Source organism: Acinetobacter haemolyticus, from assembly GCF_003323815.1.
Classification (GTDB): domain Bacteria; phylum Pseudomonadota; class Gammaproteobacteria; order Pseudomonadales; family Moraxellaceae; genus Acinetobacter; species Acinetobacter haemolyticus.
Genome location: NZ_CP030880.1, coordinates 2,998,909 through 3,114,251, shown reverse-complemented (window position 1 = coordinate 3,114,251; position 115,343 = coordinate 2,998,909). Strand labels below are relative to the sequence as shown.

Sequence of the window (115,343 nt, the reverse complement as noted above, 5' to 3'; positions counted from 1 at the left end):
GACCATTTTGGTAAAGGCAGGTAAGTCTGCACCAAATGAGCTAAATAAATCTTGGAACACAGGAACCACCTTAACCATCAAAATAATGGTGACAATCACTGCAACCACGATAACTGTCGCAGGATATTTCATGGCTTTTTTGATTTTTTGTTTGAGTAACTCACTTTTCTCTTTATAAATCGCGACGCGATCTAGCATGGTTTCTAGTGCACCAGATTGTTCACCAGATTCAACTAAAGAGCAAAAGAGGTTGTCAAAGTATTGTGGGTATTTTCTTAATGCGCCCGCAAAGGTATTCCCGCCTTCAACTTCGCCTTTGAGTCCAAGCACCACTTCCCGCATCGATGGATTCTCTAAACCTTCAGCCACGATTTCAAAGCCTTGCACGAGTGGGACGCCAGCTTTCATCATGGTTGCCAGTTGGCGTGTAAATACCGTGATATCAAGGGTGGTGACTTTCTTCTTCATCAAACCTTCAAGAATGTTTTTGCGTTTTTCTCGAATGTTCTTAATCGTTACCCCTTGTTTGCGTAATGTGACTTTGGCTAAAGCCATATTACGTGCTGGTAATTCCCCTTTAATTTTTGCCCCTTTGCGATCTACCCCTTCGTAAGCAAAAGTAGGCATCATTTGCGCTTTTTTAGCTGCCATGACTGATAATCCTTTTTATTAATTTTATTCACTTGTGACGCGGTTAATTTCTTGCAATGAGGTAATGCCTTGCATGACTTTCTTTAAACCTGAGCGTCTTAAATTATTAAATCCTGCTTTTTCTGATGCTGCTGCGATTTGTAAAGCATTGCCATCCTCCATAATAATTTTAGAGATCTCAGGCGTCACCTTCATGACCTCATAGATACCGACACGGCCTTTATAGCCTTCACGACATTCTGAGCAGCCGACTGGTTGAAAGATTTGCAATTCAGGGTCAGCTAAATCCTGTTCAGTAAAGCCGAGTTCTAATAAGCTTTGTTTGGGGATCTCTATGGGTGCTTTACAGTGTGAGCATAAACGACGGGCTAAGCGTTGTGCAATCACAAGATTGACCGAAGTTGCGATATTGAAAGAGGGAACGCCCATATTGCGTAAACGCGTCAGTGTTTCAGGTGCACTATTGGTATGTAGCGTGGACATCACCATATGACCCGTTTGAGCAGCCTTGATTGCAATTTCTGCTGTTTCTAGGTCACGAATCTCACCGACCATGATAATGTCTGGATCTTGACGTAAGAATGCTTTCAGCGCGGCAGAGAAGGTAAGGCCTGTCTTAGTATTGACGTTAACCTGATTGATTCCTTCTAAGTTAATCTCCACTGGGTCTTCAGCAGTAGAAATATTGGTGTCTTCAGTATTTAGAATGTTGAGACCTGTATATAACGACACAGTTTTACCAGAACCTGTTGGGCCAGTAATTAACAGCATGCCTTGAGGTTTTTCAAGCGCCTCCATAAATAGAGCTTTTTGTTCATCCTCGTAACCGAGTGCCTCAATTCCGAGCATCGCGCTGGAAGGATCCAGAATACGGAGTACTAGCTTTTCACCAAATAGGGTAGGCAGTGAGTTGACACGAAAGTCAATCGCTTTGGTTTTCGAAAGTTTGAGCTTAATACGACCATCTTGCGGCATTCGTTTTTCAGAAATGTCCATTTGAGACATGACTTTTAAACGGGAAGCTAAGCGATTTGCCATTTGCAACGGTGGCGTCGCAATTTGTCTTAAGACACCATCTACGCGATAACGAACACGATAGGTTTTTTCATAGGGTTCAAAATGTAGATCAGACGCACCCATGCGAATGGCATCAATCAGTAACTTGTTGATGTATTTTACAATTGGTGATTCATCCCCTTGAGGCGTTTCATCACTTTCATCTTTTTGCGAATCTTGGCTGACATCAATATCTAAGTCAAAGTCTTCACTGTCACCAAAATCAAAACTTCCAGAGTCACCAAACTGCTGTTCAATCAGTTTTTCAAGTTTACTATGTTCGACGATAATCGGTTCAATATTGAGTTTGGTGTTAAATCGCATCGCATCAAGCGCATCAATATTGGTTGGATTGCTTGTCGCGACATAAAGAATTTGTCCGCGTTGAATGAGAGGGGCAACCCGATGCTTTTGAATTAATTTGCTGTCAGCAAGCTCACGAGGTAATAAAGCAGTATCAAAAACAGCTAAATCAAAAATAGGTTCGCCAAACTCTGCCGAGATTGACTCTGCAATGGTCAGTTGAGAGATACGATGATGTTCAATTAAATATCCAACAATATCTTGTTGTGTTTTTTTTGCTGTATCGATTGCAGTTTGCATTGTCGATGCAGACATATGACCATCTTCGACTAACCGTCGAATAAACCCCGAAAATTTTGGAGACGTATGTAATCCTGACATCTGTCCGCCTTATATCAAAATGTTTATAATATGTATCCTAAAAATTATACTTTTGTTATGCAAAAATACTACTAGAGAAAGTGTCGTTTTTGACTTGATTCATTGCTAAAACTTTGAACTAATCGAGTTTTTTGTCAATTAATTTTGTTTGTTGTATTCGATATTCACAACAAGATAAAAAAGCCAAACCTAAAATTTGTGTTTTATTTCAGAGATTCGCCATTAGAAATACTCAAAATGTGTTGTCTCCTTTTAATGGATCAAGAGGAGGTTTTGCTCTGATTTAAATTTAAACAATAGAAAAAAACTGAATTTTATAAAAATCCGTGTAAAATATGCAGCATTTTTGAGAAATTAACATTAAGGTAGGCGAAGTATGTCGAATTCGACTATTACCCCATGGGTTGTCGGTAATTGGAAAATGAATCCAATGCATGCGAATGCTGTCCAATTAGTACAAGAATTTAAGCAGTTATTACAACAGCAAGCCATTGATCCTACAAAATGTCATATCGGCGTTGCACCGATTTCAATCGCATTAACTCAAATTCAAACTCAGTTAAAAGATGCTGCTCGACCGATTTATACGGTAGCACAAGATGTTTCTCGTGTTGCTGGAACAGGTGCTTATACGGGTGAAGTCAGTGCCGAGCTTTTAAAAGATAGCGCAATTGAATTTGTGTTGGTTGGGCATTCTGAACGCCGTGAATTATTTGGTGATGATGTTGCAATTTTAAAAGCAAAGTTACAAAACGCTTTGAATGCGGGTTTAACCGTGATTTATTGTGTGGGTGAAAGTTTAGAGCAACGTGAGCAGGGACTTGCTGAGCAAGTGGTATTGCAACAAATCTGTGATATCGCGCCTGTTGTGCAAGCAGAACAGTGGAAAAATGTTGTGATTGCTTATGAGCCGATTTGGGCGATTGGTACGGGTAAAACTGCTTCACCAGCAGATGCGCAGGCCATGCATGCTAAAATTCGTGAAGGTTTGAAGCAAATCACATCGTCGGGTGCAAATATTGCAATCCTATATGGTGGTAGTGTAAAAGCAGAAAATGCGGTTGAGCTTGCGGCTTGCCCAGATATTGACGGTGCTTTGGTGGGTGGTGCATCTTTAAATGCACAGTCTTTTTACCAAATCGCAAAAGCATTTGCGCAAAGCAAATAACGAGGAATAGAGATGTATAGTTTTATACTCGTTGTACACATTATTTTAGCAATTCTGATTATTGCTTTGGTCTTAGTACAACAAGGTAAAGGTGCTGAAGCAGGAGCATCATTTGGTGGTGGCGGTGCGGCGACTGTATTTGGCGCTTCTGGCGCTGGAAACTTCTTGACACGTTTGACTGCAATTTTTACGGCTATATTCTTTGTGACCAGTCTTTCATTGGCTGTCATGGCGAAAAAAAGTACGACGGATGCCTATAGCTTAAAAACTGTTCAAAGTTCTAGCTCAGTTCCAGCCGCATCGACTGAAACTTCATCAAATGCACCGAAAACGACAGAATAAGTCGAATTAGCACTTTCCTTTTTTGAATTAAAGGAATAGAATGCGTCCCACAAAGAAAGCTGCGGTGGTGGTGGAATTGGTAGACACGCTACCTTGAGGTGGTAGTGCTTTCGGGCGTGGGGGTTCAAGTCCCCCCTTCCGCACCAAGCTTAATAACCAGTAAGTTTGGTGTATGCAGTGATTTGTTGATGCGGGATGGAGCAGTCTGGTAGCTCGTCGGGCTCATAACCCGAAGGTCGTTGGTTCAAATCCAGCTCCCGCTACCATTTGATTAAGGTGCAACTTAATCAAGCAATGGTGAAGAAAACTCAAATTGACTTTTTTTCATAATTGTATATAATTTTGCACGTTGATGCGGGATGGAGCAGTCTGGTAGCTCGTCGGGCTCATAACCCGAAGGTCGTTGGTTCAAATCCAGCTCCCGCTACCAAGTTTCTAAAAAGAGGCTCACAATAAGGTGGGCCTTTTTGCACAGTGGACTTCAGTTTTCTGTGTAACATAGGGGCGGTTACGCCCTTTTTTATTGGTTGTTTAGCTATCGTGTAGTGTCGATATGAGCCGGATACGGCGCAAGATCAAATTATCGTGTTCACTATACGGTTATTGATTGGCTCGCATGAGAGCAACGAGAGTAAATGAAACTATCAAATAAATCTCAAGCACTATTTGATCTAATCGCACCAGCGGTTGCTGCCTGTGATGTAGATTTGTGGGGAATTGAATTTCTACCACAAGGTAAACGCTCATTACTACGCATTTATATCGATAAAGCGATCGATGAAAATGCAGAACCAGTTCTGAATGAAGATGGCGAAGTTGAAGAAGGGCGAGGTATTGGTGTTCAGGATTGTGTACTAGTGACACAACAAGTGGGTGCTATGCTGGATGTCCATGATCCGATTTCAGGTGAATATGCTTTGGAAGTCTCTTCACCAGGTTGGGATCGTCCATTCTTTCAGTTGTCACAAATGTCTGGGTATATTGGACAACAAGTTGCTTTACGATTAATTGCTGCTGTCGAAAACCGTCGTAAATTCCAAGCGAAGTTACTTTCTGTTGATCTGGAAAATGAAATGATTCAGGTGGAAGTAGAGGGTGGTCAAGTGCTTGAAATTGATAGTCATAATATTGATAAAGCAAATTTAATCTATCAAGACTAATATTAACTTAATTTTATAAGAAATCGGTAGGTGACTTATGGGCCGTGAAATTCTTACCGTTGCAGAGACGGTTAGTAATGAAAAAGGTGTTAGTCGTGAGGCGATCTTCCAAGCATTAGAGCAAGCCCTAGTTGCAGCGACGAAGAAAAAGTTTTACGAAAATACACATGCAGAAGAAGCTCAACTCCGTGTTGAGATTGACCGTAAAACAGGTGATTACCGTACATTCCGTCAATGGACTGTCGTTGCAGATGAAGATCATGAAATGCCTGCATGCCAAGATGCGATTTCTGATGTAGACCCTGCACAGTGGTCGATTGGTGATGTGCGTGAGCTTGAAGTCGAATCGATTGAATTCGGTCGTATTGCTGCACAAATTGCAAAACAAGTGATTGTACAAAAAATTCGTGAAGCTGAACGTGCGTTGGTTGCGGATGCGTATGAGTCAAAAGTTGGCGAATTGATTTATGGTGAAGTGAAAAAGCAAACTAAAGATGGCTTTATCATTGATCTAGGTGACAACGCTGAAGCGTATTTGGCACGTGAAGAAACCATTCACAAAGAAATCTTGCGTCCTAAGCAACGTATCAATGCGATCTTATATAATGTAAATCGTGAAGGTCGTGGTGCACAGTTATTACTGTCACGTGCTCGTCCTGAAATGTTGATCGCGTTGATGAAAAAAGAAATTCCTGAAATTTCTGAAGAGATCATTGAAATCAAAGCGGCTGCACGTCAACCAGGTGTACGTGCTAAAATTGCTGTCAAAACCAATGATCACCGTATTGATCCAGTGGGTGCATGTATTGGTATGCGTGGTACACGTATCCAAGCGGTACAGCAAGAACTCAATGGCGAACGTATTGACGTGGTGGTATGGTCTGACGATCCAGCGCAGTATATTGCAAGTGCTTTAGAGCCGGCAGATGTATCAGGTATCGTGCTTGATGAAGATGCACGCAGTGCAGATATCATTTTCGCGACCAATGATCAGTTAGCGCGTGCGATTGGTTCGCAAGGACAAAATGTTCGCTTAGCATCTGAGTTAACGGGTTATAAACTCGACATGATGTTAGAAGAAGAGTATCGTGCTCGTCAGCAAAATGAAGCACAACAATATCTCGATATGTTTGTATCACGTTTAGATATTGAAGAAGACTTGGCAATGGCGTTGGTTGAAATGGGCTTCACTTCATTAGAAGAGATCGCTTATGTACCAGCAGAAACATTTGATGAGATTGAGCTTGATGCCGATTTAGTTGAATTGTTGCAGAGTCGTGCGAAAGAAGCTGCTTTAACGGATGCGTTGAAACAGCAAGAAAATATTCAAGAGCCAAGCGCAGAACTTCTCGGTATGGATGGTATGACCACTGAGATTGCATATGCATTGGCGGCACGTGGTGTGATTACAGTTGATGACTTGGCTGACCAAGCAACTGACGATATTTCTGATATCGAAGGTTTAGGGCATGACAAAGCGGGTCAATTGATTATGAAAGCACGTGAATCATGGTTTAACTAGGAGATAATAGATGACGGACAAGTCGATTCAAGAGTTAGCGCTCAGCGTAGAACGTCCTGTAGAGAAACTCCTAGAGCAGGTTCGCGAAGCAGGTCTACCACAGCGTAAAGCAGATGACATTATTACCACTGAACAGCAAGATACTTTGGTCAATTATTTGAAAAAAGTTCATGGTCAAGAAAGTGGTAACACAGGAAAGATCGCGTTGAAACGTAAAACAACGAGTACTGCTAAAGTAACCAGTACATCGGGTAAAGCAAAAAGCATTAATGTTGAAGTTCGTAAGAAGCAAGTTTTTGCAAAGCCAAATCCAGAATTAATTGCTGCAGAAGCAAAAGCGCGCGCAGAAGCGGAAGCAAAAGCACGCGTAGAACAGAGTTCACGTGCAGAAGCTGAACAAAAAGCACGTAATCAAGCTGAACAGAAAGCCAATGCAACGCTAGAAGCAATGCGTGCGGCACACACTTCTGATAGCGCTACACAAGCACCTGCTAAAACTGCAGTGGTTGTGAAAAAGCGTAACAGCGATAAAGTAATTAAAGCACCTGTTGTGAAACCAACAGAAACTGCAGAGCAAAAGAAAGCACGTGAAGCACAAGCTGCTCAGTTGAAAGCGACTGAAGAAGCAGTACGTCGCAAAGCGGCTGAAGAAGCTCAACAGCGTACACTTGAACAGATGCGTAAAATGGCATCGAAATATTCAAGTGATGATGCAACGACTACGATTCGTGTGATTGATGATTCACCATTGGCTGCTGGTCTTGTTGGTCAGGCTTATGAAGATTCCTTTAATCAAGAAGACCGTGAAATCAAACGTGGTGGCGCAAGCAACACACGTGGTCAGAAGAAAGGTGGTCGTAATAACCAAGAAGAGCAAAGCTTTAACCGTACACATCACAAACGTGGCTTAAAAACCAGTCAGTCAAACAAACATGGTTTTGAAAAACCGGTTAAGAAACAAGTTTATGATGTGGAAATTGGTTCAACGATTGTTGTGGCTGATTTAGCACAGAAAATGGCGGTTAAAGTCCGCGAAGTCATCAAGATGCTCATGAAAATGGGTGAGCTTGTCACTCAGAACCAATCGATTGACCAAGATACAGCAGTATTGGTGGTTGAAGAGTTAGGCCATAACCCAATTCTAGTTTCTGATACACAAGCAGAAGATAACTTGCTTGAAGCTGCTGAAGAAGCGCGTGGCGAGCAAACCACTCGTCCTCCAGTCGTCACCATCATGGGTCACGTCGACCATGGTAAAACGTCATTATTGGATCGTATCCGTCGTTCGAAAGTGGCAGCGGGTGAAGCAGGTGGTATTACGCAGCATATCGGTGCTTATCATGTTGAAACTGAGAAAGGAATTATTACTTTCTTAGATACTCCAGGACACGCGGCGTTTACTTCAATGCGTTCACGTGGTGCCAAAGCGACTGATATCGTTGTTCTTGTTGTCGCTGCTGATGATGGTGTGATGCCACAAACTGCGGAAGCCATTGATCATGCGCGTGCTGCGGGTACGCCGATCATTGTTGCAATCAACAAGATGGATAAAGAGTCTGCTGATCCAGATCGCGTATTAAATGAATTGACCACCAAAGGTATCGTACCTGAAGAGTGGGGCGGTGATGTTCCAATCGCTAAAGTATCAGCGCACTCAGGTCAAGGTATTGATGAATTACTTGATTTGATCTTGATTCAATCTGAGTTGATGGAGCTTAAAGCTTCTGCTGAAGGTGCTGCACAAGGTGTTGTCATCGAAGCGCGTGTTGACAAAGGTCGTGGCGCAGTAACTTCGATTCTTGTACAAAACGGTACATTGAACATTGGTGATCTTGTATTGGCAGGTTCATCTTATGGTCGTGTACGTGCGATGTCTGATGAAAATGGTCAACGTATCACGACAGCGGGGCCATCTATTCCTGTTGAAATCTTAGGTTTACCAGAAGCGCCAATGGCGGGTGATGAAGTTCTTGTCGTGAATGATGAGAAGAAAGCTCGTGAAGTGGCTGATGCGCGTGCTGACCGTGAGCGTCAAAAACGTCTTGAGCGTGCAAGCGCAATGCGTTTAGAAAACATCATGGCATCGATGGGCAAGAAAGATGTTCCAACTGTGAATGTTGTGCTTAAAACTGATGTACGTGGTACTTTAGAGGCATTGCATGTTGCGCTTGATGAACTTTCTACTGATGAAGTGAAAGTACGCGTAATCGGTTCAGGTGTTGGTGCGATTACTGAGTCTGATGTGACGCTTGCTGAATCTTCAGAAGCAGTATTGTTAGGCTTCAACGTACGTGCAGATAACACAGCACGTCAGAAGTCTGATCAAGATGGTATTGATATTCGTTACTACAGCATCATCTATCAATTGATTGATGACGTAAAAGCGGCAATGAGCGGTAAGCTTGCTCCTGAACATCGTGAAACGATCTTGGGTGTTGCGCAAGTACGTGAAGTGTTCCGTTCTAGCAAGTTTGGTGCAGCAGCAGGCTGTATGGTGATGGAAGGTGTGATTCACCGTAACAAGCCAATCCGTGTCTTACGTGATGACGTGGTTGTGTTCCAAGGTGAACTTGAGTCTCTACGTCGTTATAAGGACGTGGTTGAAGAAGTTCGTGCTGGTATGGAATGTGGTCTTGCTGTGAAAGGTTATAACGACATCAAAGAACTCGATAAGATCGAGGTTTATGATGTCCAATTGGTTAAACGGAGTCTTTAATGGCGGGTAGCCAACGCTTGAAGCGCATGGCGGATTCGGTACAACGTGAGTTGTCTGAGCTGATCCGTCAAGAGCTTAAAGATCCACGCCTGGGTGGTCTAGTGACCATCTCAGCCGTGAAAGTTAGTGCTGATATGGGATATGCTGAAGTTTATGTAACCGTAATGGGACGTGAGCTTGGTGATGATCAAAGTGAAGCAGCGAATAAAGAAACTTTAGATGTATTGAATAAAGCATCAGGTTTCTTGCGTCATGAATTGAGTCGTCGTATTAAAACCCGTATCACACCTCGCTTGCGTTTTCACTATGACAAAACCAATGCTTATGGCAATTATATGTTTGGTTTGATTGCTGAAGCTGTCAAGGATTTGCCGGAAAAAGAGCAAGATAAAGAATAAGTTTAAAAAGCCACCTTCGGGTGGCTTTTTAATACATGAGTTTTTTGGGATGACTGGTAGATTGTATTTTTAAGAAAATTAAGAATAATTAAAGAGAATGAGTACTCATTTAAAAGAAATTTTGCTATCTAAATCAAAAACATATACAGACTGTTTTGTATGAAAAAGAAGTAAGTCAGCGTAAAATATTGCAGAAGAAAAGCTGAAACAAATGTCAATGAAAATGAATGGCGTACATCTCAAGTCCCAATCTTACAACTGAAACTTCCGTATTGCTTTATTGCAGATGAAGTGGTGTATCTCACTCAATTGGATGCTTTTGGGCATTACCGTAAGAACCCGCTACCAGGCACGATCTTTGGTGGACGTTTTCCGATTCACATTTGGCCTCGACCATTGATGTGGGCATTTGAATGGCATGACACTTCAAAAGATTTAATTCTAAAACGAGGTGAACCTTTATTTTACTGTCAGTTTGATGGTTATGATCCATCACGTACTATAAAACTACTTCATGCTGAGAAAACACCTGAACTTATGCATTATATGGATCAGATTTCAGGTGTGGTGAATTATGTGAATCAAACGTTTAGTTTATTTAGTGTAGTAGAGAAAGTGAGGCCTAAAAAATTATTTTAGAAAAATAATCTAGATTTTATTTTTGGAGAATAATGGTGTTATCAAAAAATTATTATGAATATCTTAAAGTAAATCCTATTTATTATAGTGTGATAGTTTATGGGGTGATTTTTTTGATGATTTTTGGTTTTTATATGAGTGTTTGGGGGTTTGAAAAAATTGCTGTATATAAAGCAAAAGATCAAAGAAATATATTGGAGGCTTGTGCTTATTATGATGGTGTGTATAAGTCAAAATATAGTAATGGTTACTATATTGTTATAGATAAGTATTCATTTTCTGATAGGGGGGTATATGCTAAAGGTTTCCCGTTTAGTTACAAGCAGAGGGAGTTTTATGGGAGCTTAAGCGATAATGTTTATGGGTGTCATAAGGTTAAATACATAAAAATAGATCTTTATGTAGTGAGAAAAATATTTATTTATGATTATTTAGGTGTATTCTAATATTAATGGGGATTAATATGTCAACGATTGGTAATGTTTTAAATTCTGCAAAAACCAAATTTGAAATAAATAGTCAGGCTGCTGGAGGTGATTTATTTACAACAGTAAGTGCTGTTAATAATTTATGGTCAGAATTTAATAATAGTGGGAGTAGCCCAAAAGAAGCGATTAGATCATTTATTCTTTTAGTGCAAGATACTTATGGTTTATTTGTTAAGAGTACGAATCATAATATTGCTAATAGTTTAACTAAAGTTGCGAATCTTGCTAACAGATTGTGGGTTAATATTGATGATTTTAATAAAATAACAGACCCTTTGAATCCAAGGTACGATAGTGGATATGTAAAAAAAGTCTCTTGTTTTGATATATCTGAAATAAAAAGACCAACTAAAGTTGGTCTTTTTTGACTTAGATTCGTTTGTAAAAGATTAATCTTTTTTACGACGATAATGCTGCCAAGGAAGCGGGCGATTCAAGGCTTCAGGGACGTCTCCACTATTTGAACGTAAGCGTAAATGGATTGCTGCTTGTGCCATTAAATTTGCAGATACAGGTGCTGTGATAAATGCAAAGAAGGTAATCAGCAATTCAGCAGCGCCAAAACGACCATGAGCAGCGCCGAATACTATTGCTGCAATCAAAAAGCTACCTAAGCCCAATGTACTTGCTTTAGTTGGCGCATGAAGACGCATAAATAAGTCGGGTAAACGGATCATACCAATTGATCCGACTAACATAAAAAATGCGCCAAATACCACAAAAAAAGAAATGATGATTTCTACGGTAAGTTGCATGATTTATCTCCTTAATCAATCACATGCCCAGTTGTGAAATAACGAGCAAGTGCAGCGGTAGAAACAAAACCAAGCATTGCAACCAAAAGAGCGCCTTCAAAGAAATTGGTACTGGCCCAGTAAATTCCTAATAGTACAATAAGACATGTCGCATTGAGGAATAATGTGTCCAGTGCAAGCAAACGATCAATCACAGACGGGCCTGCAATTAGACGGATCAAACACATGAACATGGAAATGGTGATTGTAATCAAACCAATACCCAGTGCATACGGTAAAATAGTCATTTGCTCGCTCCCTCTGGTATCTTCGCGCTGAAGATTTCAATTAAAGGCATTTCATAACGCTTTTTAATTTCTTGAACATCAACCTCTGTATCCTCACAGTTAAGTGCATGAACAAGAATATCACCACGTTCTTGATCGATTCCTGCAGAAACCGTACCTGGTGTCGTGGTGATAATCATCGCGAGTAAAGTGTTGACTTGTTCATGTTCAGTGTCTAAAGGAACACGATACCATTTGGGTTGCAATTTTTTCATTGGACCCAACACCATTCTTGCGACACGGAAATTTGAAATCACAATATCCCATAGCACCACAAAGAACAGTTTGATTGCTGCCCCAAACTGAATACGCGGGGTGTAGGCGATAAAAGGTCGCACCAACACTGGAATGATTACGGCTAATATGAAGGCAAATGTAAGACTCGATATATGTACGCTATTTGCCAACATTAACCAACTGACAAAAACCAAGCACGAGACAAATGGATGTGGAAAACAACGATGAAGCAAATTAAGTTTTTGCATTAGTGTTCCTCCATTGGCTTGAGCTGGGCTTCATTTGGAATCGTAGGGGCTTCTAAAATCTGTTCAGCAATTTGACGTTGCTTATACTCAGAAATATGTTCGCCTTGTAAGCTGGCTTTTGAAATCACATCAGGGATGAGTATCGCATTGTGATCTTCAACTTCACCGCCATATTTTGTTTCAGGAATATAGCTTGGATCAAAAGGTTGTACGCTGATCGCGCGTCCTTGAGAATCCTTTTTCAAGATGGCTTCATTATAAAGTGCGTGGTCTTGAATTTGCTGTGCTGTCGCAACGGCATATTGCTGAATTGGTGAGGCAAATACCACATATGCCATCAAACCAGCGAGTAATAGATAAATGGCTTTATCATTGCGGTTTGGTGCAACCTCTGGTAGTGCCAAATATTCAGCATGTGCAGGCTCTTTCGCGTTCTGTTCAGGTGCGCTCGCACGCCAGAAAAGAATGAAACCGACACGGGTAAAGGCAATAATACTCAGTAAGCTCACGATCAATACGATGGCAATAATCCACGCTTGATAAGGACTTTCTGCTGTTGCTTGCAATATAAAAACTTTGCCTAAGAAACCACTAAATGGTGGTAGACCTGCCATCATGAGCGCAATCGTAAAGTAGGTAAATGCAGCCGCTTTTTCCTGTTTCATCTTTGGCGAGACTTTTAAGTGATCTTTGAATGCTCCTCGTTGAGAAGTGATCCAACCACAAAACAGGTAGAATGCAGCAGCAATTAACGTACTGTGAACAACATAGTACAATGCGGCTGACCATGCTTGCGTATTAAACATCGCAATTGCAATCAAGAGTGTACCAATTGACGACAGGACCATAAAGCCAACAAAGCGGCGTAAACGATCCGCACCGAGCGCACCAATTACCCCATAAATCGAAGTAATTAGACCAATTACCATTAAACAGTTCTTAAAAATGCTTTGTGCCATGGCATCATCAAAGACCGTGCCATTTACACGTAAAATGGCATAAATTCCGACTTTGGTCATGATGGTAAAGATCGCTGCAACAGGCGTGCTGGCAACAGCATAAGTTTTTGGTAGCCAAAATCCAACAGGAAGCATTGCGGCTTTAATTCCAAACACCACAAACAAGATTAAGCCACCAGCAATTGCCAGTTTATGTTGATCGCTATCTAAAGTTGACATCAGGCGACCAACATCCGCCATATTCAAACTTCCTACGCTGCCATAAATCATTCCTAAACCAACAAGAAAAAGGGCAGAGGCGAGTAAGTTGATTGTGACGTAATGAACACCGAGCTGAAAACGTTGACGACCTTGACCATGCAACAGGAGTACATACGACGCCATCAATAAAATTTCGAAGAAGACAAATAGGTTAAACAAGTCACCTGTTAAGAAGGCGCCTGAAATCCCCATAAGCAAGAAATGGAACATGGCATGGAAATAACGACCACGTGTATCCCAGTTTGCGCTGGCATACCACAGCACAGGTACAGCAAGTGCATAGGTCAACGCCAACATAAATGCGGATAAGCGATCAAGGACCAATACGATACCAAATGGTGCCGACCATTCACCCATCTGGTAAACGGTGATTTGTCCAGTATTGGCAATCACTAAATAACTTAGTGCTGTGATCAATCCTAAAATAACAGAAACCAGACTGATGCCACGTCGCCAAGGTTGTCGCCAATCTTGTTTTAAAGACCCTGAACCAGGATTGCCCAATATTAATAACAAAAAGCTCGTAAAAGCAGGAATTAAGATACTAAGAATTGGAGTATGAGTCTGCCAGAAGTGGTAGAAATCAAACATTATGGCTCATCCTCACGTGGTTCATAAGTCAAGGTTGCTTCTTCTTTGGAGTCAACATGGTCTGACCCCGACTCATAGCGACTGCGTAAAGCAAGTTGCACGATAAATGCTGTTGTCGCAAAGCCGATCACAATAGCAGTGAGTACGAGTGCTTGTGGTAAAGGGTCAGAAACTCTTGCCGTTTCAGTCAGCACTGCAGGTGCATTGACTTGGGTTCGTCCCATTGCAAATAAAAATAAGTTAACGGCATAGCCAATCATGACCAGCCCGAGAACCACAGGGAATGTTCTAGCACGCAGAATCAGATAAATTCCGGTCGCAATCAGTAAACCAATTCCAGAAGCGAGTAAAAATTCAATACTAAGCATATTATTTGTCTCCACTTGGGATTGGTCCAGACATACCAGAGTGACGCGAGTCACCTAGGACCGAAATCAACAGCATGGTGGCACCGACTACGGTGATATAAACCCCTAAGTCAAATGGCAATGCAGAAGCTAAATGCATTTTTCCAATCAATGGTGGCTCTACGTAGATATGTGCGCTGGTGAGGAATGGGCGTGCCCAGAACCATGCACCAACACCTGTCAAGCCAGCAATCATTAAGCCTGAGCCAATCCAAATTTCGTACAACCGTCCAGATTTGGCTTTAAGCATGCGTTCTGTTTGATCCTGCCCCAACGCAATATACTGAATAATGATTGCCATTGAGGTGACTAGACCTGCAATGAATCCGCCTCCTGGGTAGTTATGCCCACGCAGAAAGATGTAGACACTGATCACCAAGGCAAGTGGTAGGATCCACGACGCTGCAATACGTAACATGAGCGGAGATGGGTTGAAACGATAGGTAAGACCTTGAGTCACGGTCGTACCATGCGCACGCATACCATCCATGAGACATAAAGCACCAATCGCAGCAATACCAAGAACAGCAATCTCACCGAAGGTATCGAAACCACGGAAATCGACGAGAATCACGTTGACGACGTTAGAACCGCCTCCTAGTGGGATGGATTGCTGTAAGAAGAACCATGAGATTGAATTATGTTCGCGGGTAAGCAATAGCCACGTAATCCAACCAATGCCTAAACCACCTGCAATTGCAAGACTCGCATCTCTCCAACGACGTGGTCGGGTAGATTCATACGGTGTTAACTGCGGCAATAAAGACAAGCTCATTAACAATAGAATCGTAGTAACGACATCTACCGTGATTTGGGTTAAAGCTAGATCTGGCGCAGATAAACCGATAAACGCCATTGTCACGACTAAACCAACTGCACCACTGATGAGAATGGCTTTGATCCGTTCGTGATGGAACCACAACATCATCCAACAGCCAGAGAACAGTATCAACCAAAGCACGATCGCTGCCCAAGGTGCGTGATTAAGCTCACGCGTACCTGTGGTTAAACCTTGATTGAACAAAGGTATTGCGACCATCACAATGCTGAACAGTACGATTAAAAGTAGATAGAGCTGTAATGAACCAGTCTCAGTTTTTTGTTTGATTTTACGGCTTGTGAGTAATAAATGTTTTAGGAACAGTTCAAATAATACTTTTCCTTGCCATTTACCCAAATGAGGATCCAAATCAATTTTGCGAATACGGCCATCTTTCGCGAGTGCAAAATAAAAGATCGTACCACCGACGAGAGCGATTAAACTCATAATTAACGGCGCATTCACACCATGCCAAATCGCCAGATGTGTGCCAGCAAACTCAGGTTGAGCTAAGCTTGCGCGTGTAACGCTATTGACAAAGGTTTCTGCCAGCAGTGCAGGGAAGATACCAACCAAAATACAAAGCACAGCAAGAATAATGGCAGGTAAACGCATACCAATATGAGGCTCGTGAGCATCTTTATGCGGAACTTGTTTACCAATCTCGCCATCGAAAAACACACCATGGACTAAGCGGATTGAATAACTCACCGCAAAAATACCGGCAAGAGTTGCAATCACAGCTGAAACCAACATGACTGGGCCTGACAAGTTTGCCAACAACTCCGTAAAGAACATTTCTTTGGAAAGGAAACCATTGGTCAGCGGAACGCCTGCCATTGATGCTGCTGTGATCATGGTCAGTGTTGCGGTAAATGGGAGTAGTTGCCAAATCCCACTGAGTTTACGCAGGTCACGTGTTCCTGTTTCGTGGTCAATGATACCTGCAATCATGAACAATGCTGCCTTAAAGGTTGCATGGTTGATGATATGGAAAATGGCAGCCGCAACTGCAAGGGGCGAACCGATACCGAGTAGACACACGATCAGACCTAAGTGACTGATGGTGGAGTATGCCAAGAGACCTTTTAAATCTTCTTTGAAAATGGCAAAACCAGCAGCCATACAGAGGGTAAACAGACCGACAAAAGTTACGATATTGTGATACAACGCTGCACCAATAAAAATAGGTGCTAAACGAGCGAGTAAGAAAATACCTGCTTTAACCATCGTCGCTGAGTGAAGATAGGCCGAAACAGGTGTTGGTGCAGCCATCGCATTGGGTAACCAAAAGTGAAATGGGAACTGTGCGCTTTTGGTAAATGCACCAAGTAAAATCAGTAATAAAGTTGGTACGAAGAGTTCATGCTGTTGAATCACATCTTTCATCAATACCAATTGATCGATTTGGTAGGTTCCTGTGATTTGTCCCAATAGAACAAAACCACCTAGCATTGCTAGACCACCCATACCTGTAATAGTGAGTGCCATACGTGCGCCACGTTGAGCTGCATCGTATTGACTCCAGTAACCCACCAGCAAGAAGGACGAAATACTGGTAAGTTCCCAAAAAACCAACAATAAAATGAGATTGTTAGAAAAAGAAATCCCCAACATCGCTGCCATAAACAACATCAATAATTGATAAAGTTTACTCAGGGAGTTTTTAGGACTGAGATAATAATAGGCATATATAAAAATAAGGGTGCCGATACCGCTAATCAGCAGACCAAACAATAAACCTAAGGCATCTAGGCGGAAACTTAAATTAATACCTAACTGTGGTAGCCATTCCCAGCTTTGTAGTAAGGCATTGCCTTGAAGAACTGTTGATGCCTGAGTTAACAGTAAAATAAAACAACTCAGACTGATGCCAATCGCCCCAATCGCAGCCATGCCACGTGAAATACGGTGCAAGTATGGGATTAGGGTGGTGCCGAGTATGAGCGGTAATAAGATAATAATCGGTAGCACACTGGTATCCATGTCGATGATATAGGTCAGAAACCTAAGGGTGAAATTTATTCAAGACTTACAGGCGTTCAAAGAGAATGCCAAAGCTTTAAATCTTGAAGCCCAATCAAGTTAATAGAGCAGTAAGTTGTATTGCGCAACTTAATAATAAAAAGCGATTTATCTTACTATAAAATGAACAAAAAAGATTGGCTTATTACACGAAAAACACAGATCAATAGGTAAAAAAATATGCCGAGCGGTTGGATTTTTTGGTAATTAAGAAGAGCTTCGTTGCGGTGTGTCGTCGATTCTTAATAAATTGAGTAACTCACTTTTTTCTTGTGGGTCAAGCTCTTGAATTTGATTAAATAATGTATCCACTTTATTGGACGGTGTCGCTGCCTCTAGTAAGTTCGGATTGGGCGGTTCAGTTGGCTCTATGGGTTGGTATAATTCATTATAAAGTTCAGAAAATTGCTGTTGGGACTGTTCTAAGTCGATCGGGAAAATTTCCTTCATATCGAGTTGTAAGCATTGATAATGCAAGGCGTGTTCAAGTAACTCATCACGATTGCCTGTGGCAATGATTTGCAGATGCGGGAATGCTTGATGTAAGCGCTCCAATATTTCAGCACATAGATTTTGATCGAGTTGTGTATCAATTTGATCAATCAACAAAATGCCTTCACCCTCTAAGCATGGTTCAAAACAATTTTGGTTCAGTAAACAGAGACGGCGACTAATATCCCCGACGAGTGCGATCCATGTCTTTTGTGATGCTGATAGCTGCTGGAATGGTAGTACCTGATCGTGATAACGAACCATCAGTTGTAACTTTGGCACATATTGAACGTAGATATCTTTCAGTTCTGGAAATACAGTGGTTAAGCTTTTTTTAAGGGCGTATAAGTTGGGTGCAGACAGTTGTTTGGGGTGATTCACCAGTTCCTGCTGTAATTGTTCCAACATCTCAGATTGATTTTGTTGGTTAAAATCATTGCCCATTAAACGTCTGACGATATGAGCCGAGTGAGCATTTTCAACATCACTAATTTCCCTAAACCATTCGAAGAAACGTGAAAAGGTGGTGTAGGGGATGGCGGTCAAGTCATAGGCTGACATTTTTTGTAAGATGCCCGGTACATTTTTACTTTGTAAATTTATCTCTTGTACAAAACGTTCAGCAGGATAATAGGCAATCAAAGGTAAACCAAAAAGTGGGTCTTGTTGATTGGTTTTTTGATATAAGCTTACCATTTGATCGAGTTGTTGAGTTTCTACTTGGCTAATGCCAACACCTTGATTGTTATAAGTTTTAAAAAGCTTCCAGATACAGCTCTGAGTGTTAATGGCTTGTGCTGAGCTACTCTCGGTTAAGTTGCTGTTTAGCTCACTGCTGAGTTGGACTTGGATTTGGACTTTAGCTTGTAATCGAGTCAGCATGATGTCTTGGTCTGCAATCACCACACCTGCCGTCCGAATATCTTTATAGCGTGCTGAGAACCAAGATAGGGCGTGATAGATATTTTTTAAAACTGTTGTTTTACCTGTGGCTTGATCACCCAAGATTAAAGTGATCGGATGTTGTGCAGGAAAAAATTCAAGTTTTAAATCACGAAACATACCGACATGTTTAAATTGAACCGATTCGATTTGCATATGCTCACCTTGGGGTCTATGGTTTTCTTCAACCAGCGTTGCCTGATCAGCTAAAACGACATAAACAAGGCATGAAGCGTAGGTAATCGAAACAGACCCGAGTCAAGTGCGCTTTTAACCTGCGGACTGACGAAGAGTTGAGGGAGCGCGTTGTTTTAGCTTTAATTGTTGTATTAAGTCATAAAGATGATGGATATTTAAACTTACTTTAGCACGAGTACAGGCCACGTAAAGTAATCTTAATTCTTCATCTGTAATTTTATGTTCTAGTCCATTTATTTTAAATTGATAATCATCTTCGATATGTACTCGATTCCATTCCAAACCTTTGGCTTTATGCGCAGTTGAAATCACATAATCCGCTTGTTCAATGGGAGTGATTTTTGCCAAAGCTCTTTTGAGCGGTTCAGTTCCATGATCATCGACAAGTTTAACCAACGGTTTGATATCACTGCCATCATTGGTTTCGCAGTATTCATGTACATCATGCCAAGAGTTAAACCAAGCCAGCTCAGGGACATCGGTGATGCGTTTACCTTGTTTAAGCAAACTGGCAGCATCAACAAAACGACTCAGCTTCTGATGATCGGCTTGTAGACTGACTTTATCTCCATGTACCAAACCGGACAGTAATAATTCCATGGCTCTAGCATTGGTACGGCATAAAATCGCATCACGCATTTTGGTATGTGGTTTATTGACCACGCTTGATTTCATGTTTGGATTGCCGAGCAGCGGAACCGTTTCGTTTAGCGCACCCAGTAGGCAATTTGCTACATCAGCAATTGCCTCACCAAAACGAAATGATGTGGTCAAACGACTTTCATGTAATGGCATCTGTTGCATTGCATTGACGGCGCCACGCCATGCATAGATTTGTTGATGTGCATCACCAACATAAATGACTTGTGTACTTTTCTGGCGTAACAAGATTCCAAGCATCAGTGGGTCAGCATCTTGAGCTTCATCAAACAAGACATAGTCCGCAGGGATATTGGGTTCTGAAAGAGCCCAAAGCTTTAGATAAATATCATGTCCAATACCAGCTTGATGATTCTGATCAATTGATTCTAACCAACGACGTTCTACCGCAGGGTAAAGGTGCTGTTGTAATGCTTCGATATCATCTTGGTGTAGCCAGCTCGGTGCTTGGATATGGCGGGGAGCAGGGTATTGCGAACTGGTCGAGCAGAAATAACTGACAGCATTGGCAACGAGGCTCGCAAGTCGACTTGGCATCAGTACATATTTTTCATAACGCCCGCCCATGAGACGACGAAGAGTAATCGGCTGTAGGCGATATTCTTTGGCAATGAAACTTGGACTTAGGCGTGGTAAGCGTAATTTGTCGGTTACACCACGCGGTACGCTACGAAAAGCAAGAGAGTGAAAAGTTCTGCAATTCACATTGCCATGAAATTTGCTTTGCGCTTCAGATGCGATGGCTTTATTAAACGCCAAGTACATACCACGCCGTTCAGGCATGGCATCACTGATCATTTGTAAGGTGGTGGTTTTACCTGTGCCTGCATACGCAATCACTTTAAAGGATTGTCCTAGGCGAGCATTGTCTATGGCAATCGCTTGCTCATAGGTGGCTTTGGGTTTCTCGATAGTCGACACAGGTTCTCGTTACGCTTCTTTGCTACGGTTGGCTTTTTCAACAAGGCCTGATAGTCCCTGACGGCGAGCCAGTTCATCCAATACTTCTTGTGGTTCAAGGTCGAAATAACCAAGCATGACAATACTATGGAACCATAAGTCTGCAACCTCATAAATCAGGTCATGTTTATTTTCCAATGAGGCTTGGATGGCATAGTCTTTGGCTGCAATAATGCTTTCGACGCTTTCTTCACCGACTTTTTCTAATATTTTATTGATGCCTTTTTTATACAGGCTGGCGATATAGGAATTATCTGCTTCGGCTGTTTTACGCTGTTGCATCAAACGACCCAAATAAGCAAGTACATCGACTTGTTCATTTTGATTGTGCGTATGGGTTTCTGTTTTAGCAGATGCACCGTAAATAGCAGTTGGATCTTTCAGTTGAACATCAACAACTTCCCAGCCTTGTGACGTGAGCTTACGATAGAAACAAGACTCACGACCTGTGTGGCAGGCGATTCCACCATGTTGTTCAATTTGTAGAATAATTACATCCGCATCGCAATCCAAACGAATTTCATGCACAGTTTGGAAGTGCCCTGATTCTTCGCCTTTGTGCCAGAGCTTTTGACGTGAGCGTGAGTAATACACTGCCTGATTTTTTTCAGCAGTTAGTTGTAAAGCCTCACGATTCATCCACGCAACCATTAACACTCGACCAGTTTGATGATGTTGCGCAATGGCAGGAACAAGACCATTGGAATCAAATTTAACTTCATCTAACCAGTTTGACATGAGTGAAAAATCCATTTGGTGGAAAGCCGTTAGTGTAGCGTTTGTGGCTAGGGTTGGCTATGCTTATAGGGTAAAAAGTCGAAGATAGAACGTTAAAGATAGTTCGAGATTTCAATCAAATTTTGATCTGGATCACAAATATAAATCGAAAGGATTTTCCCCATCGCACCTGTTCTTTCGATTGGACCTTCAATGATTTCAATATTTAGCTGTTGCAGATGTTCAATCACTTTTTCTAGTGGTGTTTCAGCAATAAAACATAAATCGGCAGAACCCGCAGTTGGTTGAAATGCCTTAGGTTCAAACGCTTTGCCCACTTGATGCAGATTGATTTTTTGATTGCCAAATTTTAGTGCTTTACGGTTTTCGCCGAAAGTAATGACTTCAAAATTCAGGATTGATCGATAAAACTGACAGGTGATTTCAATATTAGCGACGGTCAAAACCAAGTGGTCTAAATGGCTAATTTTCATATTTAATTCAACTCTCTTTATTTCTTTATTCACATTCAGGTAAGGATTGATTGTTTGTAATCAAACGGTTTTCATGGCGTTGATACTCAGCGATTTGCTGATAACTCATTTGTTGAAGAGGTCCTTTTTTTAAGCCTGAAATGGTGATTGCCATTTCTTTACGGAAATAGGGGATTTGATACATCCACGGAAAAATCAAGTCACGTAAACCACCCGCCCACCAGTGATCTGACTGATATAGTGGTGTCAGTAAACGGCTGAGAGATTGATAGAACTGGATCGATGAGCTGCGTTGTAGATGATAGTGTTGCCACAATATCGACCAGTCAATTTGCTGATTTTTCTTGGCAGTTTGTAGCGATTGCGAAAAAGCCCACGCATCTAACAGCGCCATATTGGCACCCTGTCCGAGTTGTGGACTCATGGCATGGGCTGCATCCCCAATCACACCAATTCGACCTTGTCCAAATTGTGACATCACTACATCACGATATTGAGCTGATAGCCATTGCGGCTGATTTTGCTGGCCTAATAAAAGCTGCTTGAGCCATTCTGCGACTTCAGGCCAACGATCTGAGACTTGTTTTAACCATTGTTGTTTTGCAGATTCATCTTTTAGGAACGATTGTAGTTGCGATGTTGGTAAGCTCCAAAACACACTGGAAAGCCGTTGTTGTGGTGCTGATGGGATCGCACCGGTAGGAAGAATCCCCATCATAATTTTAGCGCGATCATAAAACTGATGTAGGATTTCAGGATTTAAGCTTAAACATTCAGGTACGATTGTCCATGCGGCACCCCAAGGATAAGGCTGATCGATTTTAACCCATGCTTTGGGGCGAAGTTGGCTGCGTGCACCGTTGGCAATCAATACAGCGTCAAAACAATCATCAAAACGGTGCTGTTTGAATAAACCCAATACTCGAACCTCGTTTTGTTGCTCTTGGATTTTTTCAATACAATGGCTCATTCGCCAAGTCACTTGACTGGAATATTCAGCTAACTTTTCAGTTAAGACATGACATAAAGTGGCACGATGAATCCCGAGACCAAAACGGTGAGCTTCGGCTTGATGATAATGACTATTTACCAATAGACGCTTATCGGCAAGTTGTCCTTCTAAACCTGTGACTTTTGCACCGAGCTTTAAAGCTTGATCAAGGATGCCAAGATGTTCAAACACAGCTAAACCCGCGGGTTGTAACAGTAAACCTGCGCCGACAGGAGAGAGTTGATCCACCTGTTCAAAAATGGTGACTCGATGACCTTCACGAGCCAGTAAAATGGCTGTCGCTAGTCCCGCAGTACCAGCACCAATAATGGCAAAATGAGCTGTGTGCATGTGTGTTTAAATCAACTTTTTGCGTCGTTATCTCTGTATTTCAATAATAATTTTGTCTTATGGTTGGTTAGGATGCCGTATTTGAATAGTACTGGTTTTAATAGAGAAGTCAAAGTCTCGCAATAGATAGATACAGCGCGCATTACAAAAAAGCCTGCATGGCACGTCTCATAAAGACGCATCATACAGGCATATCTAAATTAGTAGATACTAAGCTTCAGCATGTTTATGCTTATGATGCAAGAAAGCAAGTACTTCACCTCGATAATGATTGAATTGCGCATCTTCAGCTAATGCGAGACGATCACGTGGTCGGGGCAGATCAACTGTTAAAATATCACCGATGGTTGCCGCAGGACCATTGGTCATCATCACAATTCGATCAGATAGAAGTACTGCTTCATCCACATCATGTGTAATCATGATCATGGTGTTATTCAGCTCTGCCTGAATTTGCATGAGTGCATCTTGTAGGTTGCTGCGCGTGAGGGAATCCAATGCACCGAACGGCTCATCGAGCAATAAAACCTTGGGTTTCATGGCGAGGGCACGCCCAATCCCGATGCGTTGCTTCATGCCGCCTGAAATTTCATTGGGTAATTTGTCTTTAGCATGCAACATATTGACTTGATTAAGATTGTGAATAATCCAGTCATGGCGTTCGGCTTTGGTCATCGTGGTTTTGAATACCGAATTCACTGCAAGCTCAATATTTTCATAGCAGCTTAACCAAGGCAGTAACGAGTGATTTTGAAAGACCACAGCGCGATCACTGCTTGGAGAGTTGACTTCTTTACCATCGAGTAGAACCACTCCTTGAGTGGCTTGGTATAATCCCGCAACGATATTTAAAACGGTTGATTTACCGCAACCTGAATGTCCAATTAATGAAACAAACTCGCCTTGATGAATGTCTAGGTGAATATCCTGTAAAGCGGTGAAGGTTCCACCACTGTCTTTTTCGAACACCATATCGAGATGTTGTAAAGAAAGATATGCTGTACTCATGAATGAACTCCTTAGCGCGTGGCAAGTGATTTGTCCCAGCTAAAACGGCGTTGTAGCATGAGCATAATGCGATCGAGGGCGAAGCCAATAAGACCAATGGTAATGACCGCGACAAAAATTCGTGAGGTAGAGAGACTGCTGCCATTTTGGAACTCATCCCAAACAAATTTACCCAAGCCCGGATTTTGAGCGAGCATTTCCGCTGCAATCAGTACCATCCAACCGACACCGACGGATAAGCGTAAGCCTGTAAACACCATCGGAATAATGGCTGGCAATACAATTTTGGTGAGATGGGTATACCACGATAAATTCAGCACTTTACTGACATTCATAAAATCTTGGCTAATTTGCCCCACACCGACCATAGTGTTAATGAGGGTAGGCCAAATGGTGCACATGGCAACAGTGATGGCAGAAATGACAAATGATTTTGATAACCCTTCGATTGGGTGGACATATAAAGAGGCCACCAATAGGCTCACGATGGGTAGCCAAGCAAGTGGGCTAATGGGTTTAAAAATTTGAATCAGTGGATTTAAAGCGCGATAAAAATTAGGACTGAGCCCACAAAGTAAACCGACTGGGATTGCAATCATCGAAGAAATGATACATGCAGTGAGAACTGTCTTTAAGCTCGTCAGAATTTGATCAATAAAGGTCGGTGGCGCGCTAAAGATTGCGGTTGATCCTTCTGGTAAATTGGCATAAAAAGTTTTAGCAGCTTCGCGCTGATTAGAAAACTCGGACATTAGCCCTTTAAAAGCATTTAACACTTCAACGGGACCGGGTAGATTGCCGATATTGGTTTGGATTTGTTGAGATGCACCTTGCCACACCCCGAGAAATGCAAGAATTGCAATAATCGGAAGGATGATACTGAGAATAGAGTGACGTGCCTTTACTGATAATTTTTTCATGAAAATTCCCCCTATAACATCAATTTAGATTTGGCTAGATAAGTGTGCCTTTGTCATGGCGACACTTATCTCATGTTGGTAGAGAATTATTTCAGGCCAATTTTAAAAGACGCCAAGAATGCATTTGGCTGGTTGGCATCAAAGAGCACACCATCCAGTGCACTGGTTTCAGGTGCTTTGATATAGTTCGCAGTGCTAAAGTCTGGGAAATCTTCAGCCTTCATTTTTCCTTCAGCAATGAGTTCTTTTGCTGCTTGTGCATAGATTTCTGGTTGATAGGCTTTCTTGGCCATATCTAAATACCATTGGTCTGGCTTGGTTTCTGGGATATGTCCCCAACGACGCATTTGGGTCAACCACCAAACTGCATCTGAATAATAGGGAATGCCATATTGACCTTTATAAAAGGTATTAAAATTCGGTACAGGGCGTTTATCACCTGCTTCAAATTCAAATGTTCCTGTCATACTGTTGGCAATCACTGCCTCATCTGCACCCACATAGTTGGGTCTTGAAATAATTTTGACGGCTTCGGAACGATTGGCATTGTTGTCTTGATCTAACCAATACGATGCACGGATTAATGCTTTGACAACTTTAACTGTGGTGGTTGGATTTTTCTCTGCAAAGTCTTTGGTCATACCAAATACTTTGTCTGCACCATCTTTCCACATTTGATCTGAGGTGGCGACAGGGACTCCAATTTTTCTAAACACGGCTTGCTGGTTCCACGGTTCACCCACGCAATAGCCCATAGTTGTACCCGCCTCCATCGTAGCAACCATTTGTGGTGGGGGAACCACTGAAAGCATGACATCTGCACCTTTATTGCCCGAGGTGTCGTTAGCATCATAAACACCAGGATTGACACCTCCAGCAGCTAACCAATAGCGCATCATGTAGTTATGTGTGCCTACAGGAAAGGTCATCCCTAAATTAAATGGCTTCCCAGATGCTTTGGATTGGTCGGCTGCACCTTTTAGGGATGCAGCACTAATCGGGTGCTTCGGTTTGCCATTCTCCATACTCAATTGTGGTTTCATTTGTTGCCAAACAGTGTTGGAAACAGTGATTGCTGCGCCATTATAAGAAAGGGTAAATGGGGCAATGATTTCTTTATTACCTGTGATACCTGTCATTGCACCAAGAGGCATCGCCGCGAGCATATGCGCGCCATCTAACTCACCGCCTGCAACACGGTCATACAAGACTTTCCAGTTAGATTGTGCTTCAAGCTGTACATTTAATCCTTCATCTTGGAAATAGCCTTTTTCATGGGCAATTGCTAAAGGCACCATATCTGTCAGCTTAATAAATCCAAGTTTAAGATTGGTTTTTTCAGCGCCAGTTGCTGTGTTTGAAACGGCATCCTTTGCTGTTTCTGGTTTTTTCCCACATCCGCTGAGCGATAAGACGACAGCAGTCATACACATCGTTAGACATGTTGATTTGACGAAATGTGACATAATCGTTAGACCCCTATTTTGATATCTCTTGGTCATCAGCTTGGTGATCTATGCTGATTGATATTTTATTTTTGCTTGTGAGCGGTGTGATAGGGGCGTGCAAAAAAAGACAATACAAAATCATGATGACGCCCTCACAACTCAATCCATATGTATGGACAAGCAGTTCTACGGGCATCATTGGCCGTGAATTAAAAAATCACCTTTGATTTTTTATAATTATGAAGTAGCAACTTGTATGCCAAATCATCAAAGGTCTATCCATTATTGTTTTCTAATTTAAGTATGAAATATCAAAACTACTATTTAGTCATACGCCAAAGCGCTAGTAGACTGCTTAAAACGATCAATACAATTGAGATAAACCAAGGGCTTATAATTGCAATCGTCAGCATAATCAACATGGTGCTACCAAACATCCAGCTGCGACGTTGTTGCTGTTGCATTTGTAAACGCATTTGTTGAATTTCTTTGAGCTGTTTGTCATGCCATGCAGATTGATTTTTTAAACCATTGAGACTATCAATCAGCAGACTCGGTAGATCCTGAGCGCCCAATAATAGATCAGGAATTTGTTGTCCAATCTCTTTGACATTTTTTACTGGGTTCATATTGGCTTTGACCCACTCAGTCAAAATAGGTTTTGCCAATTTCCAGATATCAAGCTGAGGGTAAAGGTCTGTGCCTAAGCCTTCAACATGAACCAACGTCTTTAACAACAACATCAGTTGTGGTGGAATTTCCAAATGGAATCGACGTGCAATATCCATCACCTGAATCAAAATGCCTGCGAAATCCAATTGATCCATTGGTTTTGACACCATTGGACCGACAGTACGACGCATTTCTCTTGATAATGCATCTTGATCAGTGCCCGGTGGAATCCAGCCTGCTTGATGCACGATCTGAATCAACTGCATGAAGTTACTGTTCATGACAGCAAGTAGCATCCGCGCAACCGTCATTTGATCGGACTTGGATAATTCGCCCATGATGGCACAATCTAGTGCAATAAAACGCGGATTACTTGGGTTAATGGTTTCAACAAAGACATTACCCGGATGCATGTCAGCGTGGAAAAAGTTGTCACGGAATACTTGAGTAAAGAAAATGGTCAAGCCTTTTTCTGCCAAATCAGCGCGATCCATGCCAAGACGATCAAAGGTCGCGATATCTGAAATAGGAACACCGGTGATACGTTCAGCCACCATTACATCTTTACTGTCCATGTACACTTCAGGCACATACATCATGCTTGAGCCAGTAAAGTAGTGTCGCATACGACGGGTATTGTCTGCTTCTAAGCTTAGATCCAGTTCATTTAAGATAATTTGGCGATAATCTTGAATAATTTCAGATAAATGTAAGGCACGAGCGGCTTCTAAACGATTTTCTAGCCAATCACCAAGCCATGTTAAAATTTCAAAATCTTGTAGGATTTGACTGCGAATATCAGGGCGAGTGACTTTAACTACGACTTCACGACCATCATGCAACGCCGCGGTATGCACTTGGGCGATGGATGCGGCAGCGAGCGGTTGCTCATCAAAGCGCAAGAATAAGGTGTCAACATCCGCCTTTAGAGACTCTTGGATACGCTGCTTAGCCAGTTGTGTGTCATAGGGTTTTACGCGGTCTTGTAATAACACCAGTTGTGATAATACTTCAGGTGGAATTAAATCGCGGCGAGTTGAAAGTAATTGACCGAGCTTAATCGCTAACGGTCCCATATCTTCTAATGCTTCTTTGAGCTTAAGTGGATTCTTTTTCTCTCGACTAGACCATGCAGCAGGGTGCATTTTGATGACATTTAACGCATGGCGTGCTTTTACTGGTAATTCTTCCGCAGGGAACAAGGTATCAAGGCGGTAATGTGCTGCAATACGCCAGAGTTCAAGTAACCGTGTAATATGCGGAATCATATGAAATTTTACCTAGTCTTGTGTGGGATTAAACTGAGATTGTAACTGCTGAAATTTTGCTTCTAAACGATCTAATTCTTGATTGAGCTGACGAGTCTCTCGATTCAGATCATCCATTTGCCAACGCGGAGCAAATAAACCGCTATCTTCTTTGAGCGCATCTTCGACAAAGAATAAATGACTTTGCAACGAGCGTTTTATGTGTTGAGGCGCAAGCTGAATTTTCCCTAACTCATGTGCGAGTTGTGGTCCAATCCAAGGGGATAAATGTGCTGCCAGATCTGGTTCGGCTTGTTGCATGATCCGTTGAATATCTTGCAATAAGTGATAATCACCTTCCAGCGGAATATTGCCAATTTGATCCATGTCGCTGAGTAGCAATTTGACTAAAGCCACCACGTTTTCAACATGTAAAGTTGCGGTCGCATCGACTATTTTATGTTGAGGATCAAAAGGACGTTGTTCAAAAATAGAAGCGGTTTGACTCTGTCCTGTGACAGTGGGTTCGAGACGAACTTTATTTTCATCAAAAAACACATCAACAGAAAGTTGCGGACTGTCGATCACAACTCTCAATAGTTGACCTTGTAGCTGATTGAGTTGAATACGTGTAATCGCATCCAAATCAATCATTTGATGAATGATACGTTCGACTGCACCAAGTGCTAAAATCGACCACATATCTTAAGCCTTACAATTTGAATCCGCGGTGAACTGCAACAATACCACCTGTTAAGTTGTGGTAGTCACAGCTTTGGAAGCCTGCATTTTCCATCATGCCTTTGAGGGTACGTTGGTCTGGATGCATACGAATTGATTCTGCAAGATATTTATAGCTCTCAGAATCATTTGCCACTAATTTACCCATGATCGGAAGTGCGGTGAATGAGTAAAAATCGTAGAGTTTTGAAAATGGTTCAAAAACAGGTTTTGAGAACTCAAGTACCAATAAACGACCACCTGGCTTAAGTACGCGGTACATCGCTTGTAAAGCCGCATCTTTGTCCGTCACGTTACGTAAACCAAAACTGATTGTCACTAAATCAAAACTATTATCCGCAAATGGTTCTAAAGTTTCTGCATTGGCCAGTACGAAATCAACATTGGTACAACCTGCATCAATTAGACGATCACGACCAACGTTCAGCATTGATTCATTGATATCTGAAAGAACAACATGTCCCTGAGGCCCCACTTCACGGCTAAACACTTTGGCTAAGTCACCTGTACCGCCAGCGATATCTAGCACGTGCTGACCACGACGAACGCCTGACATATTGATCGCAAAGCGTTTCCATAAACGGTGAATACCAAATGACATCAGGTCATTCATGATGTCGTATTTGCTTGCCACGGAATGAAAGACTTCTGCAACTTTTTGGGCTTTTTCATCACTGCTTACGGTTTGGTAACCAAAGTGTGTGGTTTCACCGACATTGCCTGTATTGGCACCACGCGGCAAGTTGTATTTCGGTACTGAACCTGTAGGTGTCGAAGCAAGACCTTGTTGTAATGATTGTTGCTGACCTTGTGGTGTGCCTTGAGGCAGTGGTGAGCTTAGGAATGGACTGACTTTGTCTGAACTTGGTTTTTGCTCAACTTCTGGGGTAGGCTGTTGGTTTTCGTTAGACATTGTTTTCTCCTAAACTTTCGTTCTAGCGGCACGAATCAGCATGCATAATGACAGATTTTGTATTTTTTTACAGGCTTTGCTGCGTAATTGTTATGAATAATATACAGAAACTCATTTTCCCAAAAGTTTTTTTAAATTGAATTGGCGAGTGATAAATCTCCCTCTACATTGAGAGGGAGCAATGCATCACTTTAAGCTTGGAACGGGTTTGGATGTCCAGCATGGACTTTATCAATAATTTCACGTTCTTTTTCTGTAAAGGTTTGGATAAAGCTGGCTGCTGACTTCATCGGTTTCATCGCTGCAAAACCTTCTTGAATAAAGGCATACATGCGTTCAAATTGATATTTATTGGCGATCCCTTTACACATTTTAAACGCAGCATACATCATGGTCGAGCGCATATATTTGTCTAATGTTAGGCCTAACTCATCTAGCAACTGTAATTGTTCATATCGAGCTTCACCTTGGTCCAATTTGATTAAGGTCTGACGCATGATTTCATCTGTGAGCGGTGTGTCCAACGGATAATCTTGTAAGAGCTGAATCGCGACTTGTTCATCCAATTGTGTTGCGAGGACTGCAAGACTGACCGATTTGGTTCCTGTCTTGATTGCATTTTCAGGGAGCAGGCTTTCTGCTTTATGCGCATATTTCAAGAGACGTTCGATTTGCTGAGCCATGGCATCAAAATCAGGCCCGCCATATAACCGATTTAAAAAATACTGAGCCATCAGTTGATTCTCAGGCAGGGCAAAAAACGCTTGGTGTGTAGCCGCGATACGAGTCTTCATCCATGCTTGAACTTCATGCAGACGTTGTGCAATCGCTGGATCTTGGTGGTAATTTAAATTTTGATATTTTAATAAAAGATCATCAAATGCAGCGAGTTTAGACATATTTGAACTCTATGAAAATAAAACCATGAAATCATAGGCTGCATCATACCCAAGAACTATGACAGCATAAACGTTAAATGTTTAACAATTGGTCACTGTAACCATGCACTGATGGTCTCTACAGAAATTGTACATTTGTGTTTTTAAACACCAAAGCAGTTATGACTATACTCGATGTTATTAAATCATGCACTTAGGGTGAAAAATGAATGCGCAAACCCCTGTATTTGAATTGCGAGATGAAGATGAGCTGTCTTTAGATTTGATCGAAGCACAATATGCTTTAAGAGAGAGTCGGGACCAGAAAAATGCAAAAAGTGTTTTGGTCTTGGTCAGTGGGATTGAGTTGGCCGGAAAAGGTGAAGCCGTTAAACAATTGCGAGAATGGCTGGACCCTCGTTATTTGCGAGTAAAAGCGGATGCTCCTCAGCGCTTATCAAGCGATCAGGCATTTTGGCAGTCTTATACTCGATTCATCCCCGCAGAAGGACAAATTGTGGTGATGTTTGGCAATTGGTATAGCGATTTACTTGCAACCGCGATGCAGGATCCCAAAGCATTCAAAGACAGTACCTTTGATCAATATGTTCAGAAGATGCGTGATTTTGAAAATGATTTGCGACAAAATCATGTCCATGTGATCAAAGTTTGGTTTGATCTCTCATGGAAATCCTTACAAAAGCGTCTAGATCAGGTTGATCCATCTGAACAGCATTGGCATAAATTGCATGGATTAGATTGGCGTAATAAAAAACAATACGATACTTTGCAAAGCTATAGCCAGCGATTTACGGATGATTGGTTCATCATTGATGGTGAGGATGAAAAGCGCCGTGATCAATGCTTTGCTCAATACATATTACAAACTTTACAGGCTTTACCAGAGCATCCAACACAAGTCGAGCAGACATGGCAACAGGCCAGTATTCCTCAAGAATTATTAGTACCAGATCAGAACGTATTGGAAAAAGAGCAATATAAAGATCAGTTAAATGAACTCACCCGTAAAGTCGCTGAGGCGATGCGTTGTGATAAGCGGAATGTCATTATTGCCTTTGAAGGCATGGATGCAGCAGGTAAGGGCGGAGCTATTAAACGTATCGTCAAAAAACTTGATCCACGCGAATATGAAATTCATACCATTGCAGCACCAGAGCGTTATGAGTTACGTCGTCCATATTTATGGCGCTTTTGGAATAGATTGAATGATAGTGGCAAAATCACCATTTTTGACCGAACTTGGTATGGACGTGTCTTGGTGGAGCGAATTGAAGGTTTTGCATCCACAGTGGCGTGGCAACGTGCCTATGATGAAATCAATCGGTTTGAACAGAATCTAACGGATTGTCAGACGGTGATTGTCAAAATCTGGTTAGCAATCAGTAAGGATGAGCAAGCGCGTCGTTTTAAAGAACGCGAACAGACCTTGCATAAGCGCTTTAAAATTACGGAAGAAGATTGGCGTAACCGAGATAAATGGGATCAATATTTAGAAGCCGCCGCAGATATGTTTGAACGAACGGATACTGCAAATGCACCTTGGCATGTGATTGCGACAGATGATAAATACACTGCAAGAATTGAGGTTTTGAAAGCGATATTAAAACAGCTGAACGTCGATTAAGCGTTCAGCTGTAAAAGGTGCATACGCTTTTATTTATCAGAAATAAGTGCAGCGTGTTGATCAATTGAATGTTGATGGGTTGAGACGTTGCCACGAATCATTTGCTGTTGGCGGAAAATAATTAAGGTGGCAATGAAGCTAATGATTGCAGCAAGCATCAACCAAAAGGCTGGCATACTTTTGCTACCAGAACTTTGTACCAGATAGGTCGCAATCATTGGTGTTAGCCCACCAAATACCGAGGTTGCTAAACTATAAGCAACCGAGAAACCTGCGATTCGAACTGAGCTTGGCATGATTTCAGTGAGAGAAACCACTAGTGCACCATTATAAAAACTATAAAGTAGTGATAACCACAGCAATGCGAGCAGCATATGAGCTAAACTGATGTCATGGGCTAACCAGTTCAGTAAAGGATAGGCACTCAGAAAAATCAGTACCGAGGTGATAATCAGTAATGGTTTTCGACCAAATTTATCAGAAAGATGACCGCCAATAGGGAGGAGTAAGAAGTTGCTTGCGCCAACCATGACGGTTGCAATTAAACTTTCAGTGCTGCTGAGATTAAGGACTTCTTTACCATAGGTCGGTGTGTAAACAGTAATGAAATAAAACATGGTGGTGGTGGTTGCAACCATGCACATTCCAAGCAACACAATTTTCCAGTTTGCCGCCAGCGTGCGCATGATTTGCTGCGTGGTTGGATGTTCTTTGCGAGCACTAAATGCTTCGGTCTCTTGCAATGATTTTCGTAACCAAAAAATGAAAGGAATAATTGCGCAACCGACGAAGAACGGAATACGCCACGCCCACGCATCGACTTGTGCCTTGGTGAAAATGAGACTGACAATATAACCCAAAGTGGCGGCAAAAATGACAGCGACTTGTTGGCTAGCGGATTGCCAACTGGTAATAAAACCACGATTATGAGGTGCTGCGATTTCTGATAAATATACTGAAACACCGCCAAGTTCTACGCCTGCTGAAAATCCTTGAGCGAGTCGACCGATGAAAATGAGAACGGTGGCTGCAAACCCAATGCTGGCATAACCAGGCGTCAGTGCAATCAATAATGAACCGGCTGCCATAATGCTTAAGGTAACCATTAAGCCTTTGCGTCTTCCGATGCGATCAACGTAAGGACCAAGGACCAAAGCACCAATTGGACGCATTAAAAAACTCACCGCAAAGATCAAAAAAGTTTTCATCAGTGCGGCATAGCTGCTATCAGCGTGGAAAAAGGTTTCTCCTATGGCTTTTGCGTACAGCCCAAATAGAAAGAAATCATATTGTTCGAGAAAGTTCCCACTTGTGACATTAAAAATGGCACGTATTTTTGACGTTGTTTGTCCGTGTTGCACAACGACTCTCCATCATTTATTTGTCATCGTGGGATGGAGAATAAAAATACAATCTTGATCTAAACTTAAAAAATTAAGTGAATATTAACGTTTCTGTAGTTTTTGTGTATGTGATCGCCGTCCTTTGAATCTATCGTTTCAAAGGACGGCGTTGATGAATGTTTTATTAGGTCGGAGCAAAGTTAGTTCGGGGCAAGACTTTTCTGTTGGATTCTTTTCGCAAGGTTATAACAGTCTTGGATGTGTAATTCGGTAATTTTTTTCATCATAAAATAACCTAAACTTGCAGCAACGATTTGCCCGCCTAAAGGAATAAATTTGGTGACTTGCTTGGTTGCGATTTTTGCAAAAAAGCCGTTAAAGGATTTTTTCATAGCAGTACGCGCGACCAATAAGCCTGAAAACTCAAATCCACGCTTACGAAGTTCATTCCAATGAATTTTTTTAGTTTCAGGGTCATATACACTGATGTGTTCGGGTGCAAGACCAAAACGGGCATTAATCTCTGGAATAATGTGAGTGAGCATACTGAGATCGACCACCACATCAAAGAAAGGAATCGGAACAATCGCTGCTCCTGCTGAGTAATAAGCAGTTTTTTTGGTACGTTCTAAGCATTCTTGGCGAATTTGTTCCAAATTTAAATTTGGGTCAATAAAGTCAGGCGCTTTTTCAATTTTCATAAAGTAATACCTAAGTTTGTCCCTTGAATATTGGATTTTGAAGTGTATATATAACGAGTAAGCAATCCATTATTCAATCGTATTTAAAATAAATTTATATTTCATGTTGCCTAACGTGACATAGTTCTACAAGCTTGTATAGTGATGATTGTGTACGAATTTGTGCATAAATAGGGTGTTTTTGATCAATGGGGTTCAGTTAAGCATGGGTATTCATGTTATTCAAAGTCAAAGCCTTGAGGTGTTATTAAAAGGCGTGATGACAGCAATCACCCAACCAAGTCACTCTCCATTGCAAGTATTTCATACGCAGCATTTTATTGTGCCGAGTCCTGCTCAAGAACAGTGGCTGACCCAGAAGATTGCTGAACAGCAGGGAATGATGGCAAACTATCAGTTTCATCATCGTATTCGCGGATTTCAATGGTTTGCCTATCAACAGGTCCTTGATAATAAGGAAAAAGTACGTAAAGCCAATATTCCACGTCTGATTTTAAAATGGCGTATTCATCAAGCTTTGCAACCCTTTATTCAGGCTGAACAGATCACTCTTGAGCCTGAGCATCCTCTCTATTCGATTGTGCAACGAATTTATGATAGTGCGGACCAGTTGCAACAACGCACTGAAAAGCAACTCAAAAAACAAAGCATGTTGTATTGGGTTGCTGAGCAAGTTTCGCATTTATTTAATAACTATATGATCTACAGGGGACATTGCCAAAGAGGCTGTGGTGATGCTTGTACGTGCTCGACCAATTGGCTTTCGACTTGGGGGCAAAATAAAGCACTCGATATCGAAAATTTGATCTCAAAAACGGATCAGCAGATCTCAGCATTTAGCTTACAACAAACGCAACAATTAGAAGCATGGCAGCGTTGGCTATGGCAAAACCATTTTCATGATGACTTTGTAGAAATGCAAAGCATTGATGCTGATTTTTGGCAAATTTTAGATAATGAACAGACTCGCGCACAAGCATTAGCACAATTACCGACACAAGTGATTGTGTTTACTTTATTGGATTTACCGCCGAGTCAATTACAGTTTTTACGCCGTTTGGGACAATATCTAGACGTGTTGATTTTGCACTATAACCCCTCTCAGGAATATTGGGCAGATAGTGTCGATCCGTTGTGGAAGCAGCGTTATGACTTGGGAGTGAAAGAACGTTTTATTGGCAAAAATCCAAAAGCCACTGACGCTGAAATCGCAGCATTTTTTGAAAGTTTTAGTTTAGGTTTTAATGCGTTAAATCGTGAATCGCGACATCCGCTTTTGACGCGTTTGGGTAAACAAGCACGAGATCATTTCTCCTTGTTGTCACAACTGGCAACAGGAGAAGAAGGGAAGTGGGTCGATGCTTTTATTGATCATTTTCCTGAAACCTTACTCGGAAAAATTCAGTCTGATATTTTTTATTTAGCCGAACCTAAAGCCGAACAATATGAATTGGCTGCTGAAGATCATTCGGTCCAAATTCATGTGTGTCACTCCAGTTTAAGGCAGCTGGAAGTCCTCAAAGAGCAATTAATTCACTGGTTATCACAAACGGATGCAGTACCACGCCGTCCGAGTGATGTCTTGATTTTAACGCCAAATTTGGCGGAATTAGAACCTCTGATTCGCAGTGTATTTTCTGCGGTTCCAAATGAACACGATGTATTTTTACCCGTCAAAATTGCAGGCGTGGCGCAACTGGATGCTTTAAATGCTTGGCGTGCAGTAGTGGGCCGGTTGCAACTGACGCAAGGTCGCTTTACTCAAGATGATTTTGCCGATTGGCTCAATCTTGCTGCGACCCAACAACGCTATGGTTTGGATTACACACAAACACAGCGGGTTTTAGATTTACTCAATGATGCAGGCTTTAAACGTGGTTTAGATGAAGCACATCTCAAACAAACACTTAGTGCTGAGGATAGGGATTACCGCTATAGCTTTAAGTTTGCTCTAGATCGTTTGGCATTAGGTATTGCTGTACCTGCACATGTGATGGTGCAGCAAACCTTGAGTTATGCGTTGGTGCAGCCCAGTGATTTTGAATTGATTGGTATTCTGATTCAGATTTATCAGGATCTGTCTGCGCGCCGAGATTGGTTGGTGGTGCATGAACAGGGACAGCGTTTACCTGTAGAAATATGGTTAAAACGACTTAAAGAAGATATACAAGAATTTGAGCAAGCTGACATTGTGGCATTAAAAACCGTTCGTGAGATTATTCAAAAACAAGAACGTATGCTGACTTTGGCAAGCTATTACGATGATGCTGAAACACAGCTTCGCCAAATATCTTTACCGTTGCCTTATATCCTAGAGGAAATCCAACGCACTTTAGAGAGTCAATCTGCGCAAGTGGAACCCACAGGACAAATCACGTTTAGCCAAATTGGACAGATCCGCCCGATTCCTTATCGCTTAATTGTGTTGTTAAATTTAGATACAGGTAAATTTCCAAATCGCGACAGCCATATTCCTTTTGATTTGATGGATGCACTGCGTCAGCAACTAGGGGATCGTTCTCGTTTAGAAGATGATCAAGGGGCTTTTCTGGATGCGGTGCTATTGGCGCAAGAGCAATTATGGTTGTTCTATAATGGCTTTGATATTAATGACGGTGAGGTCCGAGAACCCTCAAGTATTTTGCAAGGTTTCCGTGATCATTTGGCATTGGTTGTGAAAGCTCCCCTCTCTAAATCTCTCCCAGAGGGAGAGACTTCCTTTAATTCTTTTGGGGAAGACTATGAAAAACTCCAGATCCCACCACAACTCTATCCACTTTATCATCTGCATCGCTTGCAGCCCTTTGATCCACTCGGTTTTTTAGCAGAGCAAAGTTATACGCGTTTTCAAGATCATTGGTTTAAAGTGGCATCACAAATTCAGCAAGTCAAAGGTGAGCGCCAAGCTTGGGTCAATAGTACTTATCCAATTGAGCTGAATGAAATGGTGGTCTTGGACAGCCAGCAATGGATTCAAGATGTCACCTTTCCAGCAAGACTATATCTAAAAACATTGGGTGTGGAGAATCTAAGTGCCACTGACTTGGTTGATCAAAACGAGCCTTTGCTATTAGATGGTTTAGGTAAATATGCAATTCGCCATTTTTTACAACAACAGGATAATCAAAGTTCCCCTGAGATTCTGCAAGATCAGTTGCCAGTAGGTAAAGTACAGCAAAGTGCTTGGCAACAAAGTTGTCTAGAGCAACGGCGTTTGTTGGAGCGACTGCAGCAATATGCAGCAGCGCCGACTGAAACAACGCAGCGAGTTTGGCGTATTTCCAAACAACTGCAAATGAGTTGTGTAATCCCAAAACAAAATACACAAGACTGGGTCAGCCTAGATGCATCGAGTGCACGTGCTAAACGCTTCGCTAAAGTGTGGCTGGAATATTTACTGTGGTTGGCGATATTGAATCATGATTCAGCAGCCTCAAAGCGCCGTATCGTAGTGTTTAGCGATCAGACTGTGATTTGCGAAGGTTTAAGTGCTCAGCAAGCGCAGCAGTATTTACAAGCATGGTTACAACTTTGGCAAACTGGGCAACAACAACCAGTGGTGTTGCCAGCAGCTTTACTGCTTAAGCCGCTGGAAAAAGGCAAACACTATGATTGGGTTGAACAGGATAGCCAGCAGGTTTTAGTCGAAGACAGCCAAAAGCAGGTGTTGAAAGATTGGAATGATACCGGTGATTTTTCAGGTTTTGATATGACACAAAATGAAGCCTGTAAACTGCATCGAGATTGGCAATTTATTCTACAAGAACAAGATGCAGCAGCACTATTACAATACGCTTGTGATCATTATAGCTATGCGCTGTATCAACCCATTTTTGAATTTTTACGTGTGGAGTAAGGCATGAGTTCAAAATTTCCTGTGTCTTATCAACCTATCTGTGATATTCAGTTTGAAGGTTTACATCTGATTGAAGCATCGGCTGGAACAGGTAAAACGTATACGTTATCGAGTTTGATGGTTCGCATTTTCTTAGAAAAATATTTGCCGAATCAAGTGATTGCGACGACCTTTACCCGCGCTGCCGCTGCAGAGTTAAAAAGCCGAATCCGTGCTCGATTGATTGAAGTACAACAATATTTAGAACCAATGCGAACGGTATTGGAAAGTGATATTTACATACGTGCAGCGCAAGAATCTGATCCGTTGAAGCAGCATTTACTCAAAACTTTTGCTCCGCGTATTGCCTATGCCTGTGAACGTTTAAAACTAGTGATCGACCAGTTAGATGAGCTATTCGTGGGAACACTGGATAGCTTTAGCCAAAAGTTATTGCGTGAGTTTGCCTTTGAAAGTGGCAAGATCGAACGTGCTCAAATCACTGAAGATGCGAAAGCTTATACACGTCAATTGATCCATGATGTATTACGAGAATGGATTCAATCACAACCCCAACACGTCATTGATGCGCTTTATAGTGTGGGTGCGCTTAAAAGTGTGGATCATTTTGTCGGGATGGTTGAGAGCTCTTTAAATTTTAGCTCTGCACAATTTAAATTACCTGACATGCCTGAAATTGAGCTTGCTCAATTACAACAGTGGCAACAACAAGCACAGCAAATAGACCTCAGTGCTTTGGCTGAATATTTTAATTTAGATGGTGCATATTATTCTCATATTAATGGTACTTCTTTTCGTAACAACGCCTTCAATAAGCTCTTTTGTGAGTCTTTACCGCAGTTATTAAAAGCGCTCGCAGATTCGCAAAATGTACAGGTCTTTGATGGTTATCTTTCTGATGCTCGAGAGACTGTTTTTAAATTTTTAGACAAGCTCGACAGTCAGAAGATTTTTAAAAAATGTCCTGCTGAAGTCTCGGATGGTTTTTATCAGCACCCTACGATTCTACACATTCAAAAACTTTGCCATTCTTTAAAAGAAACACAACAACAATTTGAACAACTTCAGGTGTATCTAAAAGCGTATCTGTGTATTGAAGTCAAAAAACGCTTACCGCAAGTGTTACAGCAAAAGGGCGAAACCACTTTTGCCCAACAAATCAAAACCTTGTCAGAAGCATTAAAAGGTGAGCAAGGTCAACGTTTTGCGGTATTTGTACAGGCACGTTATCCGTTGATTTTGGTGGATGAGTTTCAAGATACCAACCAAGATCAAGATGATATGTTGGCGACCATTTGGCGACATCCACAACGTTATCAAAAAGGCTGCATGATCATGGTGGGCGACCGTAAGCAGGCAATTTATGGTTTCCGCGGTGGTGATATGCTGACCTTTTTAAATGCTTATCAAGATATTATGTCGAAGCAGGGTCGTGAATATAAGCTGATTCATAACCATCGCTCAGTCAAAGAGTTGGTTGAAGTTGTGGATGTGCTATTTCAACGGCAAATGGATTTTGGTGAACAGGTAGTTTATGACCCAATCCAAGCGGGTTCACGTCCGCATCCAGCATTGATTGAAAATGGGCAACTCAACCCTGCGCCATTACGTTGGTTACAACTACAAGATGGAAATGAACAAGCAACCCAAGTGGCTTGGAAAATTCAAAGTTTACTCAATCAAGCCCATTTGCAACAGTTATATCTAGATGAAGAAAATCTCCAAGCCATAAGTGAAGATGACATTGCGGTACTTTCACGTAGTCATCGTCAATTAGATGAAGTTCAATATGCTTTAGAGCGATTAGGTATCCGCGTCAATCGTCCATCAAAGCGCAGTGTGTTTGATTCAAAGATCGCGCAAGATGTTGGCGCATTACTCACCGCATTACTGCATCCTTATGATGAAGCGAAATTGAAGCGTGCTTTACTCAGTCGATTGTTTGGCTTTGATTTATCGACACTTATCGAATTGGAACAGAGTGCAGAAGGTCTGAGTCATTATATTCAGCAGTTCGATGACATCCGCGAAATGTGGCTTAATCAGGGATTCTTGGCAGCATGGCAACGTTGTTTAAATCAATTTGAAATTTGGCAGCAATTGGTCGCAACGCAAAGTAAAGATAATGAACGGGCAGTGGTGAATTTACGCCATCTTACTGATATTTTGAGTCAGCACAGTGAGCATGTTCAAGGCATCCAAAACCTCTATCATTGGTATTTAAAACAACTCCATTCTCCAAGTGACCGAGAATGGGAGTTGGAACACAAGCTATCCAGTGAAGCGGGTGTACAGTTGATGACCATTCATCAATCCAAAGGTCTAGAATTTAAAATCGTATTTTTACTTGGCGCGAATAAAGCATTTTCTGAAATGCAGAAGACCTTAAATTTCTCCACCACTGAAATTCAAATCCCTGAGACAGGACAGACCCGAACGCAACGTGTTGTGGCAATCGCAGATAAAAACTTTTTGCAACCAACTGAACTCGATCAGCATCAGCAACGTGCACAGGCTGAGCAAAATCGATTATGGTATGTGGCATTAACGCGTGCAAGTCACCGTGTTTATGCAGTATTTGAACCGGAAAAAGGCGATAAAAATAAATTATCAGGTTTGGCATTTTGGAAAAACCACGGAGATATTTTTCAGCATCCATATAGTGTTGAAGATTGTTTGTTGTTGGAACGCCCAGCTTCTTTACGAACACAAGAAACTCAGCTAGAGCGATTATTAGCCGCTGAGCCTTTACCTACACAACGTTTTTATGCGCGTGGAAAAACCAGTTTTAGTTATTTGGCACAGCATCTTAAGCATAGAGCCAATCGCCTTGATCGCTTAGCGAATGCGGATCAACAGTTTGATCAGGCTGAAGATGAAATCAATCTCTTAACAGTTGAAAGTGTTGCGGTATCACAGCCGATTGCTTGGATTAAGCAGTATTTTCCAAAAGGGACGTTGGCAGGAAATTTCCTGCATGAGATTTTTGAGCAGATTGACTTTCAGCATCCTGAAACATGGATCGAGGAAATTCGCCGCCGTTTTAAAAATACTTATCAAGGTTTATGGGTCGCATTATTAGAACAATATCAGCAACATTTTCCTGAGCAAGAGAATGCTGAACAGCAGCTATATCAATGGATTGCGTTGTGGTTAGCAGATGTACTGCAAACACCACTCAACCAAGGTTTTCAATTACAACAATTAGTGGTAGGACAGTATTTATCAGAGTGTCCGTTTTACTTAGCATTATCCGATCGTGTGTTAGCAATGCAGCGCGTACAACAGTTATTTGAAGAATATGATATTCAAATGCCTGAGTTTATTGATGCGAAATCAGCGCGTTATTTGAATGGTTCGATTGACTTAGTTTACTTTGATGGACAGCGATATCATATTGCTGATTATAAGAGTAATTATTTGGGTGAGAATCAAGCTGATTATCAATCTACACAAATTGCTGAAAGCATGTCTTTATCCAGTTATTGGCTTCAAGCCGCTTTATATTTGGTGGCATTGCACCGTTATTTAAGCGTGAAATTACAAAATTATCGTATTGATCAGCATTTAGGTGGTGCGTCTTATTTATATTTGCGTGGTATGAATGGACAAGCAGATCAAGGCTATTTTTATTGGAAACCTGAGGATGAGTTTGTCTTGCGTTTAGACGCAATATTGGGATATTTCTCTGAGGATAAACAAGGAAAAGGTGTGTAGATAAAATGGCTAAATTTAAATTAAACAAAATCTTATCTTGTGGATAAGCTTGTTTATAACCTTGTGGACAAGCGTGTGGGTAAGTTTGAGGATAACTCTGTGGACAAGCTAATCAGTGATCAGTCAGAACAAATGGCTTGGATAAATATGTGGAGTCGTTATCTCACACAAGCCCCATTTTCTCAATCTGCTCAAGCAGATAGCGCTGCACATGTGTTACAACAACTGATTGAAGCCAGTTTAAATGGCGATAGTTGTATTCAAGTTGATTTAGTTCAACTGGAAGCCTTGGGTGATTTAGCAATTCCAAGCGAAAAAGCAGCCACTCAAGTTGCCCCATGTGTCTACGATCAGCAGGGCTTGGCATTATACCGATATTGGCAGTTAGAACAACGCCTCGCACAGCAGATTTGCCGATTAAAGCGACAAATGACACCAGTAATCGATATTTCTGAGTATGAATCATTGCTTGAAGATGAATTTCAACAAGCCGCTCTGAAAATGGTATTGCAACAATGGCTCAGTATCATCACAGGTGGACCAGGTACAGGTAAAACTTATACCTTGGCACGTATCATTGCGGCACTCAACCAAATGATTCCTGATATCCGAATTGCTATGGCTGCACCCACAGGAAAAGCTGCGCAGCGAATGCAAGAAGCACTACAAAATTCATTTAACGATCCAAACTTGATTGCATCGGGTTTAGTGACTGATGAATTGCGTAATCAAAGCACACAAACCTTGCATCGTTTATTGGGAATGGGGAATCGACAAATTCCTCGCTTTAACGTGAAGCAGCCTTTGCCTTATGATGTGATTGTTGTCGATGAAGCATCGATGTTGGATTTAAGTCTTGCCACTGCATTGTTTGAAGCTGTGCCTGATTCTTGTCGAATCATATTGTTGGGGGATGCTAATCAGTTGGCCTCCGTCGATGTCGGGTCTGTTTTAGCTGACTTACAACAAGTCGAGGGTTTGGCAGAGAATCGTGTTCAACTGCAAAATAGTCGCCGCTTTTCAGATAAAGCAAAAATTGGTCAATTGGCGCGCTTTATTCAAGCACAACAAGCTTCATCTGAATCGGTCTTAACTCAGCTTGAACAGGAAATTGTAAAGCCAGCTTCTTTGCAAGAAATGAGTTTGAGTACAGCAATGCCTGATGCGATTCAGTTGGAATATCTACCTGAGCAATTGGATATAGAGATTGAACAATATCAGCAGAAATTAATGTATGGATTCAATGATTATGCTGAAATATTAAAATCTTATTTACATGCAGATCAACCAGAACAATACATTCAAGACGTGATACGTGTGTTTGATGATTATCGAATTTTGGCGGCAGTGAAACACGGCGCATTAGGTATTGAACAACTCAATCGCTATGCTGAGCGATGGTTGAATCAACAGCTTAAACAAATCGCTGTTGCAGAATGGTATGTCGGTCGTCCTGTAATGATGACTTATAATGATTATCAGCTCGGGATCTCAAATGGTGATATCGGGATTTGTTTTAAACATCGGACTCAAGCACAGCAATTTGAAGTATTTTTCCCTAGTTTAAATAAATGGATTGCAGCGCATCGTTTGCCACGTAATATGCAAACAGCTTTTGCATTGACTATTCACAAGTCTCAAGGCTCTGAGTTTACACATACCGCAATTGTGTTAGATGCAAATGCGAAAAAACTGCTTAGTCAGGAACTGATTTATACAGCAGTTACACGTGCTAAAAAAGTGGTCACGTTGCTGGCAGATCCAAATGCGCTGTTACAAGCCCTTACAGTACGCACAGTTCGTCGCAGTGGTTTAGTACAAAAGATCAATTTTCAAGGATTGTAAACTTATTCTTCAAAATTCACATTTTTGTAAGAAAAAGCTTACAAGGATTCGAGATATTGTCGCTAGAGCAATTTGCTGGTTTTTGAGATTATGAACACACAAAGAACCTAGCATGGAAAGTTAGGTAAATCGCAAAAAGAATAATAATAATAATGTCGTGATGACAGCGGGCTTACAGTGATGTAAGTGATAAAAGAGGAAATTTACAGCCGCTAAGCCTTGTAGTTTTGGGAGAGACTACAGGGCTTTTTTATTTTTATCATTTCTTGAAGCAATTATCTAACAAAATATCGTTCATCAAATTCCATAAAGAGAACCGATAATATTGTGTACAGTTTTTGCATAAAAAATATTTTTACGAGATTGCAATGCTTTAAAACAACAATTTAAGTAGCTAACCATTGTTAGACAGTTTTTTTTAATTATTAAGTTAATTGTTATACAGAATCGTACGTTTTTGCTTACACGCAGATAAGAAAAATGCTATTTTTCTCCACAATTGATTGTGACAGAATAGTCGGTATAAAGAGAAGAGTTTTTTTAATTAAATAACAAAAACGATGTGTAAATTGCATGCAGAGGGTAAAAGGGCAAGCGAATACAAAAAAGATAAATCATAAAAAGAAATTAAAATAAGAATAATAAAAACTTCAGCGCAAAAGCCCGAGTGTAACTTGGGCTTTTTTGTATGCTTGAATTATAGATTACACCAAATCATTTTCCGTACGATCAGTGGCAAACAATGAACGACGTTGATCCTTTGGAATCTTTGGACAGTTGGCGGAGATTTGATAGAGCGTTTTGGCTAAGGCGGGTAAATGTGTTCCTACTACAGATTTTCCTGTCGTGAGTAATGACACACTGATGTCACGCTCAGGATCAGCCCAACATAAAATGTTAGAAAAACCAATATGACCGAATGCTTGTCCTGTCATTGGGCCAAATAAGCCGATCGGGTTACTACCTAACATTGGTCCAAGCGCATAACGCATCGGTGCGAGTAAACTGCGATCAATACTAATTCCTGATGTCGGTAGCGTAGAACGGAAAACGGTCTTGGCACTCATAATTTGCTTACCTTGATACTCTCCACCACTCAGTAACATTTCAAAAAAGCGTCCTGCTTGCTCTGCACTGGTGTAAATATTTCCAGCAGGGCAAATGGTATCCATGAAACGGCTATCATTGGTAATATCGACTGCCATCTGTAGTCCAGCGCCGAGTACGTGCTCCAAATAACGATCTGTGCCTAAACTTGGATGAATTCCTGTTGCATAGTTCATTGCGACATCAGCACGATATTCTGGTTTCAAACCATAGTTGAAATAGTCCAATCCCATCGGTTTTTCGATCTGTTCAGCTAAAAACTCACGCACAGTTTGCCCTGTCACACGATGAATGATTTCACCCAAAATATAACCAGCGGTAACCGCATGATAGGCAAGGTGAGTACCCGAAGGAGAAACGGGTTTGGCTGCACATAGGCGTTTTAAAATTTCTTCTTGATCAAACAATAGTTCTGGTGTGACTTCGCCTTCAACGCGAGGAATACCTCCGCGGTGGGAGAGTAAATGAAATAGTGTCGCGCGGCGTTTGCCATTCACTCCATATTCAGGAATATAGTAACTAATCGGGTCAAGTAAATTGAGATCACCACGCTCATCTAACATATGAATCAGCATGGCAGTGACCATTTTTGAAGCTGAAAATAGACAGATTGGGGTATCAGGTGTACCAATTTTAGCATCGGCAGCCAAACCATCAGGCGAATTTCCCTGTGCATGGCCTATGCTACGATTAATTAAGATTTCCCCTTTGCGACGTAAACACAACGTAATCAGTGGATAGTTGCCTGTTCTATATAAAGATTCGACACTGGTCCAAATTTTGTCAACTTGAGCATGACTCATTCCACCAAGTTCTGCTGAAACTTCATCCTTTGAGCGAATGACTTGGCTGAGATCATGAGGAACATAACAGGTGTTAGCGGATAAAAGTTTCACGATTCCCTCGCATTTTTTCGTTTTCTTTCGTATCTGTCATAAACTGAAAACAGATTCAGGCTAGTGTGCATCTTTTAATCTGAGTTGTCAGCTGCCGAATTGCCCGCCAAGTTAAAACATTTTTGCAATATAACGACAGATCACTTAAAATAGGCGACTTGCTGTAGTGATGCACGGCAGTCAGTTCTCGTAACTGATCAATATCGTTTATTTTATTAAGCATCTCGGAGAAATCGAATGGCTTTAACTAACGCAGATCGCGCAGAGATCATTGCTAAATTTGCTCGTGCTGAAAATGACACTGGTTCACCAGAAGTACAAGTTGCTTTATTGACTGCACAAATCAATGATTTGCAAGGTCACTTTAAAGAGCACAAACATGACCACCACAGCCGTCGTGGTTTGATTCGTATGGTTAACCAACGTCGTAAATTACTTGACTACTTAAATGGTAAAGATCACGGTCGTTATGTTGCTTTGATCGGCGCATTAGGTTTACGTCGTTAATTCGATTTGGCTTTGTTTTCGGTATTTCGCATGTTGCTATGCTTTATCGCTGAAAAGAGAGTTTCATCTAATTCACATTAGATGATTTTTAGAAGGGGCGCTTGTTCGCTCCTTCTTTGCGTTTAACTTTTTTAAATTTTGGTCTAGTGTGATGGCTTCTAAGCTTTGTCATTTATCTATAATCGTTGTAGTCTGAATGCCAAACCTTAGGGGTCTCACTAGAATTAAAACTAGGAAAATACAATACATGTCTATGTTTAATATCATTCGTAAAGAATTTCAATTTGGTCAACACCAAGTTGTTTTAGAAACGGGTCGCGTTGCACGTCAAGCAAATACAGTTTTAGTCACGATGGGTGGTGTAACTGTTTTAGTCGCAGTTGTTGCGCAACCTAAAGCAAAAGCGGGTCAAGATTTCTTCCCACTTACTGTTAACTATCAAGAAAAACAATATGCTGCTGGTCGTATCCCAGGTGGTTACGGCAAACGTGAAGGTCGTGCTTCTGAAGCTGAAACCTTAATCTCACGTCTAATTGACCGTCCAATTCGTCCGTTGTTTCCAGAAGGTTACTTCAACGAAATCCAAGTGACTGCAACTGTGGTTTCTTCAGACAAGACCATGGATGCTGACATCGCAGCGATGCTTGGTACTTCTGCAGCATTGTCTATTGCTGGCACACCTTTCCGTGGTCCAATCGGTGGTGCGCGTGTTGGTTTGATCAATGGCGAATATGTTTTAAACCCGAACTTTGAACAACTTGCACAGTCTGATCTTGACCTCGTAGTTGCAGGTACAGAGTCAGCAGTATTAATGGTTGAGTCTGAAGCGAAAGAACTTTCAGAAGACCAAATGTTGGGTGCTGTGCTTTTCGGTCATGACGAAATGCAAATTGCGATTCAAGCAATTAAAGAATTTGCTGCCGCTGCAGGTGCAAAAGAGTCTGATTGGGTTGCCCCAGCTAAAAATGAAGCGTTGCTTGAGCAATTGAAAACTGCGTTCGAAGCGAAGATTTCTGAAGCATATACCATTGCAGTAAAACAAGATCGTTATGCGGCACTAGATGCGCTTTATGCAGAAGCAGTTGCTCAGTTCGTTCCTGAAAATGACGAAACGGGTATTGCTGACGAAGTAAACGAACTATTCGAAGACCTCAAATACCGTACTGTGCGTGACAATATCCTATCAGGTAAGCCACGTATTGATGGTCGTGATACGAAAACTGTTCGTGGTATCGACGTTCAAGTAGGTGTATTAGATCGTGCACACGGTTCTGCATTATTCACACGCGGTGAAACTCAGGCGTTGGTAACAACAACTTTGGGTAACACACGTGATGCATTGATGGTAGATACCCTTGCTGGTACTAAAACTGACAACTTCATGTTGCACTACAACTTCCCTGCATACTCTGTAGGCGAAACAGGTCGTGAATCAGGTCCTAAGCGTCGTGAAATCGGTCATGGTCGTTTAGCGCGCCGTGGCGTTCAAGCAGTTCTTCCTGCGGCTGACCGCTTCCCGTATGTGATTCGTATCGTATCTGACATTACTGAATCTAACGGTTCATCTTCAATGGCTTCTGTATGTGGTGCTTCATTATCACTGATGGATGCAGGTGTTCCACTTAAAGCACCAGTTGCAGGTATTGCGATGGGCTTAGTGAAAGAAGGTGAGCGTTTCGCAGTTCTTTCTGACATCTTGGGTGATGAAGATCACTTAGGTGATATGGACTTTAAAGTCGCAGGTTCTGCAAACGGTATTACTGCGCTTCAAATGGACATCAAGATCGAAGGGATCACTGAAGAAATTATGGAAGTTGCATTAAACCAAGCATTTGCTGGTCGTATGCACATCCTGAATGAAATGAATAAAGTGATTTCACGTGCGCGTGCAGAGATCAGCGCAAATGCGCCGACTTTCGAAGTGATTAATATTAATCCAGATAAGATTCGTGATGTAATTGGTAAAGGTGGTGCTACCATTCGTGCCATTACAGAAGAAACTAAAGCTGCGATTGATATCGAAGACAATGGTACAGTTCGCGTATTTGGTGAAACTAAAGCTGCTGCTCGTGCTGCGATTGCAAAAATCCAAGCACTGACTGCAGAAGTTGAACCAGGTAAGATCTACGATGGTAAAGTGATTCGTATCGTTGAATTTGGTGCGTTCGTTAATATCATGCCAGGTACGGATGGCTTACTTCACATTTCGCAAATCTCGAATGAGCGTATTGCAAATGTGACTGACGTATTGAAAGAAGGTCAGGAGTTGAAAGTACAGGTTGCTGATGTGGATAACCGTGGTCGTATCAAGTTGACAATGAAAGACATCGAACAAGTTTAATCACTGTTTGAAATACAAAAAGCCCGCTTCGTGCGGGCTTTTTTATGGCATGATATTTTTAATTCCAACCTAAATATGAGCGCTATGCAGCTTTATTATTTCTATCGCCACAATAGTGAAAATACAATTTTTATGAGCGTACAAGAACAACAACAGCATACGCTTGAATTTCTATGGGTGGATAGCTTAAGGCAAGATTTAGTGAATCACTCAGAGACTTGGCAAAACAATATTTTCGAGCAGACTGGCCTTGTCTTGAATGAATTTCATATGCGAGATTTGTTGAATATTGAGCATCCATGTGCTTTTGATACCGTCGAAGAATATGATTTATTGATCTTTCGTAAGCTGATTAGTGCGGATGATCAGATTTATGAAAATGATCCTGTGCTAGATGTACATGAGAGTGTATTTGGTCTTGCAACAACCCCAATGAGTTTTATCTTGACGCCACGAATATTGGTGAGTGTTCGTGAACAAGGGAATATGGCAGTTGAAAGCTATGTTCAACGTTTACAAATGGTCATGGAGCGGGCGATTTTAGAACAAAACAAGCCTCGTAAATTACCGAGTACTCCAGCTGATTTGTGTTTACGATTACTCAATAGCATGATTGATGGTTATCTGAATCTACGTACGCCGTTAACTCGTCGTGTTGAATATTGGCAGCAACAGCTATTACAGGGAAATCGTCGTTTTAAACAGTGGCATCAGTTGTTTCATGAAGATATGGCGTTTCAGCAAATCGAAAACTTATGTGAGGAACAAATCGAAACTTTGCAGGAGTTTCGAGATGAGTTGGTTGATAACTATCATCATGTTGTGGGTGAACGAAAATACAAAACGCAAGATATTCTTTTGGTTCGCCTAAATGATTTGATGAGTCATATTGAGCGTGTGCAAAAGCATACGCTTCGGTTGCGAAATGCGATTCAATCAGCAATTGATTTGCATTTTTCTGCAACGGCAAATCAGACCAATGAAAATATGCGTATTTTGGCGATTATCACGGCTGTATTTGCACCATTAACCTTATTGACGGGGATTTATGGAATGAACTTTGAGTTTATTCCTGGATTAAAATCACCTGTTGGATTTTGGATTATGCTGGGCGTGATGCTGATGACCACCATATTGCTGTTGTACTATTTCTATCAACAGCATTTAGTTGGACGAGGCGAGCGTAGTGTGATTGATTTGCTGGCGCAGCAGCACAAGCAACGTAATATTAATTTATTGTGGTTCTTGGATTATGAACCTATTAAACAAACTCTCAAAGAAGTGGAGAAAATGACTAAGCTGAAATAGCTTATCTAAGCTCAGTCATTTTCTTTTGTTCAATGAAAATGTTTGAGCTGTTTACGCAATTGTTGTACTTCATCAATCAAATCCAGCATGACAGCAACTGCTGATAAGCTCGCATCGAAATCACGTTGTAAGCGATATGCTCGACGAGCACGGGCGACATCTTCACCGATGAATTGATAATTTTGCGGCTCGACTGTGATTTGCAAAATATCGTAATCAATCAATTTGAGTACCCATTCAGTACTTTGACCACATGCTTCCGCGAAATGTTCAAGATCAAGTGCCAATTGTTCATCAACGATTTCAACTTGGCAATGACCGTCATATTGAATTTCTTTGTATTGAATAGTTGTCATGATCTTGCTCCTTATGAGGTACGAGCTTTGAATGAAGAGAACGCTTCAGCGAATTGTTGATAAGCCTGTTGTTCTTGTTCACTCTGTGCAGCTGGTAAAACAATATTAATGATCAAATAAAGGTTACCTGCGGTTTTGCTAGGAATTCCTTTGTCTTTTAGGCGAAGTTGTTGACCATTTTTTGCATTTTTCGGTAAATTGACTTTGAGCTGACCCGCAGGGGTGCTGACTTCGATGCTTTGACCTAAGCCCGCTTCCCAAGGTGCAACATCAATGGTTTGATAAACGTCAGCACCTTCGACGCGGATTCGGTCCGTATCTTTGTATTGAATCTCAATGTATAAGTCGCCATTTTCACCGCCATTGATTCCACTTTGTCCTTGACCTGTAAGGCGAATTTGTTGACCTTCTTTCATTCCTTTAGGGATTTTGACTTCTAATGTCTTGCGCTGAATTTCAGGTTCACCATAAACATTATAGGTTGGAATCTGTAAGGTAATTTGCTGTGTAGAACCTTGATAAGCAATACTTATATCCACTTGAATTGAGGCGTGTTGATCTTCACCCCGATAACTGCGTTGCTGACGTTGTGAGCGTTGTTGACCGCCACCAAATCCAGCACCGAAGCGACCAAATAGATCTTCAAAACCGCTAAAGTCGGCACCATCGCCTGAGTTTTGACGATAAAATTGAGAGCCATCAAATCCACTGGCACCTTGGTTGAATCCACCTGTTCCTTGTCCAAAACCAGAAAAACCCTGTGGATGATCCAGCATCTGGTCATATTCAGCTTTTTTATCAGCATTGCTTAAGGTGTCATAGGCGACATTGATCGCTTGCATCTTCTCTTCGGCATCTGCTTCTTTGCTGATGTCGGGATGATATTTGCGTGCGAGTTTGCGATAGGCTTTTTTTATTTCATCTGCTGAGGCATCGCGGGTCACGCCTAGTTCTTCGTAGTAATTCTTTGTCATTGTTTATCGTCATAATCTATTACTTTTCATTCTATTATTTGACGATTAAGCAGGAAAAAACAGAGGGGATGTGTGTTGATATTGTTTCAGCAAGAACCTTTATACTTCACAGCATAAGGGTCATCCCAAACATCTTAAATGTAATTTAAAAGTAGGTTATCAAATGAATTCTCAAGAATTTGCAGAGAAAATAAACGAATATATTGTCGATGAAAATTTAATTCTTTATAAGAAATTATTTTTTAATACAAAAATAGAGGATGTGAAAGATCCATACTGGCTAAAGGCACAATCATTATTTGATTCTTTGCCTGAGGATAATAAAGAAGTTTTCTTTGAAATAATTCATCAAATTATGGTTGATACTATTTCATCTTTTTTGGGCGTGCTTGATGGTACTAGTGATTTAGGTGAAGCTGATGATGAGTTTAATCTAAAAAATGGGGATGAAGTGTTAGATGGTTGTTTACAAGACTATTTTCTTTGTTTGATCGAGCAGAACAGAAAAAAATAATTTTAAAATATTGTTGAATGGAAAAAGTATAAAATTTGAAAGATGGTTACCACATGATTATATTTGAATGGGTAACCAACTTTAAAACATTAATTTAAGCTAATACTAATTAACTCAAATGCTCACCAAACAAGCCTAAAGCTTCTTCAGCGGTAAACTCATAACGTGTGTTACAGCATTGGCAATCCATTTGAATTGGGTTTTGGATTTCAAGGGATTCATGTACTGCCGCTACACCAATTTGAATCAAAGCATTGGCACAACGCTCTCTAGAACAGGTGCAACCAAACTTTAATTGCTCTGCCTCTGGTAAACGCACTTCTTCCTCATTATACAAACGATAAAGAATTTCATTGGCTGACAGGTCGGTTAACTCTTCAGGTTTTAAGGTCTCAGTGAGCATAGTTAAACGTGGCCATAAATCTTCATCAACGAACTCTTGTTCCTCTTCATTACGAGGAAGTAGTTGAATCAATAAACCACCTGAACGTTGACTATTGGTTGCTAGCACAATATGAGTTGGGATTTGTGCTGATAAATCATAGTATTGTATTAAACAACCTGCCAAAGTTGGTTGATCAAGGGGAACAATACCTTGATAACGCTCGCCATGTTCAGGTTCAATATTAATGAACAGAACAGGATTGGTTAATGATGCAAGCACAGTGCGACTATCAGTACCTTCAGCGAAACGAGGATCTTCTTCATAATCAGCCAAAGCACGGACTTCACCTAAATGGTTACACTCAGCCATTGCCCATTTGAACGTACCAGTTGCTTGAATTTGTAAGCTAATACGCCCTTGGATCTTCAAGGTGCTTGCAAGTAAAGCTGTTGCACTTAACATTTCACCTAATAAGCTTTGTACCGCAGGCATATATTCACGTTTCGCCAAAATGATTTGTAGTGCTTCTTCCAAATGAACTATTTCACCGCGAATAGGACTATCTTCAATAAAAAAGCGTTGGCGTAAATCAGACATTTTTTTCTCCAGCTCCTCAAATGAGGAAAACAAAGCGGTGCTTTGCCTTGAAAGCTTATACGATGGTGAACGGTTATCCATTCAATAATGGTGTCATTTTACGAAAACTCAAGTTGTTCCATGCGGTGAATTTGCATCACTTTGTTGGTTTTGTTCATTGCTCATTCGATCAGTATTTAAAGTTTTTGTATTTTCAAATAAATATTCCAACTCTGCGATTACACTCGGATAAGCTTCAATTGAGTCAAAATCATCACCAGTCGAATAGCGTAAATCAAATAATCGCTGATCATGGCTTTGAAATTGTTCGATTTGGGCTTTAGCTTCTTCACTTGAAAGACCTGTCTCTGTCAAAGCCAGTTGCGCCATGCTCAAGGATGAGGCATAGGTTTCACGCCAGATATGCTGAATCCCCATATCTTTTAATAAGTGCGCATGATGACGATCACGTGCCCGAACAAATAAGACTAAATCAGGATAGTTTAGACGGAGGTGACGCGCCAGATTCATGCTGTCTTCAACATCATCAATCGCAAGGATCAGCAATTTACAATATTCGATCCCTGCTGCTCTTAGATTTTCGACCTGAGTGACATCTGCATCAAAAAAGCGATGTCCATATTGCTCAATAAAATCAGCATCGGGTTGATTGCTATCAATCACGCTCAAGTGTAGACCTTGTGCATGTAAGGCACGCGCAACCACTTGGCCAAAACGACCAAAACCAACAATCAAAATTGGATGTTGGGGAATATCTGGTGTCTGTGCTGCTATTTTCTTATGCAATATTGGTAGTCGTTTGTTATTCACCAACCAGAAAACTAGAGGCGTCAGAAGCATCGAGCCAAAGATCACCCATAGCGCAGATTCAAAAATCGGTTGAGCAAGAATTTGTTCTGCGACAGCAATATTCAACAGGATAAAACTCAACTCGCCACTCTGAGCAAGGGCAGTGGCAGAAAGAAGGCTGAGTTGTTTGTGGCGCTGGTGATAATAGCTGATCGCTGCGATGACCACAGTTTTGATCAATACTAAAGAAAAGATTGATCCCAAAATTAAAAGTGGTGATTCGAATAAAGGAAGTACTGAAAGATTTAAGCCGATTGCAAGGAACAAGAGTCCTAGCGCTATATCTTTATATGGATGAACAATACGTTCAACTTCAGTGTTGAATTCAGTATCTGCGAGTAATAAGCCTGCTAAAAATACGCCAATTAAAATATGAATATTTAAAATATCCATGATGACAATAATAGAGAGGATTGTTACAAGACCTAATACAGGAATAAGTTCAATACTATTGCGCTTGGCTAAATAGCGAAACGCAGGTCGTATCAGAAAACGACTGGCTAAGAACAGTCCTGAAACTGTCGCAATGATGGCTGCAAAATACGCGATACCATGTCGTGTTGTTGCTGTATCATCCCACACAGGAAACAAGACAATAAATAATATCGCTACAAATACTTGCATCTGTATAGCACTTAAAATGGATTGTCCAAGTGTGCTATTTGATTTTTGTTGGTAATGCAGTAATTGTTGAACCAAGGTTACAGCGGAAAGTGTTAGTGCTACACCAAGAACGATACTGCTGGCAAAATCATTAAAGAGGAAAAAACAAATACTGGTTAAAATCAAACTGATGGTCAGTAAACTTAGGCCGCTATTTTTTAAAATGGTATAGCGTTGTATCCACAGCTGGCTTGGGCGAAATGCTAAACCGAGAAAGAACATCAGCAATAGCATGCCTAATTCGGTAATTTGAGTAATAAATTGGGTATCTGTGATCAGTGCAAAACCACTTGAGCCGAGTAAAAGCCCAGCAATTAGATAACCCAAAACAGTATTTGAGGTATATCGTTTTGTGAGTGGGACAATAATTAAAGCCGCAGTTAGTAAAAAAATGATGGATAGCAGTAAGGACATCTATTGCCTCAAATTTTTCTGTTTTGCATATGGAATTAGACTAACTAAACTCTTGTGGATCAACATCGATAGATAGCCTGAGTTGGTGCTGACGAGGTAAATGTACCACTTGTTGCCACCATTGACGCAAATAAAAATGCAGTTTGGCGCGATCGGCCGACAAAATCACCATGTGGGCACGATAACGTCCAGCTTTACGTTCCATCGGTGCGGGAATTGGCCCCCAAATATCAACTAAATCGCCAGCCATTGTTCTCAGTTGTTGCGCAATATCCGCCAAAAAGTTCTGGCTATATTCTCGATCTTTCGATTCAACACGTACCAATACTGTATAACGATATGGAGGGAGCATTGCAAGTTTACGCTCAGCCAGCATTTGTTTGGCAACCGTACGATAGTCATGTTCAATTAATGTGGTAAACATAGGATGATCAGGGCGAAGACTTTGTAAATAGACATTCCCTTTATGTTCGCCTCGTCCAGCGCGTCCGGCCACTTGTACTATTAATTGTGCGGTACGTTCAGGGGCGCGGATATCCACGCTCAGTAAACCAGCGTCAATATCTAAAATAGCCACCAAAGTTACATGTGGGAAATGATGTCCTTTAGCAAGCATTTGTGTGCCCAATAAAATACTCGGTTTATTTTGTTGGATACGGTCATAAATTTTCTGCCAACTTCCGACACGGCTGGTACTGTCACGATCAACTCGAATCACTTCATTGTGAGGAAATAACTCTTGTAAATGCTCTTCAAGTTTTGCCGTTCCAGCGCCAATCGTTTTTAAACTTTGTTTTTGGCATGCTGGGCAATGATCAGGGAGGCGATTGATGGTGCCGCAATGATGACAATGTAAATAGTGATAAGGCTGAGAATGAAGGGTGAAATGCGCATCACAATGGGGGCAATTGGCTTGCCAACCACAACTTTCACACATCAGAATTGGTGCATAGCCCCGACGGTTGAGAAAGATCAACACCTGTTCTTTGCGTTCTAAGGTGAGTTTGATCTGCTCAATTAAATTTTGGCTGATACCATGCTTTTTCTTGGCAATTTTTAAATCAATCACATGCATTTTAGGCAGGACAGCGACGCCAGCACGTTGATTGAGTTCCAGTAGATGTAGTTTGCCTGACTCGACCAGATGATAGCTATCGATACTCGGTGTTGCAGATCCAAGAATCACAGGACAGTGTTGTAAGTATCCTCTGTAGAGCGCTACATCACGGGTATGATAACGAAAGCCTTCTTGCTGTTTATAAGAAAGATCATGCTCTTCATCGAGGACAATCAGTCCTAGATGAGGAAGCGGCGTGTAGATCGCAGAACGGGTCCCGATCACAATCGAAGCTTTTCCTGTTTGTGCGTGTTGCCATGCTTGTAAGCGCTTCGAGTCATTTAAACCTGAATGTAATAAAGCAATATCACAATGAAAACGTGATTTAAAGCGAGCGACAGTTTGAGGGGTAAGGCCGATTTCTGGAACCAGTACCAACACCTGCTTACCCTGCTTTAATACTTCATGCATGACTTGCAGATAAACTTCAGTTTTGCCACTGCCTGTTAAGCCATCCAGTAAAAATGCTTGGTAATGATGCTGCTCTTTGAGGATTTGTTGAATCGCTCTTTTTTGATCCTCATTGGCTGTGAGTGGTACTTGCGCCAATTGTACAGGTGTGGGGCTAAAATCATGCGGTTCCAGACAACATTCAACCAACCCTTTCTTTTCTAAAGCTTTCAGTGTTGCAGTTTCAACACCACTGAGGTTCAAGACATTTTCAGTTGTGCCATGAGGATGTATTTTTAAGATTTGATACGCATCATATTGTTTTTGTGAGCGCTTCAATAATACATTCGGATCATCATTTGGCACGATTTTCCACTGATGAAATAAAATGTCTAATGCACGCCCTTGTCTGAGTAGTGTGGGGAGGGCACTTTGCATCACTTCGCCAATTGGGAATTGATAGTACTGGGCAGACCATGTCATCAAAGTTAAAACGTGTTGATCTAATATTGCTTCTTTATCAAGTAATTCAGTAATTGCTTTCAGTTTAAATTGACCTGTGAAAACTTCATCGGGATCAATTTTTTCAACAATGATGCCTACGAGATTTTGTCGTCCGAACGATACTGCAACACGCGCTCCAATCTGTGCTTGTTGATACTGTTCGGCACTGACCGTATAGTCAAACGTGTCATACACATATACAGGTATGGCAACTCGAATACGGTACAAAATGGCGTTAGAATTTTCGCTAGGCATATTGGTTTCATTCACGTGTAAAATGGCATGACTGTATGTCATATAATTATGCTAAAGTGCTGAGCGTTATGTATAAATGAATATGAATGATTCCAGCATATGGATGCAACAGTAACGACAACTATTTTGGGACAATTAGAACAGAACCATGCCAGCTTATCAATTTACTGCTATTGATGCTTCTGGAAAGCAACATAAAGGTGTGCTTGAAGGAGATTCTGCACGTCAAATTCGTCAACAGTTACGAGATAAAGCATGGACGCCAATCGCGGTCGATGCCGTTGAGCAAAAAGACAAACAACAACATCGCTCATGGTTTAGAAAAGGTTTTAGTGCTTATGATCTGGCTTTGATGACACGGCAACTTTCTGTTTTAGTGGCGGCGGGTATTCCATTAGAAGAGGCATTGCGTGCGGTTAGCAAGCAGAGTGAAAAATCACATGTCCAAAATCTATTGATCTCAGTGCGCTCAAAGGTGTTAGAAGGGCATTCGCTGGCACAAGGGATGCAACAATCAGGTCGTTTTCCTGAGCTGTATATTGCCACGGTCGCCGCTGGTGAGCGATCAGGGCATTTGGATCTGATTTTAGATCAGCTTTCAGATTACACTGAAAATCGTTTTGCCATGCAAAAGAAAATTCAGGGTGCAATGATTTACCCAATTATCTTGATGCTGATGTCCTTTGCAATTGTTATGGGACTGATGACCTATGTTGTACCCGAAATTGTGAAAACATTTGAGCAAAGCAAAGAAGCCTTGCCTTGGATTACCGTTGCCCTGATGAAAGCCAGTGCCTTTATTAAGCAGGCATGGGTGGCGATGTTAATCATTGGGTTTGTTGCTGTGGTCCTATTTACCCGTTTCTTAAGAACGACAGCAGGTCATTATGCATTTGACCGATTAACGCTCAGATTGCCACTATTTGGTAAACTTTCACGTGGTATAAATGCAGCACGTTTTGCCAGTACTCTGTCTATTTTGACACGTTCTGGTGTTCCTCTGGTTGAGGCTTTACGTATTGGCGCAGAGGTGAGTAATAACTGGGTAATTCGTGATGCAATTACTGTGGCGATGGAACGTGTCACCGAAGGGGGGAATCTAGCAACACAACTAGAGCGTTGCGGCTATTTCCCACCAATGATGGTACAAATGATTCGCAGTGGTGAAGCTTCTGGTGAGTTAGATCGAATGTTGGATCGGGCATCAACCATGCAAGATCGAGAGGTCACCACATTTATCTCCACCTTGTTGGCATTACTTGAACCTTTAATGTTGATTTTTATGGCAGCAATTGTGTTGGTGATTGTGATTGCGGTAATGTTGCCAATTATTAATATGAACAATATGATCTAATGAGTGACATAAAAGAGATGAATATGAATAATTCAATGAATAAGCACAATGTTGAACAAAGCTTGAATACTTGCACTCAAAGCATAGCGGCGCGGTCGAGCGTTGTTCGAATGAAGCGTGCCCATTCCGAGCATAGCTCTCCATCTTGCACTCGGACAAATTTGCACTTTGTTAACCCTCGTTCAGGATTTACGCTCATCGAAGTGATGGTTGTTATTGTAATTCTTGGTGTGCTTGCTGCGTTGATCGTTCCGAATGTGATGGGGCGTGGTGAAAAAGCAAAAGTGGATACCACACAAATTACTTTAAAAGGTGTGGCGGGAGCATTAGATCAATATAAGTTGGACAATGGTCGTTACCCATCAATGCAAGATGGTGGTTTAGATGCTTTAGTGAATCAGCCTGCATCTGCAAAAAATTGGTTGCCTGGTGGTTATGTGAAAGGTGGTTATCCAAAAGACAGTTGGGAAAATGATTTACAGTATGTCATTCCAGGCCGTGATGGACGCTCATTCGATTTATATTCATTTGGTGCAGATGGTAAAGAAGGCGGAGAAGGTAATGATGCCGATATTTATTATCAACCATAATTTTTAATTAAAAATATCACTTCACTCTTAAGTTAGATGAATAAGGAGTGAAGTGATAATGTTTCTTAATAATAAAACCAATCATAAGTTTTTGAAATAAAAAGAATTGATAAAATATTATAGATTTGAGATTTATAATAAGAATTATTCCTATATTTAATGGTTACAAGAAAAAAGAAATAAGCGTCAAAATAGACTTTTTCTTTAGATCAAAGCTTTGCATAATAAATTTAGATCATTGAGTTGATGTGTGGAGATAACAGATGAAAGCATTTTTTGTGTTGGATGAACTGAATCAGTTTCATTGGGCAATGCTGAAATCTGTATTGCTTATTTTAACTTTATTACCAATTAGTCAAGGTGCTTTGACTTTATGGCAAACAACTGAAGGCAGTAGCCAAATTATGATTGGCTTTTTTGCACTGAGTATGTTGAGTGCATGGTTTGTCTTATGTTTTTTAAGTGCTTTGAAAACTAGTGTTTGGCGTCATGCAGATTTGATTTCCAAATATGAGCAATTTTTATTTAAAACCTATCGTTATATTCCCATGTTATTTTTGTCTAGTTTAGTTGCGTATTTATCTTTGCAATTATCATTGGTATTTTGACTCTAATTCAACATTAACTATTGGTCATCATAAAAATATTCTTAGGATTAAAAAAAAGAGCGTTTTTTAGTAAAACGCTCTTTTCATTTTATCGACGTGATTTGAAAGAAACATCGACCTTACGTGGACGATAGATCCAACCTATGATTAATAAAAGCAATGAGAAGATCAGTATTGGATAATCACTTAAACGACTATATAAGGTTTGCCCTTGCATAGCAGTTAATTCCCCACGTAATACTGCTTCTTCATCGATAGGCGCTTGTTTAACAATATGTCCATGATGATCGATAAATGCGGTGACACCGGTATTGGTTGCACGAATAAACCAACGTCCATTTTCTTTGGCACGCATTTGAACCATTTGTAAATGTTGCCAAGGGCCTGCTGTACCTGTAAACCATGCATCATTCGAAACTGTAATGAGAAAGTCACTATTGAGTGCATTACGACGGGTTAGATTTGGATAGGCGACTTCATAGCAAATCGCTGCTGCTAAAGCATGACCTTTAACCATCAATGGTTTTTGGTTGGCTTCACCACGAGAAAATCCAGCCATACTGACATCATTTTGCATGGCTGGTAGTACCCACTTCAACATTCCTGATAGTGGAATGTATTCGCCAAAAGGAACTAAACGTTGTTTCTTGTATAAACCAGAAGAATCACTACCTGAAGCCATAATACTATTGTAGTACATTGGCTCACCCGCTTGTTGCGACTGAGGAATATCCCAGTATGGGATACCTGTAACCCAAGCCGTGTCGGTCTTTTTGGCCTGAGCAGCCATGGCTTTTAGAAACTCAGGAATATCGGTTTGGAACAAAGGAATCGAAGACTCTGGCCAAACGATGAGGTCTTGTCCCCATTCTGTACGTGATAAATTGGCATAAATCTCAAGGGTCTTAATCTGATATTCAGTCAACCACTTGAGATCTTGGGGAATATTCCCTTGAAGTAAAGAAACCTTGAGTGGTTTTTCATCTTTAGGTTGAACAAATTGAATAAGCCCTGCACCCCATGCACCGATCAATAACAGTGCAGAAGGAATCGCCCAAAACCAGCGTCGATTCAGAATTTCCACCAGCGCGCAGGCAAGTACGATCACTACAAATGAGACGGCATAGATACCAAATAATGGGGCATAGCCATCTAAAAAGCGTTCAGTGAAGGCATAACCAGCAAATAACCACGGAAAACCAGTGAATACCCAAGTCTTGGTCCATTCAAACAAAACCCAAAGTGGGGCAAAGGTCAGAGGTGTTTCTGGGAAAAAGCGACGATATAGCCATGTTTGCAGGGCAGTAAACAGCCCCATTAACAATGCCATGATGCTGATCATTAAGACACTGAGAACTGCATTGGTATCGCCGTAGACATGAATGGACGTATAGAGCCAAAAAGCGCCTACAAACCATAGGCCAAAACCATAGGCCCAGCCTAATATGAAGGCTTGTTTAGGGTTTCGTTGTCTCAAAGTCGCATATAACAATGCAGGCGATAGAATCGCAAGCCACCAAAAATAATAGGGTGCCAGTGCCAAACTAAAGATCGCACCTGAAATGAGAGCAATCAATAAGGGAATAATAAAGGGCAACTGTTTTTGATTGTTAGCAGGGCTTAACAGCTTGTCAAAAAAGTTTCTCATTGACGGACTGCTCGAATCAGGTGAATCGTACGCGCATCTGCTTCAATAATCGTAAATTGCCATGTTCCAAGCTCGATGGTTTGACCTTGTAAATCACTGACAAGACCAATTTCTTGAAGCAATAACCCACCCATGGTTTCAACTTCATCATCAGAAAAGTCTGCATTGAGCACCGTATTGAAATGTTCAATTGGTGTTAATGCTTGCACAATCCATGTATTTGAAGTCGTAGGATCATTATCAGGAACGATAAATAATGCTTCTTCATCCGCAATATCATGCTCGTCTTCAATTTCACCCACAATTTCTTCTAGAATGTCTTCAAGTGTGACTAAACCAGAAGTTGAACCATATTCATCAATAACAATAGCGATATGCGTTTGTGTATTTTTAAGCATCCGCAGAACTTGATCGGAACGTGCACTCTCAGGAACAAATAAAGGTTGTCGCATTAAAGCACGAATATCAACTTTCACATTGCGATCTGTTAAGAACGGTAAAAGATCTTTAGCTAACAGAATCCCGACTACATTATCGCCTTGTTCCGATGAAAAAACCGGAAAGCGAGAATGTGCTGAGTCGATAAGAACATCTAAGATATCGAGTAATTGGTCATCTTCCTGCAAGCTAATAATCGCTGTACGAGGTGTCATGACTTCTCGAATCTTTGTTGCTGGCAGATCGAGAACACCCTCAAGCATAGCAACAGTATCTGGCTCTAAAAAGCGACGGGAGTCTTGAACTAACTTGAGTAATTCATCGCGGGTTTCGGGTGCGGTTCCTAACCATTTTCTTAAGCCACGCATACCCCACGACGGACTGGATTCCTCGATCATGATCTTTCCTAAAGACTCTCTATATCAATTAGATGATTTTCATCATACCGAAGATAAAGCCGATATGCATCAATAAAACGATGCAAGAAATGTACAGTTTTTCAAAATGCTGTTGATGATTTTTAGAAGTTCACTTTATGGTAAAATGTGAATATGAAAATATTTGAGCTTTATCATGTCTGAACAATCAAAACTTGCTACTGTTCAACTCAATACTAGAGGGTTACGTTGCCCTGAGCCTGTGATGATGTTGCATCAAGCGATTCGTAGAGCAAAGTCAGGTGATATTGTTGAGGTGTTTGCAACCGATCCTTCAACCTCATGGGATATTCCAAAGTTTTGTATGCATCTTGGGCATGAGTTGTTACTCAAAGAAGAAAGTTTGGATGAAAATAGCAATACTGAATATCGTTATTTGGTGCAGAAAGGCTAAGCATCTCTTTTATTTTCAAAAAATATATAAAAAATCCGAGCTGTTCAGCTCGGATTTTTTATAAGGTCTTTACATATTCGGGTATGAGAAGCGACTAAAGCTTCGCAAGGACTACCTGAATATTACATATTCGGGTAGTTAGGACCGCCGCCGCCTTCTGGCGTTACCCATGTAATGTTTTGTGATGGATCTTTGATGTCACAAGTCTTACAGTGAACACAGTTTGCTGCGTTGATTTGGAAACGCTTCGAGCCGTCATCATTTTCCATGACTTCATAAACACCCGCAGGGCAGTAACGTTGAGCAGGCTCGTCCCACTTCGGCAAGTTAACCTGAATTGGGGTTTCAGGATTAGTTAACTTTAAGTGAGCAGGTTGGTTTTCTTCGTGTACCGTATTTGATACGAATACTGAAGATAAACGGTCAAAGGTTAACTTACCATCTGGTTTTGGATAGTTTGGTTTGAACGTCGATGCATCAACAGTCTTAAGCGCAGCAAAGTCTTGTTTCAAGTCATGCAATGTGAATGGGACTTTAAAGATATTTTGATCGATAAAGTTAAATGCACCACCAATCCACGTACCAAATTTATGCATTGCAGGACCGAAGTTACGCGCTTTATATAACTCTTCTTTTAACCAAGAGTTGTTATATTTTTCAGTATAAGCAACCAATTCTTTTTCGAAGTGGTCTTCGCCTTCAGTAACGCGTGCAATCGCAAGGTCACCACCTTTTGCAACACCCGCAGCGATCGCTTCAAATACTGCTTCACCACACAACATACCTGACTTCATTGCGGTATGTGAGCCTTTGATTTTTGAGAAATTCAAGAAACCAGCATCATCACCGATCAAGCAGCCGCCTGGGAAAGTGAGTTTAGGTAAAGAGTTGAAACCACCTTTTACAACCGCACGCGCGCCGTAAGAGATACGTTTACCACCTTCAAGGAATTGTTTAATCGTTGGGTGTGTTTTCCAACGTTGCATTTCCATGAATGGATACATATGTGGGTTTTCGTAAGATAAGTCTACGATCATACCCAAAGTCACTTGGTTGTTTTCAGCGTGATATAACCACCAACCGCCTGCAGAACCTGTCTCAGACAATGGCCAACCTGCACCGTGCATCACAAGACCAGGTTTGTGTTTCGCTGGATCGATTTCCCAAAGCTCTTTGATCCCGATACCGTAGTGTTGTGGATCAGCATCACGATCAAGTGCAAAACCAGCAATCAGGCGTTTACCTAGATGTCCACGGCAACCTTCTGCAAATAAAGTATATTTAGCATGCAATTCGTAGCCTGGTGCAAAGTTATGCGTTGGTTGACCATCTTTGCCGATACCCATATCACCAGTTTGAATCCCTTTTACCGTACCATCTTCATGGTAAAGGATTTCTGATGCGGCGAAGCCAGGGAAGATTGATACTTCTAATTCTTCTGCTTTTTGACCTAACCAACGAACTACGTTACCTAAAGAGATAACATAGTTGCCTTCGTTATGCATAGATTTTGGAACCATCCAATACGGCATTTTTTGTGCTTTCGTATCAGACAATAAGAAATAAGTTTCGTCTTCAGTAACAGGTACATTGAGCGGTGCACCTTCTTCTTTCCAATTCGGAAAGAGTTCATTCATGGCACGTGGTTCAAGTACAGCACCAGATAGGATATGCGCACCTACTTCAGAGCCTTTTTCAACAACACACACAGAAAGGTCAGGTAGGTTGTTTTCAATCGCTAGTTGACGAATTTTAATCGCAGCAGATAAACCCGCAGGGCCTGCGCCTACGATCACTACGTCAAACTCCATCGCTTCACGTTCGATGTGTTCCATGTAGGACTCCTCATATTTTATAGGGTGGCAACCGTAATGATGTAATTCGGTGCTGCCATGAGTATTCTCAATTACCAAACACAAATGCGACTAGTGTGCTTGCAAGTATTTGGGATAGTATAGTTTTAAACCTTGATCCCGCCAATTGGCTGAGCGGTCATATTTTTTCGTCAGCAAGGCATAAACTATGATAAATGAAAATGATTCTTCACAGAATACAGGAAAAATCGTGTTTTCTGATGATAAAAACTTAATGAACATTGCACAATACTTAAAAGATGTACAGCAAAGTCACAAAAGGTCAATTCCTCCGTTAGAGCAGTGGCATCCAAAGCATTGTGGCAAAATGGATTTGAAGATAAAAGCCAACGGTGAGTGGTGGCACGAAGGTCAATTGGTCAAGCGACAGTCGCTACTTGATCTATTTAGTAAAGTACTCTGGAAAGAGGATGGAAAATTTTATTTAAAAACCCCTGTTGAGCAGATTGAAATTGAAGTTGAAGATGAGCCACTTTTGATTAACCAAGCTGATCAGGTCGAGATTGAAGGGAAGACCTATTTACAGCTTACGACAAGCAATCAAGATGTGGTGATTGTGGATGAACAGCATCCTATTTTTATGCGTGAGTTTGCGGGCGAATTACGTCCTTACGTTCATGTGCGATTTGGAATGAATGCATTAATTCAGCGACAAAGTTTTTATCATCTCGTTAACTATGGCAACTTGTCTGAAAATCAGCAAGGTGACACGGTTTTAACATTAAAAAGTGGTGATTTGGTCTTGCATTTAAGCACCTGAGGTTTAAGCTTGAAAGAGCAAATAAACCTATGTTCGTGTGTATGACAGCAGTGCAATTTTTAGCTCAATTACGTGACCCAATGCCGCAAGCATCAGCAGATGCACCGATTGGCATTTTTGACTCAGGGATCGGTGGACTATCGATAGCACAAGAAATTGCTCTGCATCTACCCAATGAGCGTATTCTTTATTATGCGGATACTGCACACGTACCGTATGGTGCGCGTTCAGATCAGGAGATACGGAATTTAACCGCACAAGCAATCGAATGGCTTTATCGGCAGGGATGTAAGGTTGCTGTAGTCGCTTGTAATACGGCTTCTGCATTTAGTTTGGACTATTTGCGAGATCATTACGGTGAGCGTTTTCCGATTATTGGATTAGTTCCAGCATTGAAACCCGCGGTGATTCAGACACAAACTAAGGTTGTAGCGGTATTGGCAACACCTGCGACATTTCGCGGGCGCTTGATTAAAGATGTCATGTTAAATTTTGCTGAACCTGCAGGGGTAAAAGTACTCACGGTGACCAATTTGGCATTGGTGCCTTTTGTTGAAGCTGGGGAGCAAATGAGCGAGGCATGTAAAACGGTACTCAAACAGATACTACAACCTGTCATAGAGCAGGGTGCTGATTTTTTAGTACTTGGTTGCACACACTATCCATTTCTCAAACCCGCAATTCATCAGGTTTTTGATGAAAAGTTGAAATTAATTGATTCTGGACAAGCAGTTGCGAGACAAACAGCGTATATTTTGATTAAAAATGGGTTATTATCTGACAAAATGCGTCATAATGTTTCACGTATTGAATGTTTTGTCAGCGGTAACAATGCTGCCGTACTAGAACCTGTACTTCAGCACCTTATACCCAAACAATTAACATGGACGATTCATAATTTGGGCGATGAAATACGTGAAAAAACGTAGTCAATCGAACTCTATTTTACAGTTTATCGGGGTTGTCTTTTAATAAAAATCAAGATTAGAACTTGATGCTATTGATAAATAAATTGGGGCTTCGCCTATGCAAGATACTCGTTATCAAGTCTTTATTTCTACCTCTGGCAATGAAATGCAACCAGAGCGAGCGGTTTTAGCACAAACTTTAGTTGGTATGGGTTTTTTCTCTTGGGGGTTGGAGCAACGTACGCCATTAAGTACTTCGATTGCACGTCGTCAGATTGATGATTGTGATTATGTGGTGATCTTATTGGGCAGTCAGTATGGCGAGCAATCTGTTTCAGGTGTGGGTTATATGCATTTAGAGTATATCTATGCAATGACCAAGCAAAAACCTGTAATTGTATTTATGCATGAAGATCCAGAGTCTCGTGAAGCCAAATTGCATGATCACAAAGCCGAACTTAAAGAGAAATTCAAAGAGTTTAGAAAGCAGTTACAACATGAGGTCGATCAGGTTTTTTGTTACCGTAGCTTAAGAGATTTAGAACTCGCAGTACGCTCAAGTATGCCGCAAATGTTAGAGCGCTACCCTGTGGTGGGTTGGGTACGTCCACAAAATACCCAAGTATTACGTGATGAGATAGACAACTTACGTGCCAAAGTCAAACAACTTGAAACAGAGTTGGGGAGCCGTGAGGCAGATCCTCTCACCAGTTTGCCTAAAGTTTCAATGTATGAACTTTATTCTTTTGAATATCGTATGCATGCTTATCAAGATGGGAATTTTAAAGAGATTAAGCCACATCGTAAAATGACGTGGGCACAGTTATTACATGTCCTCGGTGCGACTTTTGTGGTTCCTACGCCTGAAGAATATTTTTCTAAACGTATGAATGAATATTTGAATGAAACGGGTTTGGATGATGCACGCAAAGAAATGCCCAGAGCACATGCGGTGTCGCGTGCGCAAGTCAATATTCGGGCTTTGCATGAAATCAAATTACAAATGCGTCAGAATGAATGGATTATCCCAACCGGCCGTGATGATCGTCAACGCATGTTATGGCAATTAACCGCAAAAGGTCAGAAGCTTTTAGAGAGTAATGTCTTGGATAGCCATCGAGTTTTTCAGTTTAAGACGATGCATTAATTCAATTTAAAAAAGGGTGTGAAAACTGCTAAAGTAATTGAATAAATTCAGCTATAGCGGATGCGATCTATGTCAGCGACACCAAAACCCAAAGTGACTGTGGTTCTGGCAAATCTAGGTACGCCAGATGAAGCCACTGCGCCAGCAGTACGTCGTTTCCTTAAGCAGTTTTTATCTGATACGCGTGTCATTGAAATTCCCAAATTGCTTTGGTGGATCATTCTAAATTTATTCGTGTTGCCATTTCGCCCAAAACGCGTTGCAGAAGCCTATGCTTCGGTTTGGTCAAATGACTCCCCAATGCGTGAAATCGTACTTGAGCAAACGCGCTTGATCAAACAACGTTTAGAAGATGAAAATCATCATTTTGATCTGACCGTTGTTCCTGCCATGACTTATGGGCAACCCAGCATATATGGGGTTTTGTCCCAACTTGAAAAATCACCACAAGAACATGTGATTCTGTTACCTCTGTTTCCGCAATATTCTGCAACTTCTACAGCACCGCTTTATGATGCCTTTGCTAGATGGATTCCAAAACAACGTCATTTGCCCGGTCTCACCATTATGAAGGACTATCACCAACATCCGATGTTTATTCAGGCATTGGCAGATAGTGTGTTGAATTATCAATCCCAGCACGGTAAAGCTGAAAAGTTATTGATGTCTTTTCATGGGATTCCACAGCCTTATGCCGACAAAGGTGACCCCTATGCGGATCGTTGCCGAGTGACGGCACGTCTAGTGGCAGAAGCGTTGCATTTAAATGAAGATGAATGGGCAATTAGTTTCCAATCCCGCTTTGGTAAACAAGAATGGGTGAAACCATATACCGATGTACTGCTTGAGCAATGGGGGAAAGCTGGTGTGAAATCGGTGCAGGTATTAAGCCCCGCATTTTCAGCAGATTGTTTGGAAACGCTCGAAGAGTTAGCGATACAGAATAAAGAAATCTTTCAACATGCGGGTGGTGGCGAATATGCCTATATCCCTGCTTTGAATACAGATCAAGCACATATAGATTTGCTTGCGAGTCTGGTTCAGGCTAATCTTGATGGCTTAACTCATACCTTAGCCCACCGTTAACTGCGTTTTAGCCAGAGGTTTTTATGCTGCAAGTCAAAATTGTTCCTGTTACTGCTTTCGCCCAGAATTGTTCCATTTTATGGGACAGTGAAACCAAAGAAGCGATTTTGATTGATGCGGGCGGTGATGCTGCTGTACTTAAAAAAGAAGTCGAGGATCTAGGCTTAAAGGTAAAAGCTTTATGGCTTACGCATGGCCACCTTGATCATGCTGGCGCAGTGGGTGAACTTGCTGAAGCGTGGAAAATTCCAGTGATCGGCCCACACAAAGAAGATCAGTTCTGGTTGGACATGATTCAAGAAGTCTCAGCACGTTATGGCTTTCCGATTCCACAACCTGTCAAAGTAAATCAGTGGTTAGAAGGTGGTGAAGTACTGAAACTGGGTGAAGATGAGTTTGAAGTCCGTTTTGCTCCCGGACATACGCCAGGTCATGTGATGTTCTATAACAAGAAACATGGCTTGCTTTGGACAGGAGATGTACTGTTCAAAGGTTCAATCGGACGTACTGATTTTCCGAGAGGAAATCATCAGCAACTTTTAGATTCGATTCAACGTGAGTGCTTTAGCTTACCTGATGAGACTCAATTTATTTCAGGTCATGGTCCAATCAGTACCATTGGATATGAAAAACAATTCAACCCTTTTGTGGCGAGTAAAGCGGGTTAATGGGTTGAGTTATGCTTCTGTATCATCTCTATACAGAAGCATATCGATTGGTCAAATCGTTTCTAGCCATTTCTGATTGGCAAGACTCAAATCAAAATTCAAACTATTACAGATAGTTTGCAAGTCAAAAGATGCCCTATCTTCTGGAATCTCAATCAAAATCGGTAAGCGCGTGATTCCATTATCACCTGTTGGGAAGGCGTAGTGACGTTCTTTGTGATTGACCGAAATCAGTGATTCAAATTCTAAATAGACGATCAAGGACGGGAATCGTCGTTGCATCCGAATAATTTCCTGATGAGCATTTCTCTTAATTTGAATCGTTTTTTCTTTTAACTTGATAATATTATCTTTAATTTTTTGCGGTTTATTTAACAACTTATTCAAAAATGAAACACTTTGCTTTAATAGGCGTTGATTTTCCTTAAGTTCAGAAAAGGCGTCTTTGTATTCCTGAAGAGAATTAAGACTAAGGTCTTTTAGGAGATTGGTGGGTTCTAATGCTTCGGCATGGTGTTGTTTCCATGCTTCATAGGAAAACACAGTGAAAATATCAGTATGTCTTTTTTGTAATAGGGTCGCGTAAGATTTTAGTCTAGCAATAAACAAGTGAACTTGTTTATTGAAAATAATGGATGGCTGGGATTGAAATTCCATAAAGTGTCGAATTAAATCATCCAGTATTTGTTTAATATTGATATATAAATAATGACACTCATCAGTGTGATGCACAGAATGTTTTAATGCATCTGCAATCGGTTCAAGTACATGATTAGATAGTTTTTGCTCAAAATCGATGAGTCTTTGTTCTACTAACTTTTCAATAAAAATCCCCCTCGGATTGAGCGGTGCCATAAGAAAAGGAATCAACTCTTTGTGGCAATATAATTCGATATTACGCACGATATCAGATACATATTGGTTCACTTGTTTATCAATGGTTATGATGTGATTGATCTGCTATTCAAAGTGTTGCTGATGGACAGGATCATCTATTTTTTCAAGTATTAAGATCGCTGCATTGATGTAAATATTTTCACAGGCTTCGAATTTTTCTTCTTGTAAGAATCGTCGGATTGAAAACGTATTCACCATCCCTTCGGAGCTTGGAGCTAGTGCAAAAATATATTTGGATGTTTTTACAATATCGAGCTGTCTGGTTTTCTGTTGTTTATAAAGGAAATATTTAAGGATATGATTCTTTTCTTCTCTGAGTTGTTGCGAACGTAGGATATTAAAACTGTATTTCAAAAGTTGTTGTTTTAAGAATACTTCAGTAATAAAAGTTTTGATTACATCATTATTAATGTGACGGTGATTGATCGGTAAGGCAATATGATCTTTTTCAAGAATGATTTGTGCTGCCGCATAAATAAACTCTTTCAGAATCCTTTGCTTTTGTGCCTGTAAGTCAAGATCATCTTCAGTATCAATTTGATTGATTTGACCCAAAATATTTTCTAAATAATCGGATATTTGATAGATGTCATCATAAGTTTTCAATTTATCCAATGAGTCCGCAATTTGTTTGATTAGAATCTTGGTATAGGGAGAGTGCGTGTTTTCAATCAGTGAGTGAAAGTCATGTTTGGCAATGTAGCAAAAACTATTCTCTTTTCTATTCCAGTGGATTTTCTTTTGTTGCAGAATATGTTGGCAAATGATTTCACGCTGATGAGGTTGTATTTCTGCAAATAAGCGTTGCAAGGTGATCTGCCAATTTTGATCTAAATTTGGATCAACTTGGGTTGCCAATAATTTTAGAGGGTAAGGAATATCATTATTCATTTTAACATCCTGTTGAATCTAAATATTTTTATTAAGGCTGATCGAAAATAATGATGATTGAATCAGCTGAATACTTTGGTTGTTATGCATTATCTGAAAGCTTAGTGACAGATAAAATTGTTTGAATAAGATTTGCACAACGTCATGGAAAAGTAAATTACTGTGATGTAAGTCACATATTTAAAATATGTAAATTTTTATTAAATTTGAGTTGCGATTGAGTTTTGTTGATCAATGCTAAAAGTATGCTTTGTTAAATACTAAAATTTAGACAAAAATCACAATTATCGAACAATATCTTCAGTAGATACGGTCTACAAAGCTGAGTTTTTTATTTAGAATGAATTTTTGAATGCTTTATTTAAGTTGAATCAGGTGTTTAATCTCAGACGATAAATACTGATTGGAGACGATTTTATGCAATGGACGAAACCCGCTTTTACTGATGTTCGGATTGGTTTTGAAGTGACAATGTACTTTGAAGCACGTTAATTATTCACATTTTCATTTGTCATAAGCCCTAGTTATTTCTAGGGCTTATCTCTTTCTAATAAGAACTTCATTTTTATGTATATTTATATTTTAGGTTCAGCTGCTGGGGGCGGATTTCCTCAGTGGAATTGCAATTGCCCGAATTGTCACGGTGTACGTACAGGCACGATGAATGCCAAAGCTCGCACACAATCTTCGATTGCGATTTCTGAAAATGGAATGGATTGGGTTTTACTAAATGCTTCCCCAGATATTCGCCAGCAATTGTTTGATTTCAAGGCTGCACAACCTGCTCGACAGTTAAGAGATACAGGGATTCGCAGTGTAATCTTAATGGATAGCCAACTTGACCATACCACAGGGCTGTTGACTCTACGTGAAGGTTGCCCGATGGATGTGTGGTGTACTGACATGGTCTATCAAGATCTCACCACGGGTTTTCCAGTATTCAATATGCTGAAACACTGGAATGGTGGGCTTCAGTATCATCCTATTGATCCTAAAAAAGCGTTTAAAATTGATGGCTTTGGTCGTTTGGAGTTTATCCCTTTTATTATCCAAAGTGCTGCACCGCCATATTCACCTCATCGCCACGATCCGCATGAAGGTGACAACATTGCCTTAATCATCAAAGATCATAAAACACAGAAACAGTTGTTCTATGCACCAGGGCTTGGAAAGATTGATGATCAAGTTATGCAGATTATGCAAAATTCTGACTGTGTCATGATTGATGGCACACTCTGGACAGATGATGAAATGCAGCAAACCGGTGTAGGTAAAAAAACTGGTCGTGAAATGGGGCATCTCTATATCAGTGGTGAAGGTGGTTCGTTGTCCTATTTGAATCAGCTCGAGCGACCTAAAAAAGTGCTGATTCATATTAACAATACCAACCCAATCCTGAATGAAGACTCGGCTCAATTTACTGAACTTAAAGCAAATGGTGTAGAGGTTGCCTATGATGGCATGCAGATTGAACTCTAAGGTGAAACAGAAACATGACTCAAACACCTGAAGCTTTAACAACTGAGCAATTCAAACAGGCTATTATTGATAAAGGTCAGTACTATCATATCTATCATCCATTTCACATGATGATGTATGAAGGGAAGGCCACTCAAAAACAAATCCAGGCTTGGGTTGCGAACCGCTACTATTATCAGATCAATATTCCGTTAAAAGATGCTGCGATCATGGCAAATTGTCCTGATCAGCGTGTGCGTCAGGAATGGATTCAACGCATGATTGATCAGGATGGTGAGTATCCTGATGGCGGTGGCCGAGAAGCATGGTTACGCTTGGCAGAAGCGGTTGGGCTTAGCCGTGAACAGGTTATCTCTGAAGAATTAGTTTTGCCGGGTGTGCGATTTGCCGTAGATGCTTATGTCAATTTTGCACGCCGTGCCTCATGGCGTGAAGCAGCAAGTAGCTCTCTAACCGAACTATTTGCACCTCAAATTCATCAGTCCCGTCTTGAATCATGGCCACAACATTATCCTTGGATTGATGACAAAGGCTATGAATATTTCCGTTCTCGTTTAAGTCAGGCACGCCGAGATGTTGAACATGGTTTAACAATTACCCTTGATTCATTTACCACACATGAACAACAACAAAGAATGTTGGAAATATTACAGTTTAAACTGGATATTTTATGGAGCATTTTAGATGCCTTAACACTGGCATATGTACACAATCAAGCACCATATCACAGCGTGACTCAAGAACGAGTATGGCACAAAGGACTATTCAAATGAATAAAGAACAATTTGATGTAAATCTTGTGCCGACATGGCGACAAGGTTATCGCTTTCAATTTGAACCTGCTCAAAATGGTTTTGTGATTTTATATCCTGAAGGCATGATTACTTTGAATGAAAGTGCAGGGGCCATTGGACAGTATATTGATGGAAAAAATAATGTTTCCGACATTATTACCCAGCTCAAACAGCAATTTGGCGATATAGCTGAAATTGACAATGATGTCATTGATTACATGTTAGTTGCCCAGCAACAACATTGGATTGATTTTAGATGACCCATGGTGTTGGTTTGCCTCTATGGCTATTAGCGGAGTTAACGTATCGGTGTCCGCTACAATGTCCATATTGCTCAAATCCTTTAGACTACGCACAACACAAAAATGAACTGACCACGCAAGAGTGGTTTGAGGTTTTTGATCAGGCACGTCAAATGGGGGCTGTCCAACTAGGGTTCTCTGGCGGTGAACCTTTGGTGCGTCAGGATTTGGAACAACTGGTTGCACATGCACACCAACTTGGGTTCTACACTAACTTGATTACCTCTGGCATGGGACTTACCGAGCAGCGTATTTCTCATTTAAAACACGTTGGTCTAGATCATATTCAAATTAGCTTTCAAGCGAGTGATCCAGTCGTCAATGATGCTTTGGCAGGTTCAAAGCATGCTTTTGAACAAAAGTATGAAATGTGCCAACTGGTGAAGAAATATGATTATCCAATGGTCCTTAATTTTGTGATTCATCGGCATAATATTGACCAGATTGATAAAATTATCGAACTTTGCCTAGAACTTAATGCAGATACAGTCGAGTTAGCAATTTGTCAGTTTTATGGATGGGCTTTTTTAAACCGCCAAGGTTTATTACCGACACAAGAGCAATTGATCCGTGCTGAACGTATTACCAATGAATATCGGGAAAAGTTAAAAGCGCAAAATCATCCTTGTAAACTTATTTTTGTGGTGCCTGATTATTACGAGGAAAGACCAAAAGCTTGTATGAATGGCTGGGGCAAAATCTTCTTTACGGTCGCTCCAGATGGTATGGCGCTGCCTTGCCACGCAGCAAGACAATTGCCTATTGCTTTCCCAAATGTTCGTGAGCAGAGCCTCTCAAAAATTTGGTATGAATCTACTGGTTTTAATCACTTCCGTGGCGATGCATGGATGCCAGAAGGTTGTCGTAGTTGTCCAGATAAAGATCGTGATTTTGGCGGCTGTCGTTGCCAAGCCTATATGTTAACCGGCGATGCAAGCAATGCAGACCCTGTCTGTGGCAAATCGCCGTATCATCAAGTGATTGAGCAGGCACGTGCCGAGAGTGCACTCGATTCAACGCTAGAAAGACTGGTGTTTCGTAATAGCCGAAATTCAAAACAATTTACGGTTCAACAAAACATTCCTGTTCAAAATATTGCAGATGAATAGCGGTGAGAACGTAAATATGAACCATGGCACGTTTCCTATTTTTGATGGCCATAACGATGTACTCACGCGTTTGTGGTTAAGTGATCATAGCAATCCTGCTCAAGCTTTTATCCACGATCGTTTAGCAGGACATCTCGATTTAACACGTTGCCAACAAGCCGGTTTTGTTGGTGGCATGTTTGCGATTTTCTTACCTCCATACAGCTATGTTCAGCAGTACCATCCCAACAAACTTTTTGATCCAACTGCATCTGACTTTACACAACAACAAATTGAACACATTTGTCTGGAACAACTCGATTTAGCAAAACAACTTGCCCAGTATTCTAACGATATTAAAATTTGCACAACGGTTCAGGATATTCAGCACTGCTTAACACAACAAAAGTTAGCGATTGTGTTGCATATGGAAGGTGCCGAAGCACTCCAGCTCAATCCAGATTTACTCGATGTATTTTATGAGGCTGGGCTTCGTAGTATCGGTCCACTTTGGAATAGACCCAGTCGTTTTGGACATGGTTTAAATGCCAAGTTCCCTCATTCACCGGATGCAGGAGCAGGTCTTACACACGAGGGCAAAGCATTTATAAAACGCTGTGCTGATAAAAAAATGGTGGTTGATGTTTCCCACATGAACGAACGTGCTTTTGGGGATACAGTTGACATTCTTCAACAGCCAATCGTCGCGACCCATTCGAATGTCCATGCTTTATGTCCACAAGCGAGAAACTTAACAGACGCTCAGCTCAGTGCAATTCGAGATTCTAATGGCATCGTCGGCGTAAATTTTGACGTTGCATTTTTGCGTAAAGATGGACAGCGCGATGCGAACACGCCCATTGATGTACTTTTAGAACATCTCGAATATTTAATAGATCGAATGGGTGAAGATCATGTTGGCTTCGGCTCTGATTTTGATGGCGCACTGATTAGCACTGAAATTGAAGATGTTACTGGTCTACACAGACTTATCGAGCGAATGCAGGAACGTCGTTATTCAACAGAATTGATTACCAAAATTTGTTGGCATAACTGGTTGAATGTGTTGAATCGAATTTGGATGTAATCAAATGAGGACATTTAGTCCTCATAATCATCTTCACCACGTTTTAAATCCGCTTGAGGTGCATCTTGGGTTGGCAGTTTATATTCATCACTGGCCCAAGCACCTAGATCAATTAATTTGCAGCGTTCTGAGCAAAAAGGGCGAAATTCATTGCCTTCCCAAGTGCTGTTTTCGCCACAACGTGGGCAGGGGAATGTACGAGGCATAGAAAATTCCTAAAACAAAGAGGGTTTGTTGACATTTCAACCATGCATTGCGTTATTAGCTAAAACGACATAAACAAGGCATGAAACGTAGACAATGGCGATTCCCTTGTCAAGTTTCATAACGAAGTTTAGGGATGTTTTAGCCATAACCTGAGCAAGAGCAAAGCATTGCTTTGATCGCAGCGCAAGGACAGCAGCATTTTACTTGCGGAACGTTGTTCCTCATACTGTGTTATGACTTATTCATTTAGAATAGCTAAACTTCATAAGTCATGCCTTGCATCAGCTAAAAAATGCTCTCTGTCGCAATGAGAGCTGAATAGCTCGCAAGGTGAAATGTTAACAAACCCCTAAATAGATTAGGCAAAAGTAAGGTGAGTTGTTAGACTTATGCCGATTTAGAGATAGTTTGATGTGAATATGTCGATTCGTCAATTTCAAGCCCACCGAATGCAGGCACCTCGAGATTTTGCTGTGATTCCCAATACGCCGATTTGCGTTGAAATCGGTGCTGGAAAAGGTAAACATGCATTGTTGTTTACAGGGCAGAATCCACAAACAACACTGTATGCAATTGAACGAACCAAAGAAAAATTTTTAGCGATGCAAAAACAGCATCAGCTCGAGGTACGTGAACACCTATATCCGATTCATGCGGATGCTTTGCCTTGGATCGTACACGCATTATTCCCTGCTCAAGTAGAACAGTTTTTCATTCTTTATCCAAATCCAGAGCCGCATAACCCCGCACAGCGTTGGTTGAATATGCCTTTTTTTGAGTTTTTACTTTCGCGTCTTCGACCGAATGGTACGATTACCTTAGCGAGTAATATTCCTTCATATATTGATGAGGCGGAACAGCAGTTAATTCATGTATGGAAATTACCCTATGAGAAACAAAAAATTGCAGCGGATTCTGCAAGAACACATTTTGAAATTAAATATTTGGAACGTGGGGAACCTTGCCAACAGTTAGTCATCACAAAACCTGTTGCCTACTCAACCCGATTTGATGATTTTGCACCCTTACAAGGGCAAAATGAGCAAGAGCAACATGAAGTCTAAGCGTATTGCCATTATTGGAGCTGGACCCGCAGGTTTAATGGCTGCGGAAGTTCTTAGTCAATATGGCTATGAAGTTGATGTGTTTGAACAAAAACCTTCAGCTGCTCGAAAATTTTTAATGGCAGGTAAAACAGGACTTAATATTTCTCATGCTGAGCCTATACAGGCATTCATCCAACGTTATGACCGTGCTGAATGGTTAAGCCCTTGGATAACGCAATGGGATGCAAAGTGGATTCAAGACTGGATGAAAGGTTTGGGAATTGAATCTTATATCGGTAGTTCTGGGCGGGTGTTTCCAATAGAGATGAAAGCAGCGCCGTTACTTCGCGCATGGTTAAAACGATTAGCTGTAGATGGGGTTAAATTTTATTACAGGCATCGCTGTGTGGGTTTATCTCAGAATCAACTGACCATCGAAAACCAAAGCCAACGCTTTACTGCAACTTATGATGCGATTGTGCTGGCTTGTGGTGCTGTGTCGTGGTCGCAATTGGGGAGTGATGGAGCGTGGCAGCAATGGTTGTCGAGTGATGAGATTACCCCCTTCCAAGCAAGTAATGTTGGTGTATTGAAAACATGGTCGCCATTTATGCAGGATTGTTTGGGGCAAGCGCTTAAACGTGTTGATGCTTGGGTTGTACCTGAACGTAAGACACATGGCGATATTGTGATTACTCACTATGGTTTTGAAAGTGGCGTGATTTATAAATTAGGGCGTGATCTAAGATCACAGCTTGCTCAAGATCAAAACTTGCAGCTTCATTTAGACTTGTTACCAGATATCAGCCTTGATCAATTAACTAAAAAGTTACAAGGCAATAAGAAGCAGTCACTTACCAATCTTTGGCGCAAAGCAGGTTTGGATCATGTGAAAATTAATTTAATTCGTGAAGTGGTTGAGAAAAATTTATGGTCAGATGCGCATCAAATGGCTGAGCACATCAAAGGGCTTATAATTCCTCTCAGTGGGTTTCGTCCAATCGAGGAGGCCATTAGTTGCGCTGGTGGAATTCAGCAAACGGCATTGTCATCACGGTTACAATTACAGTCAAATCCTTATGTGTTCTGTTGTGGTGAAATGTTGGACTGGGATGCACCAACTGGGGGGTATTTATTGACCGCTTGTTTTGCAACAGGACGTGCCGTGGGTGAAGGGATACATCATCTATTGGCTTAGTTTTATTTAAGATGATGTTTTCTAAGATATTGCTTATTTTTTATTTATTTTTCATGTTCTAAATATCCTTTATTTTTATTTGTTGGCGAGTTTTTTGCACTGTTGAGATTTATCTATTTATTGATGAATTTACAATGTGGCAAAAACTCAAATCCAGTTTATTTCTTCAGGTCGTTCTTGCATTAGTCCTTGGTATTATTATCGGGATTAGCTTTCATGATTTTTCTTTAGCATTGAAACCATTGGGTGATGGTTTTATTTCACTGATCAAGATGTTGATCGCACCGATTGTTTTCTGCGTGGTGGTACTTGGGCTGTATGGTGCCAATGACATCAAGAAAATGGGAAAGGTGGGGGCAAAAACAATTTTATACTTTGAGATAGTGACTAGTGTTGCGCTGATCTTGGGAATAATTGTTGCCTATGTATTCAAGCCTGGTGTGGGCATGAATATTGATATCACGAAACTAGACGGAAAGGATTTAAATGTCTATACGGAACGTGCCAACACAATGGGCTCAGGCTCAGATTTTCTTCTTCATATTATTCCAAAAACTTTTGTAGATGCATTTGCTAGTGGGGACATTTTACAAGTTTTACTGATTGCAATCCTATTTGGCATTGCTTTATTGCTGATCCCAAAACATATGGGAGATTTGGTTTGTCAGGCACTCGAAGCATTTTCTGAAGTGTTTTTTAAAATGATGGGATTAATCATACGGTTAGCACCGATTGGCGTCTTGGGGTCTGTTGCCTATACCACCGCAAAATTTGGCTTGGACTCATTGATTCAATTGGGTTACTTAGTTTTGCTGTTTTATGTGACTTGTATCTTATTTGTGTTGATTATTTTAGGTGGGATTCTTCAAATCTCTGGCTTAAACATTTTTAAATTCTTAAATTATTTTAAAGCAGAACTGTCTATTGTGTTGGGTACAGCATCTTCTGATTCTGTGTTACCTCAAATCATGAAAAAGCTTAAAAATTTAGGTATCAAAGATTCCACCGTTGGCTTAGTCATTCCTACAGGCTACTCGTTTAATTTAGATGGTTTTTCTATTTACTTAACACTCGGCGTTATTTTTATTGCTCAGGCCTGCAATATTGATTTATCGATGCATGATCTTCTCGCAATTTTATTGGTGTCATTAATCACCTCAAAAGGTGCTCATGGTATTCCAGGCTCTGCATTGGTGATCTTGGCGGCGACATTATCAGTTATCCCAAGCCTGCCAATGATTGGGCTGGTTTTACTATTGTCTGTCGATTGGTTTATTGGAATTGTACGTGCCTGTACCAATCTAATCGGAAACTGCGTGGCAACAGTTGCAATCGCACATTGGGAAAAAGATATTGATCATGAACGCGCACGTGCCGTATTGGATCAGCGAATTTAGGTCATGATTCTTCTGTTGGAGGATTGCTTTCGTAAATTGAAAAGCGCGATCCAAATGCGATTCACAATTTGCGTGTTGTACCGATCTAGCCTATATTTTTATGTGAAAATTCATGAAAGGAATTAACAATGTCTCAGACTTCACCTGTATATCATGGTAGTTGTTTATGTGATGGAATTCATTATGAGATTCATGGCGAAATAGGCGAGATCATCCAATGTCATTGTCAACGCTGCCGTAAAGCAAATGGAAGCGCTTTTGCCACGAATGCACCGATTAAAATAGCTGATTTTAAAATTACGAAGGGCGAACATTTACTAAAAAAATTTCAGTCTACTGACACGACACAACGTTGTTTTTGTATGGAATGTGGCTCCCCAATTATGAGTATAAAAACCGATACGCCTGAGTATTATCGTTTGAGAATTGGAACTTTAGATACACAGTTACAGCAAAAACCAAGTCTGCACATTTTTACGGCGTCTAAAGCGGAATGGGACAGCATCACTGATGATTTACCACAATATGCAGAACGTCCTTAAAGTAGTCTTTAATTATGATTTTTGAAACAGCAAATTTACAAGCAAATGAAATCTATCGTTTGTTAAATGGTGGGATTACGCCTCGCCCGATTGCTTGGATTAGTACCTTATCTGTGGATGGTGTAGCGAATCTGGCACCTTATTCCTTTTTCAATGTGGCAAGCTGTAACCCGCCGATCCTTTGGTATTCACAAGTGAATCCGAGAACAGGGCAGGACAAAGACACTTTACGGAATTTAATTGAAACCAAAGAGTGTGTAGTGCATATCGTGAATACTCAGTTACTTGAGCAAATGAACTTGTCATGCGCGGCACTGCCATCCGAACAAAGTGAATTTGATTTTGCTGAAATCGAATCTTGTCCAAGTCATGGCGTAAAACCTTTATCGGTTAAAAATTCTATGATTCGGTATGAATGTCATTTGCGAGAGGTGATTCAACTCAGTTCCTTGCCTTCTGGTGGAACGGTTGTCTTGTTAGACGTGAAATCTATTTATGTCGATGATCGATTGTGGCAAGCCGATACAGGCATGATTGATCAACAGCAATTGGATAGTGTGGGAAGAATGGGGGGAGAGTTTTATAGCTTCACCACGGGATTACAAGCCCTCAAGCGACCATAAAATCAGATAGAAACAATAGGAGGTAAAATACCTCCTATTTTGTGATGGGTAGTTCATCCTTAAGCTGTGTTTCATCCCAGTGATGGTTGATAAATTCGTGAATTGTATTTGATTGTTCGGATGGACTAATACGTGAAATGATAATGGATTGACAGTGATTAAAGTGTACAAATCGGTGTAGTGTTTTTAGAAATGGTGTTAACCATGAGCTGAGATCAATTTGTGTATTTTCAATATGTAGGTGCACTAATTCAAATACACCACTTTTACGATGAGCTTTGCAATCAACTCGGCCAACAAAAACATCACCAAACAAAATGGGTAAACAGAAGTATCCATATTTTCTTTGTAGTTCTGGGGTGTAACATTCGAGACGGAAGTCAAACTCGAAACAGGCTTTTATGCGTTCTCGATGGATGATTGAATTATCAAAAGGAGAGAGTAAGTGAAGGTTGCTATGATTGGTGTTATACGTTTTTTCAAGTAAATCGGTGCGCACATAGATTGTTTGTATTTCATTTCCTTCAAACTTTTGGATGATTTTATCCTCAAGCATTTGACTTAGAATTTTTTCAACATTTTGACGTAATATTTGTCCCTTTTTTAAATGTGTGATTTGCTTGATGGTGGTAAAGCCGTACGCTCTAAGATAAGTCTTGACGAGATATTCTGCGTATTCTAATGCGGTTGGTGGTGTTGTATTGATCGTGCTGGGCAGCACCCTTTCACTAAGATCATAAACTTTTTCTATACCATTTCGAGCGCTAATCATGAGATCCCCTTGCATAAAAAGCTGCTCAAGCGCGATTTTTGTTGGTTTCCAATTCCACCAACTACTATTACTTTTACTTAAGCTTTCAAAATCTCTAGCTTTTTGTGGTCCCTCAATACGGATTTTGTCGTACACATTGTGCATGATTTGAGAATCCGCTTTAAAATAACGAGATTCACCATTTTTAATGCTCAGCATTTGCGGTAAAGCATAACGAAAACCTTGCATGGGCAAATACGACGCAGCATGAAACCAATATTCAAATATCTGACGTTCTGCGACTAATTGATCAAGAAGTTTGGGCTGATAATCTGGGATTCGTGTCCAAAAAGTATGGTGATGTGCCCGAGAAACCACTGATAAAGTATCAATTTGTACATAGCCAAGCTGCTGTATGGCCGCAAGAACAGCCGCTTTTCCTGAGCCAAAAGGTTTTTTGTGATTCAGACCTTGCGCTTCTAATGTAATTAGTCGTAGTTTTTTTAATAGATCAGCTTGGTTAATCGTCATGATTTCCCTCAGGTATTTTTATTCAAACATTTGTTATTTCGCTGAATATTACATTTCTAAATTTCACACCTTCAGAAATCATTCAGGCGAAACTAAAAAAGTATTTCACGACGAGATGTGCGGTTGGTAAAGGCGTGCATTATTTTATCAAGTGATAAAATGAAACTTCTTTTTCTACGCGGCATTGGCTATTATTAGAACATAAAATATTTTAAATCAAATTATTAAGAGTATTTATGAGTACTGAATTATCTTTAGAGAAACAAGAGCAAAAAGAAATTTTACCATTTTCGCCCAAAAACTTATGGATGCTGTTCTTCCAACCGAAGACATTTTTTTCTTTGCCAGCAATCTATCATCATCGCAGTATTATGATAGTTGCCTATTTAATAGGTGTGTTTTCTGTCATGGATCGAGTCGATCAAAAGTTGCTTCAAGCAGAATTTGGAAATCGCACCTCGTTAATGCTTGATATTACAGATGCTTGGTGGAGTTATTGGTTATTCGTTTTAGGGCTGGGGACGATTTCTGCTGTAATTGTTTGGTTGATACACGGTTGGTGGTATAAAAAGCGTTTACAGTTTTCAGGCGCCAAAGACGCAGACCCACAACTGGCCCGACATATTTGGGCTTTACAATCTTTGGTTGCAGCTTTGCCTGTTATGATTGTCGTAATATTACAGACATTGATGTATAGAAGTTATCTTGATGCCTATCAAAACTCATCAATTTTGAACTTGGTGGTAATTCCTTTTATATTTTGGTCATGTTGGGTGAGCTATCGAGCAGCAACCTCAGTGTTTAATACCAACGGATGGGCGAAATTTTGGTTTCTGGTATTTCCGATCACGTTTTATGTGCTAGCAATGGGGCTTTTGACCGCTTTAATGGCAAATGCATGATCGGTATGATAGCAAGCAGGAAGGGAAACCTTCCTGTCTTTTCAATATCAACGGGCAGTTAGTGCTTCACCTTCAAATTTCACACCATCCCAACCATTTTGCATAAATTGACGAATGTTTTGGTGATCCGTTCCTTCAGGTGTTGCCAGCACAGAAGCATAATGCTCAGCAAATAAACTTAAGGTATCTTCAGCATTTAAGCCTTCAATTTTAGCAAAAGAAAAAACTTTGGCACTGCCTTGATTTTCCGTTGCAGCATTAAATTGTGCGCCATTTTGAAAAGCAGTTGGAGTGTGTTGATAGCGTGCTTCAATAAATGCCAACACATCTGCAAATTTTGCTGAGCCATCTTTTAATTGTGCGAGTAAGCTTTGTGCCATGAGGACTTTCCCTTGTTATTTCGTCAGCGGACAATCATAACATGATGTATCTGTGGATAACTTTGCCTTTATACACAGATTAAAAGATTCATTGAGTTGTTTAAAAATTATGTTATTTTAGGGCAAAGGAGATGGCATTCCTCCTGTAACAAACCGCCATTGTGGCTAATGATGCCTACGTTACCCTGAACAGGGGCGTAGGTTTGTGCGTGCTCTGTTCTTTATTTAGAGGGCTCGCAGATGCATACTATCGATAAAAAAATTGATCACACCATGTCTTATCTTTGTTGTACTCCACATTTGGTTTTGGAGTAATTATGTATTATTCCTTGATTTCAATTGCATTAGGTTCTGTGCTCGGCGCATGGTTACGTTGGTTTATTGGCTTAAAACTCAATCCAATTTTTCCGCATATTCCACTCGGGACCGTAAGTGTTAATTTGGTTGGTGGCTTTATTATTGGTTTTGCGATTTCATATTTTTCGCAAAGTGCTTTGAGTCCAAATTATAAGCTATTTGTGATTACTGGATTTTGTGGTGCACTCACCACCTTCTCAACCTTTTCCGCTGAGATTATTGCGCTGTTGCAAAGTGGTAAATTGGAATACGCAGCACTGACTATTTTGATCCATGTATTGGGATCATTGTTGTTTACGATTTTGGGTATGAGTCTACATCAATGGTTGAATGCTGCTTAGTCTGGGAGGGTTAGATCGATGAATGGATTTTTAATTAGCTTTTATACTGCGCAAAGTCGTCAGTATGAAGGACAATCAATCGTTGATTGGTTGCTAGCGATTGCAAAGCAAATGGATCTACGTGGTGCGACAGTGATGAATGCCAGTCAAGGGTTGGATCATCGAGGGCAATTTCATTCAGCGGGTTTCTTTGAGTTAGCGGATCAGCCCGTACAGATCCAGTTTGCAGTCACTGAACAACAGGCCACAGCCTTACTTGACTACCTCAAGACTCAAGATATTTCATTATTCTATGTCAAAAGCCCTATTGAATTTGGCTTTATTGGCACTGCTTCTGCTTCGGATTAAACAATAATAAGTTTCAGACATAAAAAAAGAAGCCTAAGAGGAGGAGATTAGAGCCTTAGACTTCGAATTTTTTTACTTTAATTGCTCAACCTTAAAATAAGATTAAGCCTTACGACTAAAACGACCAAAACGTTTGTTAAAGCTTGCAACACGGCCTTCATTACTCGCCTGACGTTGCTCACCTGTATAAAACGGATGTGAAGCACTTGAAATATCAAGCGTCACATAAGGGTAAACTTGACCTTGATATTCTTTGGTCTGTTTGGTTTGAATGGTGCTACCAATCAAGAAATACGCATCTGCATTGGTATCATGAAAAAGTACTTTTTGATAAACAGGGTGGATATCTTTACGCATATTGAATACTCCTATGAATGATTGAAATGTTATAACATAACTTAAATTCCGTCAATCAGAGTACACTGTGTGTTGAGTTGTCAAAGCCTTTTCACGGCATGGGCACTAACTCTTCAAATAGATCATTTAGATTGTCATGTACCTTGAGATGAATAAGATTCCAGTAGTGACCAGAAATGGTACGGTTGACCATTAAGGTATCTGGCGATGGTTTAAAGACATCCCAATATTTCAATGATTTTTTAACCAGACGCATCCCATCATGATGTGAGGAGTTTTCTTCAAAGTCATAATGCGTACTTAAAGGACGAAGCAGAATTTCGATCCATTGCAGATACAACTCACTTGGGAATTTCTGTTTTTCTGCAATTGAATGGAGTTCGACCAATAAATCTTCAACTTGATCAATGTCTTCTTGGCGAGCAGCATTCACCAGTGCTTTAAAGTGCTGAATAATTTCAGGTGAAAGGGTTTTGACGCTACCGTAATCGTAGATGATGACACTTCCATCTTCACGGAAGGCAAAATTTCCAGGATGCGGATCGCAGTGGAAACGTTTCAGGAAGAACATTTCCTGCCCTAAAGCACGAATCAAGCGACGACCGATCTGATTGCGGATATCAACTGACCACGTACTTGCTGTTTCAATCGATTCACCTTGTTCAAGACTTAAGGTCAATACGCGCCGTGAAGAGTATTCTTTATATACTGTTGGGATAATGATTTGGTCATCCAATTTTTCATGGAAGGTTTTAAAAACTTCGAGATTCTGTGCCTCGATTTCATAGTTTAATTCTGCTGATAAACTGTCTTGGATCTCTTGGAATAATTGGTCTTGTAGTTTTTTATCAATTTTGAGGACACCCATGAGACGTAAAGCAAGACGGACTTGTTTAAGATCACTCTCACATGCATCATCTACTCCAGGGTACTGAACTTTGACTACCACAGCTTGACCATTTGGAAGTACTGCACGGTGAACCTGTCCAATTGAGGCTGCTGCAAAAGGTTCTGTTTCAAATGAGCTAAAAATTTGATTTAAAGGTTTGCCGAGTTCTTTTTCAACTTGTTGTTGAATGGAGGAGAAGGGCATTGCGGGCGCTTGGCGTTGTAACTTGGCAATCGCTTTTGCAACTTCAGGCGGGAAAATGTCTTTGTATTGTGAGGCGATTTGCCCAACTTTCATGACTGCGCCTTTCATTTCTCCTAGTGTGTCAGCGATTTGCAAGCCAATGTCTTGGAACAGTTGGCTACGTGCTACATTTTTTTGCTCTTCGTCAGCAGTGAAGTTGCGAATGGAGTTGGCGACACTTTTACTGGCAATGCTTGCGGTCATGCCAGCCAGTTTTAAAAAACGTTTACTGGGTGAGCTTGCATGTTTTGCCATTTTGCTTGACCTCGGGTGATCCGCTGTTATCGTGATACTTTGATCATAGGCGACAAAGCTTAAATTGCCTATAACAAAATGTTAAGTCCTGTAAGTATTAAGCCTTGCTGCTTTCATGATCATCATGAAACGTAATTTATGTGATCTCTGCTAAACGTTTATTATTTAAGTATAAGCGCCCAATTAAGAGTACACAGGCAATGCTTAAACCAATAATCAAACCGAGCCAAACGCCTGCGACGCCCCAAATGGTATAACGTGCTAAATATAAGCCAATCGGAAAAGCAATGACCCAATAAGCCATGAGGGTAATCCACATCGGTGCTTGGGTGTCTTGCATGCCACGTAGACAACCTGCTGCACCGACTTGCCAAGCATCCATGAGCTGATAAGCCATTGCAAACCAGAGTAAATACATCGCTACAGGAATAACATGAGGGTCTGTTGTATAGATCGCAACGATATATGGACGTGCAACTGCAATCAACAGCATGGTACAGATTGCAAAGAAAGTCGCACTCATTAGTCCGATTTTCTGAACTTGACGCATGGCATGCCAGTTTTTCTCTCCATAGTACATTCCAACACGAATCGTGAGTGCAATCGCGAGAGATAACGGAATCATGAATAAGACAGAGGTTACAGAGATTGCAATTTGATGTGCAGCAATCGCATTTTCCCCTAATGGACTTAATACCAATGCACCTGTGCTGAAGATACTCACCTCAAAGAAAATCGCCAAACCAATCGGCAGACCTAGCATCAAGATACGCTTTGCCCACATTGGGTCAAGTTTTTCCCATGTCGTGAAGATCGGAGTTTTTTGATAGGCTTTGGCTTTAGAAATATAAATGGCCAAGGTGATAAACATCAACCATTGTAGAATTGCTGTTGCGAAACCACAGCCTGCACTCCCTAAAGCAGGAATCGGCCCAAAACCATACATGAAAATTAGGTTCAGTGGGATCAGTATCACAAGCGCGGCTAAACTAATGACGGTGACTGGACGAGGATGCCCCAATGCCTCTGAGTAACTGCGTAATGCGGCATACATCATCACTGCAGGCATCCCAAAACCAATTGCATGCAAGAATAAGCTTGCCTTGGGCAATAAGCTTTCAGGTACGCCAAACAATGGCAATAATAGTGGCATCGCTTGCAAAATGAGCATTGCGATTACACCGAGAATGGCGGCAACCCACAATGATTGGCGTGCAATGGTGGGAATTTTCTCAGGTGTCTTGGCGCCTCGTGCTTCGGCAACTAGTGGTGTTGTTGCAATCATAATCCCCGCAAAGAGCAGCATAATGGGCATCCACAATCCAACGCCAACAGCAATCGCTGCAAGATCACCTGCGGATAGATGCCCCGCCATAATGGTATCTATCAAGCCAAAACCAGCTTGAGCAAATTGGGTGATCAAAATAGGGAGCATTAAATGAGACAGTTGTTTGAGTTCAAACCGTGTGTTGGTAACGTGAGCCACTAAATATACTCTTCAAAAATTAACGCTGTAGTGTGAGTAAAACACCAATAAAAATGACAATACTGCCGAGTAGGCGTTGCCAATTCACGGGGATTTTTTCTGTGCCTAACCAACCAAAATGATCTAATAAAATTGAGATGGTGAGCTGGCCAAAAATCACAAGACCTGAAAAAGTCAGAAATCCGAGTTTAGGCGCAGTATAGATACTCATACTGATGGCATAAACCCCAAGAAAGCCGCCAATCCATAGAAACCATGGAATTTGTGAAAGTTCACCTAAACTAGGTTTGGCTGTGCTTTGAAAGTAAACCAATAACGCCAAGATAATCGTACCGACTAAAAAAGACAGAAAGGCTGCCTGTAATGGAGAGTGAAGATGTTCTCTGAGTTGAGCGTTAATCGCAGTTTGAAATGCCATTGCCACGCCAACGCCGAGCGCTAGGGGAAGCATCAGAAGCAATTGGCTTGAAATTTTCATCATATGATTTGGTCTAATTGTTCTTTATTTTTACAGTCTAACTGAATCCAAGCATGATGATAAGCAATAGCATTGTTGCAACATGCAACCGACTTAAAGGGAGTCATGATAAAATAGAGTGGTTCTTTTATTGAGCCGCTATTTTGAGTCCGTTAAATCCAGCAAATATTCCTTTATCCTTATACATTCACATGCCTTGGTGTGTGCGTAAATGTCCTTACTGTGATTTTAATTCACATGCTGTTCCTGATGGGCATTTGTCTATGGATTTGGAACAGCAATATCTTGCAGCCTTAGTAGCTGATTTTGAGACGCAAATTGAAATGGCACAAGGGCGATCAATTCATAGCGTGTTTATAGGTGGGGGAACGCCATCGCTGATTTCTGCTCAAGGTTATCAGTGGTTATTTGAACAACTGAAAGCACGGTTGAGTTTTGAAGCTGATTGTGAAATTACCCTCGAAGCCAATCCCGGTACGGTTGAGCATGATCCATTTGCAGATTATCTTGCGGTTGGTATTAATCGGTTATCGCTTGGTGTGCAAAGTTTCGATACAGAGCATTTGCAGCGTTTGGGACGTATTCATACCGCCAGCAATGCACTGGATGCGATTCAACAAGCACGTCAAGCCGGTTTCGAGCGTGTGAATGTCGATTTGATGCATGGTTTACCTCAGCAAACAGAGCAACAGGCATTAACTGATCTAAAATTAGCTGTAGAGCATGGTGCGACGCATATTAGCTGGTATCAATTGACCATTGAGCCGAATACGGTTTTTTTTAGAACTCAGCCTGTGTTGCCGCAAGATGAAGTCTTAGAACACATCCAAGCGGAGGGTGAGGCATACTTAAAAGCCAATGGCTATGTAAATTATGAAGTTTCCGCATGGCGAAAGGAAAAGCCATCAGCACATAATTTGAATTATTGGCAATTTGGCGATTACCTCGCGATTGGAGCCGGCGCACATGGAAAGGTGACACGTCCTGAAGGTGTCTACCGTTTTCAAAAAACCCGCTTGCCGAAAGATTATTTAGCTAAAGTTCCTGCTGAACATGTGCAAATGAAACGTATTGAAGCAGATGAGTTACCATTTGAATTTATGATGAATGCTCTACGTCTCAATGATGGTGTTGAAGCAACTTTATATGAACAACGTACTGGTTTAAGTTTGGCAGAGTTAGCGCCTATTCTGAACACGTTACGTGAAAAGAAACTTTTGGTGGCTGCTACAGATCGTATTGCTTGTACCGAGCAGGGTCATATCTTTTTAAATACGGTATTAGAAGCGTTTTTATAAATTATAAACTCGGGAAGGGAATCCTGAAGTTATGACATAGCTCTTGTCATCTTTTGGAAAGATATTCCATACAAAATAAAAAACCTCATCATAAATGATGAGGTTTTTTAGAATCTGGTGGGTCGTCCGCGACTCGAACGCGGGACCAACGGATTAAAAGTCCGCTGCTCTACCAACTGAGCTAACGACCCTGAAATAATTTTAGAGTAACACTCTAAAATTGTTGCAAGACAAGCGAAGCGCGTAGTCTTACAAATCTTGATAACTTTCGGTTATCAATCCTTTTCAGGAGTATCAAAACTTAAAGTGGTGGGTCGTCCGCGACTCGAACGCGGGACCAACGGATTAAAAGTCCGCTGCTCTACCAACTGAGCTAACGACCCTAAGCAAGTGTTTAAACATGCTACGCAAGAAAAACTAATCAGTTCTAAGTGCGTCTTCGTTTTGATGTTGCGTATTCTAGCAACTTATTCAGCTAACACAAGAGGAAATTTAAAAACATGTGCATGATTGTTTATAAAAAGCACGATTTCCTCTTGTTTAGTTAAAAAATAAACTAGAAACGGTATTGATAACTTTGAATATTATCAAATATCTCAGTGTTTACATCACAATAGCTTGATGCACCAGGTAATAAAACCAGTAAACGTTCAGAAGTTTTGCTTGGATCAAATGAATCTTCTTTCAGCTTATTTTTCTGGTATTTAAATGTACCTGTAGTTTCAACTTTCTCTTGTACACGTAAGAACACTGGAATTGCATAAGATGGTAGGCATTTTTTAAATACATTGACCATTTCGCTAAGATCGGTTTCAGTGAGTTCCTGTCCATCAACTAAGGTGATCGCTGCCATACCTGCACGACCATTAGTATTTGGAATTTCTACACCATAAACAACTGCTTCTGCGATTTTTTCATATTCGCAGACCATGTTTTCAACTTCGGTGGTTGAAACATTCTCACCTTTCCAACGGAAAGTATCACCTAAGCGATCCACAAACTGTGCATGACGGAAACCGATATCACGAACTAAATCACCTGTGTTGAAGTATGAGTCGCCTTTTGTGAAGACATCTTTCAATATAACAGATTTGTTTTTTTCAGGATCAGTGTAGCCATCAAAAGGAGAGCGGCTGGTAATCTTCCCTACCAGTAAGCCAACTTCACCTGTTTTTACTTTCTTGCAATAGCCTTTGCTATCACGTACTAGTTCATTTTTCTCTTTGTCATATTCAACGATTGCATAAGGTGTTGGAGAAAAGCCAACGGTGTTGTCAAAGTTAAAGATATTACTAAAACCAACGTTACCTTCACTTGATGCATAAAGTTCAAGGACTTCTTGCACACCAAAGCGTTCTTTAAACTTGCCCCAAATATTTGGACGCATACCGTTACCAATCATTTTAGTGACACGATGTGCGCGATCAAGCTCGGTAACAGGTGCATCCATGAGGTAGCGGCACAATTCACCAACGTAGCCGATTGCTGATGCATTGAACTTTTGTACGTCTTTCCAAAATGCGCTGGTTGAGTATTTACGGCGTACCGCAAGTGTTGCGCTACCTGCAATCACACCACACCAACACACCACTACACCTGTGGCGTGGTAAAGCGGTAAAGTCACATACATGACATCATCTTTACCTAGATTGAGGATATGGCCATAGGTACCGTAAGCCAGTGTCCAGCGGCTATGTGTAAAGATCACAGCCTTTGGTAGACCTGTTGTACCTGAGGTATAAATGTAAAATAAACCATCTTTGCCTGTTACTGTACGTGTGGTCGATGGATTGAATTTTGGAAATTGATCAATTTGTTCGGCTAGATTGACGTAGTCCTGAGGCGCAGTCCCCGCATTCTTGCGTGTCTCTTGATCAGCAAACCAATGAAAACGGTCTGGCGCGACGGTTAAGTCTTGACGAATTTCATCAATTACAGCGCGAACTTCTTCACCAGCAATCACTGCAATTGGATTGACTAGATTAATACTATGCGCGAGTACTTTACCAATTTGTGAAGTATTAACGAGTGCAATGGTTACCCCTATTTTTGCCAAAGCAACAATCGTTGCAATAAGCTCAGGACGATTCTCAACCATTACCGCAATTACATCACCTTTTTTTGCGCCGATTGAAAGGTAGTAGTGCGCAATTTGGTTGGCCCATTCATTGAGTGCCTGATAGCTATAGCTTTGCTCTTCAAATAATAGTGCTGTGCCTTGAGGATTACGTTTTACAGCTTTTTCAAAAGCGATGCCTAAACCTGCTGGTGAAGTCGGAGTGCGTATATACGCCTGCTTAAGTCCATTGAGGATATGAGGTACTTTGGTGATGAAGTTCGGGAGTCGAGTCGCGACATCACTTAGGGTAATAATATCGGTTTGTGTAGTTTGGCTCATATCAATCCTATTTATTTTTTGATCAATCCAAAATGGCTATCTATTGGAACACAACCATTTACATCACTGTTGTTGATGCTGTTTTTAATGGTAAGTTCCTAGAGCAATCAACCTAATTTTGACAAAATAACAAAAAAGCCCAGTCATCGAAATGACTAGGCTTTTGTTTATTGTGCGCAATTTAGCAAATTATTCATTGCCAGGCGTACTTTTCTTCGGCGGACGTCCACGAGGGCGGCGCGGGCGACTTGATTTTTCTTTTTCAATTTTAGCAGCTTCGTCTTCCTCAGCTTCAGTTGCTTCCGTTTTTTCTACAGCTTCAGCTTTTTCAGTCACTTTTTCTGCTTTGGTTGCTTTTTCTACAACCTCTTTCGCAGGCTTAGGCGCTGATTGTTGAGGTTCTGGTTGCGTTTCTTCAACAACGGCTGTAACTGTTTCTGTTTCAGCGGCTTCTACTGCTGTAGCTGCAAGTTCCAAAGGTTGTTGCTCTGGTACTGGTGTTGCCTCTACTGAAGGTTCTTCAAGAGGTGCGGTTTCTTTCACCTCTTCAGCAGCGACTTCAGTGTTCTCTACAACAGCAGGTGTGGCATTTGAAGCAAGATGTGCTTCTTTTGCTTGTTCTGCAGCAAGTTTTGCTAAACGGCGACGCTCACGAGGATCGTTTGCGACGCGAGCAGCGGATGCTTTAGGCGGTGTTAGGTCTAACACTGGCGCAGGTTCTGCTTCTTCCATTGCTTTTTGAGCTGGAAGTTCTGCATCTCGTGTTACAGGACGCTTTTCTTCAACAACTGTATTTTCCACAACAAGTGTGCTTGCATATTGTTCAGTGAACTTTTGCAAAGCACGATTGAAAGTGGTGATTAAACCAAACTGCTCAATCAAGATTTTGCAATCTTCACCGTATACATGACGGATTAAGCTGCCAAGAGTGTATTGTCCCAATGTTGGGATTTGTGACGGCGCTATTTTAACGGAAGCTTCTTTAGCAACAGCTTGACCACCACGTTGGCGACGGCGTGAACGTGGATCATTGCTGGCACGTTTCGCTGGAGTTTGAGTTGCTTCAGTCTCAGCTTCTTGTTCAATAACTACTGGCTCGGCTTCGGCAGTTGGAGTCACCTCAGCTTTTTCCACAACAGCAGGTACAGCTTCAACTTTAGTTGCTGGTGTCGTTTTTTGTTGCGGATTCAGTGCAATAATTTCACTTTGTCCTTGATCGATATTCACGACCAATGCAGTATTCATCGGCTCAGTGCGAGGAGCATCGATCACATCTACTTTGACCTGTTGAGGGTTAACCGCAGTTTCAGTGACAACTGGTGCTTCATTTAAAACGCTTTGATCGCGGTGGCGATTTGGGCGATTTGGGCGATTTGGACGCTGTTGATTACGCTCACGGCGTGGAACAGGAGCAGACTCATTGCCTTGTGCAGCATCGTGATGCTGTTGCTGGTTTTGAGGCTCTTGTGTTTGCTGACGTTTTTGTTGACGTTTTAGCTCACGTTGCTCATGGCGTTGTTCTTGGCGCGATAGTTGTACAACTTCTTCATGCACTTGATTTTGTTGTTCATGGGCATGTGCATGTTGTTCACGTTGCTCTTTATGCTTGCGCTTCTTCTGGTTTTGATTTGGACGATGTGTTTTTTCGTCTTTTTCAAAGCTTTCGCGCGCTTCATGTTTCACAGGGTTTTGTGAAATATAGGCATTGTTCGTTGTTGACGCAGGTGCTGGTGTTTCAGTGACAACAGGGGTGTTGACTTGACCAAATTGACCGCGGCTGACCGCACCACCATTGACCAATTGCTCAATCGCTGCTGCCGCATTTTGTGCAGAACGAGATTGATCAATCGTCTGTGCTTGTTTTTGAACAAATAGATTTTCTAACCAAGCACAAGGACTTGCTGACTTCTGTGCAGGCACTTGTGCTTGCTTCGGTTGAGCAGCCTGTGGCTGAGCAGTTTTTCTCTGTGGAGCGGCAGTTTGAGCTTGTGCTGGAGCAGCATGAACGTGTTCTGCATCTTCTAAATGCCATTCAGATGACTCATAGCCCAGTTCTTTTTCACTTGAACGTGTTGCTTCGGTACGTTCATAGCTTGAAGGTGCAAAGCCTGCTGGATTGTATTGGATTTGGTAATGTGGTGTTTCTAAATGCGGATGAGGCAATACAGTGACACGTACATTTGAAGTTTGTTCAAGATAAACAAGGCTATGACGTTTTTCATTCAATAAGAAGGCTGCGATTTCTACAGGCACTTCAACTTGAACTTCACCTTGGCGCTCACGTAATGCAATTTCCTCGACCTTACGCATGATCGATAGTGAAAGTGAACGTAAGTCACGTACCATACCTGTACCATGGCAACGAGGGCAAACATAGCCAGTCGCTTCTTCTAAGGAAGGGCGTAAGCGTTGACGACTCATTTCCATGAGGCCAAAACGTGACAGTTGACCAAACTGGATACGTGCACGATCGCTTTGTGTTGCTTCACGAAGTTTCGCTTCAACCATGCGTTGATTACGGTCTTTGGTCATGTCGATGAAATCGATCACAACCAAGCCACCAATATCACGTAAACGAAGTTGGCGTGCAATTTCTTCAGCTGCTTCTAAGTTGGTATTTAAAGCGGTTTCTTCAACATCATGACCACGTGTTGATTTCGCTGAGTTGATATCGATTGAAACCAATGCTTCAGTTTGGTCAATCACGATAGAACCACCAGACGGAAGTTTTACTTCACGTTCATAAGCGGTTTGGATTTGGCTTTCAATACCAAAATGAGCGAATAACGGTTCATTTAAAGTATAGGTTTTTAATTTGTCGAGTTGACGTGGCATAACTGCTTTAACAAAGTTATACGCTTCGTTATAAGCTTGTTCGCTATCAATTAAAATCTCACCCACATCATCGCGTAAATAATCACGAATCGCGCGTGTAACAACACCCGCTTCTTGGTGAACGAGCATTGGTGATGGACCAGTGCTTGCAGAGCTTTGGATTTGTGCCCAAAGGTCAAGTAAGTGTTGTAGGTCGAGTTGTAATTCTTCTTGCGTACGCCCGATACCTGCAGTACGAACGATGACGCTCATGCCACGAGGGATGTTTAGTGTCGCTAAAATTTCTTTAAGCTCTTCACGGACTGAACCCGAAATTTGACGACTAATACCGCCACCTTTCGGATTGTTTGGCATAAGAACTAAATAACGACCAGCAAGTGAAATAAATGTCGAAAGCGCAGCACCTTTGTTGCCGCGCTCTTCTTTTTCAACTTGAACCAATAATTCAGTGCCTTCAGTAATGAGTTCACGAATATTAGAAGTTTGGCGAGGATCCGCCTTGAAATATGAGTTTGCGATTTCTCGCATAGACAAAAAGCCTTGACGCTGTGCGCCGTACTCAACAAAAACCGCCTCTAAAGATGGCTCAACGCGAGTGACATGGCCTTTATAGATATTTGATTTTTTTTGTTCACGAGTACGATTTTCTAAATCGAAATCGTAAAGACGATTACCAGTGATAAGTGCAACGCGGACTTCTTCTGCGTGGGTTGCATTAATCAACATACGTTTCATGGGTGTGACACCTAATAGTGATGCACACAAACAACTGGCCCAATATTTTTGAGCAAACATCAAATTGGCGCGATCAAGACTCAGAAGCAACTATATTTCGGATGCTCTGAAACCACTGACTGTAAATCCAGCTTGGGCTTTGATACGGTTGTTTCGATGTCAGCAATACTGCTTTAATCTTCGATCTATTGACATTTCATTCATGTCTTACATCTGTGAAATATCACTAGATCCGACATAATCAAAGTTTCCTGTACGCTTCACTGGCGGGTGAGCGGTGCATTGGATGGTGACTTTCACTGTCATTAAGCATTGAAGTCGATCCATCTGGAAGTTCTTGATACGGAATGATCATCGTATCTCTGCTTAGCAGTTCCAATGCATCAACGCTTTAGCCTGAATGCGACATCAGGGAGCAAATTGTCTGATGTGGATCAGTTTACGTTTAATAACCAACAAGAGTTGGCGACATATTTTTTCTGAACAAACTGTATGTGCAGATGCACAATTAAACGCAACAGTTTGTCATTTTGCCGATATAATAAGCCTTCGGCGTCGGCATAATTCTTTAGGACCTATCCGAGCTGTTGGTGAATATCTCATCGATTTAAAATTTTATCTAAATAAAATTTTTGATTTGATGCTCACTTACGGTGGTATCCGTGCGCTGAATATATCAAACCTTGCGGCATCTGCCTATGGGCTAAGTTTAGGTTTCTTGTGAAATAACTTAGCTAAATGATCATTTTTTAATCATATTTAGCAAATCTTGGATAAATCGAGCGTATGAATTCTACACAACAATGGCAAAGTGTCACTTGGTTTGACGTGGATGAGCATCAAGACGGGCAGCGAATAGACAACTTTTTATTTACCCGATTAAAAGGTGTTCCAAAAAGTCGAATCTATCGTTTGATTCGTGAAGGACAAGTACGTGTCAATAAAAAAAGAATAAAAGCAGAAACACGGTTGCAGATTGGTGACCAGATTCGTGTTGCACCGATTCGTTATGAGCAAAAAGATGAAACGGCTGCGCCTGTGAGTGATAGCGTTGCTCAAAGCTTATTGAGCCGTGTCGTCTATGAAGATGAGGGTTTATTGGTAGTTAATAAGCCTTCCGGCATTGCAGTACATGGCGGTAGTGGTGTCGCGTATGGCTTGATTGAGGCTTTGCGTGCGGCGACAGGGAAAAAATATTTAGAACTGATTCATCGTATTGACCGAGACACTTCTGGCTTGGTGATGATCAGTAAAAAGCGTAGCACCTTAAAATTGCTACAAGACCTACTGCGTGAGCATAAAATTCAAAAAACCTATGCGGCGATTGTCAAAGGACAGGTCAGCTTGGATAAGCAGTTGATTGACGCACCTTTATTGCGTTATGAACTGGCTAATGGTGAACGCCGTGTGCGTGTCACCAAAGAAGGTAAGCCTAGTAAAACAGAATGGAAGGTGGCTGAACGTTTTAAAACAGCAACTCTGGTGCATGCTTCACCTTTGTCAGGTCGTACCCATCAAATTCGTGTACATGGTTTAAGTATTGGTCATCCACTGATTGGTGATGATAAATATGGGCACAATACAGCGTATTCAGGGCCTGAGGCGCGACGTTTGTGTTTACATGCCATGCGTTTAGAGATTCCAAATTATCCAATTATTGAAGCACCTATGCCTGAAGATATGCAGCAGTTAATTGATGAGTTGAGAAAGCAATCATGAATCAAATTGAGAACATCATCATGCGTCAAAATGTGGAATTGGTGATTTTTGATTGGGATGGAACCTTGTTTGATTCTGTTGGGCAAATTGTGGCAAGTTTGCAGCATGCTGCACAACAATTTGAACAGCCGCTGAGCAATGACGCTGCAAAAAGTATTATTGGTTTGGGTTTGCCTGAGGTCATGCAAATCTTATTTCCACAAGTGCCTCATTTACAGCAGGATATTTTGCAATGTTATGCGGATCATTATGTGGCGAACTCGAAGGGTGATGTCTGGTTTAATGGGGTTGCTGAACTACTCGCAGATTTAAAGCAACAAGGTTTAAAACTTGCTGTTGCGACGGGCAAAAGCCGTAAAGGCTTGGATCGGGTGCTTGGACAAACCAATAGCCATGATATTTTTGATATTACCCGTGCGGCGAGCGAAACAAGATCGAAACCAGATCCATTGATGTTAAAAGAAATCATTTCAGAGATGGATGTGGCTGTGGATCGCGCCATTATGGTGGGAGATACCAGTTATGATCTTGAGATGGCACAAAATCTGAATATGCCAAGAATCGGCGTCAGTTATGGCGTGCATAGTGTTGAAACGTTACAACGTTATCAACCGCTTACGATTGCGGATAATGTGCAACAATTGCATGGTTATTTGCAAGGGATGATACAATCGACGGCACTCTCAGAGAGTTAAGTGGTTTAAGCATTACACCAAGGTGGGGGAGTATGCTCTCCCATCAAAAAATAATAACAAAGCAATAGGGAAGCCATGAGTCGCTCAATTCGTTTGCTCAATCTTTTGCAATTATTAAGAGAATATCGATATCCAGTAACAGCAAAGGTACTGGCGGAACGTTTACGGATCAGTCAGCGTAGTGTTTATCGTGATATTGAGAGCTTGCGAGAGCAAGGGGTAAATATTGATGCTGCTGCGGGTCTAGGTTTTCAACTTAAAGAAAACTTCTTACTTCCACCGATGACATTAAATGAAACCGAAATTGAAGCTATTTTCTTGGCATTAAATTGGTTAAGTGAGATTCCTGATCAAGCTCTAAAATCAGCATCAACTTCTGTATTGGCAAAACTGAATGCGGTACTACCCGCGCATTGTCAGCATCTATTAGAACAAACCACGCTAAGATCAATTCAAACATGGTTGCCTGTAGATGAGCAGTTAGTCGAGCAGGTTCGAATTGCGATTCGTCAACAAGTCAAAATCATGGTTGATTATGCCGATGAGCAGCAACGAGTCAGTTCAAGAGTATTGTGGCCATTTGCATTAGGATATTTTAATGATCGTATCGTTTTAGCAGCATGGTGTGAACTGCGTAATGGCTTTCGACATTTCAGAATAGATCGAATACAGCAATTGAGTTTAAGCCAAGAGTTATATCCTCATTTTAAACAACAACTTTTCCAACAATGGTGGAGACAAGAAGTTTGCCATTCGACTACTGACAAAAACTGACAATCACAAGTATTAAATTTAAATAAGACCAAATAAACAAGGAAATATCAAAATGGCTCTAAAACTATATACAAATTCTTTTTCACGTGGTGTTGTTGTCGATTGGTTGTTAATCGAACTGGGTATTGAATGTGAACGCATTGAAGTTGCTTTTGATACGGAAATGAAAACACCTGAATATTTAAAAATTAATCCTTTTGGGAAAGTACCTGTTCTGGTTGATGATGATGTGGTGATCTATGAGTTGGGGGCTATTTGCGCTTATTTGACCGATAAGTTTGCAGAGAAAGGCTTAGCGCCAGCGTTAAATGATCCGCAACGTGGTGTTTATTATCGTTGGCTATTCTTCATTTCTGGACCATGGGAAGCTGCTGCAACCGACCGTATGCTTGGTGTAGGGGTGAATCCTGAACAAAAGTCTTCAGTTGGCTATGGCGACTATGATGATGCTTATAATGCCTTTGTGATTGGCGTGGGTGAAGCTGCACCTTATTTATGTGGTGAGCAGTTTACAACGGCGGATGTGCTGGTGGCAGCTATGTTATTTTGGCAACTGAAAATGGAAGAAATACAACCTCATCCAGCAATAGCGCGTTATTTGGATCATGTGAGTAAGCGCCCTAGTTATGAGAAATTTGCTGAATTTTTTAGTCATGCTGGTTAAGGATATAGAATTGTTAGAAACAGTCGCTTGATGCGACTGTTTTTTTATGTGGTAAGGAAATTCGTGAAAATGCCCGTGTATATCATCTGGAATAAAATCAACCACCAAACCGTATGATAACGACGTGAAAATGGTATTGACTCGGTCAAAGAAAATCAGCATAACTAACAGCTTATGTTAGGATCAGAGCATCATTAAATTTTCTGAGATTGATACTTTTTGTATATGAGAAAAGCTTGGATTGACTTGATACTTAAAGCCTAAAGATCGAAATATTCCTATTATCCCATGCGATTGGATTTCACCATAGAAGACGTACATGAAAGATAAGCCGACATTAACCTATCAATTGCCGACACAATCTTGCTTGAGCCATACATGGATGAAGCCTCCATTTCCGCATGAGGCATCTGAGCATAGTGGTCTTGATCGTTTCTACAATCTAGAGCGTCCTTTGTCACCACTAGGTCGTAAAGGCTTGGTGAAATGGCTTGCCACACGGAAGTCCTTTACATGGCAGGTTGATCGTGCTCATGAGTTGAATCAGCGTAATCAAATTTTGGAGTTTCCCCAAAACCGTCCGCATGCAGATCTGAATGATTGGCAAATATGGTTTGTGGGGCATGCGACTGTTTTGATCCAAATAGGTCCGTATAACTTTTTAACAGATCCTGTTTGGAGTGAATATGCAAGTCCGCGGCAAGGACGTGGCCCTCAGCGTGCGTGTACAGCTGGAATTGCTTTAGAGCATCTGCCTTATATTCATGGTGTGCTATTGAGCCATAATCATTATGATCATCTTGATTTGGCGACTTTAGAATGGCTTCATCAGAAGTTTGAAATGCCGATCTATACGGGTTTAGGCAATGGTTATTATATGCCTGAACATTTGCATGTGATTGAAATGGATTGGTGGCAAGAAATTCCATTTCATGATGAATTGAAAATTGCGTATACACCTGCACAGCATGCCTCTGGGCGTGGATTGAGAGATCAGAATCGTGCATTGTGGGGCGGATTTTCGTTGCTCGCAAAAACAGGACATTGTTTTTTTGCTGGTGATACAGGATATGCTGGGCACTTTAAACAGATTCATGAGCGTTATGGTGATGCGAGAGTGGCATTGTTACCCATAGGCGCTTATGAGCCTCGTCATTTGATGCGTTATGTTCATATGAATCCACAAGATGCATTCCATGCACATTTAGACTTACATGCCCATCGATCTCTCGCAATACATTATCGAACTTTTCAGCTCACGGATGAAGATCGTGATGCACCAGAACAAGAGCTGATGCATGAGATGAAAGCATCCTCAAAATTAGTGAGCCCATTTTATTGTATTCGTGAAGGGCATTTTATTCGAGCTTGATCTCTTGTAGAGCATCAATACACCACAATGCAATAATTGAAAGGCTAATCAGTCCCAGATTCATGACGACAGGATTAAATGCTTGATAGATTTTATTTGGGTAAATCAATAAAACGAAAATGAATAACCCAATCAAACTGATAATATTTAACCTGTGTAAATATCGATGTGTAAATAATAAAAACATAAAACCGAAGCTAATTTCAGCGATCCCCGAAAGTGAAATTATCCAGAAGATATACTCTGAAGCTAAGCCCATGTATTGCCAAAAGTATTGTTCATCCTCTACTTTAAAAATTAATTTTGGAAATAAACCCTGATAAATCCATAGCAAGCCAATCATGACCTGACTTAACTTCAAAATATGTTGATGGGTTTGGATTAAGGTATTCATGAAACCATATCATTAGTTAAAAAATGGGCCGCGATTTCAGGTGTCATTCTGTAGCATTGTTCAGTCTTACCAAAAAGACGATAGCGGTTGAGGGCAACACGTCGGTATCCAAAATCTCGGATCACTTTGGGAATAAATTGAGTGTACTTAAGTGTTGAATATGGAAATGATAAGTGCTTAATAATTCTGATAAATGCAGTTGATTCTGTATATAGTTTTCCACGCTCCACTAATACCATTGTTTCAAAATGATCAGTAGGAAGTTGATACATCGTTAAAATACGTTGACCTATTGGTGACTGAACTGATGCTAACTTGAATTGAAGTTGAGGATCATTTTTCACCATGAAATCCGCCCATGCAGAACATAGTACACAATGAGCATCAAACAAGATGATGTTACTGTCTTGGATTATATGATTGAGTGAAGTCGTCATTGTTATTATTTTCCAGATTCATTGTTGTGATCATAGTTCAAAATCCAGCATAAAAAAATGAAGAACCATAAAAGGTTCTTCATTTCTCCATTTTAAGAGGATTTAAGCAAGATCAAAACGATCTGCATTCATCACTTTGACCCAAGTTTTCACAAAGTCTTTGACGAATTTCTCTTTGTTATCATCTTGAGCATATACTTCTGCATAAGCACGTAGAATTGAATTTGAACCAAAAACTAAATCCACACGGCTTGCTGTCCATTTAACTACACCGCTGTCACGTTCGACGATGTCATAACTATTGCGGCCTGTTGGCTTCCAGTTAAATTTCATGTCAGTGAGATTCACAAAGAAATCGTTACTAAGTACGCCAACACGATCCGTCAAGACACCTTGCGGGTTGTTACCATAGTTCGCACCGAGTACACGTAGGCCACCAACCAATACTGTCATTTCCGGTGCAGTAAGTCCCATGAGTTGTGCTCGATCTAATAGCAACTCTTCTGGCATTGTTGCATAGTGTTGCTTCTGCCAGTTACGGAAACCATCATGTAACGGTTCTAATGGTTCAAATGAGTAAACATCAGTTTGTTCTGCGGTTGCATCACCACGACCTGGGGCAAATGGTACAGTGATCTGTACACTTGCTTTATGCGCAGCTTGTTCTACGGCAGCCGTACCTCCAAGTACGATTAAATCAGCAATACTGACTTTTTTGCTTAAACTTGCTTGGATTGACTCCAATACACTTAACACACGTTGTAAACGCTCAGGTTCATTGCCAACCCAGTCTTTTTGAGGTGCTAAACGGATACGGGCACCGTTGGCTCCACCGCGGAAATCTGAACCACGATAAGTACGTGCACTGTCCCAAGCAGTTGTAATTAAATCTGAGCTAGATAAACCACTTGCAAGTAACTTCGCTTTAAGCTCTGCAATTTCGCTATCTGTCAAAGTATAGTCAACAGTTGGAATTGGATCTTGCCAAATTAAATCTTCTTGAGGAACATCTGGACCTAGATAACGGCTCTTTGGCCCCATGTCACGATGGGTTAATTTAAACCATGCGCGCGAGAATACTTCCGCTAAATAAGCTGGATCACGATAAAAACGTTCTGAAATTTTACGATATTCAGGATCGATTTTGAGTGCCATGTCGGCATCGGTCATGATCGGATTACGACGGACATTTGGGTTGTGGGCATCGACAGGCTTGTCTTCTTCTTTAATGTTAATGGGCTCCCACTGATGAGCACCTGCTGGGCTCTTGCGCAACTCCCAATCATAAGTGAAAAGTAGATAGAAAAATTCGTTATCCCATCGAGTTGGGTGAGTGGTCCAAGCGCCTTCGATACCACTGACCATAGTGTTTTCAGCATTGCCCGTTCCTTCAGAGTTATGCCAACCTAAACCTTGGAATTCAACATCTGCACCTTCAACGTCAGCACCTAAATTCTCTGCTTTACCATTTCCGTGTGCTTTACCGACAGTATGACCACCTGCAGTTAATGCGACAGTTTCTTCATCATCCATTCCCATTCGATCAAATGTGGTACGCATATCTTGAGCTGTGCGTAAAGGATCAGGTACACCATCAACGCCTTCAGGGTTGACATAAATGAGGCCCATTTGAACTGCCGCAAGCGGATTTTCTAAAGATTCACGGTCTTGATCATTGTCATAACGGTTTTTGGTTGCATCTAACCATTTTTTTTCGCTACCCCAGTACACATCTTTTTCGGGTGCCCAAATATCGACACGACCGCCAGCAAAACCAAATGTTTTCAGTCCTGCAACCTCATAAGCGACTGTACCTGCAAGCACAATTAAATCGCCCCATGAAATTTTATTGCCATACTTTCTTTTGATTGGCCAAAGCAGACGACGGCCTTTATCGGTATTGACGTTATCAGGCCAGCTATTTAGAGGTGCAAAACGTTGGTTACCAGTATTTGCGCCACCACGCCCGTCCTGTTTACGGTAGCTACCGGCAAGGTGCCATGCTGTACGCACCATCATACCAACATAACTGCCCCAATCGGCAGGCCACCAGTCTTGACTCGTATTGATGAGTTCTCGTAAATCTTGCTTGACGGCTTCTAAATCAAGTTCTGAAAAAGCTTTTGCGTAATCAAAATCAGGATCCATTGGATCAGTTTTTTTATCATGTTGATGTAAAATATCGAGATTTAAGGCATTTGGCCACCAAGCCATGGGGCCGCCTTGCATTTCTGTATTGCCGCCGTGGAGAACAGGGCATTGTCCTGATGTCGTATTGATTTGTGATTTATCGTTCTGGCTCATGATTCTTCTCCATCGAGATAACGCCTGAGTAACGTAATCTCGACTATTGGACCGTTCAAAGATATGAATGTGTAACCGCCGCATTGACAAAATCGGTATCGAAATCTCAGATGCCTAAATTGATGTGCAATGACTAAGTTCGCATTCTTTGTATTTTTACTCTAGGTTGATGACGTTTTTTTTTCCAATGGATTAAAGTTGATGTCTTAAGTGCTTTATTCGATTGAAACTGTTTAAAGCTTAAACAGGAATAGGAGATTTGTGGATGTGAAAATTGTTAAAAATGATAAAAAATGTTGAAAAATAAAAAGCTTAATTCATCTTTAATTTTTTATATAAAAAGTCGTTGTAATGATTAATGACCTAACTAAAAATAGATGAAATCGGTAAAAAAGCATGAAATAGACCTGTTGCAGTTATGTAAAAATAGTGAATTTATGCATATTTTTCTACACTTATTTTAATAAAGAGGCTCATTTAAGTTTCTCAATGAAATGCTAGGTAGGAGATATGTAAGTCACAAGAATTTGCAGGTTTACTATGATATTTTTGATTTTATCTTTTGAGGAGATTAAAAAATAATGAAAGCATTCGCAATAGGACTCGGTCTATCCTTAACAGCACTTGCAGGTTGTACATCTATGCCTGAAACAGATGGAGGTAAAGCAAACTCATTACAATCACTCAGTGTTGAGTTTGTGGGGCAAGGAACTTATGGCGTCTCGCCACAGCAAGGTACAGCAAGTTTGTATGCAGTAGATAGTCGTATGGCTGATGCGCCAGCAACGTTGATTCAGAAAAAGAAAATTCAAGTTTCTCAGATTCCTTTTACTGTGGATTTTACAATTCCAGCAGATCATAAAAAGCTGATTCAACCAGCGGTTCGAGCGGATGCTGAAATTACGTATTATGTGACATGGGAATCTGATCGTAAAAATCTTGCAGCTAAAGATACGATTGTGATTGACTATGATCGTCAATTTCCTCGTGTGAGCTTAAATCAAGGTAAGCAGCAAGTTTATCTTCGTGCTGCAAAATAATTATATTGATAAAGGGGACTCTGTCTGAACAGCATCCCCTTTGATGATGTTGCGTTTAGGCGCCGACTAAACGATTCGATTTGACCATATCAGCTAAACCATGTGTTCTGAAATAGTGTTCTAACCAACTTTTAATGACTAAAGGGTTATTCATTTGCAGAACGTCATCCAGTAGACGCTTCGCGTCACTCATTCGGACATGGCAAATCGCTTTACGTACTCTTAAAATATTACTTGAACTCATTGACAGTGTGTCAAAGCCCATTGCAATTAATAAAATAGCGGTTAATGGGTCACCTGCCATTTCTCCACAGACACTCACTGGTTTTTGGTGTGCCTGACAGTCGAGTGCTAAACGCTTTAATGCTCTGAGGACTGATGGGTGATAATGTGAATAAACGTTGGCAACATGAGGATTGTTACGATCAACAGCGAGTAAATATTGAGTTAAATCGTTTGAACCCACAGAGAAAAAATCGACTAATTCTGCAAACTCATCAATTTGAAAGAGTACACTTGGGACTTCAACCATAATCCCAATTTTAGGTTTATTGATTTTGACTTGTTCTTCTTCTTGAACTGCAATCCAGTCACGTTCCAATAAATACAGAACTTCCTCAACCTCACTGACACTGGTCACCATCGGCAAGAGGATGTGTAGATTGTTTAGACCAATACTTGCCTTTAGCATTGCCCGAATTTGAGCTGAGAAAATTTCTGGGTGGTCGAGTGTAAAACGCAGACCACGCCAACCTAAAGCGGAGTTTTCTTCTTCAATGCTAAAGTATGGTAGATCCTTATCTGCACCAATGTCGAGAGTTCGCATGGTGACAGGTTTATTGGCAAAATGGCTGAGCTGTTGACGATATATTGCTCGTTGTTCTTCTTCACCAGGAAAGCGATCACGGAGCATGAACGGGATTTCACTACGGTATAAACCAACGCCTTTTGCACCACGTTGCACGCCACGAACTACATCAATCATTAAACCCGTATTTACAAATAGCGGAATCGCAACGCCATCTGGGGTAATCGCATCTTTGGTTTCGTATTGCTTTAAATCTTTCGCAATTTGTTCTTCTTCTTTTTGGACTTCTTTATAGCGTTGACGTAAACGTCGTGGTGGATTAACGAAGATACGTCCTTGATAAGCATCGACAATCATCTCAATGTCATCAAGTGTGGTAATCGGTAATTCAGTCACCCCGACAACGGTTGGAATACCCAACGCACGTGCAACAATCACCATATGTGAATTGGCAGCACCTTCTGAGGTTACAATCGCCGCGATATTGTCAACAGGTAGTTCAACTAATGCAGCAGTACTGATTTCTTCGCCGATCAGGATACTATCTGGACTCAACTCTCGATGACTTGTATCATTTTCTTGTAAACAAGCGAGGATTCGACGGCCTAGATCTTTTAGATCAGATACGCGTTCACGCAAATAATCATCTTCCATTTGTGCAAATAGAGCAGAGTGCTTGTCGATGACTTTTCGTACGGCACCTTGTGCCCAGCTACCATCACGAATATGATCTTTGATCTCACTTGGAAGTGCATTTTCATCTAGCATTCGTAAGAACACACTAAACAGTGCTCGTTCTTCCGACATCAATGAATCTTGCATCTTTTCATCAAGTGATTGGATTTCTGCGCGAACAGCAACGATTGCTTGATCCAATAGTTCCAGCTCTTCACTGATATCATCAGCCTCACGATCTGGAATCGCAGTGAGATCTGCGGGTGGATACAATACGATAGCACGTCCTAAGGCAATTCCCCCAGCACCTGATACGCCTTGAAAGGTTTTGTAGCTAGGTCCATTACTTGGTTTACGGAATACATCAATATTTCCCACCGCATGCGCATGGGCAATAACACCTGAGAGCTGTGCACAAAGCGTAACGAGAAAAGATTCAGCCGCTTCACTAAAGTCTTGGGGCTCTTTCTTTTGTACAACGAGAACGCCCATTACCTTACGACGGTACATGACGGGAACGCCGAGGAAGGAGTTAAATAACTCTTCACCTGTTTCGGGTAAATAAGCAAAACGATCATGTTTCGGTGCATTGTCTAGGTTGACGATTTCTTCGCGTTGACCGACTAAGCCAACAAGCCCTTCACCTACATTTAATGCAACTTGACCAACAGATTCTGGATTTAGACCTTTAGAGGCCATGAGCACATAACGCTTATTACGCTCATCCAGTAAATAAATCGAGCACACATCCACATCCATTGCTTCTGCAACATGGTTGACCATAATGTCCAAAGAATCATGCAAACTGACGGACGCATTAATTTCTTGGACAATGCGTCTAAGGGTGTCGAGTTGCATGTTTGACATGGATGTTTACTCCAATTTATAAATCGTTATTGCCTAGTTATAACAGCTCTCTTGTCAAAAATCATTGCTTAAAGTGATGATTTATTAACGTTTAACGCTGAGGTAATTGTAAACACAACTCCATCATGGCCTTACGGTAAACATCACGTTTGAAGTTGACCACTTGACCCAAAGGATACCAATAACTCACCCATTGCCATTCGTCGAATTCGGGTGGGTCAGAGAGGTTTAACTGAATATGATGTGGCGATGCCGTCAGCTTCAGTAAAAACCACTTTTGCTTTTGTCCAATACATACCGGATCTGAATCTGACCGAATGTACCGATGTGGCAAACGATAACGCAGCCAACCTTTTGTTTGCGCTATAATTTGGACGTGTTCGGGCAATAAACCGACTTCTTCTCTCAGTTCACGATAAAGTGCCTGTTCAGGGGTTTCTCCAAACTGGATTCCTCCTTGTGGAAATTGCCAAGCATTGTGACCAATGCGTTTTGCCCATAAGACGTGTCCGTCATCGTTTGCCAAAATGATCCCGACGTTGGGTCGGAAACCTTCTGAGTCGATCATTTGGCTACCTAAATTTTGTCTATATCGTTGACTTTGATCTCGGGGACAGTCACGCTTGCACGTCCAACTCGTAAAAGATCAAAGTAAAATGTTTAAAATTGCTATGATCTTAACGAATTTTTAGTGACTTACGGAAATAGATTTACGTTTTTTTTCTTTAATTTGCATTTAAATGAGCATTTATATGAAATTGGCTTTGTTTGATTTAGATCACACCCTGTTAAATACCGATTCTGACCATTCGTGGGGTGAATTTTTGGTCAATGAAGGTTTAGTTGATCCAGTTCATCATCGTCAAATGAACGATAAATTTTATGAAGATTACAAAGCAGGGCAACTGGATCCGATTGCTTATAATGAGTTTGTTTTTGAGTTTTTAACCAAGCATGACAATAACTACTTAACCGATCTCCATCAGTTGTTTATGCAAAAAGTTATTCGCCCTAAAATGCGCCCAAAAGGTTTTGATGCCATTAAAAAACATCAAGATCTGGGACATGCGATTGTGGGAATTACCGCGACTAGTGACTTTATTACGGCACCAATTTTCCGTGAATTTGGTATTACTGAAATTATTGCGACCAATGCAGAAATAACCGACGGCAAATACACCGGCAAGGTGACTGGAATTCCATGTTATCAAAAAGGCAAGCTTGCGCGTTTAGATCAATGGTTAGCAGGACGTACGGTGAGTGAGTCTTGGGCTTATTCCGATTCAATCAACGATCGGTTCTTACTTGAATATGCGACCCATGCCATTGCTGTAAATCCAGATGATCGTTTGGAAAAACTTGCACAAGAACAACAATGGGACATTCAGGACTGGTCAATTTAAGTCATCATTTGGATCAGTTCCTCCGCCGCTTTCGATTGGATTCGTGCTGGATGCCAAACCATTCCTAACTGGCGATTCATGTTTAGATTCAAATCTAAGCGGGTGAGTTCATGATTGAGTAAGGTTTTTGGTAAGACTGACCAACCTAAACCGATCGAAACCAGCATTCTGATGGACTCTAAAGGATTATTACTCATGGTAATTCTGGGTTTTAATCCTTTTTTCTCAAACTCAGCCAAAGTGATTTGGCTGGTATAGGTATGTGCCGCAGGTAATAGGCTCGGATAGGCAATCAAATCCTCAAGTTGAAGATCATGTTGTTGGGCCAGTGGATGAAATGGTGCGGAGACGAAAACCAAAGGATCTTCCCAGATCGTGACATAATTAAGACGATCATCGCCGACAGGCGGCAAGGTCAGAAATGCCAGCTCCAATTCTCCAGCCAGTACTTGTTCATGAGCCTGTTCAGAATCAACAAAATGAACATCTAAAGTGACTTTGGGATAATGTTGCACAAACTTTTTTAATGGTTCGGCAAGATGATGCAGGCCAATATGATGGCTGGTACCGATTTTGAGGCGACCCTGAACTTGGGCTTGCTCATGGCTCAATGTATGATGAATCTCACCGAGTTCATTTAACCATGTTTTGACTTTGGGTAATAATGAGTGAGCAGCATGAGTAGGCTGAATTCCTCGTCCAGCCGATTCAAATAGTTTGACGCCAAAATAATCTTCTAAACTATGAATTCGTTTAGTGACCGCTGGTTGAGTAATGAAAAGCTGTTCAGCAGCAATTGAAATTGAACTTGTTTCCATAACTTTAACAAACGCTTCAAAGGCGGCAAGATTCATAATTTAGGCTCGAAAATCATTAAAATTTAGATGTTTATTTTTGATGGCTAAGCATATACAGCAAACTATTTTAGGCAAAAGCGGTGAACGAAGATAGTTTAAGCTGTATATGTATAATTAAAAGTTAGGCTTTTTGTTCTGTTTTATTCCAAATTTTTTCATGGAAGAAGTAGGCAAATGCTTGTACGGTTGGTTCAAGTAAACTCAAAGTTACCGCCATGATGAGATTTCCAGTGACTACATAAGCGACCAACATGGCCACTGTGATATGCATGAAGTAGTAGCTCAAGGTTTTTTTTAAAGTTCGCTGATTTTTAATCACAAACTGTTGGATATTAGCCATGCTGTCACCGTCTTATCAAATTAGATTTATATAAATAATAATCATTATCATTAAAAATGTAAAAAAGAAATTTCAATTGCTGATGATTGGTTTTATGAATCGTGGTTGAAGAGAATATTATTATAAAAACAAATTATTCCAAAAAGTTTGTTAATTTATAAAAATGATAAATTAGATTTATGTGAAACGGTTGTTATAATCAAGCTAAGATTACAAATACCCAGTCCTATGGCAAGCATCACGGAGAGCGAAGACATGGCAGGCAAAACATTATATGACAAATTATGGGATGATCATTTAGTCACTGAGCGTGATGATGGATCGTGTTTAATTTACATTGATCGTCATTTATTACATGAAGTGACTAGTCCACAAGCATTTGAGGGTTTACAGCTTGCAGGACGTCAACCATGGCGTTTAAGTGCCAATGTCGCAACACCTGACCACAATGTACCGACCTCTAAAAAAGAGCGTGAACAAGGCATTGCAGGGATTGAAGATGATACTTCTCGTATCCAAGTTCAAACCTTAGATGATAACTGTAAGACCTTTAATATCGTTGAATTTGGTATTAATGATATCCGTCAAGGTATCGCACATGTTGTTGGTCCAGAACAAGGTTTAACATTACCTGGTATGACTGTTGTGTGTGGTGATTCTCACACGGCTACGCATGGTGCATTTGGTTGTTTAGCACATGGTATTGGGACATCTGAAGTTGAGCATGTTTTAGCGACTCAATGCTTGGTACAGAAAAAATCGAAGAATATGCTTGTTCGCGTTGATGGTGTTTTAGGCAAAGGTGTGACATCGAAAGATGTGGTTTTAGCCATCATTGGTAAAATTGGTACAGCAGGTGGCACAGGTTACGCAATCGAATTTGGCGGTCAAGTGTTCCGTGATATGTCGATTGAAGGTCGTATGACGGTTTGTAATATGGCGATTGAAGCAGGTGCACGAGTCGGTATGGTGGCTGTCGATGATAAAACTATTGCTTATGTGAAAGATCGTAATTATGCACCTAAAGGTGAACAGTGGGATCAAGCAGTAGAATATTGGAATACTTTGCATTCGGATGATGATGCTGAGTTTGATGCAGTCGTGGTGTTAAATGGTGCTGAGATTGAACCACAAGTATCATGGGGAACTTCTCCAGAAATGGTTATTCCTGTATCACAAGCAGTACCGACTTTAGAGCAAGCTAAAGATGACGTGCAACGTAATGATTGGACACGTGCATATCAATATATGGGCTTAAATGCAGGTCAAGCATTGGCAGATATCCAATTAGATCGAGTGTTTATTGGTTCTTGTACAAACTCACGTATCGAAGATATTCGTGCGGCTGCTGAAGTTGTCAAAGGTCGTAAAGTTGCTGCTAGCATTAAACAGGCGATGATTGTTCCTGGATCTGGCTTAGTCAAACAACAAGCAGAACAAGAAGGTTTAGATCAGATTTTCTTGGAAGCAGGTTTTGAATGGCGTGAACCAGGTTGCTCAATGTGCTTAGCGATGAATGCTGATAAATTGCAACCAGGTGAGCATTGTGCATCGACTTCAAATCGTAATTTTGAAGGTCGTCAAGGTAATGGTGGTCGTACGCATTTGGTTAGTCCAGCAATGGCAGCAGCGGCAGCAATTGCAGGGCATTTTGTTGATGTTCGTTCATTCTAAAGGAGCTAAACCATGGAAAAATACACTGTAGAACAAGGTATTGTTGCACCTTTAGATCGTGCCAATGTCGATACAGACTTAATTATCCCAAAACAGTTTTTGAAATCAATTAAGCGTACTGGTTTTGGCGACAACTTATTTGATGAATTGCGTTATTTGGATGAAGGTTATTTAGGGCAGGATATTAGTAAGCGTCCGAAAAACCCAGATTTCGTTTTAAATAAACCACGTTATCAAGGTTCAACGATTTTATTGGCACGTACCAACTTCGGTTGTGGTTCAAGTCGGGAACATGCACCTTGGGCGTTAAACGAGTATGGTTTCCGTACTGTGATTGCACCAAGCTTTGCAGATATTTTCTTTAACAACTGTTTTAAAAACGGTATGTTACCTGTGATCTTGTCTGAAGAGATTGTTGATCAATTATTTAAAGAATGTGCTGAAGTCGAAGGCTATCAACTCACCATTGATTTGGAAGCACAAGAAGTGCGTACGCCAAAAGGTGATGCATTCAAATTTGAAGTTGATCCATTCCGTAAACATTGTTTATTGAATGGTTTGGACGATATTGGTTTAACTTTGCAGGTTGCTGATGAGATTCATGCATATGAAGCTAAAGCAAAACAAGCGCGTCCTTGGGTATTTGCCGAAATCAAAGCCTAATTGTTTGAATACATTTTGAACATAGACATAGCATAGCGATACAACTCTTGCTAACATGCAAACAAAGATTATTTTGCTTGCATGTTGCTATGACATGAGGACTGGGCCTGAACAATGAGAAGGATATTGGCACGCAATATTTTGTTGTGTTTATCTGTTGGAACAATTTTAGCTGGATGTCAAAACACAACTAATGTGGTTGATCAAGTTCGTATTGCTCAAAATACACTAGAGCAAAAAGCGAATAATGCAACCTTACATTGTTCAGGCGTAGAGAATTGTGAGTTTGCTCGAATTAATGATGTTGAGGTCATTAATGCAACGTCACATCGTATAAGTCGACAGGCGATGGAACGTGGCATTGTCAGATTACAGGGTTCTGTATTCAGCCGAAAACAGCAAGTTTATCTCAGTGTTCCCGCGAAAGAATATGAAATCGTGATCCGTTTCTATCCGATTTCTCTTGATCGTGCGGAAACCTTTCATGTCATTCATGAGTTTAAACCGTATTTACGCTATACCTTCAAAATGTATCGTGATCGCACTTCTCGTTCAGGTAGCTTACTAACCGTTTCTGCACCTGATCCTTTATGTGTTGATTTACAGCAAGAGCAACAAACAATTCGCCGTTTTTGCAGATCTTATGATGTCAGCAAAGGCTTAGGTGAATTTATTGAAAAAAAGATTTAATTCGCTTGCAGTGAGAACTGCGCATATCAAACTGGAAAAATAGATGTCTAAACATATTTTAATTTTAGCGGGTGATGGCATTGGTCCTGAGATTGTTGGCGCTGCTGAAAAAGTACTAACTAAGGTCAATGATAAATTTAATTTAGGTTTGACATGGGAGCATGGTTTACTCGGTGGATCAGCGATTGATAAACACGGTGAACCTTATCCAGCCATCACGAGCGAACAAGCTAAAAAAGCTGATGCAATTTTATTGGGTGCAGTGGGTGGACCGAAGTGGGATACCATTGAACGTTCTATCCGTCCTGAGCGTGGACTATTAAAAATTCGTAGTGAACTCAATCTATTTGCAAATCTACGTCCAGCAATTTTATATCCACAATTGGCTGATGCTTCGAGCTTAAAACCAGAAATTGTTGCGGGTTTAGATATTTTGATTGTTCGTGAATTAACGGGTGGGATCTATTTCGGTCAACCACGTGGTATTCGTGAACTCGAAAATGGTGAGAAACAAGGCTATAACACGGACGTTTATTCAGAAAGTGAAATCAAGCGTATCGCAAAAGTAGCATTTGAGCTTGCAGGATTGCGTGGCGGAAAAGTTTGCTCAGTGGATAAGGCCAATGTGCTCGAAGTGACTGAGTTGTGGAAGCAAACTGTTACTGATTTACAGCAAGCACAATATTCAAATATTCAGTTATCACACATGTATGTTGACAATGCTGCGATGCAATTGGTACGCGCGCCTAAACAGTTTGATGTGATTGTGACTGGTAATCTATTCGGTGATATTTTATCGGATGAAGCGGCGATGTTAACGGGTTCAATTGGTATGTTACCTTCTGCATCGTTGGATGAGAATGGCAAGGGAATGTATGAGCCTTGTCATGGTTCTGCGCCAGATATCGCAGGTCAAAATGTCGCAAACCCGCTTGCAACCATTCTCTCTGTAGCGATGATGTTGCGTTATACCTTCCGTGAAGAGGCTGCTGCCAAAGCAATTGAAGATGCTGTTGGTCAAGTATTGGATCAAGGTTTCCGTACAGCTGACATTATGTCAGAAGGTATGAGCAAAGTAGGTACCGATGCGATGGGTGAGGCGGTAGTTTCTGCACTCAACTAAATGCTTATAAATAAAAAAACGCAGCTAAGGCTGCGTTTTTTTATTTGGGATATCGCTTTAGCAAGCTTTGCCTTCGTAGCGAATTGAGCGCGCAATTTGTTGCTGATCGAGCTCAAAAATAATACGGCAGTAAAAATTGACATCATAAGACTGTTGTCGGGTAGAGGCTGAGTTTAATCGCACTGAACCTCCCATATTTGGCCCTGAACCACTTATAGACTCGGCAATGGGTATAGGAATGTTAATTGGTCGCAAAACCGTATACGTTAAGGTATTTGTTGTCATTTGAGGATGTTTAAGCGTTTGAAAGCCTAAGTCATTCAAGTTGAGATTCTGTTGAATGTTCTGAGCAGATTGTCCGATGTAAGGTTGGAGATAATCTTGTAATTGAATAGACTGCCATTTGGGTGTTGCACAGCCTTGCAATAGTAATGCGAAGAAAATAATAAAAAATTTATAATGCATTGCGACTATTTCCTTATTTTTGGAATAAATAATTTTTTATATTTGATCGAAGAATATGAGATGCGTATACAAATCTATCGGTTCTGGAGACGATATTATATTACAGTGATAATTACTATCGCTCTAAACAACTAAGTGAGTGTTAGATCATTAAATAGCGTATTCGCTTATAGCTTATAAAAAAAGCCACATGAGTTGTGGCTTTTTTGCATTCACGAATTCTTAGCGCGCACGATAAGTAATACGACCCTTTGTTAAATCATAAGGTGTCATTTCAACTTTTACGCTGTCGCCTGTCAAAATACGGATATAGTGTTTACGCATTTTACCAGAAATGTGAGCAATAACTTCGTGACCGTTTTCTAAACGTACACGGAACATAGTATTAGGAAGCGTTTCGGTGACAACGCCTTCGAACTCGATGAGTTCCTCTTTATTGGCCATGGCCTACCTGATGATCAAATTGGAAAGGCGCAAATTATAGTCAATTTATTTAAAATTTACAAGATGAAGTCACGATAAGGCAGCCAGATATTAGCCGAAAGAAATTGTTAGACAATTCTTAAAATTTTTTTTACAAAAGAAGCAGAATATTGTTGTCAGTTTGGTCAATCAACGTTAATCTAAATTTATTGTTCATTGTCACAATAACGTACTTACAGGGAAGGGCACTGCGTGGGTCAGCTAACAGATGCATCAGTTGTATTGCGCTTTGGTTATCAGGCAATTCGTAAAGCAGGATTACCGACTGAAGAGATTTTAACCAAGGCTGGAGTGGCTCTCAATCAAGTTGATACCAATGCACGAACGCCATTAAGTGCACAGAATGCATTTTGGATCGCTGCACAAGAAGTAAGTAACGATCCTGATATTGGGCTACATCTTGGTGAGCATTTGCCTTTGTATAGAGGGCAGGTCATTGAACATTTGTTTATTAGTAGCGAAACTTTTGGTGAGGGGCTA

General features: G+C 41.0%; 102 protein-coding genes, 5 tRNA genes, 2 pseudogenes and 1 riboswitch (2 of these 110 only partly in view). Of the genes and pseudogenes, 57 read left to right on the top strand and 52 right to left on the bottom strand.

Annotated features, from left to right (window positions below):
* Both DS737_RS14405 and pilB read right to left on the bottom strand, forming a co-directional pair.
* On the bottom strand, nt 1–651 hold the 5' portion of the coding sequence (locus tag DS737_RS14405; RefSeq protein ID WP_113997817.1) for a type II secretion system F family protein. 576 nt of this gene lie to the left of the window's left edge; the window shows 651 of its 1,227 coding nt (coding positions 1–651); it begins with the start codon at nt 649–651; its stop codon lies off the left edge, out of view.
* A 24-nt stretch (nt 652–675) separates the two neighbouring features.
* Nucleotides 676–2,391: a type IV-A pilus assembly ATPase PilB gene (pilB, locus tag DS737_RS14400; protein WP_005083851.1), complete on the bottom strand. Its 1,716-nt coding sequence runs from the start codon at nt 2,389–2,391 to the stop codon at nt 676–678.
* A gap of 376 nt (nt 2,392–2,767) precedes the next feature.
* Between pilB and tpiA the strand changes: the two genes are divergently transcribed.
* The 12 genes and pseudogenes from tpiA (at nt 2,768) to DS737_RS14340 (ending at nt 11,192) form a co-directional block, all read left to right on the top strand.
* Complete coding sequence (gene tpiA / locus DS737_RS14395; RefSeq protein WP_005088004.1) at nt 2,768–3,559, top strand: triose-phosphate isomerase; 792 nt, start codon at nt 2,768–2,770, stop codon at nt 3,557–3,559.
* 12 nt (nt 3,560–3,571) lie between these two features.
* On the top strand, nt 3,572–3,901 hold the full coding sequence (gene secG / locus DS737_RS14390; protein ID WP_004637686.1) for a preprotein translocase subunit SecG: 330 nt from the start codon (nt 3,572–3,574) through the stop codon (nt 3,899–3,901).
* A 61-nt stretch (nt 3,902–3,962) separates the two neighbouring features.
* Nucleotides 3,963–4,047, top strand: a tRNA-Leu gene (locus DS737_RS14385).
* A gap of 43 nt (nt 4,048–4,090) precedes the next feature.
* A tRNA-Met gene (locus DS737_RS14380) sits at nt 4,091–4,167 on the top strand.
* An 87-nt stretch (nt 4,168–4,254) separates the two neighbouring features.
* Nucleotides 4,255–4,331, top strand: a tRNA-Met gene (locus DS737_RS14375).
* 205 nt (nt 4,332–4,536) lie between these two features.
* Nucleotides 4,537–5,061 (top strand): ribosome maturation factor RimP, encoded by a 525-nt coding sequence (gene rimP, locus DS737_RS14370; RefSeq protein WP_005083847.1) that lies wholly within the window; start codon nt 4,537–4,539, stop codon nt 5,059–5,061.
* Nucleotides 5,062–5,098: 37 nt separating this feature from the next.
* Nucleotides 5,099–6,583, top strand: a complete 1,485-nt coding sequence (gene nusA, locus DS737_RS14365; protein WP_004637688.1) for a transcription termination factor NusA — start codon at nt 5,099–5,101, stop codon at nt 6,581–6,583.
* Nucleotides 6,584–6,593: 10 nt separating this feature from the next.
* Entirely contained in the window at nt 6,594–9,299 is a 2,706-nt protein-coding gene (infB, locus tag DS737_RS14360; protein ID WP_004637690.1) for a translation initiation factor IF-2, read from the top strand.
* Nucleotides 9,299–9,697 carry a ribosome-binding factor A gene (locus tag DS737_RS14355; RefSeq protein WP_113997816.1) on the top strand — a complete coding sequence of 133 codons (399 nt, stop codon included), beginning with the start codon at nt 9,299–9,301 and terminating at the stop codon, nt 9,695–9,697. Before infB ends, DS737_RS14355 begins: the two co-directional genes overlap by 1 nt.
* A 195-nt stretch (nt 9,698–9,892) precedes the next feature.
* Nucleotides 9,893–10,336 (top strand): annotated as a pseudogene (locus tag DS737_RS14350) (hypothetical protein); the annotation flags it as partial.
* A 32-nt stretch (nt 10,337–10,368) separates the two neighbouring features.
* A complete protein-coding gene (locus DS737_RS14345) occupies nt 10,369–10,782 on the top strand; it encodes a hypothetical protein (protein WP_113997815.1) in 414 nt (137 codons plus the stop codon).
* Nucleotides 10,783–10,799: 17 nt separating this feature from the next.
* Nucleotides 10,800–11,192, top strand: a complete 393-nt coding sequence (locus tag DS737_RS14340) for a hypothetical protein (RefSeq protein ID WP_113997814.1) — start codon at nt 10,800–10,802, stop codon at nt 11,190–11,192.
* Between the two features lie 21 nt (nt 11,193–11,213).
* On the opposite strand, the gene DS737_RS14335 is transcribed toward DS737_RS14340, so the two are convergent.
* The 18 genes from DS737_RS14335 to DS737_RS14250 all read right to left on the bottom strand — a co-directional run bounded on the left by DS737_RS14335 (nt 11,214) and on the right by DS737_RS14250 (nt 31,106).
* The gene (locus DS737_RS14335; protein ID WP_100834112.1) at nt 11,214–11,579 is read right to left on the bottom strand and encodes a Na+/H+ antiporter subunit G; all 366 of its coding nucleotides are present in this window, start codon (nt 11,577–11,579) and stop codon (nt 11,214–11,216) included.
* A gap of 11 nt (nt 11,580–11,590) precedes the next feature.
* On the bottom strand, nt 11,591–11,866 hold the full coding sequence (locus DS737_RS14330) for a monovalent cation/H+ antiporter subunit F (protein WP_004637697.1): 276 nt from the start codon (nt 11,864–11,866) through the stop codon (nt 11,591–11,593).
* Nucleotides 11,863–12,390 (bottom strand): Na+/H+ antiporter subunit E, encoded by a 528-nt coding sequence (locus DS737_RS14325; RefSeq protein WP_004637698.1) that lies wholly within the window; start codon nt 12,388–12,390, stop codon nt 11,863–11,865. The genes DS737_RS14330 and DS737_RS14325 overlap by 4 nt, the downstream gene beginning before the upstream one ends.
* Nucleotides 12,390–14,201 (bottom strand): monovalent cation/H+ antiporter subunit D, encoded by a 1,812-nt coding sequence (locus DS737_RS14320; protein ID WP_113997813.1) that lies wholly within the window; start codon nt 14,199–14,201, stop codon nt 12,390–12,392. The genes DS737_RS14325 and DS737_RS14320 overlap by 1 nt, the downstream gene beginning before the upstream one ends.
* The gene (locus tag DS737_RS14315) at nt 14,201–14,569 is read right to left on the bottom strand and encodes a Na+/H+ antiporter subunit C (RefSeq protein WP_005083834.1); all 369 of its coding nucleotides are present in this window, start codon (nt 14,567–14,569) and stop codon (nt 14,201–14,203) included. Before DS737_RS14315 ends, DS737_RS14320 begins: the two co-directional genes overlap by 1 nt.
* A gap of 1 nt (nt 14,570) precedes the next feature.
* Nucleotides 14,571–17,414 (bottom strand): monovalent cation/H+ antiporter subunit A, encoded by a 2,844-nt coding sequence (locus DS737_RS14310; RefSeq protein WP_113997812.1) that lies wholly within the window; start codon nt 17,412–17,414, stop codon nt 14,571–14,573.
* 246 nt (nt 17,415–17,660) lie between these two features.
* Nucleotides 17,661–19,043 (bottom strand): AAA family ATPase, encoded by a 1,383-nt coding sequence (locus DS737_RS14305; protein ID WP_113997811.1) that lies wholly within the window; start codon nt 19,041–19,043, stop codon nt 17,661–17,663.
* A 114-nt stretch (nt 19,044–19,157) separates the two neighbouring features.
* Nucleotides 19,158–20,666 carry a UvrD-helicase domain-containing protein gene (locus DS737_RS14300; protein WP_005083827.1) on the bottom strand — a complete coding sequence of 503 codons (1,509 nt, stop codon included), beginning with the start codon at nt 20,664–20,666 and terminating at the stop codon, nt 19,158–19,160.
* A 9-nt stretch (nt 20,667–20,675) separates the two neighbouring features.
* On the bottom strand, nt 20,676–21,443 hold the full coding sequence (gene hisIE, locus DS737_RS14295) for a bifunctional phosphoribosyl-AMP cyclohydrolase/phosphoribosyl-ATP diphosphatase HisIE (RefSeq protein ID WP_113997810.1): 768 nt from the start codon (nt 21,441–21,443) through the stop codon (nt 20,676–20,678).
* Between the two features lie 92 nt (nt 21,444–21,535).
* A complete protein-coding gene (locus DS737_RS14290) occupies nt 21,536–21,916 on the bottom strand; it encodes a VOC family protein (RefSeq protein WP_113997809.1) in 381 nt (126 codons plus the stop codon).
* 25 nt (nt 21,917–21,941) lie between these two features.
* Entirely contained in the window at nt 21,942–23,258 is a 1,317-nt protein-coding gene (locus DS737_RS14285; protein ID WP_113997808.1) for an FAD-dependent oxidoreductase, read from the bottom strand.
* Nucleotides 23,259–23,468: 210 nt separating this feature from the next.
* Nucleotides 23,469–24,266, bottom strand: coding sequence for an ABC transporter ATP-binding protein (locus DS737_RS14280; RefSeq protein WP_004637708.1), 798 nt, complete (start codon nt 24,264–24,266; stop codon nt 23,469–23,471).
* Between the two features lie 11 nt (nt 24,267–24,277).
* On the bottom strand, nt 24,278–25,186 hold the full coding sequence (locus DS737_RS14275; protein WP_113997807.1) for an ABC transporter permease: 909 nt from the start codon (nt 25,184–25,186) through the stop codon (nt 24,278–24,280).
* An 86-nt stretch (nt 25,187–25,272) separates the two neighbouring features.
* Entirely contained in the window at nt 25,273–26,652 is a 1,380-nt protein-coding gene (locus DS737_RS14270; protein WP_113997806.1) for a CmpA/NrtA family ABC transporter substrate-binding protein, read from the bottom strand.
* A 302-nt stretch (nt 26,653–26,954) separates the two neighbouring features.
* The gene (locus DS737_RS14265) at nt 26,955–28,574 is read right to left on the bottom strand and encodes an ABC1 kinase family protein (RefSeq protein ID WP_004637712.1); all 1,620 of its coding nucleotides are present in this window, start codon (nt 28,572–28,574) and stop codon (nt 26,955–26,957) included.
* 12 nt (nt 28,575–28,586) lie between these two features.
* Entirely contained in the window at nt 28,587–29,255 is a 669-nt protein-coding gene (locus tag DS737_RS14260) for a ubiquinone biosynthesis accessory factor UbiJ (RefSeq protein ID WP_004637713.1), read from the bottom strand.
* Nucleotides 29,256–29,265: 10 nt separating this feature from the next.
* The gene (ubiE, locus tag DS737_RS14255) at nt 29,266–30,207 is read right to left on the bottom strand and encodes a bifunctional demethylmenaquinone methyltransferase/2-methoxy-6-polyprenyl-1,4-benzoquinol methylase UbiE (RefSeq protein ID WP_005083811.1); all 942 of its coding nucleotides are present in this window, start codon (nt 30,205–30,207) and stop codon (nt 29,266–29,268) included.
* Nucleotides 30,208–30,398: 191 nt separating this feature from the next.
* Complete coding sequence (locus DS737_RS14250) at nt 30,399–31,106, bottom strand: FFLEELY motif protein (RefSeq protein ID WP_005083809.1); 708 nt, start codon at nt 31,104–31,106, stop codon at nt 30,399–30,401.
* Nucleotides 31,107–31,311: 205 nt separating this feature from the next.
* Here DS737_RS14250 and pap point away from each other — a divergent pair, with 205 nt between their 5' ends.
* The gene (gene pap, locus DS737_RS14245; protein ID WP_113997805.1) at nt 31,312–32,730 is read left to right on the top strand and encodes a polyphosphate:AMP phosphotransferase; all 1,419 of its coding nucleotides are present in this window, start codon (nt 31,312–31,314) and stop codon (nt 32,728–32,730) included.
* Between the two features lie 29 nt (nt 32,731–32,759).
* Here the strand turns inward: pap and tcuC are convergent, their stop codons facing one another.
* Nucleotides 32,760–34,091, bottom strand: coding sequence for an MFS transporter (tcuC, locus tag DS737_RS14240; RefSeq protein ID WP_005083806.1), 1,332 nt, complete (start codon nt 34,089–34,091; stop codon nt 32,760–32,762).
* A 182-nt stretch (nt 34,092–34,273) separates the two neighbouring features.
* A complete protein-coding gene (locus DS737_RS14235; RefSeq protein WP_004637719.1) occupies nt 34,274–34,774 on the bottom strand; it encodes a hypothetical protein in 501 nt (166 codons plus the stop codon).
* Nucleotides 34,775–34,979: 205 nt separating this feature from the next.
* Between DS737_RS14235 and DS737_RS14230 the strand changes: the two genes are divergently transcribed.
* From DS737_RS14230 to recD, 3 genes are all read left to right on the top strand, one after another.
* Nucleotides 34,980–38,630 (top strand): exodeoxyribonuclease V subunit gamma, encoded by a 3,651-nt coding sequence (locus DS737_RS14230; protein ID WP_113997804.1) that lies wholly within the window; start codon nt 34,980–34,982, stop codon nt 38,628–38,630.
* 3 nt (nt 38,631–38,633) lie between these two features.
* Entirely contained in the window at nt 38,634–42,347 is a 3,714-nt protein-coding gene (locus DS737_RS14225) for a UvrD-helicase domain-containing protein (RefSeq protein ID WP_113997803.1), read from the top strand.
* Between the two features lie 99 nt (nt 42,348–42,446).
* On the top strand, nt 42,447–44,192 hold the full coding sequence (gene recD, locus DS737_RS14220) for an exodeoxyribonuclease V subunit alpha (protein WP_407641394.1): 1,746 nt from the start codon (nt 42,447–42,449) through the stop codon (nt 44,190–44,192).
* Nucleotides 44,193–44,896: 704 nt separating this feature from the next.
* Here the strand turns inward: recD and DS737_RS14215 are convergent.
* Nucleotides 44,897–46,195, bottom strand: coding sequence for a serine hydrolase domain-containing protein (locus DS737_RS14215; protein ID WP_113997801.1), 1,299 nt, complete (start codon nt 46,193–46,195; stop codon nt 44,897–44,899).
* A gap of 237 nt (nt 46,196–46,432) precedes the next feature.
* Here DS737_RS14215 and rpsO point away from each other — a divergent pair, with 237 nt between their 5' ends.
* From rpsO to DS737_RS14200, 3 genes are all read left to right on the top strand, one after another.
* The gene (gene rpsO / locus DS737_RS14210) at nt 46,433–46,702 is read left to right on the top strand and encodes a 30S ribosomal protein S15 (protein ID WP_004637724.1); all 270 of its coding nucleotides are present in this window, start codon (nt 46,433–46,435) and stop codon (nt 46,700–46,702) included.
* Nucleotides 46,703–46,955: 253 nt separating this feature from the next.
* A complete protein-coding gene (pnp, locus tag DS737_RS14205) occupies nt 46,956–49,043 on the top strand; it encodes a polyribonucleotide nucleotidyltransferase (RefSeq protein ID WP_171061184.1) in 2,088 nt (695 codons plus the stop codon).
* 84 nt (nt 49,044–49,127) lie between these two features.
* The gene (locus tag DS737_RS14200) at nt 49,128–50,351 is read left to right on the top strand and encodes a magnesium transporter CorA family protein (RefSeq protein WP_113997800.1); all 1,224 of its coding nucleotides are present in this window, start codon (nt 49,128–49,130) and stop codon (nt 50,349–50,351) included.
* 29 nt (nt 50,352–50,380) lie between these two features.
* Here the strand turns inward: DS737_RS14200 and DS737_RS14195 are convergent, their stop codons facing one another.
* A complete protein-coding gene (locus tag DS737_RS14195; RefSeq protein WP_004637727.1) occupies nt 50,381–50,707 on the bottom strand; it encodes a chaperone modulator CbpM in 327 nt (108 codons plus the stop codon).
* A gap of 11 nt (nt 50,708–50,718) precedes the next feature.
* Nucleotides 50,719–51,681 (bottom strand): DnaJ C-terminal domain-containing protein, encoded by a 963-nt coding sequence (locus DS737_RS14190; protein WP_113997799.1) that lies wholly within the window; start codon nt 51,679–51,681, stop codon nt 50,719–50,721.
* A gap of 163 nt (nt 51,682–51,844) precedes the next feature.
* Between DS737_RS14190 and DS737_RS14185 the strand changes: the two genes are divergently transcribed.
* Nucleotides 51,845–52,195: a hypothetical protein gene (locus tag DS737_RS14185; RefSeq protein ID WP_113997798.1), complete on the top strand. Its 351-nt coding sequence runs from the start codon at nt 51,845–51,847 to the stop codon at nt 52,193–52,195.
* 109 nt (nt 52,196–52,304) lie between these two features.
* Here the strand turns inward: DS737_RS14185 and hslO are convergent, their stop codons facing one another.
* The 3 genes from hslO to DS737_RS14170 all read right to left on the bottom strand — a co-directional run bounded on the left by hslO (nt 52,305) and on the right by DS737_RS14170 (nt 57,369).
* A complete protein-coding gene (hslO, locus tag DS737_RS14180; protein ID WP_113997797.1) occupies nt 52,305–53,177 on the bottom strand; it encodes an Hsp33 family molecular chaperone HslO in 873 nt (290 codons plus the stop codon).
* A 108-nt stretch (nt 53,178–53,285) separates the two neighbouring features.
* The gene (locus DS737_RS14175; RefSeq protein ID WP_113997796.1) at nt 53,286–55,103 is read right to left on the bottom strand and encodes a cation:proton antiporter domain-containing protein; all 1,818 of its coding nucleotides are present in this window, start codon (nt 55,101–55,103) and stop codon (nt 53,286–53,288) included.
* A gap of 40 nt (nt 55,104–55,143) precedes the next feature.
* Nucleotides 55,144–57,369, bottom strand: coding sequence for a primosomal protein N' (locus DS737_RS14170; RefSeq protein WP_113998004.1), 2,226 nt, complete (start codon nt 57,367–57,369; stop codon nt 55,144–55,146).
* Between the two features lie 148 nt (nt 57,370–57,517).
* Here DS737_RS14170 and gspF point away from each other — a divergent pair, with 148 nt between their 5' ends.
* From gspF to DS737_RS14155, 3 genes are all read left to right on the top strand, one after another.
* Nucleotides 57,518–58,723 (top strand): type II secretion system inner membrane protein GspF, encoded by a 1,206-nt coding sequence (gene gspF / locus DS737_RS14165; protein ID WP_005083777.1) that lies wholly within the window; start codon nt 57,518–57,520, stop codon nt 58,721–58,723.
* Nucleotides 58,723–59,313 carry a type II secretion system major pseudopilin GspG gene (gene gspG / locus DS737_RS16355; protein WP_113997795.1) on the top strand — a complete coding sequence of 197 codons (591 nt, stop codon included), beginning with the start codon at nt 58,723–58,725 and terminating at the stop codon, nt 59,311–59,313. Before gspF ends, gspG begins: the two co-directional genes overlap by 1 nt.
* Nucleotides 59,314–59,576: 263 nt before the next feature.
* On the top strand, nt 59,577–59,921 hold the full coding sequence (locus DS737_RS14155; RefSeq protein WP_004637735.1) for a hypothetical protein: 345 nt from the start codon (nt 59,577–59,579) through the stop codon (nt 59,919–59,921).
* A gap of 88 nt (nt 59,922–60,009) precedes the next feature.
* On the opposite strand, the gene lnt is transcribed toward DS737_RS14155, so the two are convergent.
* Both lnt and DS737_RS14145 read right to left on the bottom strand, forming a co-directional pair.
* Nucleotides 60,010–61,569, bottom strand: a complete 1,560-nt coding sequence (gene lnt / locus DS737_RS14150) for an apolipoprotein N-acyltransferase (RefSeq protein ID WP_113997794.1) — start codon at nt 61,567–61,569, stop codon at nt 60,010–60,012.
* Entirely contained in the window at nt 61,566–62,405 is an 840-nt protein-coding gene (locus DS737_RS14145; protein ID WP_004637737.1) for an HlyC/CorC family transporter, read from the bottom strand. The genes lnt and DS737_RS14145 overlap by 4 nt, the downstream gene beginning before the upstream one ends.
* 175 nt (nt 62,406–62,580) lie before the next feature.
* Here DS737_RS14145 and tusA point away from each other — a divergent pair, with 175 nt between their 5' ends.
* The gene (tusA, locus tag DS737_RS14140) at nt 62,581–62,838 is read left to right on the top strand and encodes a sulfurtransferase TusA (RefSeq protein ID WP_004637738.1); all 258 of its coding nucleotides are present in this window, start codon (nt 62,581–62,583) and stop codon (nt 62,836–62,838) included.
* Nucleotides 62,839–62,960: 122 nt separating this feature from the next.
* On the opposite strand, the gene DS737_RS14135 is transcribed toward tusA, so the two are convergent.
* Complete coding sequence (locus DS737_RS14135; protein ID WP_004637739.1) at nt 62,961–64,673, bottom strand: electron transfer flavoprotein-ubiquinone oxidoreductase; 1,713 nt, start codon at nt 64,671–64,673, stop codon at nt 62,961–62,963.
* 187 nt (nt 64,674–64,860) lie between these two features.
* On the opposite strand from DS737_RS14135, the gene DS737_RS14130 reads away from it, so the two are divergent.
* The 5 genes from DS737_RS14130 (at nt 64,861) to DS737_RS14110 (ending at nt 69,281) form a co-directional block, all read left to right on the top strand.
* On the top strand, nt 64,861–65,472 hold the full coding sequence (locus DS737_RS14130) for a DUF1285 domain-containing protein (RefSeq protein WP_113997793.1): 612 nt from the start codon (nt 64,861–64,863) through the stop codon (nt 65,470–65,472).
* Nucleotides 65,473–65,513: 41 nt separating this feature from the next.
* Complete coding sequence (gene murI / locus DS737_RS14125) at nt 65,514–66,401, top strand: glutamate racemase (protein ID WP_113997792.1); 888 nt, start codon at nt 65,514–65,516, stop codon at nt 66,399–66,401.
* A gap of 97 nt (nt 66,402–66,498) precedes the next feature.
* Nucleotides 66,499–67,527: a DUF4062 domain-containing protein gene (locus DS737_RS14120; RefSeq protein WP_004637742.1), complete on the top strand. Its 1,029-nt coding sequence runs from the start codon at nt 66,499–66,501 to the stop codon at nt 67,525–67,527.
* A gap of 69 nt (nt 67,528–67,596) precedes the next feature.
* The gene (gene hemH / locus DS737_RS14115) at nt 67,597–68,613 is read left to right on the top strand and encodes a ferrochelatase (protein ID WP_005083749.1); all 1,017 of its coding nucleotides are present in this window, start codon (nt 67,597–67,599) and stop codon (nt 68,611–68,613) included.
* A 23-nt stretch (nt 68,614–68,636) separates the two neighbouring features.
* Nucleotides 68,637–69,281 carry an MBL fold metallo-hydrolase gene (locus tag DS737_RS14110; RefSeq protein ID WP_004637744.1) on the top strand — a complete coding sequence of 215 codons (645 nt, stop codon included), beginning with the start codon at nt 68,637–68,639 and terminating at the stop codon, nt 69,279–69,281.
* Between the two features lie 51 nt (nt 69,282–69,332).
* On the opposite strand, the pseudogene DS737_RS14105 reads toward DS737_RS14110, so the two are convergent.
* A pseudogene (locus DS737_RS14105) lies at nt 69,333–71,069 on the bottom strand (hypothetical protein).
* A 417-nt stretch (nt 71,070–71,486) separates the two neighbouring features.
* Here DS737_RS14105 and pqqA point away from each other — a divergent pair.
* From pqqA to DS737_RS14075, 6 genes are all read left to right on the top strand, one after another.
* Nucleotides 71,487–71,561 (top strand): pyrroloquinoline quinone precursor peptide PqqA, encoded by a 75-nt coding sequence (gene pqqA, locus DS737_RS14100; RefSeq protein WP_075316535.1) that lies wholly within the window; start codon nt 71,487–71,489, stop codon nt 71,559–71,561.
* A 75-nt stretch (nt 71,562–71,636) separates the two neighbouring features.
* A complete protein-coding gene (gene pqqB / locus DS737_RS14095; protein ID WP_113997791.1) occupies nt 71,637–72,548 on the top strand; it encodes a pyrroloquinoline quinone biosynthesis protein PqqB in 912 nt (303 codons plus the stop codon).
* A gap of 14 nt (nt 72,549–72,562) precedes the next feature.
* Entirely contained in the window at nt 72,563–73,321 is a 759-nt protein-coding gene (pqqC, locus tag DS737_RS14090; RefSeq protein WP_113997790.1) for a pyrroloquinoline-quinone synthase PqqC, read from the top strand.
* The gene (gene pqqD / locus DS737_RS14085; protein WP_005088082.1) at nt 73,318–73,602 is read left to right on the top strand and encodes a pyrroloquinoline quinone biosynthesis peptide chaperone PqqD; all 285 of its coding nucleotides are present in this window, start codon (nt 73,318–73,320) and stop codon (nt 73,600–73,602) included. Before pqqC ends, pqqD begins: the two co-directional genes overlap by 4 nt.
* Complete coding sequence (gene pqqE / locus DS737_RS14080; protein WP_113997789.1) at nt 73,599–74,753, top strand: pyrroloquinoline quinone biosynthesis protein PqqE; 1,155 nt, start codon at nt 73,599–73,601, stop codon at nt 74,751–74,753. The genes pqqD and pqqE overlap by 4 nt, the downstream gene beginning before the upstream one ends.
* Nucleotides 74,754–74,769: 16 nt before the next feature.
* Nucleotides 74,770–75,819, top strand: a complete 1,050-nt coding sequence (locus tag DS737_RS14075; RefSeq protein ID WP_113998003.1) for a dipeptidase — start codon at nt 74,770–74,772, stop codon at nt 75,817–75,819.
* Between the two features lie 14 nt (nt 75,820–75,833).
* On the opposite strand, the gene DS737_RS14070 is transcribed toward DS737_RS14075, so the two are convergent.
* The gene (locus DS737_RS14070) at nt 75,834–76,025 is read right to left on the bottom strand and encodes a DNA gyrase inhibitor YacG (RefSeq protein WP_004637751.1); all 192 of its coding nucleotides are present in this window, start codon (nt 76,023–76,025) and stop codon (nt 75,834–75,836) included.
* Between the two features lie 414 nt (nt 76,026–76,439).
* Between DS737_RS14070 and DS737_RS14065 the strand changes: the two genes are divergently transcribed.
* The 5 genes from DS737_RS14065 (at nt 76,440) to DS737_RS14045 (ending at nt 80,832) form a co-directional block, all read left to right on the top strand.
* Entirely contained in the window at nt 76,440–77,090 is a 651-nt protein-coding gene (locus tag DS737_RS14065; RefSeq protein ID WP_171287595.1) for a class I SAM-dependent methyltransferase, read from the top strand.
* A complete protein-coding gene (locus tag DS737_RS14060; protein WP_113997787.1) occupies nt 77,080–78,270 on the top strand; it encodes a TIGR03862 family flavoprotein in 1,191 nt (396 codons plus the stop codon). The genes DS737_RS14065 and DS737_RS14060 overlap by 11 nt, the downstream gene beginning before the upstream one ends.
* Before the next feature lie 134 nt (nt 78,271–78,404).
* Entirely contained in the window at nt 78,405–79,667 is a 1,263-nt protein-coding gene (dctA, locus tag DS737_RS14055; protein WP_004637754.1) for a C4-dicarboxylate transporter DctA, read from the top strand.
* Between the two features lie 128 nt (nt 79,668–79,795).
* Nucleotides 79,796–80,209: a GFA family protein gene (locus tag DS737_RS14050; RefSeq protein ID WP_113997786.1), complete on the top strand. Its 414-nt coding sequence runs from the start codon at nt 79,796–79,798 to the stop codon at nt 80,207–80,209.
* Nucleotides 80,210–80,223: 14 nt separating this feature from the next.
* Nucleotides 80,224–80,832 carry a flavin reductase family protein gene (locus tag DS737_RS14045; protein ID WP_113997785.1) on the top strand — a complete coding sequence of 203 codons (609 nt, stop codon included), beginning with the start codon at nt 80,224–80,226 and terminating at the stop codon, nt 80,830–80,832.
* A gap of 34 nt (nt 80,833–80,866) precedes the next feature.
* Here the strand turns inward: DS737_RS14045 and DS737_RS14040 are convergent, their stop codons facing one another.
* Nucleotides 80,867–82,114 (bottom strand): winged helix-turn-helix domain-containing protein, encoded by a 1,248-nt coding sequence (locus DS737_RS14040; RefSeq protein ID WP_113997784.1) that lies wholly within the window; start codon nt 82,112–82,114, stop codon nt 80,867–80,869.
* A gap of 236 nt (nt 82,115–82,350) precedes the next feature.
* Between DS737_RS14040 and DS737_RS14035 the strand changes: the two genes are divergently transcribed.
* Nucleotides 82,351–83,016, top strand: a complete 666-nt coding sequence (locus DS737_RS14035) for a hypothetical protein (RefSeq protein ID WP_113997783.1) — start codon at nt 82,351–82,353, stop codon at nt 83,014–83,016.
* Between the two features lie 47 nt (nt 83,017–83,063).
* Here the strand turns inward: DS737_RS14035 and DS737_RS14030 are convergent, their stop codons facing one another.
* The gene (locus tag DS737_RS14030; protein WP_113997782.1) at nt 83,064–83,396 is read right to left on the bottom strand and encodes a HopJ type III effector protein; all 333 of its coding nucleotides are present in this window, start codon (nt 83,394–83,396) and stop codon (nt 83,064–83,066) included.
* Between the two features lie 118 nt (nt 83,397–83,514).
* Nucleotides 83,515–83,581, top strand: a riboswitch (Fluoride riboswitch).
* A gap of 132 nt (nt 83,582–83,713) precedes the next feature.
* Between DS737_RS14030 and crcB the strand changes: the two genes are divergently transcribed.
* Both crcB and DS737_RS14020 read left to right on the top strand, forming a co-directional pair.
* Complete coding sequence (gene crcB, locus DS737_RS14025; protein WP_004637762.1) at nt 83,714–84,094, top strand: fluoride efflux transporter CrcB; 381 nt, start codon at nt 83,714–83,716, stop codon at nt 84,092–84,094.
* Between the two features lie 18 nt (nt 84,095–84,112).
* Nucleotides 84,113–84,442 (top strand): DUF190 domain-containing protein, encoded by a 330-nt coding sequence (locus tag DS737_RS14020; protein WP_017395225.1) that lies wholly within the window; start codon nt 84,113–84,115, stop codon nt 84,440–84,442.
* A gap of 102 nt (nt 84,443–84,544) precedes the next feature.
* Here DS737_RS14020 and DS737_RS14015 read toward each other — a convergent pair whose 3' ends face one another.
* The 4 genes from DS737_RS14015 to DS737_RS14000 form a co-directional block, all read right to left on the bottom strand.
* On the bottom strand, nt 84,545–84,799 hold the full coding sequence (locus DS737_RS14015; protein ID WP_005083719.1) for a type B 50S ribosomal protein L31: 255 nt from the start codon (nt 84,797–84,799) through the stop codon (nt 84,545–84,547).
* Nucleotides 84,800–84,890: 91 nt separating this feature from the next.
* The gene (locus DS737_RS14010) at nt 84,891–86,186 is read right to left on the bottom strand and encodes an ABC1 kinase family protein (protein WP_113997781.1); all 1,296 of its coding nucleotides are present in this window, start codon (nt 86,184–86,186) and stop codon (nt 84,891–84,893) included.
* A 136-nt stretch (nt 86,187–86,322) separates the two neighbouring features.
* A complete protein-coding gene (locus DS737_RS14005; protein ID WP_005083715.1) occupies nt 86,323–87,672 on the bottom strand; it encodes an MATE family efflux transporter in 1,350 nt (449 codons plus the stop codon).
* A 19-nt stretch (nt 87,673–87,691) separates the two neighbouring features.
* Nucleotides 87,692–88,153 (bottom strand): DMT family transporter, encoded by a 462-nt coding sequence (locus tag DS737_RS14000; RefSeq protein WP_004637767.1) that lies wholly within the window; start codon nt 88,151–88,153, stop codon nt 87,692–87,694.
* A gap of 140 nt (nt 88,154–88,293) precedes the next feature.
* Between DS737_RS14000 and hemW the strand changes: the two genes are divergently transcribed.
* Nucleotides 88,294–89,448 (top strand): radical SAM family heme chaperone HemW, encoded by a 1,155-nt coding sequence (gene hemW, locus DS737_RS13995; protein ID WP_113997780.1) that lies wholly within the window; start codon nt 88,294–88,296, stop codon nt 89,446–89,448.
* Between the two features lie 115 nt (nt 89,449–89,563).
* Here the strand turns inward: hemW and DS737_RS13990 are convergent.
* The 4 genes from DS737_RS13990 to DS737_RS13975 all read right to left on the bottom strand — a co-directional run bounded on the left by DS737_RS13990 (nt 89,564) and on the right by DS737_RS13975 (nt 95,416).
* Nucleotides 89,564–89,639 (bottom strand) — tRNA-Lys (locus DS737_RS13990).
* 116 nt (nt 89,640–89,755) lie between these two features.
* A tRNA-Lys gene (locus tag DS737_RS13985) sits at nt 89,756–89,831 on the bottom strand.
* 173 nt (nt 89,832–90,004) lie between these two features.
* Nucleotides 90,005–91,846, bottom strand: a complete 1,842-nt coding sequence (locus DS737_RS13980) for a long-chain-acyl-CoA synthetase (protein ID WP_004637769.1) — start codon at nt 91,844–91,846, stop codon at nt 90,005–90,007.
* 189 nt (nt 91,847–92,035) lie between these two features.
* A complete protein-coding gene (locus DS737_RS13975) occupies nt 92,036–95,416 on the bottom strand; it encodes an Rne/Rng family ribonuclease (protein ID WP_162784531.1) in 3,381 nt (1,126 codons plus the stop codon).
* A 427-nt stretch (nt 95,417–95,843) separates the two neighbouring features.
* On the opposite strand from DS737_RS13975, the gene DS737_RS13970 reads away from it, so the two are divergent.
* The 6 genes from DS737_RS13970 to DS737_RS13945 all read left to right on the top strand — a co-directional run bounded on the left by DS737_RS13970 (nt 95,844) and on the right by DS737_RS13945 (nt 100,640).
* Nucleotides 95,844–96,140, top strand: coding sequence for a hypothetical protein (locus tag DS737_RS13970; RefSeq protein ID WP_005083706.1), 297 nt, complete (start codon nt 95,844–95,846; stop codon nt 96,138–96,140).
* Nucleotides 96,141–96,202: 62 nt separating this feature from the next.
* Nucleotides 96,203–97,135 (top strand): RluA family pseudouridine synthase, encoded by a 933-nt coding sequence (locus DS737_RS13965; RefSeq protein ID WP_113997778.1) that lies wholly within the window; start codon nt 96,203–96,205, stop codon nt 97,133–97,135.
* Nucleotides 97,136–97,155: 20 nt separating this feature from the next.
* Entirely contained in the window at nt 97,156–97,830 is a 675-nt protein-coding gene (locus DS737_RS13960) for an HAD-IA family hydrolase (protein ID WP_026057246.1), read from the top strand.
* Nucleotides 97,831–97,905: 75 nt separating this feature from the next.
* Nucleotides 97,906–98,604, top strand: coding sequence for a helix-turn-helix transcriptional regulator (locus DS737_RS13955; protein ID WP_113997777.1), 699 nt, complete (start codon nt 97,906–97,908; stop codon nt 98,602–98,604).
* 52 nt (nt 98,605–98,656) lie between these two features.
* Nucleotides 98,657–99,268 carry a glutathione S-transferase family protein gene (locus DS737_RS13950; protein ID WP_005083699.1) on the top strand — a complete coding sequence of 204 codons (612 nt, stop codon included), beginning with the start codon at nt 98,657–98,659 and terminating at the stop codon, nt 99,266–99,268.
* 319 nt (nt 99,269–99,587) lie between these two features.
* Nucleotides 99,588–100,640: an MBL fold metallo-hydrolase gene (locus tag DS737_RS13945; protein ID WP_004637777.1), complete on the top strand. Its 1,053-nt coding sequence runs from the start codon at nt 99,588–99,590 to the stop codon at nt 100,638–100,640.
* Here DS737_RS13945 and DS737_RS13940 read toward each other — a convergent pair.
* From DS737_RS13940 to katG, 3 genes are all read right to left on the bottom strand, one after another.
* A complete protein-coding gene (locus DS737_RS13940; protein WP_100834076.1) occupies nt 100,627–101,034 on the bottom strand; it encodes a DoxX-like family protein in 408 nt (135 codons plus the stop codon). The genes DS737_RS13945 and DS737_RS13940 overlap by 14 nt on opposite strands.
* Nucleotides 101,031–101,471, bottom strand: a complete 441-nt coding sequence (locus tag DS737_RS13935; protein WP_005083694.1) for a thiol-disulfide oxidoreductase DCC family protein — start codon at nt 101,469–101,471, stop codon at nt 101,031–101,033. Before DS737_RS13935 ends, DS737_RS13940 begins: the two co-directional genes overlap by 4 nt.
* Nucleotides 101,472–101,573: 102 nt before the next feature.
* Nucleotides 101,574–103,775 carry a catalase/peroxidase HPI gene (katG, locus tag DS737_RS13930; protein WP_113997776.1) on the bottom strand — a complete coding sequence of 734 codons (2,202 nt, stop codon included), beginning with the start codon at nt 103,773–103,775 and terminating at the stop codon, nt 101,574–101,576.
* A gap of 581 nt (nt 103,776–104,356) precedes the next feature.
* On the opposite strand from katG, the gene DS737_RS13925 reads away from it, so the two are divergent.
* Nucleotides 104,357–104,815: a hypothetical protein gene (locus DS737_RS13925; RefSeq protein ID WP_004637782.1), complete on the top strand. Its 459-nt coding sequence runs from the start codon at nt 104,357–104,359 to the stop codon at nt 104,813–104,815.
* A gap of 55 nt (nt 104,816–104,870) precedes the next feature.
* On the opposite strand, the gene ptsP is transcribed toward DS737_RS13925, so the two are convergent.
* Both ptsP and DS737_RS13915 read right to left on the bottom strand, forming a co-directional pair.
* A complete protein-coding gene (gene ptsP / locus DS737_RS13920; protein ID WP_113997775.1) occupies nt 104,871–107,165 on the bottom strand; it encodes a phosphoenolpyruvate--protein phosphotransferase in 2,295 nt (764 codons plus the stop codon).
* Nucleotides 107,166–107,256: 91 nt separating this feature from the next.
* The gene (locus DS737_RS13915; protein WP_004637784.1) at nt 107,257–107,733 is read right to left on the bottom strand and encodes an RNA pyrophosphohydrolase; all 477 of its coding nucleotides are present in this window, start codon (nt 107,731–107,733) and stop codon (nt 107,257–107,259) included.
* A gap of 184 nt (nt 107,734–107,917) precedes the next feature.
* On the opposite strand from DS737_RS13915, the gene DS737_RS13910 reads away from it, so the two are divergent.
* Nucleotides 107,918–108,568, top strand: coding sequence for an HAD family hydrolase (locus DS737_RS13910; protein ID WP_005083685.1), 651 nt, complete (start codon nt 107,918–107,920; stop codon nt 108,566–108,568).
* Here DS737_RS13910 and DS737_RS13905 read toward each other — a convergent pair.
* Both DS737_RS13905 and DS737_RS13900 read right to left on the bottom strand, forming a co-directional pair.
* Nucleotides 108,565–109,422, bottom strand: coding sequence for a LysR family transcriptional regulator (locus DS737_RS13905; protein ID WP_005083683.1), 858 nt, complete (start codon nt 109,420–109,422; stop codon nt 108,565–108,567). The genes DS737_RS13910 and DS737_RS13905 overlap by 4 nt on opposite strands.
* Nucleotides 109,423–109,546: 124 nt before the next feature.
* A complete protein-coding gene (locus tag DS737_RS13900; protein WP_005083680.1) occupies nt 109,547–109,765 on the bottom strand; it encodes a DUF2061 domain-containing protein in 219 nt (72 codons plus the stop codon).
* Between the two features lie 255 nt (nt 109,766–110,020).
* On the opposite strand from DS737_RS13900, the gene leuC reads away from it, so the two are divergent.
* The 4 genes from leuC to leuB all read left to right on the top strand — a co-directional run bounded on the left by leuC (nt 110,021) and on the right by leuB (nt 113,915).
* Entirely contained in the window at nt 110,021–111,439 is a 1,419-nt protein-coding gene (gene leuC / locus DS737_RS13895; protein WP_113997774.1) for a 3-isopropylmalate dehydratase large subunit, read from the top strand.
* Between the two features lie 12 nt (nt 111,440–111,451).
* Nucleotides 111,452–112,102 (top strand): 3-isopropylmalate dehydratase small subunit, encoded by a 651-nt coding sequence (leuD, locus tag DS737_RS13890; RefSeq protein WP_004637790.1) that lies wholly within the window; start codon nt 111,452–111,454, stop codon nt 112,100–112,102.
* A 114-nt stretch (nt 112,103–112,216) separates the two neighbouring features.
* Entirely contained in the window at nt 112,217–112,792 is a 576-nt protein-coding gene (locus DS737_RS13885) for a hypothetical protein (protein ID WP_026070348.1), read from the top strand.
* Between the two features lie 43 nt (nt 112,793–112,835).
* Entirely contained in the window at nt 112,836–113,915 is a 1,080-nt protein-coding gene (leuB, locus tag DS737_RS13880) for a 3-isopropylmalate dehydrogenase (protein WP_005083674.1), read from the top strand.
* 57 nt (nt 113,916–113,972) lie between these two features.
* Here leuB and DS737_RS13875 read toward each other — a convergent pair whose 3' ends face one another.
* Complete coding sequence (locus DS737_RS13875) at nt 113,973–114,380, bottom strand: hypothetical protein (RefSeq protein WP_113997773.1); 408 nt, start codon at nt 114,378–114,380, stop codon at nt 113,973–113,975.
* A gap of 222 nt (nt 114,381–114,602) precedes the next feature.
* Nucleotides 114,603–114,824 carry a translation initiation factor IF-1 gene (gene infA, locus DS737_RS13870; protein WP_001284370.1) on the bottom strand — a complete coding sequence of 74 codons (222 nt, stop codon included), beginning with the start codon at nt 114,822–114,824 and terminating at the stop codon, nt 114,603–114,605.
* A gap of 231 nt (nt 114,825–115,055) precedes the next feature.
* Here infA and DS737_RS13865 point away from each other — a divergent pair, with 231 nt between their 5' ends.
* Nucleotides 115,056–115,343 carry the 5' portion of an AraC family transcriptional regulator gene (locus tag DS737_RS13865; RefSeq protein ID WP_004637794.1) on the top strand. Its footprint extends 720 nt past the window's final position, so only the first 288 of its 1,008 coding nucleotides appear in the window; it begins with the start codon at nt 115,056–115,058; its stop codon lies beyond the right edge, outside the window.

Coding starts and splice junctions, on each gene's coding strand:
- dctA (WP_004637754.1), top strand. CDS start 78,405: ATGTGGCAAAAACTCAAATCCAGTTTATTTCTTCAGGTCGTTCTTGCA.
- pap (WP_113997805.1), top strand. CDS start 31,312: ATGAATGCGCAAACCCCTGTATTTGAATTGCGAGATGAAGATGAGCTG.
- DS737_RS14155 (WP_004637735.1), top strand. CDS start 59,577: ATGAAAGCATTTTTTGTGTTGGATGAACTGAATCAGTTTCATTGGGCA.
- murI (WP_113997792.1), top strand. CDS start 65,514: ATGACAGCAGTGCAATTTTTAGCTCAATTACGTGACCCAATGCCGCAA.
- DS737_RS14225 (WP_113997803.1), top strand. CDS start 38,634: ATGAGTTCAAAATTTCCTGTGTCTTATCAACCTATCTGTGATATTCAG.
- pqqC (WP_113997790.1), top strand. CDS start 72,563: ATGACTCAAACACCTGAAGCTTTAACAACTGAGCAATTCAAACAGGCT.
- DS737_RS13945 (WP_004637777.1), top strand. CDS start 99,588: ATGAAAGATAAGCCGACATTAACCTATCAATTGCCGACACAATCTTGC.
- DS737_RS13960 (WP_026057246.1), top strand. CDS start 97,156: ATGCGTCAAAATGTGGAATTGGTGATTTTTGATTGGGATGGAACCTTG.
- rimP (WP_005083847.1), top strand. CDS start 4,537: ATGAAACTATCAAATAAATCTCAAGCACTATTTGATCTAATCGCACCA.
- DS737_RS13940 (WP_100834076.1), bottom strand. CDS start 101,034: ATGAATACCTTAATCCAAACCCATCAACATATTTTGAAGTTAAGTCAG.
- DS737_RS14030 (WP_113997782.1), bottom strand. CDS start 83,396: ATGGCACAAAGCTTACTCGCACAATTAAAAGATGGCTCAGCAAAATTT.
- DS737_RS14135 (WP_004637739.1), bottom strand. CDS start 64,673: ATGGAACACATCGAACGTGAAGCGATGGAGTTTGACGTAGTGATCGTA.
- DS737_RS14195 (WP_004637727.1), bottom strand. CDS start 50,707: ATGACAACTATTCAATACAAAGAAATTCAATATGACGGTCATTGCCAA.
- DS737_RS14050 (WP_113997786.1), top strand. CDS start 79,796: ATGTCTCAGACTTCACCTGTATATCATGGTAGTTGTTTATGTGATGGA.
- DS737_RS14315 (WP_005083834.1), bottom strand. CDS start 14,569: ATGCTTAGTATTGAATTTTTACTCGCTTCTGGAATTGGTTTACTGATT.
- DS737_RS13975 (WP_162784531.1), bottom strand. CDS start 95,416: ATGAAACGTATGTTGATTAATGCAACCCACGCAGAAGAAGTCCGCGTT.
- gspF (WP_005083777.1), top strand. CDS start 57,518: ATGCCAGCTTATCAATTTACTGCTATTGATGCTTCTGGAAAGCAACAT.
- DS737_RS14285 (WP_113997808.1), bottom strand. CDS start 23,258: ATGCACACAGCTCATTTTGCCATTATTGGTGCTGGTACTGCGGGACTA.
- DS737_RS14275 (WP_113997807.1), bottom strand. CDS start 25,186: ATGAAAAAATTATCAGTAAAGGCACGTCACTCTATTCTCAGTATCATC.
- leuC (WP_113997774.1), top strand. CDS start 110,021: ATGGCAGGCAAAACATTATATGACAAATTATGGGATGATCATTTAGTC.
- DS737_RS14060 (WP_113997787.1), top strand. CDS start 77,080: ATGAAGTCTAAGCGTATTGCCATTATTGGAGCTGGACCCGCAGGTTTA.
- DS737_RS14045 (WP_113997785.1), top strand. CDS start 80,224: ATGATTTTTGAAACAGCAAATTTACAAGCAAATGAAATCTATCGTTTG.
- hslO (WP_113997797.1), bottom strand. CDS start 53,177: ATGTCTGATTTACGCCAACGCTTTTTTATTGAAGATAGTCCTATTCGC.
- ubiE (WP_005083811.1), bottom strand. CDS start 30,207: ATGTCTAACGAAAACCAACAGCCTACCCCAGAAGTTGAGCAAAAACCA.
- leuD (WP_004637790.1), top strand. CDS start 111,452: ATGGAAAAATACACTGTAGAACAAGGTATTGTTGCACCTTTAGATCGT.
- DS737_RS14070 (WP_004637751.1), bottom strand. CDS start 76,025: ATGCCTCGTACATTCCCCTGCCCACGTTGTGGCGAAAACAGCACTTGG.
- DS737_RS13885 (WP_026070348.1), top strand. CDS start 112,217: ATGAGAAGGATATTGGCACGCAATATTTTGTTGTGTTTATCTGTTGGA.
- DS737_RS14235 (WP_004637719.1), bottom strand. CDS start 34,774: ATGAAAATTGAAAAAGCGCCTGACTTTATTGACCCAAATTTAAATTTG.
- DS737_RS14200 (WP_113997800.1), top strand. CDS start 49,128: ATGCAGCTTTATTATTTCTATCGCCACAATAGTGAAAATACAATTTTT.
- DS737_RS14270 (WP_113997806.1), bottom strand. CDS start 26,652: ATGTCACATTTCGTCAAATCAACATGTCTAACGATGTGTATGACTGCT.
- DS737_RS14280 (WP_004637708.1), bottom strand. CDS start 24,266: ATGAGTACAGCATATCTTTCTTTACAACATCTCGATATGGTGTTCGAA.
- DS737_RS13980 (WP_004637769.1), bottom strand. CDS start 91,846: ATGAGCCAAACTACACAAACCGATATTATTACCCTAAGTGATGTCGCG.
- DS737_RS14330 (WP_004637697.1), bottom strand. CDS start 11,866: ATGACTATTTTACCGTATGCACTGGGTATTGGTTTGATTACAATCACC.
- DS737_RS14015 (WP_005083719.1), bottom strand. CDS start 84,799: ATGCGTAAAGATATCCACCCTGTTTATCAAAAAGTACTTTTTCATGAT.
- DS737_RS14230 (WP_113997804.1), top strand. CDS start 34,980: ATGGGTATTCATGTTATTCAAAGTCAAAGCCTTGAGGTGTTATTAAAA.
- leuB (WP_005083674.1), top strand. CDS start 112,836: ATGTCTAAACATATTTTAATTTTAGCGGGTGATGGCATTGGTCCTGAG.
- DS737_RS14290 (WP_113997809.1), bottom strand. CDS start 21,916: ATGAAAATTAGCCATTTAGACCACTTGGTTTTGACCGTCGCTAATATT.
- DS737_RS14035 (WP_113997783.1), top strand. CDS start 82,351: ATGAGTACTGAATTATCTTTAGAGAAACAAGAGCAAAAAGAAATTTTA.
- infB (WP_004637690.1), top strand. CDS start 6,594: ATGACGGACAAGTCGATTCAAGAGTTAGCGCTCAGCGTAGAACGTCCT.
- DS737_RS14320 (WP_113997813.1), bottom strand. CDS start 14,201: ATGTTTGATTTCTACCACTTCTGGCAGACTCATACTCCAATTCTTAGT.
- DS737_RS14000 (WP_004637767.1), bottom strand. CDS start 88,153: ATGATGAAAATTTCAAGCCAATTGCTTCTGATGCTTCCCCTAGCGCTC.
- DS737_RS14325 (WP_004637698.1), bottom strand. CDS start 12,390: ATGCAAAAACTTAATTTGCTTCATCGTTGTTTTCCACATCCATTTGTC.
- DS737_RS14355 (WP_113997816.1), top strand. CDS start 9,299: ATGGCGGGTAGCCAACGCTTGAAGCGCATGGCGGATTCGGTACAACGT.
- gspG (WP_113997795.1), top strand. CDS start 58,723: ATGAGTGACATAAAAGAGATGAATATGAATAATTCAATGAATAAGCAC.
- DS737_RS13970 (WP_005083706.1), top strand. CDS start 95,844: ATGTGGATCAGTTTACGTTTAATAACCAACAAGAGTTGGCGACATATT.
- DS737_RS14250 (WP_005083809.1), bottom strand. CDS start 31,106: ATGTCTAAACTCGCTGCATTTGATGATCTTTTATTAAAATATCAAAAT.
- DS737_RS14110 (WP_004637744.1), top strand. CDS start 68,637: ATGCTGCAAGTCAAAATTGTTCCTGTTACTGCTTTCGCCCAGAATTGT.
- DS737_RS14260 (WP_004637713.1), bottom strand. CDS start 29,255: ATGTGGTCGATTTTAGCACTTGGTGCAGTCGAACGTATCATTCATCAA.
- DS737_RS13910 (WP_005083685.1), top strand. CDS start 107,918: ATGAAATTGGCTTTGTTTGATTTAGATCACACCCTGTTAAATACCGAT.
- DS737_RS13925 (WP_004637782.1), top strand. CDS start 104,357: ATGAAAGCATTCGCAATAGGACTCGGTCTATCCTTAACAGCACTTGCA.
- DS737_RS14020 (WP_017395225.1), top strand. CDS start 84,113: ATGAATGGATTTTTAATTAGCTTTTATACTGCGCAAAGTCGTCAGTAT.
- DS737_RS13915 (WP_004637784.1), bottom strand. CDS start 107,733: ATGATCGACTCAGAAGGTTTCCGACCCAACGTCGGGATCATTTTGGCA.
- tpiA (WP_005088004.1), top strand. CDS start 2,768: ATGTCGAATTCGACTATTACCCCATGGGTTGTCGGTAATTGGAAAATG.
- katG (WP_113997776.1), bottom strand. CDS start 103,775: ATGAGCCAGAACGATAAATCACAAATCAATACGACATCAGGACAATGC.
- pqqD (WP_005088082.1), top strand. CDS start 73,318: ATGAATAAAGAACAATTTGATGTAAATCTTGTGCCGACATGGCGACAA.
- DS737_RS13950 (WP_005083699.1), top strand. CDS start 98,657: ATGGCTCTAAAACTATATACAAATTCTTTTTCACGTGGTGTTGTTGTC.
- DS737_RS14075 (WP_113998003.1), top strand. CDS start 74,770: ATGAACCATGGCACGTTTCCTATTTTTGATGGCCATAACGATGTACTC.
- DS737_RS14340 (WP_113997814.1), top strand. CDS start 10,800: ATGTCAACGATTGGTAATGTTTTAAATTCTGCAAAAACCAAATTTGAA.
- pnp (WP_171061184.1), top strand. CDS start 46,956: ATGTTTAATATCATTCGTAAAGAATTTCAATTTGGTCAACACCAAGTT.
- DS737_RS13875 (WP_113997773.1), bottom strand. CDS start 114,380: ATGCATTATAAATTTTTTATTATTTTCTTCGCATTACTATTGCAAGGC.
- DS737_RS14310 (WP_113997812.1), bottom strand. CDS start 17,414: ATGGATACCAGTGTGCTACCGATTATTATCTTATTACCGCTCATACTC.
- secG (WP_004637686.1), top strand. CDS start 3,572: ATGTATAGTTTTATACTCGTTGTACACATTATTTTAGCAATTCTGATT.
- DS737_RS14185 (WP_113997798.1), top strand. CDS start 51,845: ATGAATTCTCAAGAATTTGCAGAGAAAATAAACGAATATATTGTCGAT.
- DS737_RS14305 (WP_113997811.1), bottom strand. CDS start 19,043: ATGCAAATCGAATCGGTTCAATTTAAACATGTCGGTATGTTTCGTGAT.
- hemH (WP_005083749.1), top strand. CDS start 67,597: ATGTCAGCGACACCAAAACCCAAAGTGACTGTGGTTCTGGCAAATCTA.
- DS737_RS13955 (WP_113997777.1), top strand. CDS start 97,906: ATGAGTCGCTCAATTCGTTTGCTCAATCTTTTGCAATTATTAAGAGAA.
- DS737_RS13965 (WP_113997778.1), top strand. CDS start 96,203: ATGAATTCTACACAACAATGGCAAAGTGTCACTTGGTTTGACGTGGAT.
- DS737_RS14145 (WP_004637737.1), bottom strand. CDS start 62,405: ATGATCGAGGAATCCAGTCCGTCGTGGGGTATGCGTGGCTTAAGAAAA.
- DS737_RS14335 (WP_100834112.1), bottom strand. CDS start 11,579: ATGCAACTTACCGTAGAAATCATCATTTCTTTTTTTGTGGTATTTGGC.
- DS737_RS14190 (WP_113997799.1), bottom strand. CDS start 51,681: ATGACAAAGAATTACTACGAAGAACTAGGCGTGACCCGCGATGCCTCA.
- infA (WP_001284370.1), bottom strand. CDS start 114,824: ATGGCCAATAAAGAGGAACTCATCGAGTTCGAAGGCGTTGTCACCGAA.
- DS737_RS13900 (WP_005083680.1), bottom strand. CDS start 109,765: ATGGCTAATATCCAACAGTTTGTGATTAAAAATCAGCGAACTTTAAAA.
- rpsO (WP_004637724.1), top strand. CDS start 46,433: ATGGCTTTAACTAACGCAGATCGCGCAGAGATCATTGCTAAATTTGCT.
- DS737_RS14175 (WP_113997796.1), bottom strand. CDS start 55,103: ATGTCCTTACTGCTATCCATCATTTTTTTACTAACTGCGGCTTTAATT.
- pilB (WP_005083851.1), bottom strand. CDS start 2,391: ATGTCAGGATTACATACGTCTCCAAAATTTTCGGGGTTTATTCGACGG.
- ptsP (WP_113997775.1), bottom strand. CDS start 107,165: ATGTCAAACATGCAACTCGACACCCTTAGACGCATTGTCCAAGAAATT.
- DS737_RS14345 (WP_113997815.1), top strand. CDS start 10,369: ATGGTGTTATCAAAAAATTATTATGAATATCTTAAAGTAAATCCTATT.
- DS737_RS14130 (WP_113997793.1), top strand. CDS start 64,861: ATGATAAATGAAAATGATTCTTCACAGAATACAGGAAAAATCGTGTTT.
- pqqB (WP_113997791.1), top strand. CDS start 71,637: ATGTATATTTATATTTTAGGTTCAGCTGCTGGGGGCGGATTTCCTCAG.
- lnt (WP_113997794.1), bottom strand. CDS start 61,569: ATGAGAAACTTTTTTGACAAGCTGTTAAGCCCTGCTAACAATCAAAAA.
- nusA (WP_004637688.1), top strand. CDS start 5,099: ATGGGCCGTGAAATTCTTACCGTTGCAGAGACGGTTAGTAATGAAAAA.
- DS737_RS14010 (WP_113997781.1), bottom strand. CDS start 86,186: ATGGCAAAACATGCAAGCTCACCCAGTAAACGTTTTTTAAAACTGGCT.
- DS737_RS13935 (WP_005083694.1), bottom strand. CDS start 101,471: ATGACGACTTCACTCAATCATATAATCCAAGACAGTAACATCATCTTG.
- DS737_RS14170 (WP_113998004.1), bottom strand. CDS start 57,369: ATGCCTAGCGAAAATTCTAACGCCATTTTGTACCGTATTCGAGTTGCC.
- hisIE (WP_113997810.1), bottom strand. CDS start 21,443: ATGTCAAACTGGTTAGATGAAGTTAAATTTGATTCCAATGGTCTTGTT.
- pqqE (WP_113997789.1), top strand. CDS start 73,599: ATGACCCATGGTGTTGGTTTGCCTCTATGGCTATTAGCGGAGTTAACG.
- tusA (WP_004637738.1), top strand. CDS start 62,581: ATGTCTGAACAATCAAAACTTGCTACTGTTCAACTCAATACTAGAGGG.
- DS737_RS14040 (WP_113997784.1), bottom strand. CDS start 82,114: ATGACGATTAACCAAGCTGATCTATTAAAAAAACTACGACTAATTACA.
- DS737_RS14265 (WP_004637712.1), bottom strand. CDS start 28,574: ATGATTCCGCATATTACACGGTTACTTGAACTCTGGCGTATTGCAGCA.
- DS737_RS13905 (WP_005083683.1), bottom strand. CDS start 109,422: ATGAATCTTGCCGCCTTTGAAGCGTTTGTTAAAGTTATGGAAACAAGT.
- DS737_RS14120 (WP_004637742.1), top strand. CDS start 66,499: ATGCAAGATACTCGTTATCAAGTCTTTATTTCTACCTCTGGCAATGAA.
- crcB (WP_004637762.1), top strand. CDS start 83,714: ATGTATTATTCCTTGATTTCAATTGCATTAGGTTCTGTGCTCGGCGCA.